Origin of the sequence: Streptomyces sp. NPDC002809 (genome assembly GCF_040295435.1) — a bacterium.
In the GTDB taxonomy this organism is placed as follows: Bacteria; Actinomycetota; Actinomycetes; order Streptomycetales; family Streptomycetaceae; genus Streptomyces.
This window is the reverse complement of record NZ_JBEOVJ010000024.1, coordinates 1-97,713: the sequence shown is the minus strand read 5'-3', so window position 1 is coordinate 97,713 and position 97,713 is coordinate 1. Positions and strand designations below refer to the sequence as shown.

General features: G+C 71.6%; 80 protein-coding genes and 3 pseudogenes. 29 read left to right on the top strand and 54 right to left on the bottom strand.

Translation table 11 applies throughout. The features are described 5' to 3' along the window. Positions 1-337: 337 nt before the first annotated feature. The 5 genes from dnaG to ABT025_RS17065 all read right to left on the bottom strand — a co-directional run bounded on the left by dnaG (position 338) and on the right by ABT025_RS17065 (position 7,164). Complete coding sequence (gene dnaG / locus ABT025_RS17085) at positions 338-2,242, bottom strand: DNA primase (RefSeq protein WP_350994685.1); 1,905 nt, start codon at positions 2,240-2,242, stop codon at positions 338-340. Positions 2,243-2,388: 146 nt separating this feature from the next. Beyond that, positions 2,389-3,648, bottom strand: a complete 1,260-nt coding sequence (locus tag ABT025_RS17080; RefSeq protein ID WP_350994683.1) for an NAD(P)/FAD-dependent oxidoreductase — start codon at positions 3,646-3,648, stop codon at positions 2,389-2,391. Positions 3,649-3,904: 256 nt separating this feature from the next. Next, positions 3,905-5,233 (bottom strand): deoxyguanosinetriphosphate triphosphohydrolase, encoded by a 1,329-nt coding sequence (locus tag ABT025_RS17075; protein WP_350994681.1) that lies wholly within the window; start codon positions 5,231-5,233, stop codon positions 3,905-3,907. Positions 5,234-5,269: 36 nt separating this feature from the next. Then, positions 5,270-6,211, bottom strand: coding sequence for a sirohydrochlorin chelatase (locus tag ABT025_RS17070; protein ID WP_350994679.1), 942 nt, complete (start codon positions 6,209-6,211; stop codon positions 5,270-5,272). A 137-nt stretch (positions 6,212-6,348) separates the two neighbouring features. Then, complete coding sequence (locus tag ABT025_RS17065; protein ID WP_350994693.1) at positions 6,349-7,164, bottom strand: Cof-type HAD-IIB family hydrolase; 816 nt, start codon at positions 7,162-7,164, stop codon at positions 6,349-6,351. A gap of 120 nt (positions 7,165-7,284) precedes the next feature. Between ABT025_RS17065 and ABT025_RS17060 the strand changes: the two genes are divergently transcribed. Both ABT025_RS17060 and ABT025_RS17055 read left to right on the top strand, forming a co-directional pair. Next, entirely contained in the window at positions 7,285-8,019 is a 735-nt protein-coding gene (locus tag ABT025_RS17060; RefSeq protein ID WP_350994678.1) for a SanA/YdcF family protein, read from the top strand. Positions 8,020-8,162: 143 nt separating this feature from the next. After that, positions 8,163-10,313: a molybdopterin oxidoreductase family protein gene (locus ABT025_RS17055; RefSeq protein WP_350994677.1), complete on the top strand. Its 2,151-nt coding sequence runs from the start codon at positions 8,163-8,165 to the stop codon at positions 10,311-10,313. On the opposite strand, the gene cutA is transcribed toward ABT025_RS17055, so the two are convergent. Beyond that, positions 10,265-10,603 (bottom strand): divalent-cation tolerance protein CutA, encoded by a 339-nt coding sequence (gene cutA / locus ABT025_RS17050; RefSeq protein WP_350994676.1) that lies wholly within the window; start codon positions 10,601-10,603, stop codon positions 10,265-10,267. The genes ABT025_RS17055 and cutA overlap by 49 nt on opposite strands. A 67-nt stretch (positions 10,604-10,670) precedes the next feature. Further along, positions 10,671-11,294, bottom strand: coding sequence for an NADPH-dependent FMN reductase (locus tag ABT025_RS17045; protein ID WP_350994675.1), 624 nt, complete (start codon positions 11,292-11,294; stop codon positions 10,671-10,673). An 87-nt stretch (positions 11,295-11,381) separates the two neighbouring features. Between ABT025_RS17045 and ABT025_RS17040 the strand changes: the two genes are divergently transcribed. The 4 genes and pseudogenes from ABT025_RS17040 to ABT025_RS17025 all read left to right on the top strand — a co-directional run bounded on the left by ABT025_RS17040 (position 11,382) and on the right by ABT025_RS17025 (position 14,683). After that, positions 11,382-12,182, top strand: coding sequence for an aminotransferase class IV (locus ABT025_RS17040; RefSeq protein ID WP_350994673.1), 801 nt, complete (start codon positions 11,382-11,384; stop codon positions 12,180-12,182). A gap of 79 nt (positions 12,183-12,261) precedes the next feature. After that, positions 12,262-12,723: a DUF5990 family protein gene (locus ABT025_RS17035; protein ID WP_350994671.1), complete on the top strand. Its 462-nt coding sequence runs from the start codon at positions 12,262-12,264 to the stop codon at positions 12,721-12,723. A gap of 1,072 nt (positions 12,724-13,795) precedes the next feature. Then, a pseudogene (locus tag ABT025_RS39510) lies at positions 13,796-13,945 on the top strand (GVDTG sorting domain-containing protein); the annotation flags it as partial. A gap of 114 nt (positions 13,946-14,059) precedes the next feature. Next, complete coding sequence (locus ABT025_RS17025; RefSeq protein ID WP_350994669.1) at positions 14,060-14,683, top strand: class F sortase; 624 nt, start codon at positions 14,060-14,062, stop codon at positions 14,681-14,683. 15 nt (positions 14,684-14,698) lie between these two features. Here ABT025_RS17025 and ABT025_RS17020 read toward each other — a convergent pair whose 3' ends face one another. Then, on the bottom strand, positions 14,699-15,487 hold the full coding sequence (locus tag ABT025_RS17020) for a sulfite exporter TauE/SafE family protein (RefSeq protein ID WP_350994667.1): 789 nt from the start codon (positions 15,485-15,487) through the stop codon (positions 14,699-14,701). 182 nt (positions 15,488-15,669) lie between these two features. Here ABT025_RS17020 and ABT025_RS17015 point away from each other — a divergent pair, with 182 nt between their 5' ends. The 4 genes from ABT025_RS17015 to ABT025_RS17000 all read left to right on the top strand — a co-directional run bounded on the left by ABT025_RS17015 (position 15,670) and on the right by ABT025_RS17000 (position 21,122). Next, positions 15,670-16,884, top strand: coding sequence for an NAD(P)/FAD-dependent oxidoreductase (locus tag ABT025_RS17015; protein WP_350994665.1), 1,215 nt, complete (start codon positions 15,670-15,672; stop codon positions 16,882-16,884). 1 nt (position 16,885) lies between these two features. Then, positions 16,886-19,480 (top strand): nitrite reductase large subunit NirB, encoded by a 2,595-nt coding sequence (nirB, locus tag ABT025_RS17010; RefSeq protein ID WP_350994663.1) that lies wholly within the window; start codon positions 16,886-16,888, stop codon positions 19,478-19,480. Beyond that, positions 19,480-19,839: a nitrite reductase small subunit NirD gene (gene nirD / locus ABT025_RS17005; RefSeq protein ID WP_350994661.1), complete on the top strand. Its 360-nt coding sequence runs from the start codon at positions 19,480-19,482 to the stop codon at positions 19,837-19,839. Before nirB ends, nirD begins: the two co-directional genes overlap by 1 nt. 116 nt (positions 19,840-19,955) lie before the next feature. After that, complete coding sequence (locus ABT025_RS17000; RefSeq protein ID WP_350994659.1) at positions 19,956-21,122, top strand: alkaline phosphatase PhoX; 1,167 nt, start codon at positions 19,956-19,958, stop codon at positions 21,120-21,122. 57 nt (positions 21,123-21,179) lie between these two features. Here the strand turns inward: ABT025_RS17000 and ABT025_RS16995 are convergent, their stop codons facing one another. The 4 genes from ABT025_RS16995 to dusB form a co-directional block, all read right to left on the bottom strand. Beyond that, positions 21,180-21,599 (bottom strand): VOC family protein, encoded by a 420-nt coding sequence (locus ABT025_RS16995; protein ID WP_350994657.1) that lies wholly within the window; start codon positions 21,597-21,599, stop codon positions 21,180-21,182. 157 nt (positions 21,600-21,756) lie between these two features. Further along, complete coding sequence (locus ABT025_RS16990; protein ID WP_350994655.1) at positions 21,757-22,773, bottom strand: ArsR/SmtB family transcription factor; 1,017 nt, start codon at positions 22,771-22,773, stop codon at positions 21,757-21,759. Positions 22,774-23,303: 530 nt separating this feature from the next. Continuing rightward, the gene (ppdK, locus tag ABT025_RS16985; protein WP_350994653.1) at positions 23,304-26,015 is read right to left on the bottom strand and encodes a pyruvate, phosphate dikinase; all 2,712 of its coding nucleotides are present in this window, start codon (positions 26,013-26,015) and stop codon (positions 23,304-23,306) included. A 550-nt stretch (positions 26,016-26,565) separates the two neighbouring features. Further along, on the bottom strand, positions 26,566-27,714 hold the full coding sequence (gene dusB, locus ABT025_RS16980; RefSeq protein ID WP_350994651.1) for a tRNA dihydrouridine synthase DusB: 1,149 nt from the start codon (positions 27,712-27,714) through the stop codon (positions 26,566-26,568). Positions 27,715-27,875: 161 nt separating this feature from the next. Between dusB and bla the strand changes: the two genes are divergently transcribed. Both bla and ABT025_RS16970 read left to right on the top strand, forming a co-directional pair. After that, complete coding sequence (gene bla, locus ABT025_RS16975) at positions 27,876-28,862, top strand: class A beta-lactamase (RefSeq protein ID WP_350994649.1); 987 nt, start codon at positions 27,876-27,878, stop codon at positions 28,860-28,862. 15 nt (positions 28,863-28,877) lie between these two features. Next, positions 28,878-30,371, top strand: a complete 1,494-nt coding sequence (locus tag ABT025_RS16970) for an MFS transporter (RefSeq protein ID WP_350994647.1) — start codon at positions 28,878-28,880, stop codon at positions 30,369-30,371. On the opposite strand, the gene ABT025_RS16965 is transcribed toward ABT025_RS16970, so the two are convergent. Beyond that, on the bottom strand, positions 30,341-31,273 hold the full coding sequence (locus ABT025_RS16965) for an MmyB family transcriptional regulator (RefSeq protein ID WP_350994645.1): 933 nt from the start codon (positions 31,271-31,273) through the stop codon (positions 30,341-30,343). The two genes, ABT025_RS16970 and ABT025_RS16965, sit on opposite strands and share 31 nt — an antisense overlap. Before the next feature lie 149 nt (positions 31,274-31,422). On the opposite strand from ABT025_RS16965, the gene ABT025_RS16960 reads away from it, so the two are divergent. Further along, complete coding sequence (locus ABT025_RS16960) at positions 31,423-32,844, top strand: MFS transporter (RefSeq protein WP_350994692.1); 1,422 nt, start codon at positions 31,423-31,425, stop codon at positions 32,842-32,844. A gap of 105 nt (positions 32,845-32,949) precedes the next feature. Here the strand turns inward: ABT025_RS16960 and ABT025_RS16955 are convergent, their stop codons facing one another. The 3 genes from ABT025_RS16955 to ABT025_RS16945 all read right to left on the bottom strand — a co-directional run bounded on the left by ABT025_RS16955 (position 32,950) and on the right by ABT025_RS16945 (position 35,088). After that, positions 32,950-33,189, bottom strand: a complete 240-nt coding sequence (locus tag ABT025_RS16955; RefSeq protein ID WP_350994643.1) for a DUF6243 family protein — start codon at positions 33,187-33,189, stop codon at positions 32,950-32,952. A gap of 181 nt (positions 33,190-33,370) precedes the next feature. Next, positions 33,371-33,577, bottom strand: a complete 207-nt coding sequence (locus tag ABT025_RS16950; protein WP_219571183.1) for a hypothetical protein — start codon at positions 33,575-33,577, stop codon at positions 33,371-33,373. 128 nt (positions 33,578-33,705) lie between these two features. Further along, entirely contained in the window at positions 33,706-35,088 is a 1,383-nt protein-coding gene (locus ABT025_RS16945; protein ID WP_350994641.1) for a glycine--tRNA ligase, read from the bottom strand. A gap of 232 nt (positions 35,089-35,320) precedes the next feature. On the opposite strand from ABT025_RS16945, the gene ABT025_RS16940 reads away from it, so the two are divergent. The 4 genes from ABT025_RS16940 to ABT025_RS16925 all read left to right on the top strand — a co-directional run bounded on the left by ABT025_RS16940 (position 35,321) and on the right by ABT025_RS16925 (position 38,515). Beyond that, the gene (locus ABT025_RS16940; RefSeq protein ID WP_350994639.1) at positions 35,321-36,274 is read left to right on the top strand and encodes a metal ABC transporter substrate-binding protein; all 954 of its coding nucleotides are present in this window, start codon (positions 35,321-35,323) and stop codon (positions 36,272-36,274) included. 50 nt (positions 36,275-36,324) lie between these two features. Beyond that, positions 36,325-37,119, top strand: coding sequence for a metal ABC transporter ATP-binding protein (locus ABT025_RS16935; RefSeq protein ID WP_350994690.1), 795 nt, complete (start codon positions 36,325-36,327; stop codon positions 37,117-37,119). Between the two features lie 2 nt (positions 37,120-37,121). Continuing rightward, positions 37,122-38,015, top strand: a complete 894-nt coding sequence (locus ABT025_RS16930) for a metal ABC transporter permease (protein WP_350994637.1) — start codon at positions 37,122-37,124, stop codon at positions 38,013-38,015. Positions 38,016-38,080: 65 nt separating this feature from the next. Further along, on the top strand, positions 38,081-38,515 hold the full coding sequence (locus ABT025_RS16925; protein ID WP_350994635.1) for a Fur family transcriptional regulator: 435 nt from the start codon (positions 38,081-38,083) through the stop codon (positions 38,513-38,515). Between the two features lie 34 nt (positions 38,516-38,549). Here the strand turns inward: ABT025_RS16925 and ABT025_RS16920 are convergent, their stop codons facing one another. From ABT025_RS16920 to leuA, 6 genes and pseudogenes are all read right to left on the bottom strand, one after another. Then, positions 38,550-39,380, bottom strand: coding sequence for an isoprenyl transferase (locus ABT025_RS16920; protein WP_350994633.1), 831 nt, complete (start codon positions 39,378-39,380; stop codon positions 38,550-38,552). Positions 39,381-39,424: 44 nt separating this feature from the next. Further along, positions 39,425-40,171 (bottom strand): DNA repair protein RecO, encoded by a 747-nt coding sequence (gene recO / locus ABT025_RS16915; RefSeq protein ID WP_350994631.1) that lies wholly within the window; start codon positions 40,169-40,171, stop codon positions 39,425-39,427. 169 nt (positions 40,172-40,340) lie between these two features. Beyond that, a pseudogene (locus ABT025_RS39505) lies at positions 40,341-40,388 on the bottom strand (hypothetical protein); the annotation flags it as partial. Between the two features lie 116 nt (positions 40,389-40,504). After that, a pseudogene (locus tag ABT025_RS16905) lies at positions 40,505-40,819 on the bottom strand (MMPL family transporter); the annotation flags it as partial. Positions 40,820-40,900: 81 nt separating this feature from the next. Then, positions 40,901-41,548, bottom strand: a complete 648-nt coding sequence (locus tag ABT025_RS16900) for a TerB family tellurite resistance protein (protein WP_502971962.1) — start codon at positions 41,546-41,548, stop codon at positions 40,901-40,903. 240 nt (positions 41,549-41,788) lie between these two features. Next, complete coding sequence (gene leuA / locus ABT025_RS16895; protein ID WP_350994628.1) at positions 41,789-43,585, bottom strand: 2-isopropylmalate synthase; 1,797 nt, start codon at positions 43,583-43,585, stop codon at positions 41,789-41,791. A gap of 294 nt (positions 43,586-43,879) precedes the next feature. Here leuA and ABT025_RS16890 point away from each other — a divergent pair, with 294 nt between their 5' ends. Both ABT025_RS16890 and ABT025_RS16885 read left to right on the top strand, forming a co-directional pair. Further along, on the top strand, positions 43,880-44,956 hold the full coding sequence (locus ABT025_RS16890) for a M4 family metallopeptidase (protein ID WP_350994626.1): 1,077 nt from the start codon (positions 43,880-43,882) through the stop codon (positions 44,954-44,956). Between the two features lie 32 nt (positions 44,957-44,988). Beyond that, positions 44,989-45,255, top strand: coding sequence for a protealysin inhibitor emfourin (locus tag ABT025_RS16885; RefSeq protein ID WP_350994624.1), 267 nt, complete (start codon positions 44,989-44,991; stop codon positions 45,253-45,255). A gap of 239 nt (positions 45,256-45,494) precedes the next feature. On the opposite strand, the gene era is transcribed toward ABT025_RS16885, so the two are convergent. The 5 genes from era to ABT025_RS16860 form a co-directional block, all read right to left on the bottom strand. After that, positions 45,495-46,469 carry a GTPase Era gene (gene era / locus ABT025_RS16880; protein ID WP_350994622.1) on the bottom strand — a complete coding sequence of 325 codons (975 nt, stop codon included), beginning with the start codon at positions 46,467-46,469 and terminating at the stop codon, positions 45,495-45,497. Positions 46,470-46,531: 62 nt separating this feature from the next. Next, a complete protein-coding gene (locus tag ABT025_RS16875) occupies positions 46,532-47,485 on the bottom strand; it encodes a WxL protein peptidoglycan domain-containing protein (RefSeq protein ID WP_350994620.1) in 954 nt (317 codons plus the stop codon). Between the two features lie 89 nt (positions 47,486-47,574). Then, entirely contained in the window at positions 47,575-48,957 is a 1,383-nt protein-coding gene (locus ABT025_RS16870) for a WxL domain-containing protein (protein ID WP_350994618.1), read from the bottom strand. Positions 48,958-49,172: 215 nt separating this feature from the next. After that, a complete protein-coding gene (locus tag ABT025_RS16865; protein WP_350994616.1) occupies positions 49,173-49,526 on the bottom strand; it encodes a cytidine deaminase-like protein in 354 nt (117 codons plus the stop codon). 54 nt (positions 49,527-49,580) lie between these two features. Beyond that, positions 49,581-50,474, bottom strand: coding sequence for a helix-turn-helix transcriptional regulator (locus tag ABT025_RS16860; RefSeq protein WP_350994614.1), 894 nt, complete (start codon positions 50,472-50,474; stop codon positions 49,581-49,583). A gap of 101 nt (positions 50,475-50,575) precedes the next feature. On the opposite strand from ABT025_RS16860, the gene ABT025_RS16855 reads away from it, so the two are divergent. Further along, positions 50,576-51,994, top strand: a complete 1,419-nt coding sequence (locus ABT025_RS16855) for an MFS transporter (protein WP_350994612.1) — start codon at positions 50,576-50,578, stop codon at positions 51,992-51,994. Between the two features lie 160 nt (positions 51,995-52,154). On the opposite strand, the gene ABT025_RS16850 is transcribed toward ABT025_RS16855, so the two are convergent. Next, positions 52,155-52,751, bottom strand: coding sequence for a winged helix-turn-helix transcriptional regulator (locus ABT025_RS16850; RefSeq protein WP_350994610.1), 597 nt, complete (start codon positions 52,749-52,751; stop codon positions 52,155-52,157). A gap of 57 nt (positions 52,752-52,808) precedes the next feature. On the opposite strand from ABT025_RS16850, the gene ABT025_RS16845 reads away from it, so the two are divergent. Then, on the top strand, positions 52,809-53,456 hold the full coding sequence (locus ABT025_RS16845) for a dihydrofolate reductase family protein (RefSeq protein ID WP_350994609.1): 648 nt from the start codon (positions 52,809-52,811) through the stop codon (positions 53,454-53,456). Between the two features lie 21 nt (positions 53,457-53,477). Here ABT025_RS16845 and ABT025_RS16840 read toward each other — a convergent pair whose 3' ends face one another. From ABT025_RS16840 to ABT025_RS16820, 5 genes are all read right to left on the bottom strand, one after another. After that, positions 53,478-53,831, bottom strand: a complete 354-nt coding sequence (locus tag ABT025_RS16840; protein ID WP_350994607.1) for an MmcQ/YjbR family DNA-binding protein — start codon at positions 53,829-53,831, stop codon at positions 53,478-53,480. Continuing rightward, positions 53,828-55,120, bottom strand: a complete 1,293-nt coding sequence (locus tag ABT025_RS16835) for a hemolysin family protein (RefSeq protein WP_350994605.1) — start codon at positions 55,118-55,120, stop codon at positions 53,828-53,830. The genes ABT025_RS16840 and ABT025_RS16835 overlap by 4 nt, the downstream gene beginning before the upstream one ends. Then, a complete protein-coding gene (ybeY, locus tag ABT025_RS16830) occupies positions 55,117-55,614 on the bottom strand; it encodes an rRNA maturation RNase YbeY (RefSeq protein WP_326662361.1) in 498 nt (165 codons plus the stop codon). The genes ABT025_RS16835 and ybeY overlap by 4 nt, the downstream gene beginning before the upstream one ends. Before the next feature lie 9 nt (positions 55,615-55,623). After that, positions 55,624-57,747, bottom strand: coding sequence for a PhoH family protein (locus ABT025_RS16825; protein WP_350994602.1), 2,124 nt, complete (start codon positions 57,745-57,747; stop codon positions 55,624-55,626). A gap of 133 nt (positions 57,748-57,880) precedes the next feature. Continuing rightward, complete coding sequence (locus tag ABT025_RS16820) at positions 57,881-58,993, bottom strand: carbohydrate kinase family protein (protein ID WP_350994600.1); 1,113 nt, start codon at positions 58,991-58,993, stop codon at positions 57,881-57,883. Positions 58,994-59,361: 368 nt separating this feature from the next. On the opposite strand from ABT025_RS16820, the gene ABT025_RS16815 reads away from it, so the two are divergent. Continuing rightward, positions 59,362-60,717, top strand: coding sequence for an MFS transporter (locus ABT025_RS16815; RefSeq protein WP_350994598.1), 1,356 nt, complete (start codon positions 59,362-59,364; stop codon positions 60,715-60,717). Here the strand turns inward: ABT025_RS16815 and ABT025_RS16810 are convergent. From ABT025_RS16810 to hrcA, 9 genes are all read right to left on the bottom strand, one after another. Then, complete coding sequence (locus ABT025_RS16810) at positions 60,681-61,673, bottom strand: adenosine deaminase (protein WP_350994596.1); 993 nt, start codon at positions 61,671-61,673, stop codon at positions 60,681-60,683. The genes ABT025_RS16815 and ABT025_RS16810 overlap by 37 nt on opposite strands. Positions 61,674-61,709: 36 nt before the next feature. Beyond that, a complete protein-coding gene (locus tag ABT025_RS16805; RefSeq protein ID WP_350994592.1) occupies positions 61,710-62,618 on the bottom strand; it encodes a ribonuclease Z in 909 nt (302 codons plus the stop codon). A 15-nt stretch (positions 62,619-62,633) separates the two neighbouring features. Then, positions 62,634-62,993, bottom strand: coding sequence for a histidine triad nucleotide-binding protein (locus tag ABT025_RS16800; protein ID WP_350994590.1), 360 nt, complete (start codon positions 62,991-62,993; stop codon positions 62,634-62,636). A 148-nt stretch (positions 62,994-63,141) separates the two neighbouring features. Next, entirely contained in the window at positions 63,142-66,357 is a 3,216-nt protein-coding gene (locus tag ABT025_RS16795) for a S41 family peptidase (RefSeq protein ID WP_350994588.1), read from the bottom strand. Positions 66,358-66,425: 68 nt separating this feature from the next. Beyond that, positions 66,426-66,869 (bottom strand): hypothetical protein, encoded by a 444-nt coding sequence (locus ABT025_RS16790; protein ID WP_502971961.1) that lies wholly within the window; start codon positions 66,867-66,869, stop codon positions 66,426-66,428. A 183-nt stretch (positions 66,870-67,052) separates the two neighbouring features. Continuing rightward, entirely contained in the window at positions 67,053-67,799 is a 747-nt protein-coding gene (locus ABT025_RS16785; protein ID WP_350994584.1) for a 16S rRNA (uracil(1498)-N(3))-methyltransferase, read from the bottom strand. Continuing rightward, positions 67,796-68,869 (bottom strand): nitronate monooxygenase, encoded by a 1,074-nt coding sequence (locus tag ABT025_RS16780; protein ID WP_350994583.1) that lies wholly within the window; start codon positions 68,867-68,869, stop codon positions 67,796-67,798. Before ABT025_RS16780 ends, ABT025_RS16785 begins: the two co-directional genes overlap by 4 nt. 125 nt (positions 68,870-68,994) lie before the next feature. Continuing rightward, positions 68,995-70,131: a molecular chaperone DnaJ gene (gene dnaJ, locus ABT025_RS16775; protein ID WP_219573124.1), complete on the bottom strand. Its 1,137-nt coding sequence runs from the start codon at positions 70,129-70,131 to the stop codon at positions 68,995-68,997. Further along, a complete protein-coding gene (hrcA, locus tag ABT025_RS16770) occupies positions 70,132-71,148 on the bottom strand; it encodes a heat-inducible transcriptional repressor HrcA (protein WP_219573125.1) in 1,017 nt (338 codons plus the stop codon). Between the two features lie 185 nt (positions 71,149-71,333). On the opposite strand from hrcA, the gene ABT025_RS16765 reads away from it, so the two are divergent. Both ABT025_RS16765 and ABT025_RS16760 read left to right on the top strand, forming a co-directional pair. Beyond that, positions 71,334-72,065: an MBL fold metallo-hydrolase gene (locus tag ABT025_RS16765; protein WP_350994580.1), complete on the top strand. Its 732-nt coding sequence runs from the start codon at positions 71,334-71,336 to the stop codon at positions 72,063-72,065. 25 nt (positions 72,066-72,090) lie between these two features. Beyond that, positions 72,091-72,912 carry a DUF3097 domain-containing protein gene (locus ABT025_RS16760; protein ID WP_350994578.1) on the top strand — a complete coding sequence of 274 codons (822 nt, stop codon included), beginning with the start codon at positions 72,091-72,093 and terminating at the stop codon, positions 72,910-72,912. A 105-nt stretch (positions 72,913-73,017) separates the two neighbouring features. On the opposite strand, the gene hemW is transcribed toward ABT025_RS16760, so the two are convergent. The 4 genes from hemW to lepA form a co-directional block, all read right to left on the bottom strand. Next, positions 73,018-74,250, bottom strand: coding sequence for a radical SAM family heme chaperone HemW (gene hemW / locus ABT025_RS16755; protein ID WP_350994576.1), 1,233 nt, complete (start codon positions 74,248-74,250; stop codon positions 73,018-73,020). 56 nt (positions 74,251-74,306) lie between these two features. Next, positions 74,307-76,211 carry a SpoIIE family protein phosphatase gene (locus ABT025_RS16750; RefSeq protein WP_350994689.1) on the bottom strand — a complete coding sequence of 635 codons (1,905 nt, stop codon included), beginning with the start codon at positions 76,209-76,211 and terminating at the stop codon, positions 74,307-74,309. Positions 76,212-76,425: 214 nt separating this feature from the next. After that, the gene (locus ABT025_RS16745; RefSeq protein ID WP_350994574.1) at positions 76,426-78,315 is read right to left on the bottom strand and encodes an AMP-dependent synthetase/ligase; all 1,890 of its coding nucleotides are present in this window, start codon (positions 78,313-78,315) and stop codon (positions 76,426-76,428) included. Positions 78,316-78,599: 284 nt separating this feature from the next. Continuing rightward, positions 78,600-80,474: a translation elongation factor 4 gene (gene lepA, locus ABT025_RS16740; protein ID WP_350994572.1), complete on the bottom strand. Its 1,875-nt coding sequence runs from the start codon at positions 80,472-80,474 to the stop codon at positions 78,600-78,602. A 213-nt stretch (positions 80,475-80,687) separates the two neighbouring features. Here lepA and rpsT point away from each other — a divergent pair, with 213 nt between their 5' ends. Then, the gene (rpsT, locus tag ABT025_RS16735) at positions 80,688-80,954 is read left to right on the top strand and encodes a 30S ribosomal protein S20 (protein ID WP_136325190.1); all 267 of its coding nucleotides are present in this window, start codon (positions 80,688-80,690) and stop codon (positions 80,952-80,954) included. Positions 80,955-81,375: 421 nt separating this feature from the next. On the opposite strand, the gene holA is transcribed toward rpsT, so the two are convergent. After that, positions 81,376-82,362, bottom strand: a complete 987-nt coding sequence (gene holA, locus ABT025_RS16730; RefSeq protein ID WP_326736135.1) for a DNA polymerase III subunit delta — start codon at positions 82,360-82,362, stop codon at positions 81,376-81,378. A gap of 145 nt (positions 82,363-82,507) precedes the next feature. On the opposite strand from holA, the gene ABT025_RS16725 reads away from it, so the two are divergent. Further along, positions 82,508-82,753: a hypothetical protein gene (locus tag ABT025_RS16725; RefSeq protein WP_350994566.1), complete on the top strand. Its 246-nt coding sequence runs from the start codon at positions 82,508-82,510 to the stop codon at positions 82,751-82,753. A gap of 127 nt (positions 82,754-82,880) precedes the next feature. Here the strand turns inward: ABT025_RS16725 and ABT025_RS16720 are convergent, their stop codons facing one another. Together ABT025_RS16720 and ABT025_RS16715 are read right to left on the bottom strand one after the other, a co-directional pair. Then, positions 82,881-83,765 (bottom strand): YceI family protein, encoded by an 885-nt coding sequence (locus tag ABT025_RS16720; protein WP_350994564.1) that lies wholly within the window; start codon positions 83,763-83,765, stop codon positions 82,881-82,883. 185 nt (positions 83,766-83,950) lie between these two features. Then, the gene (locus tag ABT025_RS16715; protein ID WP_350994562.1) at positions 83,951-84,781 is read right to left on the bottom strand and encodes an arylamine N-acetyltransferase family protein; all 831 of its coding nucleotides are present in this window, start codon (positions 84,779-84,781) and stop codon (positions 83,951-83,953) included. 101 nt (positions 84,782-84,882) lie between these two features. Between ABT025_RS16715 and ABT025_RS16710 the strand changes: the two genes are divergently transcribed. Continuing rightward, entirely contained in the window at positions 84,883-85,338 is a 456-nt protein-coding gene (locus ABT025_RS16710) for a pyridoxamine 5'-phosphate oxidase family protein (protein ID WP_350994560.1), read from the top strand. Between the two features lie 8 nt (positions 85,339-85,346). On the opposite strand, the gene ABT025_RS16705 is transcribed toward ABT025_RS16710, so the two are convergent. The 5 genes from ABT025_RS16705 to leuS all read right to left on the bottom strand — a co-directional run bounded on the left by ABT025_RS16705 (position 85,347) and on the right by leuS (position 94,251). Continuing rightward, on the bottom strand, positions 85,347-87,887 hold the full coding sequence (locus ABT025_RS16705) for a ComEC/Rec2 family competence protein (RefSeq protein ID WP_350994558.1): 2,541 nt from the start codon (positions 87,885-87,887) through the stop codon (positions 85,347-85,349). Next, positions 87,884-88,561 carry a ComEA family DNA-binding protein gene (locus ABT025_RS39500; RefSeq protein WP_502971960.1) on the bottom strand — a complete coding sequence of 226 codons (678 nt, stop codon included), beginning with the start codon at positions 88,559-88,561 and terminating at the stop codon, positions 87,884-87,886. The genes ABT025_RS16705 and ABT025_RS39500 overlap by 4 nt, the downstream gene beginning before the upstream one ends. 813 nt (positions 88,562-89,374) lie before the next feature. Continuing rightward, positions 89,375-90,220, bottom strand: a complete 846-nt coding sequence (locus ABT025_RS16695) for a DegV family protein (protein WP_350994554.1) — start codon at positions 90,218-90,220, stop codon at positions 89,375-89,377. Positions 90,221-90,509: 289 nt separating this feature from the next. Beyond that, the gene (locus ABT025_RS16690) at positions 90,510-91,214 is read right to left on the bottom strand and encodes a hypothetical protein (protein ID WP_350994552.1); all 705 of its coding nucleotides are present in this window, start codon (positions 91,212-91,214) and stop codon (positions 90,510-90,512) included. 163 nt (positions 91,215-91,377) lie between these two features. Then, positions 91,378-94,251 (bottom strand): leucine--tRNA ligase, encoded by a 2,874-nt coding sequence (leuS, locus tag ABT025_RS16685; protein WP_350994550.1) that lies wholly within the window; start codon positions 94,249-94,251, stop codon positions 91,378-91,380. 394 nt (positions 94,252-94,645) lie between these two features. On the opposite strand from leuS, the gene ABT025_RS16680 reads away from it, so the two are divergent. Continuing rightward, positions 94,646-95,992, top strand: a complete 1,347-nt coding sequence (locus ABT025_RS16680) for a ferric reductase-like transmembrane domain-containing protein (protein WP_502971959.1) — start codon at positions 94,646-94,648, stop codon at positions 95,990-95,992. Continuing rightward, the gene (locus ABT025_RS16675) at positions 95,989-97,566 is read left to right on the top strand and encodes a ferredoxin (protein ID WP_350994548.1); all 1,578 of its coding nucleotides are present in this window, start codon (positions 95,989-95,991) and stop codon (positions 97,564-97,566) included. The genes ABT025_RS16680 and ABT025_RS16675 overlap by 4 nt, the downstream gene beginning before the upstream one ends. Positions 97,567-97,713: the final 147 nt, after the last annotated feature.

The following is a 97,713-nucleotide window of genomic DNA, read 5'->3' as shown; positions in this document are numbered from 1 at the left end:
GGGGGGGCGGCCCGCCCCCTGGGGGGGGGGGGGGGGGGGGCGGGGGGCGGGGCCCCCCCCCCCCCCCGGCCGGTCCGGCTCCGCCACCCAGTGTGGGGTACGACACACAGCTGCCACGAGGGGCGTGCGGGGACTTTCTGAGGGGGTCCGGGAATCGAGGGGCGGGAGAAGGAGCGGGGCGGGGTGCGCGCAGCTGCACGGCGGAGGAGGGAGGCAACGCGGAGCGTTGGCGGCTGACGGCAACGCCTCAGATGTGCGCACCCCGCCCCTCGGTTCCCGGCCCCCCCCTCCGCCCCGTCCGTGACCGGGCGGATCCCGCAGGGTGCGGCCGGAGGCGTCAGAGCGCGTCGGCGCCGCTGTTGCGCAGGGACTGGGAGTACTGCTGGAGGACCCAGACCTCGTTCTGTGCGGCGGCCAGATGGTCCGGGGCGACGTTGCTGCCGAGGCGGGTGAGGCTGCCCTGGACGTCGTCGATCCGGCGGTCGACGGCGCGCAGGCGGACCTTGACCAGGTGCTCGCCCGCGTACGCCTCGTCGATGGACTTGCCGTGGAAGACCTCGACCGCCAGCTCCGTGACCAGTTTGCGCACCGTGTCGTTGGGGGTCGCGTCGAGCACCTGGACGAGGTACTCGCGGGTGTCGGGGACGCCGAGCTCCGCGCCGCCCGCCTCCGCGATGCACTGGCGGACCGCGGCGTAGGGCGGGGCGGTGAACTCGTCGATGCCGTAGGCGTCGAACGCCGGGGAGACCAGGGCGGGCTTCTGCAGGGCGAGCTTGAGCAGCTCGCGCTCGGTGCGGTGCGCGGGGCTGCGGAGGTTGAGCGCGGGGCCCGAGGGGGCGGCGGCGGGTGCCTGGATCTCCTGGCGCCGTGAGCCACCGCGCGCGCCGGGTGCGGGACCCCGCTCGCCGCGGCCCCTGGCCCACTGGGCGAGCTGGTTGACCCGGTGCACGACGTACTCCTGGTCCAGGATGCCGACGAAGCCGGCCAGCTGGACGGCTACCTCGCGCTGCACACTGCCCGTCTTGATCTTGGCGACGACCTGGGCCGCCTCGTCGAGTGCGGCGGCACGGCCCGCCGGGGTCTCCAGGTCGTAGCGGGCGACGATCTGGCGGAGCGCGAACTCGAAGAGCGGGGTGCGGGGTTCGACCAGGTCGCGGACGGACTCGTCGCCCTTGGCGAGGCGCAGGTCGCACGGGTCCATGTTGTCCGGGGCGATCGCGATGTAGGTCTCGGCGGCGAACTTCTGGTCGTCCTCGAAGGCACGCAGGGCGGCCTTCTGGCCGGCCGCGTCACCGTCGAAGGTGAAGATCACCCGGGCGCTGCCGTTGTCCATCAGGAGGCGGCGCAGGATCTTGATGTGGTCGCCGCCGAACGCCGTGCCGCAGGTCGCGATGGCGGTGGTGACCCCGGCGAGATGGCAGGCCATCACGTCCGTGTAGCCCTCGACCACGACGGCCCGGCTGGACTTCGCGATGTCCTTCTTGGCCAGGTCGATGCCGTACAGCACCTGGGACTTCTTGTAGATCGGCGTCTCGGGGGTGTTGAGGTACTTCGGGCCGTTGTCGTCGTCGCGCAGCTTGCGGGCGCCGAAGCCGACGATGTCGCCCGCCGTGTCGCTGATCGGCCACATCAGCCGGCCGCGGAAGCGGTCGATGGGGCCGCGCCTACCGTCCTGGGAGAGGCCGGAGGTGATCAGTTCCTTGTCGCTGAAGCCCTTGCCGCGCAGATAGCGGGTGAGGTGGTCCCAGCCCGCGGGGCTGTAGCCCACGCCGAAGTGCTCGGCCGCCGCCTGGTCGAAGCCGCGCTCGGCGAGGAACTTGCGGCCGATCTCGGCCTCGGGGCCGTCCAGCTGCTCGATGTAGAACTGGGCGGCCACCTTGTGCGCCTCGACCAGCCTGATCCGCTCACCGCGCTGGTGGGAGGGGTTGTACCCGCCCTCCTCGTACCGCAGGGTGATGCCGGCCTTGGCGGCAAGGCGCTCGACGACCTCCGAGAACGTCAGATGGTCGATCTTCTGCACGAAGGCGATCGTGTCGCCGCCCTCCTGGCAGCCGAAGCAGTGGAAGAGACCCTTGCTCGGACTGACCTGGAAGGAGGGGGACTTCTCGTCGTGGAAGGGGCACAGGCCCTTGAGGTTTCCACCGCCCGCGTTGCGCAGCTGGAGGTACTCGGAAACGACGGCGTCGATCGGGACCGCGTCCCGGACCGCCTTCACGTCGTCGTCATTGATCCTGCCTGCCACGAGTGAAGTCTACGGGTGGCATCGGACAGTCATGGTGCGCGCGGGTGTGATCCCGTACGTCCGCCACGTCCACCGCCCGCCCCGGCCCGTCCCCGCGCCGTGGCACGGGGACGGGCCGGGGCGGTGCGGGAACCGGGCCCGGGCGCTCAGATCAGTGACTCCAGGGGAACCGACGGGTCGGCCAGGGCGTCCGGGTCGACCGGCTGCCCGGCCCTGATCAGCTCCTGCACGGTCTCCGTGACGTCCCACACGTTCACGTTCATCCCGGCGAGCACCTTGTGGTCCTTCAGCCAGAACGCGATGAACTCGCGCTTGCCCGCGTCGCCGCGGATCACGACCTGGTCGTAGCTGCCGGGCGGCGCCCAGCCCGAGTACTCGAGGCCGAGGTCGTACTGGTCGGAGAAGAAGTACGGCACCCGGTCGTAGGCGACGTCCTGGCCGAGCATGGAGCGGGCCGCCGCGGGCCCGCTGTTCAGCGCGTTGGCCCAGTGCTCCACCCGCAGCCGGGTGCCGAGCAGCGGGTGGGCCACGTTGGCGACGTCGCCGGCCGCGTAGATGTGCGGGTCGCTGGTGCGCAGCGAGGCGTCGACGGCGATCCCGCCACCCTGGGCGCGGGGCGCGATGTCGAGACCGGCGGCCTCGGCAAGGGCGGCTCGCGGGGCGGCGCCGATCGCGGCGAGGACGTCGTGGGCGGGGTGTTCCTCGCCGTCGTCGGTGCGGACCGCGAGGACCATGCCGTCCTGGCCGACGATCTCGGTGAGGCGCCCGCCGAAGTGGAAGCGGACCCCGTGGTCGCTGTGCAGGTCGGTGAAGATCTGGCCGAGCTCGGGGCCGATGACCTTGAGCAGCGGGGTCGCCTCGGGTTCGACGACGGTGACCTCGGCCCCGTATCCGCGGGCCGCCGCAGCGACCTCCAGGCCGATCCAGCCGGCGCCCGCGATCACCAGATGGCCGTTGTCGCGGCCGAGTGCGGCCAGCACGTTGCGCAGCCGGTCGGCGTGGGCGAGGCGGCGCAGATGGTGGACGCCCGCCAGACCGGTGCCGGGGATGTCGAGGCGGCGCGGTTCGGCGCCGGTGGCCAGGAGCAGCTTGTCGTAGTGGATGACGGTGCCGTCGCCGAGCTCCACGGAGCGGGCTTCGCGGTTCAGCGCGGTGACGGGCTGGCCGAGGTGGAGCTCGACGTCGGCCCCCGCGTACCAGGCCGTCTCGTGGACGAAGACGGTGTCGCGGTCCTCCTTCCCGGCCAGGTACCCCTTGGAGAGCGGCGGGCGTTCGTAGGGGTGGTCCCGCTCATCGCCGATCAGGATGACCCGCCCGCTGAAACCCTCCGACCGGAGCGTCTCCGCTGCCTTCGCTCCGGCCAGTCCTCCGCCGACAATGACGAACGTCCGATGTGCGTCGACCACTTGATGCCTCCTCGGTGCTTGCTGCGCGGCGCCAACTGCGAGCGTCCCGCACGCAGCGTGATGGCGAAAGAGGGTGTGACCCGATCAGGTCACGCCCAGTGGTCATGGGCCGGTGTGCCGGACCGCCCGCACACCGGGAGCAGGGATACGCGGGCGGTCCGCTTGTACCCCTGCGCAACGCGGTACCTGCACCAGCAGACCACCTGCGACTCGCCGACCGTCATCGCCGCGCCCCAGGGGGTCCGCCGACGTGCCCTCAGCCGCGGCGTGCGGTGAGCCAGTGGTGCAGGCTGCGGGCCGACGCGTCGGTCAGGGCGGCGATCTGGTCGACCAGGACACGCTTGCGGGCGCGGTCGTCGGGCGCCGCCTCGTACAGCGCGCGCAGGTGCGGCTCCAGGCCTTCCGGTGCGCGGGCGGTCAGCGCCGCGGCCAGTTCGGCGATGACGATCCGCTGGTCGGCGCGGATCGCCTCCTGCTCGGCGCGCTGCATGACGTACCGGTCGGCGACCGCCTTGAGGACCGCGCACTCGTTGCGCGCATCGCGGGGGACGACGAGCTCGGCGCCGTATCTGCCGAGGCGCCCGGTGCCGTACGCCTGCCGGGTGCTGCTCTCGGCGGCGAGGCAGAACCGGCCGATCAGCTGACTCGTGGCGTCCTTGAGCCGGGCCTGGGCGACGGCCGATCCGTCGTAGCCGTGCGGCCACCAGTCCTGGCCGATGAGGCGGTCCAGTGCGTCGGACAGCTCCTGGGGGTCGGTGTCCGCGGGGACGTACCGTCCGATGGCGACGGCCCAGATCTCCTGGCGCTCCGGCTCGGCGTCGAGGCAGTTGGGGTCGATGTGCCCGGCGTGCAGCCCGTCCTCGAAGTCGTGGACCGAGTACGCCACGTCGTCGGACCAGTCCATCACCTGGGCCTCGAAGCACTTGCGGTCCCGCGGGGCACCCTCGCGGAACCAGTGGAAGACCGGCAGGTCGTCCTCGTACACCCCGAACTTCGGCGAGCCGGGGTCGGTGGGGTGGCCACCTCTCGGCCAGGGGTACTTGGTGGCGGCGTCGAGCGCGGCGCGGGTGAGGTTGAGCCCGACGCTGACCAGTTCACCGGTGCGGGTGTCGGGCACGAACCGCTTGGGTTCGAGCCGGGTCAGCAGCCGCAGCGACTGGGCGTTGCCCTCGAACCCTCCGCAGTCGGAGGCGAAGTCGTTCAGCGCCTGTTCGCCGTTGTGTCCGAAGGGCGGGTGGCCCATGTCGTGGGAGAGGCAGGCCGTCTCGACGAGGTCGGGGTCGCAGCCGAGCGCGGCGCCGAGCTCGCGGCCGACCTGGGCGCACTCCAGCGAGTGTGTGAGCCGGGTCCGCGGGCTGGCGTCCCAGACGTGGCTGCGGGTGCCCGGGGTGACGACCTGGGTCTTCCCGGCGAGCCTGCGCAGGGCGGCGGAGTGCAGCACCCGGGCGCGGTCGCGCTGGAAGGCGGTGCGGCCCGGCCGTTTGTCCGGCTCGGTGTCCCAGCGATCGGCGTCGGCGGCGCCGTAGGGGGCCGTGCCGGGGTCCTGTGTGCCGTACGCGTTGTCCGTGCCGTCCGTGCCGTTCATGGGACCGACACTAATCCGCCGGACTGACAGGAGAGCTCAGGCGGAGACCAGGAATCGTGTGTTCATCAGAGTTTCGTACGCCGCTGCGCCGCCCGCCCGTGCCTGGTCGTAGCGGTGGAGCAGCAGGCGTGCCACGGCCGGGTGGGCGCCGAGCGGAGCGGCGGCGATCCACGGCGCCTCGGCCGCAGCGGCCGAGGCGAAGCGTCCGGGGGCGGCGAAGTACGAGGCGACGGCGACCCGCCGGCGACCGCGGGCGGCGAGTGCGCGCAGGGCGGCCGGGACGGTGGGCGTCGCGGCGGAGGCGTACGCGGGTACGACGGGCACCCCGCCGAGCCGTTCGCTGAGCAGGCGCGCGGTGCGGCGGGTGTCGGCGGCCGATTCGGGGTCCCGCGAGCCGGCGGCGGCGAGGACCACGGCGCTGTTGCGGTTCCCGTCGTCCTCGGTCCGCCAGCCGGCCTCGGTGAGCCGGCCGTGGAGCGCCTCGACGAGCAGCGGATGCGGTCCGAGGGGGACGGCCGTGCGGGTGCGCAGGGCGGGGGCGCCTGCCACTGCGTCCGGGATGTCCTGCTTCACGTGGTACCCGCGCCCCAGCAGCAGCGGCACGAGGACCGCCTCACCGCTCCCCAGGCCGTCCAGGGTCTGCGGGAGGAGGGGCGCGTTGAGCTCGATGTGACCGAGCCGGACGTCGAGCCCCGGCCGCAGCTCCCGCACCCGGTCCAGGAGCCCCGTCACCGTGTGCAGCGCCCGCGGGTCCCGGCTGCCGTGCGCGACGGCGACGAGTGCGGGGGCCGCGGGTGTCAGTGGGCTCACGTTGCTGTGCGGGGGCTGCTGCGGGGTGCGGTCCATGGGCCGTCGGATTCCGTTCCGGGAGACAAGGCTGAGCTGGGTGCCGAGCTGTGCGGTGATACGGGTCAGCAGTTGCGCCGTGCTGTCGAGGGACAGGGACTCCTGGAGGTGTTCCGGTGCCGGCTCCGTCATGGACCGATGGTGCCGGGCGCAGGTTGCCGCGTCGTTGCGCGCCGGTCACGGGCGTTTTCCGCAGTCTCACCGGAGGCCCGTGCTCGCTGTCAGCCGGCAGGGCCCCGGGCCGGACCCGCCCGGGGCCCTGCCGGCTGTCAGATGGCGGCCGCGGGCCGGGCCTGGCCGGCGAACAGCCGCTCCAGGACGTCGGCGACGCCGTCCTCCTCGTTGGTGACGGTGTGCGTCGGCACCGCGGCCAGTACGGCCGGATGGGCGTTGGCCATCGCGTAGCCGGTGCCCGCCCAGGCGAGGACGGTGAGGTCGTTGGGCATGTCGCCGAAGGCGATGACCTCGGTGGCGTCGATGCCCCGTGCGGTGCAGAGCACCTCCAGGGTGCCGGCCTTGGTGACACCGGGCGCGCTGATCTCCAGCAGTCCGCGCCCGCCCGAGTGGGTGAGCTGCACCTCGTTGCCCGCGCCCTGCCGGGCGGCGGCCAGCAGGGTGTCGGCGTCGAGCCGGTCCGACCACGCGAGCAGTTTGGTGACGGGGGCCTCGGTGAGCCACAGGTCGGCGAGGGAGGGTACGGGGAGCTCGGCGCCGACGTCCTCGGACATGCGCAGCCGGTAGGCGGGTTCGTACAGGACCTGGTTTCCGGTCTCCAGGGCGAAGCCGATCTCGGGCAGCGCGGCGGCGAGGGCGGTGGCGACCCGCTGGGCGGTGGTCAGGGGCAGGACTCGGGAGGAGACGACGGTGCGGCTCGCGATGTCGTACACGAGCGCCCCGTTGCTGCAGACCGCCGTGCCCGCGAGGCCGGTGGCCTCGGCGAGCCGGTCGACGAAGCGGGGCGGCCGGGCGGTGACGATGACGATCTCCGCCCCGGCGTCCTCCGCCGTGCGCAGGGCCCGCAGGGTGCGCGGGGAAAGGGTTCCGTCGTTACGGAGCAGGGTGCCGTCCAGATCGGACGCGATCAGCCGTGGGAGCAACATCGGCCGATGCTACCGACGGCCCTCGCGGAGAACCCTTTCGGCTGTCCGCTCGTCCTGTCATAGGGGACGGCACGACACAGGACAAAAGGGAAAGCGGGGGATCCGATGCGGCTGAAGCCACAGGGCGGGCGCGCGGTGCGGGCACGACTGCGGAGGGCCGCCGCCCGGCTGCGGCCTCGGCTGCCGCGGACCCGGCGGGGGCGGCGCCTGGCCGTGCAGGGGGTGATGGTCGCCTGCGTGCTGGCGCTGGCCCCGGCCACCTGGCTGCACACGGTCGCCGACGCCCGGGTCAGGACGGCGGCGGACGTGCCCGCGCAGCAGGTCGCGGTGGTGTTCGGCGCGGGGCTGTGGGACGGCAAGCCGTCCCCGTATCTCGCGAACCGGCTGCGGACCGCGGCGGAGCTGTACCGGGACAAGAAGGTGAAGGTCGTGCTGGTGACCGGTGACAACAGCCGGGTGGAGTACGACGAACCGGACGCGATGCGCACGTTCCTGGTCGCGCACGGGGTGCCGGACAGCAGGATCGTCAGCGACTTCGCCGGCTTCGACACCTGGGACTCGTGCGTGCGGGCCAGGAAGATCTTCGGCGTCGAGCGGGCCGTGCTGGTGAGCCAGGGGTTCCACATCCGGCGCGCGATCGCGCTGTGCCGGGCGGCGGGGATCGACGCGTACGGCGTCGGGGTCGATGCCGTACACGATGCGACCTGGTACTACGGCGGCACGCGGGAGGTGTTCGCGGCGGGGAAGGCGGCCCTGGACGCCCTGTTCGAGCCGGATCCGCACTTCCTGGGGCCCCGGGAGCCGGGCGTCGCGAAGGCCCTCGCGGCCGACGACCGGTGACGGCGCGGCACACCTCGGACGGCCGACGACCGGTGACGGCGCGGCGCACCTCACGGCCACCGGGCGGGCGGGCTGAGGTGCGCGTACCGGCGGCGTAACCGGGAGCGGGCACCCGCGTAACAGCCGGCTCGCAGTCTGGGTTCATGACCAGCACCGCGACTGCAGCCACCGCGACCCACTGCCCGTACTGCGCGCTGCAGTGCGGCATGAGCCTGCGCCCGGTCGCCGGTGACGCGGTCGTCGAGGTGGAGGAGCGCACCGGCTTCCCCGTGAACCGGGGCGCGCTGTGCGGCAAGGGCCGTTCCGCGCCCGCGGTGCTCTCCTCCGCGGTGCGGCTGACCGGTCCCCTCGTACGCGACACAGTGAGCGGTGAACTGGAGCCGGCCGGCTGGGACGAGGCGCTGGCCCGCATCGCCGAAGGGGTGCGCGGGACGCGCGCGGAGCACGGGGCCGACGCGGTGGGAGTGTTCGGCGGCGGCGGGCTGACCAACGAGAAGGCGTACGCGCTCGGAAAGTTCGCCCGGGTGGTGCTCGGCACCTCGCAGATCGACTACAACGGGCGGTTCTGCATGTCGTCGGCGGCCGCCGCGCATCAGCGGGCCTTCGGCCTCGACCGCGGACTGCCGTTCCCGCTGGAGGACGTCCCGCGCACCGGATGCGTGATCCTCGTGGGCTCGAACCTCGCGGAGACGATGCCGCCCGCGCTCCGCTATCTGACCGAACTGCGGGAGAACGGCGGCCGGCTGATCGTCATCGATCCCCGCCGCACCAGGACCGCCGAGCAGGCGGACCTCCATCTGGCGCCCCGGCCCGGCACCGATCTGGCGCTCGCACTCGGCATGCTGCACCTGGTGGTGTCGCAGGGGCGGGTGGACGAGGACTTCGTACGGGAGCGCACCAGCGGCTGGGACGAGGCGCGGGCCGGGGTGATGGCCCACTGGCCGGAGCTGGTGGAGCGGCTGACCGGCGTCCCGGTGCCGCAACTGCGGTCGGCCGTCGAGATGTTCTGCGGGGCGGAGGGCGGCATGGTGCTGACCGCGCGCGGCCCCGAGCAGCAGGCGAAGGGAACGGACACCGTCGGCGCCTGGATCAACTTCGCCCTGGCCACCGGGCGCGCGGGCCGGCCGCTGTCCGGCTACGGCTGCCTGACCGGCCAGGGCAACGGCCAGGGCGGTCGTGAACACGGCCAGAAGGCCGACCAGCTGCCCGGCTACCGCAAGCTCACCGACCCGGCGGCGCGCCGCCATGTCGCGGGGGTGTGGGGGGTCGACCCGGACACCCTGCCGGGGCCGGGGCGCAGCGCCTACGAGCTGCTCGACGCGCTGGGCACCGAGGTGCGGGCGCTGCTGGTGATGGGCTCGAATCCGGTGGTGTCCGCGCCGCACGCGGGGCATGTGGAGGAGCGGCTGCGGTCTCTGGACTTCCTCGCGGTCGCCGATGTGGTGCTGTCGGAGACGGCGGCGCTGGCCGATGTGGTGCTGCCGGTGACGCAGTGGGCCGAGGAGACCGGGACCACCACGAACCTGGAGGGCCGGGTGCTGCTGCGCCGGCGTGCGGTCACCGCGCCCGAGGGTGTCCGCAGCGATCTGGACGTGCTGCACGGACTGGCCGGGCTGCTCGGGCACGGGAAGGGGTTCCCGGTCGACCCGGAGGAGGTGTTCGACGAGCTGCGCCGCGCTTCGGCGGGCGGCCCGGCGGACTACTCGGGCATCACGTACGAGCGGATCGCCGCCGAGGACGGGGTCTTCTGGCCGTGTCCGGACACGGAGCACGCCGGTACGCCGCGGCTGTTCCTGGACCGGTTCGCGACGGAGGACGGGCGGGCCCGGTTCGTGCCCGTCACGCACCGGCCGTCCGCCGAGGAGACGGACGCGGAGTATCCGGTGGTGCTGACCACCGGACGGGTCGTCGCCCAGTACCAGTCGGGGGCTCAGACCCGCCGGGTGGCGGAGCTGAACGCTGCCGCCCCGGGGCCGTTCGTCGAGCTGCATCCGCGGCTCGCGGAGCGGATCGGGGTGGCCGAGGGCGACCCGGTGGCGGTCACCTCACGCCGCGGCCGGGCGGTGGCGCCCGCGCGGATCACCGCGGCGATCCGGCAGGACACCGTGTTCATGCCGTTCCACTGGGCGGGCGAGGGCCGGGCCAACACGCTGACCAACCCGGCCCTGGACCCGGTGTCGAGGATGCCGGAGTTCAAGGTCTGCGCGGTGCGGCTGGAGGCGCTCGTCCCGGACCCCGGTGCTGCTCAGAGCGAGGTGACCGGGGCCGTCTCCGCGGAGACCCAGCCCAGGTAGCGGGCGCTCCCCCGGAGCACCGGCAGGGCGATGACCTCCGGGGTGTCGTAGTCGTGCGCCTCCTGGAGGTACGCCTCCAGCTCGTCGTACCGCTCGGCTGTCGTCTTGAGGAACAGCTGCCATTCCTCGGTGGTCTCGATGGCGTTCTGCCAGCGGTAGACCGAGGTGACGGGCGCGGAGATCTGTACGCAGGCGGCGAGTCTCGCCTCCACCGCGCCCTGTGCCAGGAGCTGTGCCTTCTCCTCACTGTCCGTCGTGGTCAGTACGGTCAGCCATGCGGGCGTGGTCACCTTCGGTCTCCTCGGATCGGCAGCGGGTCCTGTCCCCGATTGTCGGGCCCACGCTGCCGTGGCGCAGTCAGCCGCCGTACGGATGGGCCGCCCTGGCGTCCCTCAGAGCCCGCCCCCACCAGATCAGTTGGTCCAGGAGCGACTTGGCGGCGGCGTCGGGGCCGACCGGGTCGCGGTGGCGGCCCTCGTCGTCGAAGAGGGCGCCGGCGTTGTGGAACGAGACGGTGTCGCGGATCGACACGACGTGCAGTTCGGCGAAGACCTGGCGCAGGTGCTCGACCGCGCGCAGACCGCCGGAGACCCCGCCGTAGGAGACGAAGGCGACGGGTTTGGCCTGCCATTCGGCGCGGTGCCAGTCGATGAGGTTCTTGAGCGGGGCCGGGTAGGAGTGGTTGTACTCCGGGGTGATGACGACGAAGGCGTCGGCGTCCGCCAGCCGGCCCGAGACCTCGGCAAGCCGGGCCCGGTCCTCGGGTCCGTGGCTGTACGTGAGGGCGGTCGGGAGGTCGAGTGCGGCGACGTCGACCAGGTCGGTCTCGATGCCGGGGTGGCCGTCGGTACGGGCGAGGAACCAGTCGGCGACGACGGGCGCGAACCGGCCCTCGCGGTTGCTGGCGAGGATGACCGCGACCTTCAGAGGGGTGGTCGTGGGCAGAGCTGTGGCCGTGGTTTCGGCGGTGATGAGGTCCATGCGAGGAGACTCGTACGTCAACCATGGTTGAGGTCAAGCGGCCGCCGCCCGCCCGCCCTCCGCGCGTGTCGGCATACGGTGGACGGCATGACGACTCCAGCGGCCGCACCGCTCCCCTACGCCGAGTTCGACGGACATCCGGCCACCGAGGACGATCTGCGGGCGGCCGCCTTCTTCACCTACGGCCACTTCACGGCCATGCAGGTCAGGGGCGGCCGGGTGCGCGGCCTGGACCTTCACCTGGAGCGGCTCGACGCGGCGAACCGGGAGCTGTTCGAACTCCCCCTGGACGGCGGCCCGGTACGCGAACTGATCCGGCACGCGCTGGGTGCGGCGGGAGCGGCGGACGCCTCGGTGCGGGTGCACGGACTGCGGCCGCCGGGCGCCGACGCGACGACGGTCATGGTCACGGTGCGCGGGCCGGCCCGGATGAGCCCCGAGCCGGTCGGCCTGATGTCCGTCCCGTACGCGCGCACCGCTCCGCACCTCAAGCGCCCCGGCGACTTCGGCCAGACGTACTACGGGAATCTCGCCCGCCGTGCCGGTTTCGACGACGCGCTGCTGACCCTTCCTGACGGCGCGGTGACCGAGGGCGCGATCACCAACATCGGCTTCTGGGACGGCACTTCGGTCGTCTGGCCGCAGGCACCCGCGCTGCTGGGCATCACCATGGCGCTCCTGGAACAGGAGCTGCCCGGCGCGGGCGTGCACTCGGTGCGCAGGCCGGTGACGAAGGACGGACTGGGGGCCTACCGGTCCGCGTTCGTCACCAACTCGCAGGGCATGGCACCGGTCGCCCGTGTCGACGACACCGTGTTCACGGTCGCCGAGGAGTTGATGAAGAGGCTGGCGGCCGCGTACGGAACGGCCTCCTGGGACACCGTCTGACACCCTGGGCGGCCGGTGGCCCGCCGCGGGGGTGGACCATGTCCCCATGCAGACCCCCGCCGAAGGACCTCCGTCGCCCATGCAGATCCACATCGAGGGCTCGCGGCTGCCCGGCCGCGCCTGCGGGCCCGGCGGCGACTTCCCCGGCCGCGAGAACATCCACGTGGGCGTGCAGCGCAAGGACCGGCCCGGTGAGCTCCTCGGACTGCACCCAGGCGACGCCCCGGCCGCCCACTGGACCCTGGACTGCACCACCACCGACGGCCCGGACGGCGTCGAGGCGAGCGGGCCGTTCGTGCAGAACAGGCTCGGCGGCCGGTTCGTCTACCTGTCGTGGGGCACGGTCGACGCGGACGGGCTTTTCTCCATGTTCCGGCGGGCCAAGCTGATGTTCTCCGACATCGACGCGGACACCCTCGAAGCGGCCGCGCGTTCCGGGCACCTCACGGCACGGCTGCCGCTCTCCGACGCCGGGGGACAGCCGCTGTGCGGCCGGATCCGGCCCCCTGTCATCACCTGGTCCGCCGGCGCGCCGGCCTGAGCGGACACCTTCCGGTACAGGCCGAGCCGCCCTCACCGGGCCCAGGGGGGGTGGGTCCGGTGAGGGCGGCGGCCGGGGGCGGCGTGCGCACCGTCCCGTGGGGGGTGAGCATCGTGTGCCCGGCGACACCCGGGTCATGCATGTGACGTACGCCACTTTCCCCCCGGTGGGTCGTCACCCGATCGGCACCGGACACCGAGGGGCCACTCCTGCCCCCCACCATCACCGCTGTGACCTGCGCACATGGGGCGTGGCAAGGAGGCGGCGCCGGTCCGATCAGGTGAAAGCTGACCCGGTGTCAGCAGGCATGGATGGCGGCCCGGCCGTTAGCTCGGAACCAGGACACACCAGCCCGCGCCGTCCCCGCTCGGAGGAACCCCCCATGCGCAGTCCTGCTCGCCTCGTGACCGGCACCGCCGCCGCGGCCCTCGCCGCTGCCGCGCTCGGCCTCGGTGCCGCCGCCCCGTCCGCGTACGGGGACGAAGCGGCGCCACTGGAGATCACTCCCGCGAGTGCGGCCCCGGGCGCCACCGTCACCGTGAACACCACCGCCTGCGGCGGCGACACGGGTGCCACGGGGGACGCGAGCTCCCTGGACGCCTCGCAGTTCGCACTGGCGCCGGCCACTCTCAAGGAGGTGCTGGCCGGTTCGTTCCGGGTGCCGGGCAACATCGAGCCGGGGCCGTACAGCATCGACGTGGCCTGCGAGAACGGCAAGCAGGCCACCGGCGAGATCGAGGTGAAGGCGGCGAGTGCGGCGGGCAAGGACAGCGCCGCCGGGTCCTCCGACACGGACTCCCCCGACACGGGCTCCCCCGCCGATGCCGGTCTGCCCGCGGACCTCTACGACTCCGAGGAGTACGACGCCACCGGTCTCGACGAGGCCGAGGCTTCCGGTTCGGCCCTCGTGCCCGATGCCCCCGCGCTCGCGGGCCGTGGCACCCCCACCGCTCACCCGAGCCCCTCAGGGCACGAGAGTTCCCCCGAGCACGAGAGTTCGTCCGGGCACGAGAGTTCGTCCGGCGGCCACGAAACCCCCTCCGGCCACCACACCTCGGCCGCGCCCACCGCCCCCACGGGGCATGTGAAGACCGGTATCGGCGGCAGCGTCGGACCGGACACCACCCAGATCGCGGCGGGAGCCGGCGTTCTCGCCGCGACCGCCGTCGGCGGAGCCTGGCTCCTGCGTCGCCGGGCGAGCGGCACGCAGGACGACAGCTGACGGAGACTTCCACCTCTCCGTACCGCCCGGATTCCGTCCCGGTGGCCTCGCGCCACCGGGACGGGACCCTTCGTACCCGGGCCCGTCCCGGCCCCCGTCACCCGGAGGACGACCGTGTCCCAGAAGGCCAAGGGCTGGCTGCTCGTCGTCGCGGCGCTGGCCGGTCTCTGGCTGATCCGGAACGGCGCCGACACCCGGCTGACCCCGCCCGCCCCGGCCTCCGCCGACGCCTTCGCCGCCGGCCCCGGACTGCTGCCCGGATCGCCGGTCGCCGAGCCGCTCCGGCCCTCGGCACCCGTCCGCATCACCATCCCCGCCATCCGGGTCGACGCCCCGATGATGCGGCTCGGCCTCGGACCGGACGGCAGCCTCGACGTGCCGCCGGCCGGGAACACCGACATCGTCGGCTGGTACCGGGACGGCCCGCCGCCCGGCGCCAAGGGCACGGCGATCGTCGCCGGCCACGTCGACAACGCCCAGGGCCCGTCCGTCTTCTACGACCTGGGGACGATGAAGAAGGGCAGCACGGTCGAGGTACTGCGCCAGGACGGCCGCACCGCCGTCTTCTCGGTCGACGCGATCGAGGTGTACGACAACGACGACTTCCCCGACCAGCGGGTGTACGGGGCCTCGGAGCACGCCTCCTTGCGCCTGATCACCTGCGGCGGCGGGTTCTCCGACGCGACGGGCTACGAGGGCAACGTGGTGGCGTACGCCCACCTCACCGGCGTGCGCTGAGGGGCCCTGGCCCGTTCAGGCCTGCCACTGGTCGAACGCGAGCTTCGCCACCAGCGAGAAGACCACCACCAGCAGCACCCCGCGGACGAACTCGCTGCCCCTGCGCAGCGCCATCCGCGCCCCGAACAGGCCGCCCGCCAGGTTGAACACCGCCATGAGCGCGGCCAGCTGCCACATCACGTTGCCCTGGTACGCGAACATCGCCAGGGCCCCGCCGTTGGTGCAGACGTTGACGATCTTGGCGGTGGCGGAGGCCGTCACCAGGTCGAGGTGGAGCACCGCGGTGAGCGCCAGCACGAGGAAGGTGCCGGTGCCCGGCCCGAACAGCCCGTCGTACAGCCCGATACCGCCGCCCACCAGGACGATCGCGGTGACGGTGCGGGCCCGGGTGACCCGGGGCGCGGTGCCCTCCTCGGCCGACCGGCCGAACTGGGGCCGCAGCATCACGAACGCGGCCACCGCCAGCAGCACCACCATGATCACCGGGCGCAGCACCTCACTGCTGATCCCGGCGGCGAAGAAGGCTCCGGTCATCGAGCCGGCCAGCGCCGCCAGCCCGATCCGCAGCGCCGTGCCGACCTTCACCGGCGCCTTGCGCGCATAGGTGACGGCGGCGCCCGACGTGCCGACGATGGCGACCGCCTTGTTGGTGCCGAGGATCTGGGCGGCCTGGACGTGCGGCAGTCCGAGCAGCAGCGCGGGCAGCAGAAGCAGTCCGCCGCCCCCGACCACCGCGTCGATCCAGCCGGCCGCCGCCGCGGCGAGGCACAGCACAACGAGGGTGGTCAGGGATATGTCAGGCATGATCGCGACCTTAAGGAAACGGTACGTGTCGCGTCCAACCGTCCCGGAATTCTTGAGCCAATTCTGAGCTCGGCGCCGTGTCCTGCCCTCACAGACACCCTCCGCCGACGCTGAGCGCAAGGTTCCTCCCGGGAAACAGAGGGGATCCGGACGGGTAACACCCCCCGGTCACGCTTCCTGTCATGAGGACACGGACGGAGAACACGGCGCGGGTGGTGGTGATCGGCGCCGGGATGGCGGGCGCACGCCTCGCCGCCAAGGTGCCCGATGTCACCGTCATCGGCGAGGAACCGCACGCCCCCTACAACCGGGTGCTGCTGGCCGAGGTGCTGGCCGGACGGTATCCGGCGGACGTGATCGCCCTTCCCCCGGCCGAGGTCAGGCGCGGGGTGCGGGTGGTGCGGATCGACCGGGCCGACCGGCTGGTGCACTGCGACGACGGAAGCGTCGTGCGCTACGGACGCCTGGTCCTGGCGACCGGCTCCAACCCGGTGCTCCCGCCGCTGCGCGGACTCGGGAACACGATGCCGGACGGGGTGCACGCGTTCCGCACCCTCGACGACTGTCTGGCGCTGCGCGCCTCGGTGCGGCCGGGGGTGAGCGCGGTCGTCATCGGCGGCGGCCTCCTGGGCGTCTCGGCGGCCCGGGCGCTGGCCGAGTGCGGCGCCCAGGTGGTGCTGGCCCAGCAGGGCGAGCACCTCATGGAACGGCAGCTGGACGCGGAGTCGGCGGGGCTGTTGCGGCGTCATCTGGAGTCGCTCGGCGTCGAGGTGCACACCGAGTGCCGGGTCCGCGGGCTGCGCTGCGCCGACGGTGCGGTGCGGGCCGTGGAGCTCGCCGACGGCTACGAGCTGGCGGCCGAGATCACCGTGCTGGCCTGCGGGGTGCGTCCCCGGACGGGCCTCGCGCAGGCGGCCGGTCTGGAGGTCCGCAAGGGCGTCGTGGTCGACGACGAGCTGCGCACCTCCGATCCGTACATCCACGCCGTCGGCGACTGCGCCGAGCACCGCTCCACCCTGTACGGGCTCGCGGGCCCGGCGCTGGAGCAGGCCGATGTGCTCGCCGAGGTGCTGGCCGGCCGGCCCGCCCGGTACGACGGCACCCGGGCCCTGACCCGGCTGACGCTGAACGGCCCGGCCGACCCCGGTACCGGATCGCTCGATCTCGCCGCCTTCGGCGACTCCCGTCCGCTGCCCGGCGACGACGTGATCCGGCTGGCCGACGCCACCCGGGGCGCGTACCGCACGGTCGTCGTCCGCGGCGACCGGCTGGCGGGAGGTGTGCTGCTCGGCGATCTCGCCGCGGTCGGCACCCTGGCCCGCACCTGGCAGGAGGACGAACCGCTCCCCGCCGAAACGTCCCTGCTCCACCTGCTCACCAACGACGGAGGCTTCTGAGATGCCGGTGTCCACTTTCCCGACCGCCCACACCTCCACCCCAGCAGCCGCGGGGACCATCGTGGTCGTCGGGCACGGAATGGTCGGCCAGCGTTTCCTTGAGGCCCTCGCCGACCGCGGGCTGACCGCCTCCGCCGGCACCGCCCGGGTCGTCGTGCTCTGCGAGGAGCCCCGCGCCGCCTACGACCGGGTGCAGCTGACCTCGTACTTCTCGGGGAAGACGCCCGAGGACCTGTCGCTGGTCGAGCAGGGCTTCATGGAGCAGCACGGGTTCGAGCTGCGGATCGGTGACCCGGCCGAGTCCCTGGACCGCGAGGCGCGCACGGTCACCTCGCGTTCCGGCGAGACCTTCACGTACGACACGCTGGTGCTGGCCACCGGCTCCTACCCGTTCGTCCCGCCCGTCCCCGGCAAGGACAGCGAGGGCTGTTTCGTCTACCGCACGATCGAGGACCTGCTCGCGATCGAGGAGTACGCGAAGACGGCGACGACCGGCGCGGTCGTCGGCGGCGGACTGCTCGGTCTGGAGGCGGCGGGCGCCCTGAAGGGGCTCGGACTCGACACGCACGTGGTCGAGTTCGCGCCCCGGCTGATGCCCGTCCAGGTCGACGAGGGCGGCGGCGCGGCGCTGCTGCGCACGATCGAGAACATGGGCCTGACCGTCCACACGGGCGTCGGAACCCAGGAGGTCACCGCGGGCGAGGACGGCTCGGTGAACGGGATGTCGCTCTCCGACGGCTCGTCGCTCGCCACCGACCTGGTGGTCTTCTCGGCCGGGGTCAGGCCCCGCGACCAGCTGGCCCGGGACTGCGGTCTGGCGGTCGGCCAGCGCGGCGGCATCATCGTCGACGACGAGTGCCGCACCTCCGACCCGGCGGTCTTCGCGATCGGCGAGTGCGCGCTGGCCTCGGACGGCCGGGTGTACGGCCTGGTGGCGCCCGGTTACGAGATGGCGCAGACGGCAGCCGAGGTGATCGCGGGCAAGGAGGCCGCGTTCACCGGCGCCGACATGTCGACGAAGCTGAAGCTGCTCGGTGTGGACGTGGCGTCCTTCGGTGACGCCCACGGCACCGCCGAGGGCTGCCTCGACGTCGTGTACGCGGACTCCCGCTCGGGCGTCTACAAGAAGCTGGTGATCGGCCGGGACGGCACGCTGCTCGGCGGCGTGCTCATCGGCGACGCCGACCAGTACGGCACGCTGCGCCCGATGACGGGCACGGTCCTGCCGGTCGCCCCCGAGCAGCTGGTGCTGCCGGCCGGCGCGGGCGGCCCGGTCACCCTCGGCCCCTCGTCGCTGCCCGACGAGGCCGTGATCTGCTCCTGCCACAACGTCACCAAGGGCGCGATCTGCGAGCACACCACGCTGCCCGAGGTGAAGAAGTGCACCAAGGCCGGCACCGGCTGCGGCAGTTGCGTCAAGGTCATCGGCCAGCTGCTCCCGCAGAGCCAGGACAAGGGCCTGTGCGGCTGCTTCTCGTACACCCGCAGCGAGTTGTACGAGATCGTCCGCACCCTGGGAATCACCTCGTACGCCGAGCTGCTCGACTCCCACGGCCGTGAGGCGGCGCGCGGGGGCGACGGCTGCGAGGTCTGCAAGCCGACGGTCGGTTCGGTCATCGCCTCGCTGGCGCCGACGGTCGGTGCGAGCGGCTACGTCCTGGACGGCGAGCAGGCGGCCCTGCAGGACACCAACGACCACTTCCTGGCCAACCTCCAGCGCAACGGCTCCTACTCGATCGTGCCGCGCATCCCCGGCGGCGAGATCACCCCGGAGAAGCTGATCGTGATCGGCGAGGTGGCCCGGGACTTCGGTCTCTACACCAAGATCACCGGCGGCCAGCGGATCGACCTGTTCGGCGCCCGCGTCGACCAGCTGCCGCTGATCTGGACCCGGCTGGTCGACGCGGGCTTCGAGTCGGGGCACGCGTACGGGAAGTCGCTGCGGACGGTCAAGTCCTGCGTGGGGCAGACCTGGTGCCGCTACGGCGTGCAGGACTCGGTGAAGATGGCGATCGACCTGGAGCTGCGCTACCGGGGTCTGCGCTCCCCGCACAAGCTGAAGTCGGCGGTCTCCGGATGCGCCCGTGAATGCGCCGAGGCCCGCGGCAAGGACTTCGGGATCATCGCCACCGCCCAGGGCTGGAACCTGTACGTGGGCGGCAACGGCGGCGCCACCCCGCGCCACGCGGACCTGCTGGCCCAGGACCTGTCCGACGCCGAACTGGTCCGCCTCATCGACCGGTTCCTGATGTTCTACATCCGCACGGCGGACCGGCTGGAGCGCACCTCGACCTGGCTGGACCGTATCGACGGCGGCCTGGAGCACGTACGGGACGTCGTCGTCCACGACTCGCTGGGGCTCTGCGACGAGCTGGAGCGGCTGATGGCCGACCACATCCGCGGTTACCGCGACGAGTGGGCCGAGACCATCAACGACCCGGAGCGGCTGCGCCGCTTCGTCACCTTCGTCAACGCACCCGACGCGCCCGACCCGTCGGTGAAGTTCGTCCCGGAACGCGACCAGGTCAAGCCCGACCTGGACATCCTCGCGGGCCCGGTTCTCGCCATCCGCACTCTTGAAGGGACCGCCTCCTGATGACGACCCAGACGATGGAGACCGCGCAGGACACCCGGGTCATCCGGCTCGCCGCCGGGGACGACTGGCTCACGGTCTGCGACCGTTCGCTGCTGACGCCGGGCCGCGGAGTCGCCGCACTCCTCCCGGACGGCCGGCAGGTCGCACTGTTCGTGGACCGGGCGGGGCGTACGTACGCGATCGACAACCGCGACCCGTTCACCGGTGCGTACGTCCTCTCGCGCGGGCTGGTCGGATCGCAGGGCGGGCAGCCGTTCGTCGCCTCCCCGCTGCTGAAGCAGCGCTTCGACCTGGCGACGGGCGCCTGCCTGGACGACGACGAGGTCTCGGTGCCGGTCTTCGAAGTCCGCGCGGACTGATCCCGGCCCGTTCACCGCCTGTTGACGCTCCGTCAACTGCGTCCCTCTACTGTCCTGACGTTCGACCCGCCGGGCCGACCGGACCGGCGGGCCCTCACGTCACCCGTGGAGTGATCGTGGAACGTCGGACCTTCTTGCGCACAGCGGTGATCGGCGGCTCGGCGGCCGCCTTCGGCGGCACCCTGTGGCGGGGTGCCGCCTTCGCCGGCCCCGCCCAGCCGGCCACCGGCCCGTACGGCGCGCTGCAGGCGGCCAACGGCAACGGCATCCTGCTGCCGGCCGGCTTCTCCAGCAGAATCATCGCCCGCTCGGGGCAGACCGTCCCCGGCACCTCGTACGCCTGGCACAGCGCACCCGACGGGGGCGCCACGTTCGCCGACGGCAGCGGCTGGATCTACGTCTCCAACGCCGAGGTCTCGGCCGGCAGCGGCGGCGGGGCGAGCGCGGTGCGCTTCAACTCCTCCGGAACCGTCACCTCCGCCTCCCGGATCCTGTCCGGCACCGACAACAACTGCGCGGGCGGCCGCACCCCGTGGAACACCTGGCTGTCCTGCGAGGAGGTCAGCCGCGGTTTCGTCTACGAGACGGACCCCTGGGGCGTGAACGCGGCAGTGCAGCGCCCCGCGCTGGGCCGCTTCAAGCACGAGGCTGCGGCGGCCGACCCGGACCACGGGTACGTCTACCTCACCGAGGACGAGACGGACGGCCGCTTCTACCGCTTCCGCCCCACCACCTGGGGCAACCTGTCCACCGGGACCCTCCAGGTCCTGGTGGCGGGCACCGGCACCTCGGGCCCGGTGACCTGGTCGACGGTCCCCGACCCGGACGGCTCGCCCACCCTGACCCGCTACCAGGTCTCCGGCGCCAAGGTGTTCAACGGCGGCGAGGGCTGCTTCTACGCGGCGGGCACCTGCTGGTTCACCACCAAGGGCGACAACCGGGTGTGGGCGTACGACGCGAACGTGTCCAGCATCTCGCTCGTCTACGACGACTCACTGGTCACCGGCGGCAGCGCCCCGCTGACCGGCGTCGACAACGTCACCCGGTCCGCGTCGGGAGACCTGTACGTCGCCGAGGACGGCGGCAACATGGAGATCTGCCTGATCACCCCGGACGACACCGTCGCCCCGTTCCTGCGGATCAGCGGCCAGTCCGGCTCGGAGATCACCGGCCCCGCGTTCTCCCCGGACGGCACGCGGCTCTACTTCTCCTCGCAGCGCGGGACGAGCGGCAGCTCGTCCGGCGGCATCACGTACGAGGTCACGGGGCCGTTCCGCAGCTGAGCGGGGCCCCGGCCGCGCGGCGCCCCTACCGGTGCCGCGCGGCCGTCTCCCCCGCCGTCAGGCCGGCCGGCCGCCGGCTTCGACGGCCTCCGGATCCATCCACACGACCTCCCAGATGTGGTGGTCCGGGTCCTGGAAGGACCGGCCGTACATGAAGCCGAGGTCCTGGGTCTCGTTGGCGGGCGATCCTCCGGAGGCGAGCGCCGTGTCCACCAGCTCGTCCACCTTCTGGCGGCTCTCGGCGCTCAGCGCCAGAATCACCTCGGTGGACTTGGAGGCGTCCGCGATCTCCTTCTTGGTGAAGTCCTTGAAGCGCGGCTCCTCCAGGAGCATGGCGAAGATGGTGTCGCTGATGACGAGACAGGCGGTGTGCTCGTCGCTGAACTGCGGGTTGAAGGAGTATCCGAGCTTGCCGAAGAAGCCCTTGGTCGTCTCGATGTTCTTGACCGGCAGGTTCACGAAAATCATCTGAGGCATGGCCGTACCGCTCTCTCGATGGTGTCCCTTGTGCGTTTCCCGAACGCGTTACGACAGGTAGACGCCGGGGCCACCGGGAACTCATCGGCACCGGACGAAAAATCCTTCCCGCGCGGCGCCGGACGGAAAACCTCGTCGGCACGGGGGAGGCAGCGGCTCAGGACACGGCGAGCGGCGCGCCGCCCCTCAGCAACGAGCCGCCGAGCGGGGTGAGGGTGTGCAGGACCGAGCTGCCGTGGCGCAGGGTGTGGACCAGGCCCGCCTCGCGCAGCACGCTGGCGTGCTGGCTCGCCGAGGCGAGGGAGACGCCCGCCCGGCGGGCGAGCTCGCTGGTCGTGCAGCCGTCGCCGATGACCTTCAGGACCGTCGACCGGGTGTTCCCGAGCAGCCGGCCGAGCCACGGGCCCGGTTCGGCGAAGACCGGGGCGGCGGCGTGGGTCACCGGGTAGACGAGCACCGGCGGGAGCGTCGGGTCGCGGTAGACGACCGGGGTGCCCCGGCAGAAGAAGGACGGCTGGAGGAGCAGGCCGCGTCCGTCCAGGTGCAGTTCGCGGTCGACCGGGTAGTCCGCCTCCAGCACGGGCGCCCGCCAGCGGATCACCGGCGGGAGCGAGGCCAGCAACTCGTCGGCGCCGCCGTCCAGGAGGGCCCGGCCGCGGACCGCGCGGTCGGCCTCGATGCGGGCCTGGATGTGCGGCCAGTAGGGCTCGACCGCGGCCCGGTGGTAGGCGCGCAGGACCCCGATGAGCCTACCGAGGGGCTCGGCGCGCCCCTCCCCCAGCGTGTCCAGCGCCACCGGCCGGATCATCTGCCGGACGGCACCGCGGCCGCCGGCCGCCTCCTGGGCGCCCAGCACCGCCAGTTCGGCCCGCAGCCGCTCGGGCGGGGTGTCGCGCAGGGCCTCCATTCCGGTGGTGAAGTCCATCGGTTCGGCGCCTTCCTGAGAAGGCGTCAGGAAGTCCGGGAAATAGCCGCGCGGTGGAACCACGGCAGACAGCAGACGTACTTCATTGTTCAACCGTGGTCGGGTTTCGGAGCGCCATTTCCCGAACACCGTGGAACCCCGCCGGTCTCTCAGCCGGTGAAAGCTGAGAATGGTCTCCCATAATGCGTCCGGCCCGGTGGCCATCCGCACCTTGGAAAGGTCCCATCCGGAGACATGGATACGCAGCACCGAACCCCCACCCCTTGCACCTGCAATTACCCCCGCGCAAGAGTATGCGAAGGGTAACTACACGTCACCACGGGGTTTCGGCCAGAGGTGAAACGTCTCGCCCCGAACCACCGTCACCCGAAAGGCTGTACGACGTCGGGTGCGATTCCGGAACCACCGGAGGAGCGGGTGAAGGCCGTGGGGGGTTTTGCCCGCTCGGCGGCGGTCGGTGACGGTGCGGCTCCGCGCTCGATGGGGGTAAGCCGGGTGCGGTCCGGGGATGGGGATCCCCGGACCGCACCCCGGTCCGTTACGGACCCATCTCTTTGCGCATTAAACGAAGCAATGAATAATCGCACCCCCGTAGAAAGCGCTCACATTCCGGCGTCCGGCCCTGGGGGCGCGGCATCCGCACAGTGCCCCGCGCACATGACAAAGCGGCGGCACCCCCGCACAGGGTGCCGCCGCCTTCGGGAATTCCGCGGCCGCCGCCGGACCGATGAGGGTCGTCCGGTCCGGCGGCAGCCGGCGGAATCAGTGGCTCCGCCGCGTCATCGGCTGTCGCTGCCCCGCGACTCCGCAGCCGCCCGGCCGGCCTCCAGCCGGGCCACCGGAATGCGGAACGGTGAGCAGGAGACGTAGTCCAGGCCCACCTCGTGGAAGAAGTGCACCGACTCCGGGTCGCCACCGTGCTCGCCGCAGACGCCGAGCTTCAGGTCGGGACGCGTGGCCTTGCCGGCCGCGACCGCGCTGCGTACCAGCGCCCCCACGCCGTCCCTGTCGATCGTCTCGAACGGGGAGACCCCGAAGATGCCCTTCTCCAGGTACGCGGTGAAGAACGAGGCCTCCACGTCGTCACGGGAGAAGCCCCACACCGTCTGGGTCAGGTCGTTGGTGCCGAAGGAGAAGAACTCCGCCGCCTCGGCGATCTGGCCGGCGGTCAGCGCGGCGCGCGGCAGCTCGATCATCGTGCCGATCTTCAGCTTGAGGTTCGTGCCCGTGGCGGCCTGGACCTCGGCGATGACCCGGTCGGCCTCCTCGCGGACGATCTCCAGCTCCTGGACCGTACCGACGAGCGGGATCATGATCTCCGCGCGCGGGTCGCCCTTGGCGTTCTTGCGCTCGGCGGCGGCCTCGGCGATCGCCCGCACCTGCATGGCGAACAGACCGGGGATGACCAGGCCGAGCCGGACCCCGCGCAGACCGAGCATCGGGTTCTGCTCGTGCAGCTTGTGCACGGCCTGCAGCAGCCGCAGGTCGTTCTCGTTGGCGTCCTTGCGGGACTCGGCGAGCGCGACGCGGACCGAGAGTTCGGTGATGTCGGGCAGGAACTCGTGCAGCGGCGGGTCCAGCAGCCGTACGGTGACGGGCAGTCCGTCCATCGCCTCGAAGAGCTCGATGAAGTCGGCCTTCTGGAGCGGAAGCAGCTCCTCCAGGGCCGTCTCGCGCTCCTGGTCGGTGTCGGCCAGGATCAGCTTCTCGACCATCTCGCGGCGCTCGCCGAGGAACATGTGCTCGGTGCGGCACAGCCCGATGCCCTGGGCGCCGAAGCGACGGGCCCGCAGGGCGTCCTCTGCGTTGTCCGCGTTGGCCCGCACCCGCAGTCGGCGCACCCGGTCCGCGTACGCCATGATCCGGTGCACGGCGGCGACCAGCTCGTCGGCGTCGTCGGCGCCCGCGTGCATCCGGCCCTCGAAGTACTCGACGACCGGCGACGGTACGACGGGTACCTCACCGAGGTACACCTTGCCGGTCGAGCCGTCGATGGAGACGACGTCGCCCTCCTCGATGACCTGCCCGCCCACCGTCATCCGGCGGCGCTTGGTGTCGACCTCCAGGTCCTCGGCGCCGCAGACACAGGTCTTGCCCATGCCGCGGGCGACGACGGCCGCGTGCGAGGTCTTGCCGCCGCGCGAGGTCAGGATGCCCTCGGCGGCGATCATGCCGTCGAGGTCGTCCGGGTTGGTCTCGCGGCGGATGAGGATGACCTTCTCGCCGGAACGGGACCACTTGACCGCGGTGTACGAGTCGAAGACGGCCTTGCCGACCGCGGCGCCCGGCGAAGCGGCGATGCCGCGGCCCAGCCGCTCCGTCTTCGCTTCGTCGTCGAAGCGCGGGAACATCAGCTGCGCGAGCTGCGCGCCGTTGACGCGCTGGAGCGCCTCGGCCTCGTCGATGAGTCCCTGGTCGACGAGCTGGGTGGCGATCCGGAAGGCGGCACCGGCGGTGCGCTTGCCCACCCGGGTCTGGAGCATCCACAGCTGGCCGCGCTCGATGGTGAACTCGATGTCGCAGAGGTCCTTGTAGTGGGTCTCCAGCGTCTCCATGATCTGCATCAGCTGGTCGTACGACTTCTTGTCGATCGACTCCAGCTCGGCGAGCGGCACGGTGTTGCGGATGCCCGCGACGACGTCCTCGCCCTGCGCGTTCTGCAGGTAGTCGCCGTACACGCCCTGGTGGCCGCTGGCGGGGTCACGGGTGAACGCGACACCGGTACCGGAGTCCGGGCCGAGGTTGCCGAAGACCATGGAGCAGACGTTGACCGCGGTGCCGAGGTCGCCGGGGATGCGCTCCTGGCGGCGGTAGAGCTTGGCCCGGTCGGTGTTCCACGAGTCGAAGACCGCCTTTATGGCCAGGTCCATCTGCTCGCGCGGGTCCTGCGGGAAGTCCCGTCCGGCGTCCCGCGTGACGATCTTCTTGAACTGCTTGACCAGCTTCTTCAGATCGCCCGCGTCGAGATCCACGTCGACGGTGACGCCCTTGGCCTGCTTCGCGGCCTCCAGCGCCTCCTCGAAGAGGTCGCCGTCGACGCCGAGGACGGTCTTGCCGAACATCTGGATCAGGCGGCGGTACGAGTCCCACGCGAACCGCTCGTCGCCGGACTGGGCGACGAGGCCGACGACGGAGGCGTCGGAGAGGCCGATGTTGAGAACCGTGTCCATCATGCCGGGCATCGAGAACTTGGCGCCGGAGCGGACGGACACCAGCAGCGGGTCGTCGGCCTGGCCGAGCTTCTTGCCCATCCGCGCCTCAAGGGCGTCGAGGTGCGCACTCACCTCGTCGCGCAGGGCGGCCGGCTCGTCGCCGCTGTCGAGGTAGACCTTGCACGCCTCGGTGGTGATGGTGAAACCCGGAGGGACGGGAAGCCCGAGGTTGGTCATCTCGGCGAGGTTGGCACCCTTCCCGCCGAGAAGGTCCTTCAGTTCCTTGTTGCCCTCGGTGAAGTCGTAGACGAACTTCTGAAGGTCTTCGTTTTCCGACACGGGTCTCGACTCCTCGACGACGCGGTGGCTGCCCTGACGGCGAGGAACATACCCAGATCGAAGGTGTCTCGGTACGTCCACTTGCCCGTCATGCGGCCTCAACCACCCGTCCGCCAGCAGATCGAAAGTGACCGCACGGGTGAGCCGTTCGATCGCCCGTATTCAAGACTTGTACGCATCACTACGGAACGCCCTCCTGCCGCACAGATTTCGTCACCGTGCGTAGGGATGGCACCGATCGATCAAACCGAAGCCATCTGGCACCCAGTGCCATCATTTGAGAAGTGCACCCCGTTCACTTGCGCTCAAATGAGCGTCACGCGTCTCAAGGTGGCGAGAATCACGCCGGGGCGGCCGCTCAGATGTCACCATCCGGACGCCCTCCAGGTGGCTCCCGGTGGCTCTCTGCTCACACAGCGGAAGCTAAACGCATCACGGAGCCACGCCAGGCGTCACTTCTCGGCCCGATCGGCCGATTCTCGCGGGATAATGCGCTCACATGAGCGTGGGCTCCGCGAGGGCACCGAGTGCCCTCACGGAGAGGCGCTCGTCAGCCGCCCGACGTGTCCAGTTCCGCGTCCGCGCCGACGCCCGCGCAGTCGTACGGGTCCTTCAGCCAGCCGTCCGGGAGCACCACCCGGTTGTTGCCCGAGGTGCGTCCGCGCGGACCGTCGGCGCCGTCCGGCCACGGCTGGTCCAGCTCCAGCTCCTGCAGCTGGGAGCCGAGCTCCTCGAGCGACGAGGTGATCGCCAGCCTCTTGCGCATCTCGGAGCCGACCGCGAAACCCTTCAGGTACCAGGCCACGTGCTTGCGGAAGTCGATCACGCCGCGGGTCTCGTCGCCGATCCACTCCCCCAACAGCGTCGCGTGCCGCAGCATGACGTCCGCGACGGTCCGCAGGGAGGGCGCCTGCCGCGTCCCCGTACCCTCGAACGCGCTCACCAGGTCGCCGAAGAGCCAGGGGCGGCCCAGGCAGCCGCGGCCCACGACCACGCCGTCGCAGCCGGTCTCGCGCATCATCCGCAGGGCGTCGTCCGCACACCAGATGTCACCGTTGCCGAGGACGGGGATCTCCGGAACGTGTTCCTTGAGCCGGGCGATGGCGTCCCAGTCGGCGGTGCCTCCGTAGTGCTGCGCCGTCGTCCTGCCGTGCAGGGCGACGGCCGTCACGCCCTCCTCGACGGCGATGCGGCCGGCGTCGAGGAACGTGAGGTGGTCGTCGTCGATGCCCTTGCGCATCTTGATGGTGACGGGCAGGTCACCGGCGCACGAGACGGCCTGCTTGAGGATCGCGCGCAGCAGCGGCCGCTTGTACGGGAGCGCCGAGCCGCCGCCCTTGCGGGTGACCTTGGGGACCGGGCAGCCGAAGTTCAGGTCGATGTGGTCGGCGAGGTTCTCGTCGACGATCATGCGGACGGCCTTGCCGACCGTGACCGGGTCGACTCCGTACAGCTGGATCGAGCGCGGGGTCTCGCTCGCGTCGAAGTGGATGAGCTGCATGGTCTTCTCATTGCGCTCGACCAGGGCCCGCGTCGTGATCATCTCGCTGACGAACAGCCCCTTGCCGCCCGAGAACTCCCGGCACAGGGTTCGGAAGGGCGCGTTGGTGATGCCGGCCATGGGGGCCAGGACCACCGGCGGCTGCACGGTGTGCGGGCCGATGCGGAGCAGCTGGGGCGAGGGGGCGAGCGTGGTCATTCCCCCATTGTCGCGTACGCGGGGAACTGCTCCGGTGGCGGCGGGGACGGGCCGGGCGGCGCGGGCCGCGGCCGGGGCCCTGTTGCGGGGTCCCCGCTGTCGGACCCCGCACGTAGCGTGAGGGGGACGGTACCGAATCAGCGAACGAGGGAACGACACTCATGAATTCCGCCCGCTCCACCCGCATCGCCCGCCCCTTAGGCCCGAGCGCGCCGACGGCATCGGCCGCCCGAACGGCCCCCACCCGCCGCGCCCTGCTCTCACTGGGCACCGCAGGGGCGGCCGGTGCGCTGCTCGCCGCCGCCGCGGGTCCCTCCCGGGCCGCCGCGCGGACACCCGGGCCCGGATCCGCGGGCGTCCAGCTGCGCGAGCTGGAACGCGTCCATGGCGCCCGCGTCGGCGCGTTCGCGTACAACCTGGCCACCGGGGCCGCCGTCCGCCACCGGGCCGATGAGCTCTTCCCCGTGCTCTCCACGTTCAAGACGCTCGCCGCGGCAGCCGTGCTGAGGGACCTGGACCGGGAGGGCGAGGTGCTCGGCCGGCTCGTCCGCTACACGAAGGCGGACTGCGTGGTCGATTCGCCGTTCACCGACACACCGGAACACATCGCGAGCGGGCTGACCGTCGCCCAGCTCTGCGACGCGGCCATCTGCGACAGCGACAACACCGCAGGCAATCTGCTGCTGCGCGAGCTCGGCAGCCCGGGGGCGATCACTCGTTTCAGCCGCTCGATCGGTGATCCGACGACACGGCTCGACCGCTGGGAGCCGGACCTCAATTCGGCCGAGCCCGGGCGGCGCACGGACACCACCACGCCTGCCGCCATCGCGCACGACTACGCCCGGCTCGTACTCGGGGACGTGCTGGAACCGGGTGACCGCGAGCGGCTGACCGGCTGGCTGCTGAACTGCCGGACCAGCGGGACCCGTTTCCGGACCGGGCTGCCGCCGGAGTGGACGGTCGCGGACAAGACCGGCGGCGGATCGTACGGCAGCTGCAACGACGTGGGCATCGCCTGGACTCCGGACGGGACCCCGGTGGTGCTGGCCGTGCTGACGACCAAGCCGGACGGGGACGCGGGGGCGGCCGGGGACCATCCGCTGGTGGCCGGCGCCGCCCGGATACTGGCAGCGGAAGTCGTTAGTTAGGCGTACTATCCATGAATGCCTGAGCTCAGCCACCGGCGACGGATGCTCGTACTGGCGATCTGCTGCATGAGCCTCCTGCTCGTCAGCCTCGACGTCACCGTCCTCAACGTCGCTCTGCCCGCCATGCGCCAGGACCTCGACGCGAGCGTCGCAGGGATGCAGTGGACGATCGACGCGTACACGCTCGTCCTTGCCTCCCTGCTGATGCTCGCGGGGTCCACCGCCGACCGGATCGGCCGGCGCAAGGTCTTCATGGCCGGTCTCGTCCTGTTCACCCTGGGCTCGGCGCTCTGCTCGCTGGCACCCAGCCTGGAGATGCTCATCGCGTTCCGGATGGTGCAGGCCGTCGGTGGCTCGATGCTCAACCCCGTGGCGATGTCGATCATCACCAACACCTTCACCGACCCCCGCGAGCGCGCCCGCGCGATCGGTGTGTGGGGCGGGGTCGTCGGCGTCTCGATGGCCGCGGGCCCCGTGGTCGGCGGCGCCTTGGTCGACTCGGTCGGCTGGCGGTCGATCTTCTGGATCAACCTGCCGGTCGGCATCGCCGCCTTGCTGCTGACCTGGCGGTACGTCCCCGAGTCCCGTGCCCCGAAGGCACGCCGCCCGGACCCCGTCGGCCAGCTGCTGGTGATCACGCTGCTGGGCTCGCTGACGTACGCGATCATCGAGGCGCCGCAGAAGGGCTGGACCTCGGCGGAGATCCTGCTCCTCGCCACGCTCGCGGCAGCCTCGCTCATCGGCCTGCTGGTGTACGAGCCCCGGCGCACCGACCCGCTGATCGACCTGCGGTTCTTCCGCAGCATCCCCTTCAGCGGGGCCACCGTCATCGCGGTCAGTGCCTTCGCCGCCCTCGGCGGCTTCCTCTTCGTCAACACGCTCTATCTGCAGGACGTGCGGGGCCTGAGCGCGCTCACCGCGGGCCTCTACATGCTGCCGATGGCGACGGTGGTCTGTGTGCTGTCACCCCTGTCGGGCCGGCTCGTCGCCAGCCGCGGACCGCGCATCCCGCTGCTCGTCGCCGGTGTCGCGATGGCGGTGAGCGGGCTGATGTTCGCGGCGTTCGACGCGGAGACCGGCACCGCGTCGATGTTCACCGCGTACGTGCTGTTCGGTCTGGGCTTCGGCGCGGTGAACGCGCCGATCACCAACACCGCCGTCTCCGGGATGCCACGCGCCCAGGCGGGCGTGGCCGCGGCGATCGCCTCGACCAGCCGCCAGATCGGGCAGACGCTGGGCGTCGCCGTGATCGGGGCGGTCCTTGCGGCGGGGGTGACCGGCTCCTCGCACGGCAGCGGGCAGGCGGGCGACTTCGTCGAGGCCGGCAGGACCGCCTGGTGGATCATCACCGGCTGCGGGGTGTGCGTCCTGCTGGTCGGCGCGCTGAGCAGCGGGCGCTGGGCCCGCGGCACCGCCCGCCGGACCGCGGAACGGCTGGAGGAGTCTGCGGCCGTGGTCCCGTCCGGCGCTCCCGCGGGTCAGTCCTCCTCGGCGAGCACCAGGGCCTGAAGCCGCTCCAGCCGCTCGCGGGTCTCCTCGTCGCACGGCACGTACGTCACCAGCCTCGGTCCGGCGGACGGGCCGAGCCAGAGGTCTGTGGTCTCCACCCGGAGCAGCCCGACCAGGGCGTTGCGGAAGACCTTGGACCGGCCACCGGCCCCCAGGACCTCGTGCCGCGCCCAGATCTCCCGGAATTCCGGCGACGCCGCTTCCAGCCGCTCGCGCAGCTCCTTCCAGGAGGGTTCGGCGAGGTGTTCCGCCATCGCTGCCCGGAATTTGGCGGTCAGGAGACGGGCCACCTCGTCGATGTCGATCATCGAGGATCGCCACTGTTCGTTCGTGTAGGCCAGCAGCATGATGTTGCGGTCCTCGGGAGCGACGGCGTCCATGTCGCAGAGCAGCCGGCCGTAGGTGCGGTTGTGGGCGAGGACGTCGTACCGGCTGTTCTGTACGCAGGCCGGCACCGGTTCCAGCTGCCGCAGCAAGATGCGCAGGGCCGGGGTGATGCTCGGGCACTCCGTGCCGGGCGCCGGGTCGATGGCGGCGGCGAGGGAGAAGAGGTGGGTGCGCTCGCTGCGGTCCAGGAGCAGGGCGCGGGCGAGCGCGTCGAGGACCTGGGGCGAGACCTGGATGTCACGCGCCTGTTCGAGCCAGGTGTACCAGGTGACGCCGACGGCGGAGAGCTGGGCGACCTCCTCACGGCGCAGCCCCGGGGTGCGCCGGCGGCGGCCCCGGACCAGCCCCACCTGCTCGGGGGTGATCCGCTCCCGGCGGCTGCGCAGGAAGTCCGCGAGCTCGTGGCGCCGGATCTCGGGTTCGGGCGGGTCGGGGAGCTCCCGTTGGGGCTCGGGGGCCTCCGGGATCCGGACCGCTTCGAGGTCCTTCCGCGCTGCCGTCACCATCGTCGTCATGCCTCCAGGTTGCGGGACCGTCCGATGCCGTGCCAGGTGCTGCTGATACCAGGATAAGGACACTCTGGTACCAGGCTCCGAGAAGAGCGATCGTCGGTTCCGTGAGTGAATCCTCTGTACGGCCGAAGACACACGCCGCCACCGCCCCCGTGGTGCGGCACGACCATCCGGCCCCGGTGCTCGGCGCGCTGGGGCTGTTCACCGTGCTGCTGGGTGCGGCCCTCCCCCTGATCGACTTCTTCATCGTCAACGTCGCCCTGCCCACCATCGACCACGACCTGGCCGCGGGTCCCGCGCTGCTGGAACTGGTCGTCGCGGGCTATGGGCTCTCGTACGCCGTCCTGCTCGTCCTCGGCGGCCGGCTCGGCGACATGGCCGGCCGGCGCCGGCTCTTCCTGCTGGGCATCGCCGCGTTCGGGCTCACCTCACTGGCCTGCGGACTCGCCCCGAACGCCTGGACGCTGGTCGGGGCACGGGTGGCCCAGGGTGCCGCGGCGGCGCTGATGCTGCCGCAGGTGCTCGCCACCATCCAGGCGGCCACCTCGGGGCACCGGCGGGCCCGGGCGATGAGCCTGTACGGGGCCACGGCCGGGCTCTCCATGGTCGCGGGCCAGATCCTGGGCGGGGTGCTGGTCGCCGCGGCGCCGCTGTCGTCGGTGTTCGGCGAGAGCGCGGGGTGGCGCTCGGTGTTCCTGGTCAACGTTCCGGTGGCGGCCGTCGGGCTGTTCCTGGCGGCCCGCGCGGTGCCGGAGACCCGTTCGGAGCGGCCGGCGCCCATCGACGTGCCGGGCACGCTGCTGCTCGCCGTGTCCCTGTTGACGCTGCTGGCCCCGCTCACCGAGGGGCGGGCCGCGGGCTGGCCGCTGTGGACCTGGGTGTCGCTGGCGCTGTTCCCGTTCGCCGCGGTCGCCTTCTACCGGGTGGAGCGGCGGGCCGACCGGCGCGGACTGGTTCCGCTGGTCCCGCCGAGCCTGTTGCGGCTCGACTCGCTGCGGCGCGGGCTGGCGCTGGTGGTGCCGTTCTCGGTCGGCTTCGGCGGCTTCATGTTCGTTATCGCCGTGGCGCTCCAGCAGGGCCTGAAGCTGGGTCCGGCCGCTTCGGGCCTGTCGATGGCCCCGATGGCGGCGGCCTTCTTCGCAGCCTCGCTGGCCGGTCCGCGGCTGGTGCGGCGGTACGGCAGCCGGGTCGTGACGGCCGGCGGACTGATCCAGGCGGCAGGCGTCGTCGTGCTCGCTCTCACGGTGTGGCGCGGCTGGTCGGGCCTGGGGCTGCCGGGGCTGATTCCGGGGATGGCGATCGCCGGCCTCGGTCAGGGCCTGCAACTGCCCGTCCTCTTCCGCATCGTGCTGTCCGACGTGCCGCCGGAGCGGGCCGGTGTGGGCGGCGGTGTCATGACGACGACCCAGCAGGCGGCGCTGGCGCTGGGCGTGGCGACGCTCGGCTCGCTGTTCCTGGCCCTGGCGCCGGGCTCGGGCATGCGGGACGCGCTGATCGTGACGCTGCTGGTCCAGCTGGCGGCTGTCGCCCTGACGACCCTGCTGAGCCTGCGGCTGCCGCGCAGCGTGGCGTGAGAGCGGGGCGCCGGTACCGGTGCGGGCCCGGAACACCTCGGATTCCTGAGGTGTTCCGGGCCCGCGGTCGTACGGGTGGTGCGAACTGCCCTCCGTGAGGAGGCGTCAGCTCTGTGCGGGCGCTTCCTGCTCCGGGGCGTCCTGCTCGGCGGGGGCGGCGGCCGCGGCGTCCGACGGCTCGGTTCCGGCGGCGCGCTCGCGCATCCTGCGCAGCAGTTCCGCCTTCTGCTCGGCGGCCGTCCTGCGGTTGGCGTCGCGCTCGGGGCCTGCGCCCTGCTGCTCGGCGCGGGACACCTTCTTGCGCTGTCCGCCGACGCCGAGAAGGTTGTTACGGCTCTTGGCCACGGGGTTCTCCCATTAGTGGTGAAAGTGAGGTCTGAGAAGACCCTGGATCGGTCCGGTGGGCGGCGGGTGGTCGGACCCGCCGCGCTCTCACTCGTAGATCTGGAAGAACGAAGACATGGCCGAACGGTACCCCGCCCCCATCGGCCGCGGCACCGCGTTTTCTCCCGGTCGGGCGAAGCGCCTACGTCGCCGTCGGGTCGACCGTTGCCTGGTGGGCCTCGGCGAGGTGTTCCTCGGCCTTGAGCCAGGGCAGGAACTGCACCGCCCTGCGCCAGTCGCAGGTGTCGCAGCTCAGCTGCCGCTGCACCCCCGACTTCCGCACGTGAACGACGTGTTCACGGCCGTGCTGGTCCCATCTGCTGACCTTGCTCGTGGTCATGGACGGCATCCGGGCCTCCTGAGGGCGAGTGTGCCCAGTGTGCACGAAGCCCCCGGTTCCGTACGGGGAACCGGGGGCTTCGTACAACGGGTACAGCGGGTACAGCAGGTACAACGGGTACAGACAGGTGCGACGCGTCAGCAGCCGAGCAGGCGGGCGCCGAGGTACGCCTGGATCTGGTCCAGCGAGACGCGCTCCTGCTTCATGGTGTCGCGCTCGCGCACCGTCACCGCGTTGTCGTCGAGGGTGTCGAAGTCGACGGTGACGCAGAACGGCGTGCCGATCTCGTCCTGGCGACGGTAGCGGCGGCCGATGGCGCCCGCGTCGTCGAACTCGATGTTCCAGTTCTGCCGCAGGTCGGCCGCGAGGCCCTTGGCCTTCGGCGAGAGCTGCGGGTTGCGGGACAGCGGCAGGACCGCGACCTTGACCGGCGCCAGGCGCGGGTCGAGGCGCATCACGGTGCGCTTCTCCATGACGCCCTTGGCGTTGGGCGCCTCGTCCTCGATGTAGGCGTCCAGCAGGAAGGCGAGCATCGAACGGCCGACACCGGCCGCGGGCTCGATGACGTAGGGGGTCCAGCGCTCGCCGGCCTCCTGGTCGTAGAACTGCAGGTCCGTGCCGGAGGCCTTGGAGTGCGCCTTCAGGTCGTAGTCCGTGCGGTTGGCGACGCCCTCCAGCTCGCCCCACTCGCTGCCGCCGAAGCGGAAGCGGTACTCGATGTCAGCGGTGCGCTTGGAGTAGTGGGAGAGCTTCTCCTTCGGGTGCTCGAACCACCGCATGTTCTCCTCGCGCAGGCCCAGGCCGGTGTACCAGTTCCAGCGCTGCTCCATCCAGTACTCCTGCCACTGCTCGTCCTCGCCCGGCTTGACGAAGAACTCCATCTCCATCTGCTCGAACTCGCGCGTGCGGAAGATGAAGTTGCCCGGAGTGATCTCGTTCCGGAAGGACTTGCCCATCTGCGCGATGCCGAACGGCGGCTTCTTGCGCGAGGTCTGCTGCACCTGGCCGAAGTTGGTGAAGATGCCCTGGGCCGTCTCGGGGCGCAGGTAGGCGACCGAGCCGGAGTCCTGGGTCGGGCCGAGGTGCGTCGAGAGCAGGCCGGAGAACTGCTTGGGCTCGGTGAAGGTGCCCTTGTTACCGCAGTTGGGGCAGTTGAGGTCGGCGAGGCCGTTGACCGGCGGCTTGCCGTGCTTCTCCTCGTACGCCTCCTCCAGGTGGTCCGCGCGGTAGCGCTTGTGGCAGGAGGTGCACTCGGTCAGCGGGTCGGAGAACGTGGCGACGTGACCGGAGGCCACCCACACCTCGGGGGCCAGGATGACCGACGAGTCGAGTCCGACCACGTCCTCGCGCGAAGTGACCATGTAGCGCCACCACTGGCGCTTGAGGTTCTCCTTGAGCTCAACGCCCAGCGGCCCGTAGTCCCAGGCGGCACGCTGACCACCGTAGATCTCACTGCACGGGAAAACGAAGCCACGGCGCTTGCTCAGGCTGACGATGGAGTCGATCTTGTCGGCGGCCACGGTGCTCTCTTCATTACGACGACGAAATGGGACAAGGGCGGCGCGAAGCGCCTCGGTGGGGGGTGGTGGTCAGGAGACGGGTGCGCGAATACCTCAGATTACCGGCGGGCACGCCCCTTCGATCAAATCGGTATCGGTCCAGCCCGTCGAGAAGCCCCCCGAGCGGCCCGCCGCGAGGACGGCCCGGGGGCCTTGTTGACAATCGTTTCCACTTTTGTTGAAAATGACTGTCATGAACGTACGCCGCCTCATACCCACGACCGCCGTCGCCGGAGCAGTCATACTCGGCCTCACCGCGCTCTCTGCCTGCTCCACGTCCGACGCAGCCGACCGCAAGAACGGCGACAAGCTGAACGTGGTGGCGTCGTTCTATCCGATGCAGTTCCTCGCCGAGCAGATCGGCGGAAACCACGTCTCCGTCTCCACGCTGACCAAGCCGGGCGTGGAACCGCACGACCTGGAGCTCAGCCCGCGGGAGGTCGGTGGTCTCAGCGACGCCGACTACATCCTCTATCTCAAGGGCCTCCAGCCCGCCGTCGACGACGCGATCAAGCTCTCCGAGTCCGAGCACACCGTCGACGCCGCGGGGCTCACCACGCTGGAGGACCACGGCGCCGAGGTCGGCGGCGAGGACCACGCCCACGAGCACGAGGGCGACGAAGCCGGCGCCGACCCGCACATCTGGCTGGACCCGGTGAAGTACGCCCAGGTCGCCAAGGGGGTCGGCAAGTCCCTGGAGAAGACCGACCCGGACCACGCCGCGGACTACCGCAAGAACACCGATGCCCTGGTCACCAAGCTCGACGCGCTCAACACCGCGTACGAGAACGGGCTGAGGAACACCGCCACCAAGACGTTCATCACCACCCACTCCGCCTTCGGGTACCTAGCCGAGCGCTACGGCCTCACCCAGGAGGGCATCGCCGGTATCGACCCCGAGGCCGAGCCCAGCCCCGCGCGGATCAGCGCCCTGCACTCGATCGCACAGGAGAAGAACGTCACCACCGTCTTCTTCGAGACGCTCGCCAGCGACAAGACCGCGAAGACCGTCGCCCGGGACACCGGCCTGAGGACCGACGTCCTGGACCCGCTGGAGGGAATCACCGGCAAGTCCAAGGGCGATGACTACATCGAGGTCATGGAGTCCAACCTCGCCGCCCTGCAGAAGGCGCTGGGCGCGAAGTGAGCGACACCGACCCGGACGACCCGAACCGCGCAGCAGCACCGGAGGCGCTCATGCCCGAGCCCCAGAGCACCACACCGAGCACCGCACCCGACCCCGTGATCGTCGTGCGTGACGCCGCGGCCACCCTCGGCGCACGCCCCGTGCTGCGCGGCATCGACCTGACCGTGCACCGCGGCGAGGTCGTCGCCCTGCTCGGCGCCAACGGGTCCGGCAAGTCGACCGCCGTACGCTCCGTCATCGGCCAGGTCCCGCTCACCGGCGGCACCGTCGAGCTCTTCGGCACCCCGCTGCGCCGCTTCCGCGACTGGGCCCGGATCGGATACGTACCGCAGCGCACCACCGCGGCCGGCGGGGTGCCCGCCACGATCCGCGAGGTCGTCTCCTCCGGGCGGCTTTCGCGCACCCGGCTGGGGCTGCCGCGCAAGGCCGACCGGGCCGCCGTCGACCGCGCCATCGCGCTCGTCGGCCTCGCCGACCGGGCCGGGGACTCGGTGGACGCCCTCTCCGGCGGCCAGCACCAGCGTGTGCTGATCGCCCGCGCGCTCGCCTCCGAACCCGAGCTGCTGATCATGGACGAGCCGATGGCCGGCGTCGACCTGGCCAGCCAGGAGATCCTCGCCGAGACCCTGCGCGAACAGGTCGCGGCCGGCACCACCGTGCTGCTCGTCCTGCACGAGCTCGGCCCGCTGGAGCCCCTGATCGACCGGGCCGTCGTGCTGCGCGACGGCTGCGTGATGCACGACGGGCCGCCCCCGAAGGCACTCGGGCAGCACGCACTGCCCGGCCACGACCACGTACACCCCCACGCGGCCTCCGAGCCCGTCCGGACGGGACTGCTGAGCTGATCATGGAATTCCTCACCCCTCCCTTCATGCAGCGGGCGCTGATCGCCGCCGTGCTCGTCGGCGTCATCGCCCCCGCCGTCGGCATCTACCTGGTGCAGCGCCGGCAGGCCCTGATGGGCGACGGCATCGGCCACATCGCGATGACCGGCGTCGGCCTCGGCTTCCTGCTCTCCACCAGCCCCGTCTGGATGGCCACGGCCGTCGCCGTCGTCGGCGCGGTCACCATGGAGCTGATCCGCTGGTACGGACGCACCCGCGGCGACATCGCGCTGGCGATGCTCTTCTACGGCGGCATGGCGGGCGGTGTCCTGCTGATCAACCTCTCCGACACCGGCTCCAACGCCAACCTCACCTCGTACCTCTTCGGCTCGCTGTCCACGGTCTCGTCCGAGGACATCACCGCGATCGCCCTGCTGGCGGCGTTCGTGCTGCTGGTGACGGTGGGGCTGCGACGGCAGCTGTTCGCCGTCAGCCAGGACGAGGAGTTCGCCCGGGTCACCGGACTGCCCGTGCGCGTGCTGAACCTGCTGATCGCGGTCACCGCCGCGGTGACCGTCACCGTCGCGATGCGGGTCGTCGGGCTCCTGCTGGTCAGCGCCCTGATGGTGGTCCCGGTCGCCGCCGCGCAGCAGATCACGCGGTCGTTCAAGGTGACGTTCGTGCTCTCGGTCGTCACCGGGGTCGCGGTGACCCTGGCCGGCACCATCACCTCGTACTACCAGGACGTCCCCCCCGGCGCGACGATCGTGCTGCTGGCCATCGGAGTGTTCATCGCCCTGACGCTGCTCGCCGCCCCGCTGGCCCGGATCCGGGCCCGCCGCCGCGAAACGGCGGACGACCGGTGCACCCTTGAGGTACCGGTCACCCGCCGGAACGCGGACGACGTCCACGTCTGACCGTGCCGCCGGTGCGGACTGGCACAATGGCCCGACATACGTACGGGCGACACGAGGAGGCTCCTGTGGCGACGGCGCCGATCAGTGGAACGAACGCTGCACCGGTACGCGGGCGGTCGACCCGGCAGCGGACAGCGGTGGCTGCGGCGCTCGACGAGGTGGACGAGTTCCGCAGCGCCCAGGAACTGCACGACGTACTCAAGCACCGCGGTGACTCGGTCGGGCTGACCACGGTCTACCGCACCCTGCAGTCCCTCGCGGACGCGGGCGAGGTCGACGTGCTGCGCACCACCGAGGGCGAGTCCGTCTACCGCCGGTGCTCGACCGGCGACCACCACCACCATCTGGTGTGCCGGATGTGCGGCAAGGCGGTCGAGGTCGAGGGCCCGGCGGTGGAGCAGTGGGCCGAGACCATCGCGGCACAGCACGGCTTCGTGAACGTGGCACACACCGTGGAGGTCTTCGGTACGTGCGTGGAGTGCGCGAGCGCCAAGGGGTGAGCCCCGGGGGCGCCGCCCCCGGGGCCCCCGCTCCTCAGCTGCCGGATGCCCCGTCCTGCTGCTCCGCCTCCACCGCGCCGCCGAAGCGCCGGTCGCGCTGCGCGAACTCCAGGCAGGCCCGCCACAGGTCACGGCGGTCGAAGTCCGGCCACAGCACGTCCTGGAAGACCATCTCGGCGTACGCGCTCTGCCAGATCAGGTAGTTGGAGGTGCGCTGCTCACCGCTGGGGCGGACGAAGAGGTCGACGTCCGGCATGTCCGGGTAGTAGATGTACTTCGCGAACGTCTTCTCGTTGACCTTCGACGGGTCGAGCTTCCCGGCCGCGACGTCCTGGGCGATCCGCTGCGCGGCGTCCGCGATCTCGGCCCGGCCGCCGTAGTTGACGCAGAAGTACAGCGTCATCCTGTCGTTGTCCTTGGTCTGCTCCTGGGCGACCTGGAGTTCCTGGACGACGGACTTCCACAGCTTCGGCATACGGCCGACCCAGCGGATCCGGATGCCGAGTTCGTCCATCTCGTCGCGGCGGCGGCGGATGACGTCCCGGTTGAAGTTCATGAGGAACTTCACCTCCTCCGGGGACCGCTTCCAGTTCTCCGTCGAGAACGCGTACAGCGAGAGGTTCTTGACGCCCATCTCGATGCAGCCCTTGAGCACGTCCATGACGACGCCCTCGCCCACCTTGTGGCCCTCGGTGCGCGGCAGACCGCGCTCCTTGGCCCAGCGGCCGTTGCCGTCCATCACGACGGCGACGTGCTTGGGCACCAGCTCGCCGGGGATCTTCGGGGGCACGGCACCGGACGGGTGCGGCTCCGGGGTCTTGTAGTCGCGCCGGTTGCGGCCGCCGAAAATCCCAGGTACTGCCATGAACTGTCTCGCTCCCTGTGCCTGATCTGCCTGTGCTGCCTTGGTCATTTCTCTACGTACCGCAGTGAGCGCAGCCCGCGCTCCAGATGCCAGTGCAGATAGGCGGACACCAGCCCGCTCCCCTCCCTGACATGACGCGCCTCGCACGCGTCCGCCGTCTCCCAGTCGCCGGACAGCAGGGCGCTCAGCAGGGTGACGGCCTCAGCCGAGGGTACGACGCTGCCGGGTACCCGGCAGTCGCCGCAGATGACGCCGCCCGCCGCGACGGAGAAGAAACGGTTCGGACCGGGCATTCCGCACCGGGCGCAGTCGACGAAGCTGGGGGCGTAGCCGTTGACCGCGAGCGAACGCAGCAGGAACGCGTCGAGGATGAGGTTCGGCTCGTGCTCGCCGCGGGCCAGCGTGCGCAGGCCGCCCACCAGCAGGAGGTACTGCTGGACCGCGGGCTCGCCCTCGTGGTCGGTGAAGCGTTCGGCGGTCTCCAGCATCGCGGTGCCGGCGGTGTAGCGCCCGTAGTCGGTGACGATCGCGCCGCCGTACGGGGCGATCGTCTCGCTCTGGGTGCAGAGCGGCAGCCCGCGTCCGATCAGTTCGCTGCCGCGCGCGAAGAACTGCACGTCCACATGGGAGAACGGCTCCAGCCGGGCCCCGAACTTCGACTTCGTGCGCCGCACCCCGCGCGCGACGGCCCGTACCCGGCCGTGGCCGCGGGTCAGGATCGTGATGATCCGGTCGGCCTCGCCCAGCTTCTGCGTGCGGAGCACCACGCCGTCGTCCCGGAACAAGCTCATGGCTCCATTGTCCGGTACGCCGGTGGCCCGGCGGGCCCGCCCCCGGAACCAGGTCCGGTCGGTCCCCTGCCGCGCCGCCGCCCGCGGGCACGACGAGGCCGGACTCGTGGGCGACGATCACCAGCCGGCCCCGGTCGCGGGCGGCCGGCCTGCCCATGATCCGGCTGACATGTGTCCTGTCGGTGAGCGGGCCGAGGCCGAGGGTCTCGGCGATCTCGGTGTTGTCCGGACCGCGTGCGACGAGGGCGAGAACCTGGCGTTCCCGGTCGGAGAGCGTCCCGGGCCCGCCGGTGCGGTCGGGGGCCGTGGAGCGCCGAGGACCCGGGCGACGCCCCCCGGCGACAGCGCGCCCAGCAGCACTCCGCCGGCCACCGGCACCGCGACGGGCCGGCGCCCCGCCGAGCCGCCCATGGCGGCGAAGAGGGAGCGACGCTCCCTCGGCTCGGTGCCGTGCACGGGCACGAGGGGCCAGAACACCCGGCGGCCCAGGAGCACCAGGACGGCGGGCAGCAGCGTCAGCACGGCCAGGAGCCCGCACAGCACCCCGACGGCGGCGAGGGGCCCCATGCCCCGGCTGCTGGTGAGATAGGCGGCCAGAAGGCACAGGAGGCCCGCTGCGACGGTGGCGGAGGACGCGCCGACGAGCGGCACGAGCCGCAGCAGCGGGCTGCGGTGGCACGACGGCCCGGTGCTCCCGCGGGAGTACCGGGCCGGTGCGGAGAGAAGGGATCAGGAGGGTGTACGCGCGGCCGCCGCGAGCAGCCGGGCGGTGTCCTCGGCGCGGATCCGCAGGGCCTCGCCGATCGTCGTCAGCACCTCGCGCTCGGCAGCGCTGTACGGGCCGTCGGCGAGGGCGATCCGGGCACCCTGGAGCAGAATCGATTCGCGGCCCGCGGGCGCCAGATGCGCGGCGAGGGGCTCCAGCGCCTCGTGGAGTTCGATGGCGAGGGCCGCCCCGCAGGCCTCGGCCGCGGGGTCGAACGCGGAGCCGTGGCCGATGTCGGCGGAGAGGACCTCGACGACGGTGGCGAGCTGCTCCTGTGTGCAGTCGTCGAATCCGGCGCCGCGCACGGTCTCCACGGCCGTCTCCAGGACCGTACGGGAGGTGCTGCCGCCCGCCGCGAGGACCCCGAGGGTCACGGTGTGGACGGCGTCCCTGAGCATCGCGGAGAACCGTGTGGTGGTGGGGTGGTCGAGCGCCTCGGTGTCGAAGTGGGCGTGGCAGGCGGCGCATTCGACGACCGGGCCGACGGTGCCGCGTTTCAGCAGCGGCACGCCGAGGACGGCGAAACGGCGGCGCCCGGTGAGGCGGCGGTAGTTGCGGTCGCCCCCGCAGCCGGGACAGAAGAACTCGCCGTCACCGACGGCGTCCCACATCGTGCGGATGCCGCAGATACGCAGCTTTGTGGCGCTTCGTCCCAGGCTTGACCGCACGTCGCACACCTCCGTAACGCTCCGGCAACATTGCCGTGTTGGACGTGATGTTAACCACATCCTTGAAGCGGCGTCAGCACCTCGCCCGTCACAACCGCCCCGAGATGGCCGAACCCCGCCCCCCGGGCATGGGGAGCGGGGCTCGTGGACCGTACGGCTTCATGCTCTTTTTCGGGCGCCGGATCAGCGGGTGGCGCGGTTGACGGCCGAGACGACCGCCTTCAGGGAGGCCCGCGTGGTGTTGGCGTCGATGCCGATGCCCCACAGGACCTTTCCGTCGATGGCGCACTCGATGTACGAGGCGGCCTGAGCGCTCGCGCCCTCGCTCATCGTGTGCTCGGTGTAGTCCAGCAGCCGCGCGTCGATGCCGATGGCCTGCAGCGCTTCGAAGAACGCGGAGATCGGCCCGTTGCCGGTACCCGTGAGCACGGTGTCCGCGCCGTCCACGGTCGCCTCGACGGTGATCGTGTCCTGGCCGTCCGAACCGGTCGTGGTCTGGCCGGAGCGGATCTGTACGCGGCCCCACTGAGCCGCGGCGTCCTCCGGGTTGGGCAGGTACTCGTCCTGGAAGGTGGTCCAGATCTGCGCCGGGGTGACCTCGCCGCCCTCGGCGTCGGTCTTGGCCTGAATGATCCGCGAGTACTCGATCTGCATCCGGCGCGGCAGGTCCAGCTTGTGGTCGTTCTTCAGGACGTAGGCGATTCCGCCCTTGCCGGACTGCGAGTTGACCCGGATGACCGCCTCGTAGCTGCGGCCGACGTCCTTCGGGTCGATCGGCAGGTAGGGCACCGCCCACTCGAGGTCGTCCACCGTCTTGCCCTGGGCGGCCGCGTCGGCCTCCATGGCGTCGAAGCCCTTCTTGATGGCGTCCTGGTGGGAGCCGGAGAAGGCGGTGTAGACCAGGTCGCCCGCGTAGGGGTGGCGCGGGTGGACCTCCATCTGGTTGCAGTACTCGCTGGTGCGGCGGATCTCGTCGATCTGCGAGAAGTCGATCTGGGGGTCGACGCCCTGCGAGAACAGGTTCATGCCCAGCGTCACGAGGTCGACGTTCCCGGTGCGCTCGCCCTGGCCGAACAGGCAGCCCTCGACCCGGTCCGCCCCGGCCATCAGGGCCAGTTCGGCGGCGGCGACGGCGGTGCCGCGGTCGTTGTGCGGGTGGACGGACAGGCAGACGAACTCGCGGCGCGACAGGTTGCGCGACATCCACTCGAACCGGTCCGCGTGCGTGGACGGCGTCGAACGCTCCACGGTCGCGGGCAGGTTGAGGATGATCTCGCGGCCCTCCTCGGGCTGCCAGACGTCACAGACCGCCTCGCAGACCTCCAGGGCGAAGTCCAGCTCCGTGTCGGTGAAGATCTCGGGGCTGTACTGGTAGCCGAAGATCGTCTCCTCGCCCAGGATCTTCTCCGCGTACTCCATGACCAGCCGGGTACCGTCCACCGCGATCTGCTTGACCTGCTCCTTCGAACCACGGAAGACCACGCGGCGGAAGGTGGGGGCGGTGGCGTTGTACAGGTGCACGGTGGCGCGCCGGGCGCCGACCAGCGATTCGACAGTCCGCTCGATCAGTTCCTCGCGGGCCTGCGTCAGGACGGAGATGGTCACGTCCTCGGGGATCGCGCCCTCTTCGATGATGGAGCGGACGAACGCGAAGTCGGTCTCACCGGAGGACGGGAAGCCGACCTCGATCTCCTTGTAGCCCATGCGTACCAGCAGGTCGAACATCTCGCGCTTACGGGCCGGCGACATCGGGTCGATCAGGGCCTGGTTGCCGTCACGCAGGTCGGTGGAGAGCCAGCGGGGCGCCCGGGTGATCCGCTTCTCGGGCCAGGTGCGGTCGGGGATCCCGACGGCCTCGTACCGGCCGTACTTGTGAACGGGCATCCCGGACGGCTTCTGCAGACCCGTGGCGTTGGTGATCGGCGTGGGGCGGCCCACGGCGTTCTCGGCGGGGGTCTGCGCGGGGTTCACTGCGGTCATGGCGTAGGGCTCCTCGGGGTCCTGCAAAGGGACGGCCGACTGTGTCGCTGCAACACCAGACTCCGCGGGGAGGGGGTCGGCCTACGACTGCGAACCCTCGCCGCGGCAGCTAAGAAGAAGCAGCCCGAAACGCATGATGCGACGAGGCTAGCCCAGTGGCGCCCGAGACGTCGGTGCCGTATCAGTATGCGGGACCGGACGCCGGTAACGGGTGAACAGTGATGGATCACTCTATTTCGTCAATCCAGGTAGCAACCAGTGACTTTGTCGTCACACGCTGCCACAGTCGTGTGTATGCAGCCTCGATCTCAGCACGGGTTCCACCCCGTCTTCTGCACCATCGTGCCGCCCCACGTCCTCGACAAGCTGTCTCAGTCCGACGACCCCGTCCTCGCGGGCCCGGCCCGCCGCACCCTGGAGGCGGACGCCGCCCGGCGCACCCGCCGTCAGGTGACCACCGTCGTCCGGACCCGTATCGACCCGGCGCCCGAGGGCGACCGGTCCGGCAAACCCGACCGCACGCTCTACGACTGCCGCCACGGCACCGACCTCCCCGGGACGAAGGTCCGCGCCGAGGGCGAGGAGCCCACGTCCGACGCCAGCGTCAACCGCGCGTACGCGGGCCTCGGCGCCACCTTCGAACTGCTGCTCAGCGCCTACGGCCGCCGTTCGATCGACGGCAACGGGCTGCCGCTGATCGGCTCCGTGCACTACGACGAGAAGTACAACAACGCCTTCTTCGACGGCGAGCAGATGGTGTTCGGTGACGGGGACGGGGAGATCTTCCTGGACTTCACCGTCGCCATCGACGTGATCGCCCATGAGCTGGCGCACGGACTGACCCAGCACACGGCCAACCTGAACTACTACGGCCAGTCCGGCGCGCTCAACGAGTCGGTCTCGGACGTGTTCGGCTCCCTGGTGAAGCAGTACTCGCTCGGTCAGACCGCCGCACAGGGCGACTGGCTGATCGGCGCGGGGCTGCTGGCCCCCCGCGTCCAGGGGGTGGCGCTGCGCTCGATGAAGGCCCCCGGTACCGCGTACGACGACGACGTGCTCGGCAAGGACCCGCAGCCCGCCTCCATGGACGACTACATCCGCACGGGCGAGGACAACGGCGGGGTGCACCTCAACTCCGGCATCCCGAACCGCGCGTTCTACCTGCTGGCCACCGCGCTCGGCGGCAGTTCCTGGGAGCGGGCGGGTCAGCTCTGGTTCGATGTGCTCACCGGTGGTGAACTGGCGGTGGACGCGGACTTCGCGTCCTTCGCCCGGCTGACCGTGGCGGCTGCCCGCAGCCGCTTCGGTGAGGGCGACGAGGTGGAGGCGGTCCTCAAGGCCTGGTCGGAGGTGGGCGTACCGACCGCGTAGGCCCGGGCCCGTCCGTCGAGGAAGGACACCGCATGCGGATTCAGGTGAGCAGGACCGGCGGCTTCGCCGGCATCGCGCACCACCGCGAGATCGACACCTCGGGACGGGCCGACGCCCACGAGTGGGAGGCCCTGGCCGAATCGGCGGTCACCGGCGGCCGGGAAGCTCCCGCGAGGGGCGTTCCGGACGGCTTCAGCTACCGGATCACGGTCGACGGCCGCACCGTGCACTGCGCGGACCCGCGACTGACCGACGCTCAGCGCGCACTGGTCTCACGCGTCCTGAAGGAGGGCGCGTGAGACCGGCGGCGTACGTCTGCGTCTGCGTCTGCGTCTGCGTCTGACGGAGCTCGGGAACGGTCCGCCCCCTGCAGGGCTCGGAGCCCCGGCGTGCCCAGCCGCTCGGGAACCGGGCCCTCCCGACGTCCTCGCACCCCCCGGTCCCGAGGGGTGCGCGCGGCTTCAGCGGCTTCGCACGGCTGAGCCGGCCTCCGGCCGCCGGACCACGGCCACCTCAGACCGCCGGGCCAAGGCCCCGCTCAGAACCCCAGCTTGCGCAGCTGCTTGGGATCGCGCTGCCAGTCCTTGGCGACCTTCACGTGCAGGTCGAGGAAGACCGGTGTGCCCAGCAGCGCCTCGATGTGCTTGCGCGACTTCGTGCCGACATCCTTCAGGCGCTTGCCCTTCGGGCCGATGATGATGCCCTTCTGGCTGGGCCGCTCGATGTAGACGTTGGCGTGGATGTCGAGCAGCGGCTTGTCTGCCGGACGGTCCTCGCGCGGCAGCATCTCCTCGACGACGACCGCGATGGAGTGCGGCAGCTCGTCCCGTACGCCTTCGAGCGCAGCCTCACGGATCAGTTCCGCGACCATGACCATCTCGGGCTCGTCGGTGAGGTCGCCCTCCGGGTAGAGCGGCGGGCTCTGAGGGAGCAGCGGGGCGATCAGGTCGGCCAGCAAGCCGACCTGATCGTCCTTGACGGCCGAGACCGGGATGATCTCCGCCCACTCGAAGCCGAGCTCCTCGCCGAGGCGGGAGACGGCCAGCAGCTGTTCGGCGAGCTGCTTGGACTCGACCAGGTCGGACTTGGTGATGATCGCGATCTTGGGCGTCTTCTTGATGCCCGCGAGTTCCTTGATGATGTACTTGTCGCCGGGGCCGAGCTTCTGGTCGGCGGGCAGGCAGAAGCCGATGACGTCGACCTCGGCCCAGGTGGTGCGTACGACGTCGTTGAGACGCTCGCCCAGCAGGGTGCGCGGCTTGTGGAGGCCGGGGGTGTCGACCAGGATCAGCTGTGCGTCCGGCCGGTGCACGATGCCGCGCACGGTGTGCCGGGTCGTCTGGGGCCGGTTGGACGTGATCGCCACCTTCTGGCCGACCAGAGCGTTCGTAAGGGTGGACTTGCCCGCGTTGGGACGGCCCACGAAGCAGGCGAAGCCGGCCCGGTGGGGGGCGGTGTTCTCAGCCTGCTGCGCAGCAGCTTCTGGGTTAGGTCGAGCGCTCATGGCGCCCATTGTCCCCGATCCCGGCGGCTGCGGGGCACCAAGGCGGCCGCCGAGGCCACCGGACCCTCTTCTCAGGCCGTGCGAAGACGGTTCCGGCGTGACCGGATCCACAGTGCCGCGCCCCCGGCGGCGGCCGCCAGCAGCACCCCGGCGACCAGCCAGGGCAGCGCGAAGTACGAGACGGACGCGGACTCGCGGGTGTCGCGGGCGCTCGCGGTCAGCTTGATCTCGCCCCACTCCACCTGCGGCGCGCCCGACCACTCCTCGGTGAGCCGCACCTCTTGGCGGGGCAGCAGCTCGGAGGGGATGCGTTTGAGGTCGCGGGCCAGGAGGGTGCGGCCGAAGAGGCCCTCGGCCTTGAGGGCGACCTTGGGGCTGAGGGTGACGTTGCCGCGGTTGCGGAGCGTGTACGAGATGACGGCCCGGGACGTGCCCGTGCCCGGGACCAGCGGCTGGGTGTGCTCGACCGCCACGTCCTCGACGGAGAGCGCGGGCATCGTCGGCCCGTTGACGCGCAGGTAGATCCGGGCGCCGACCGCCTTCTGGATGCCGACGGCAACGGCGCCCGCGTCGGCGGGGTCGATGCGCTCGTCGAGGGCGACGAGCGCGCCGGGGTGGTCGCCCGGTTCGGCGTCATCGGGCACCTTGATCGTCACGGGCACGGTGACCGAGCCGTGCGGTTTCACGGTGACCCGGTCGCGCCCGGCCTTCGCCCAGGCTCCGACGGAGCGCTGCTTCTCGTTCTGCGTCCGGACCGCGAATCCGCCGTCGCGTGCGGTGTTGTACGCGTCGGCGGCGTACAGCCTGAAGGTCAGCGGCTCACCCGTCTTGTTGGTGACGGTCACCTTGTCGGTGAGGGTGGCGCCGGGGTCGGCGGAGAGGTAGAAGTACGGCCGCGTGCCCGCGTCGGCGGTGGCGGGGAAGACCGACCAGCTGCCGTTGTCGGCGGCGCCGGCCGTGGGCGCGCCGAGCAGGAGCAGGGCTGCGGACAGCAGGGACGACAGGAGAATGGACGACTTGCGCACGGTGCGGGCCCCCAGGTGCACGCTCGGGCGGGGTGGGCCGGCCGGGTGCGCGCCCGGCCCACCGGTTGATCAGTGACTGCCGCTCACGCTCACGTCAGGGTGAGCGTGAGCACGCCGGTGTACGCGCCGGCGGCGGTGAACGCCGGTACGTCCAGCGACAACTGGGCGTCGACGGTGAACTCACCGCCGGTGAACGCGCCGTCCGGCGTGGACGCCAGGGTGGCGCCCGCGCTGCCGACCGTTCCTTCGGACCCGGCCGCGCAGGTGCTCGGGCTGCCGGTCTTCGTGGCGCAGGCCGGACTCCAGCCGAGCGCGGACGCGCCGATCGTCGCCCCGCCCGGACCCGTGAAGTCGGTGACCTTGCCGGTCAGGGACCAGCCCGCGGGGCCGCCGCGGAAGTCCTTGACCGTCACCGTCTGCAGAGCGCCGGTGGAGGCGCCGCCCTGCCCGAAGTCGACCGCCGACAGTGCGACGGAGTCCCCGGCCTGGGTCATGGAGAGGGTGCCCGCCTTGACCGACGAGGTCAGCCGCTGGCTGCCGTCCGGGATCTCACCGCCGCCACCGGTGACGGTGTAGGCCTGGGGCCCCGCGCCCTTGGCGGCGTCCCAGCCCGCGCCCTCGTAGGCGACGATGCCGGTGGTCGCCGGGTCGTTGACGGTGAGCTGTCCGGTGAAGCCGCCCGAACCGTCGGCGGTGACCGTCGCGGTGTCACCGGTCTGGGCGTCCCCCGCCCGGCCGGCGAGCGTGACGGACGCGCCCTCGGTGAACTTCGACCCGGTCACGGTGACCTGGTCGCCGGCCGCCCCGGAGGCCGTACCGAGCTGGATGGCACGTTCGTTGACCTGGCCGCCGCCGTCCGTGGCGATGATCGTCTGGGAGACGGGGGCGGGCGGATCGGTGACCGTGCAGGGCGTGTCCAGCTCCATGATGTAGCTGGTGTGGATGTTGTAGTCGCCGGGCGAGAGCGTGATCTCACCGGGCGCGGTGACCGTGAAGGTGCCGGTCATGGAGAACGACGGGAAATCACCCTTGCCGGGCACCGGACCGTTCTTCTTCGGACCCGCCACCGTGACGTCGGCGGACTGCGCACCGCCGACGGTGACCTTGCCGGTCGGCGTCATGATGTCGGCGGGCAGCGCCAGGTCGACGGGGTTGCTCGCGGCGGGCTTGACGACGGTGTACGTCACCGTGACCGTGTCGCCGACCTTGGGGGCGGCGTTGTCGACGGTGATCTGGGCCGAGGTCGCCCCGTCGATCGGCGGGATGCCGGCGATGGCGGGCGGGATGCAGTGGGTCGGGAAGTCCACCGCGACCGAGGCTGTCGCGCTGGCCTGCGCGGGTCCGGCGAGCAGCCCTCCGCCGGTGACGACGAGCGCGCCGACACCGAGCGCGGCGGCCCAGCGGCGGCCGCGGTCGGGACGGTCCCGGCGACGGGACCTTCGGCTGTCGGATCTTCGAATGGCTTGGCGCATGGAGCCCCCTCCTGCGGGATCCGGCGCGGCGGCTCTTCCGCGCCGGCAGGGGGCCATTGATGGCTCCGGTACGGAAGAAGTCAATGGGATCGAAACGCGCTGACTGATGGGCCATCAGATGATGTCAAGATCCGTGTTTCCCGCACATCCTGTACGAACGCCCCGCGCCGGTGGGGCGCGGGGCGTTCGTACACACGATGGCGGTCCTGCGGAGGTCAGCCCGCCGTCACGGTGAGCCGCAGCACCCCGTCGGGCCCCGCGAGGAACACGGGTGTGCCGGCCCCGCCCAGGTCCCGTACCGCGGCCCTGTCCTCGTCGGAGAGGGTCTGTGCCGCGGAGACGACGGCGGCCGCCTCCAGCGACGTGGCCCCGCTGGCCACGGCCATCGCGACGGCCGTCCGGAGCGCGCTGAGCTTCAGCGACTCCAGCTCCACGGTTCCCGCCACGTACGTACGTCCGGTCTCGTCCCGCACGGCCGCACCTTCCGGCACACCGTTGCGGGCGCGGGCGCTGCGCGCCAGCGTGACGATCTTGCGGTCCTCGGCGCCGAGGTCGGTGCTATCGGTCATGTGCCGAGCATACGAAGTGCGGCGCCGGGCGCGGCACGCGGGAGCCCGGACCGCTCACGCCCGCACCCGGCGCATCGAACCGCGCCGGCCCTCGGGCGAGGCCAGCCACCGCAGCTTCTCCTCCGTGCCGGTGCCCGGCCACGGCATGTGCACCACGACCGCCAGGTCCGGGCGGGCCGGAATGCGCAGCTGGGTGGCCTCCAGGACCAGCTCGCCCACCGCCGGGTGGGCCAGCTCCTTGCGCATCTGCCCGCCCGGCGCGACGTCCCGCCGCGCCCACAGCTCCTCGAACTCGGGGCTGCGCTCCCTCGCCTCGGCCACGATCGCCCGGAACCCGTCGTCGTCGGGGCACTCCGCGCACGCGGCCCGGAACTGGGCGACGACACGGGCGGCGGTCTCCCACCACACCTTCTCCCCGCCCCGGTGGACCGGATCGGTGAAGAAGGCGATCACACAGTTCTGCGGACGGTCCGGCCGCAGCCCCATCACCATCGAGGCCGCGTCGTTGTAGAGGATGACGTTCCAGTACGCGTCCATGATCGAAGCCGGGAACGGCATCCAGCCGTCGAGCAGCCGCTGCAGTCCCTCGCACATGTCCGTGTGGGCCGGATCGACCTCGAGGGCGGGCGGGTTGAGCCCCGCCAGTACGTAGAGGTGACGGCGTTCGGCGCTGCTGAGCCGCAGTACCCGGGCGACGGAGTCGAGCACCTGGGGCGACACGGTGATGTCGCGGCCCTGCTCCAGCCACTGGTACCAGGAGACCCCCACCCCCGCGAGGACCGCGACCTCCTCGCGCCGCAGCCCCGGGGTGCGCCGCCGGGCGCCGCCGTCCGGGAGGCCCGCCTCGGCGGGGCTGACCCGCGCCCGCCTGCTCATCAGGAACTCCCGCAGCTCGCCGAGGCGATGCGCCTTGCCCGCGTCCGCCGCGATCCGGGCCGGTGTACCCACGTACTCCCCCTGGTTTCCGTGCCCGCGCCTGCCTGGTGGTGCTGCCAACAGGATAAGTTCCCGCTCCCCACGGATATTCCGACGGCCGCAGGCTCGTGCCCATGGCGATCGATTCACCCTCCCCCTCCCCCGCGGCTGTCACCGCTCCCGTCCCCGCGCCACCCGCCCCGGACCGGCTCTCCGGCCGGGCCCGGCTGGTCCTCCTCGTCCTGTGCGCCGCGCAGTTCATGGTGTCGCTCGACTTCTCCGTACTGAACGTGGCACTTCCCGTTCTCGGCGACGACCTAGGTCTGAGCCGGTCAGGACTTCAGTGGGCGATCACCGCCTTCGCCCTGCCGTCCGGCGGGTTCCTGCTGCTCTTCGGCCGGATCGCCGACCTCTACGGCCGCCGTCGGCTGTTCCTCACCGGCCTCGCCGTCTTCGGCGCGGCCTCGCTGCTCGCCACACTGGCCTGGAACCCGGCCGCCTTCCTCACCGGGCGGGCGCTCCAGGGGCTCGGCGCCGCGGCCATCGTGCCGACCGGCATGTCCCTGCTCACCACCACGTTCCCGGAGGGGCCGCTGCGGGACCGGGCGCTCGGCATCAGCGGCACCCTGCTCTCCCTCGGCTTCACCGTCGGCATGGTGGCCGGCGGCACCCTCACCGACACCCTCGGCTGGCGCTCCACGATGGGGCTGCTGACGCTGGCCGCGGTGGTCGTCCTCGCGGCGGCGCCCGCGCTGCTCACCGAGTCCCGTACGCCGGACAGGCCGCGGCTCGACGTCCCGGGTGCCGTGACGGTCACCGGTGGCCTCCTCGCGCTGATCTACGCCCTGTCCACGGCGGCCGAGCACGGCTTCGGGCGCCCGGACGTGCAGATCTCCCTGGCCGCCGGGGTCGGCCTGCTCGCCGCCTTCGCGGTCATCGAGTCGCGGGCGTCGGCCCCGCTGGTCTCGCTGCCGATGCTCCGCCGGCGCACGGTGGCCTTCGGCAATCTGGGCGGGCTGCTCACCTTCTCGATGATGAGCACCATCGTCTTCGTCCTGACCCTGTACCTCCAGGAGGTGCTGGACCTGTCGGCGTTCGGAACCGGGCTCGTCTTCGGGGTGCAGGGCGTCGCCTCGGTGGCAGCGGGCATGTACGCCCCGAAGGTCATCGGCCGGATCGGTGCCCGGCGCACCCTGTCCGTCTCCCTGCTGGGCCAGGGCCTGTTCATCGCGGCGCTGCTGGGGCTCGGCGCGGACTCGGGCGTCTGGCTGGCCACGGTCGCGGTCTCGATCGCCAGCATGTTCCACCTGGGCGCGATCATCGCGTACGGACTGACCGTCACATCGGGGGTGCCGAACGCGGAGCAGGGTTTGGCGACGGGGCTGGTCACCACGACCCAGCAGGTGGGGCTCACGGTCGGGATCCCGTTGCTCGGCGTGGTGGCGACGACCCAGGAGTCCCTGTTCGGTGGTGTACGGACCGTGATCGCGGTGGCGGCGGGTCTGCTGGTCGTCGCCGCGGGCGTGGTGGCCGCGGGGCTGCGGCGGGCCTGAGGGCTGTCCCGTAATCCGTGGTGGATCAGCGCGCGGCGTCGGATGCGGTGCATCGCAAGGCGGAGGAGCGTCCGCATACTGAACGTATTCGGACGTTCCGACAACGCGGCGAGGCGCCGTAGCCGTCGTCGCGCGCCCGCCAGGGATTACGGGACAGCCCTCAGGGCCTCTCGTCCGGATCATGCCGGGCCCGCGGGGTCCGGCCCGATCCGGACGGAAGACCCTGGCGGGCGGGCGTGTCCCGGGCGGCCGCCGCTTCGTAGGCGGCGGTCAGCTCCGCCAGCACTCCGTCCGTGCGGGCCGGCGCCCCGGTCAGATGGGTGGCGCGGAGTTCCGCCATGAACCGCTCCCACATCGGGGGGCCGCCGTCGGCCAGCAGCTCGGCCCGCACCGTCAGCTCCGGAGCCGTGTCCAGCCAGCGGGCACCCCAGGCGCCCAGCTGGGCCATCACCGGGACGAGCTGCACCGCAGCCTCGGTGAGGTGGTAGGCGACCTTCTGGCGATGGCTCGGGTCGTCGTTCCGGGTGAGCAGCCCCGCCTCGACGAGTTTCGCGAGGCGGTTGGCCAGGATGTTCGACGCGATGCCTTCCATGGAGGCGTTGAGCAGCTCGCGGAAGTGGGTGAGGCCTCCGAACATGATGTCGCGCAGCACGATCAGGCTCCAGCGGTCCCCGAGAAGCTCGACCGTCATGTTGATCGGGCAGCCGGACCTGCCCTGCGACACGGGCAGCTTTCCGGAGGGAACTGGTTGCAACATGGGAGCAGTCTAGATAGCTTACGAACCGGTTGCAGGTTGCAACCGGAAGGGGCTCCGATGAAACAGCTGGTCCGTGTCCAGAACTTCTGCGTGTCCCGCGACGGCTTCGGCGCCGGGGAGGGGCAGACGCTCGACCGCCCGTTCGGCCACGTCGACCCCGGCGCGCTCGTCTCCTGGGCCGGCGCGACGGCCCACTGGCCCAACCGGACCGATCCCGGGGGCACTCTCGGCCTGGACGACTACTTCACCCGCGACTTCACCAACAACATCGGCGCCGAGATCATGGGGCGCAACAAGTTCGGCCCGCAGCGCGGCCCCTGGGAGAACCACGACTGGGAGGGCTGGTGGGGCGAGGAGCCCCCGTTCCACACCCCGGTGTTCGTCCTCACCCATCACGAGCGCCCGTCGATCACCCTCGGGGACACCACGTTCCACTTCCTCGACGCGTCCCCGAAGGACGCGCTCGCCCGGGCCTTCGACGCAGCCGAGGGCAAGGACGTACGCATCGGCGGCGGTGTCGCCACGGTGCGGGAGTTCCTCGACGCCGACCTCGTCGACTCGCTGCACGTCGCCGTCTCGCCGGTCGAAATCGGCGCCGGAGAACGGCTGTGGGAGAGCCCCGAGGCGCTGACCGACCGTTTCCACCTGGAGAAGGTCCCGAGCCCGGGCAGCGACGTGGTGCACCACCTGCTCTGGCGGAAGTGACCGGCCCGGCCCCGGGCCGGCCTACGCCCGGTCGAGCCGCAGCCGCTCCGCCCGCGGCAGCTTCGCCACCACGAGGTCGTAGCTGTCCTCGATCAGCTCACGCAGCTTCGCGTCCGGCAGACCGCCGACCGTGACGGTGTTCCAGTGCCGCTTGTTCATGTGCCACCCCGGCGCCACGGCCTCGTACTCCTCCCGGAGCCGCACCGCGTCGTCGGGGTCGCACTTGAGGTTCACCGTCAGCGGCCGTGCGTCCAGCGTGCTCAGCGCGAACATCCTGCCGAGCACCTTGAAGACGGACGTCTCCGGCCCGAACGGGAACTCCTCCACGCTCGCGTTGAACCCCAGGCAGAACGCCCTCAGCCGCTGCGGTGTCATGCCGTCGCCTCCTCCTCGGGAGCCACCGGCTCCACCAGCACCGTGACGATCTTGTTCCGCCGGCCCGCCGGGGACTCCGCGGTCAGCCGCAGCCGCCGCCCGTCGGGGAGCTCGACCTGGGACGAGGCACCCGCGATCGGAACCCGGCCCAACGCCTTCGCGAGCAGGCCTCCGACGGTCTCCACGTCCTCGTCGTCGTACTCGTCGAGGCCGAACAGCTCGCCGAGGTCACCGATGTCCAGCCGGGCCGTCACCCGGAAGCAGCCGTTCTCCAGCGCCTGGACCGGCGGGAGCTCACGGTCGTACTCGTCGGTGATCTCGCCGACGATCTCCTCCAGGATGTCCTCGATCGTGACGATGCCCGCGGTGCCGCCGTACTCGTCGATGACGACGGCTACGTGGCTGCGGTCCTGCTGCATCTCCCTCAGCAGGTCACCGGCGTTCTTCGTGTCGGGCACGAACGCCGCCGGACGCATCGCGGTGGAGACCAGGTCCGCCTCGGAGTCCCGGTTGATGTGCGTCTTGCGGACCAGGTCCTTGAGATAGACGATCCCGACGATGTCGTCCTCGTTCTCCCCGGTGACGGGGATCCGCGAGAAACCGGAACGCAGCGCCAGGGTCAGCGCCTGCCGGATCGTCTTGTAGCGCTCGATGCAGACCAGGTCGGTACGCGGCACCATCACCTCGCGCACGAGCGTGTCACCAAGCTCGAAGACGGAGTGCACCATGCGGCGCTCCTCGTCCTCGATCAGCGACTCCTGCTCGGCGAGGTCGACCATCGCCCGCAGCTCGGCCTCGCTGGCGAACGGACCCTTGCGGAAACCCTTGCCCGGCGTCAGCGCGTTGCCGATGAGGATCAGCAGCTGCGGAATCGGCCCCATGATCCGGGCCAGCGGCAGCAGGACGTACGCCGCCGCCGTGGCCGTGTTCAGCGGGTGCTGACGGCCGATGGTGCGCGGCGAGACACCGATGGCGACATAGGAGACGAGGACCATCACGCCCATGGCGACGGCCAGCGCCTGCCAGGTCTCCGGGAACTCCTTCAGGCAGGCGTACGTGACGAGCACCCCGGCCGCCATCTCGCAGGCGACCCGCACCAGCAGGGCGACGTTGAGATAGCGCGTCGGATCGGCCGCGACCTGTTCCAGCTTGTCGCTGCCGCGCCGCCCCGAGCGGACCGCCTCGGCGGCCCGGAAGCTCGACGTACGCGCGATGCCGGCCTCGGCGCAGGCCGCCAGCCAGCCGACGACGACCAACAGGACGACCCCGAAGACGAGAGGCAGGCTCACGAGACGGTGGGTGCGGGCGACGGGCCGGTCATGCCGTGCTCGCCGCGCCAGCCGTCCACGATCGCCGCCTGAAGACCGAACATCTCGGCCTTCTCATCGGGCTCCTCGTGGTCGTAGCCGAGCAGGTGCAGCACCCCGTGAACGGTGAGGAGCTGGAGCTCCTCGTCCATGGAGTGCTGCGTCTCGGCGTCCTCGCCCTGCTTCTTGGCGACCTCCGGGCAGAGCACGATGTCACCGAGGAGCCCCTGCGGGGGCTCCTCGTCGTCCTTGGCCGGCGGACGCAGCTCGTCCATCGGGAAGGACATGACATCCGTCGGGCCCGGCAGGTCCATCCACTGGATGTGGAGCTGCTCCATGGCGGCGGAGTCCACCACGATCACCGAGAGTTCGGAGAGCGGGTGGATCCTCATCCGCGCGAGCGCATAGCGGGCGATGTCGAGGATCGCCTGCTCGTCGACCTCGGTTCCGGACTCGTTGTTGACGTCGATCGACATGGTGCGCTGCTACTGCTTCCCGTTGCGTCGGCCCTGGCCCTTGCCGGCCTGGCCGTCCTGGTCGCTGTCGTACTTCTCGTACGCGTCGACGATACGGCCGACCAGCTTGTGCCGGACGACATCCTGGGAGGTGAGCCGGGAGAAGTGCACGTCGTCGATGCCCTCCAGGATGTCCTGGACCTGACGCAGACCGCTCTTGGTGCCGTTGGGCAGGTCGACCTGGGTGACGTCACCCGTGACGACGATCTTCGAGTCGAAGCCGAGCCGGGTCAGGAACATCTTCATCTGCTCGGCGCTGGTGTTCTGCGCCTCGTCCAGGATGATGAAGGCGTCGTTGAGGGTGTTGTGGGTCAGCAGGTAGTCCTGGGTGACATACAGCGAGTCCTCCGCCGCCACCTGGATGCACACGGCCTCCTCGCGACCGGCCGGCTCGATGCTGTCGATGAAGCGCGCCGGCCGGCCACCGCCGCCTGCTGCGTGATACTCCGCCGTCTTGCGGGTGAGGCGGAAGGGCTCGATGCCCTCGGGGAGCCGGATGTCGACGATGTGGGAGTCGTGGCGGTGCTCACCCAAAGCGGTCCCCTGCTTACGGTCCTCGGCAAGCCGACGGCGCGTGTAGGCAACGCCGCCGAGCGACCGAACCAGCGAGATCACGTCATCACACAGCAGGATGGATGCCGTCGAGAACTGAACTCGACAGGTACGACCTGCCTGGGTAACCGGTCCGCCATCCGAATCAAGAAGACCTTGGAGAACAGCCAGACGAACCTCTGCCGTGTTGAGGAGATAGTCGTCCGGAATGAACTTCGAAACCGACCGGGTGCCAAGCAGGTCCAACTCACGTAGAACGCTCGTGACCGGATTGACCACCGCAACCGAGCCGGGCACCTCGCCCGGCGCCGGAATACGGTTGAGGAAGTAGTCGTACCGCTTTCGATGGCGCAGCTTGACCCCGGGCAGCGCAGCCTCCAGCGCTGAGACCAGTTCGGGATCAGTTGTGGTGAACGAAGGCGTCGTGGAACCAGTCAGACACCCGTCGCCAAGCAGCAGGCCCAGCGCGTAGGGATCCATCGGAACCTCGCGCTGAGGAAATTCCACCGGTTCCGTGAGCATCGGGAGTTCGTATCGACGATGATCCGCGGCGCGCAGATTACCGATCATGTCCTGCGTTTCCATAACCCGCCACGGCTTGTCGCGGCGGGCGTCATCACGCGTCCTGACCGTCCACAGGTGCTCACCGCAGCACAGTGTCCAGGAACCGTCCTGCGCAGTGAGGCGGTAAATGTCTTTCTCACCCTGCGGATACACACCGAGAACTGGGGTCGGCTCGCCGTTGGAACCCATGACCAGGTCGCCGACCTGAAGGTCACCGATCGGGCGCCAGCCCTCGGGAGTCAGCACGTTGGTAAAGACTGGCTGGCTGCGGCCACGCATGTACGCCAGCGGCGCCACCTCGATCGTGCCCGCCGCCATCAGCCGCGGGATCGAGTCCGGGTCGAGCATGTCGTGCAGGGCGTCGTAGAGCGGGCGCAGATACGGGTCGATCTTGTCGAAGAGCGTGCCGGGCAGGAAGCCGAGCCGCTCACCGGCCTCGACCGCCGGGCGGGTCAGGATGATCCGGCTGACCTGCTTGGACTGCAGGGCCTGGACGGCCTTGGCCATGGCCAGATACGTCTTGCCGGTACCGGCGGGGCCGATGCCGAAGACGATCGTGTGCTTGTCGATCGCGTCGACGTACCGCTTCTGGTTGAGCGTCTTGGGGCGGATCGTGCGGCCGCGGCTGGAGAGGATGTTCTGCGTGAGCACCTCGGCCGGGGTCTCGGTGCCGTCGGCCTGTCCGGTGTCGGTGGCCCTGAGCATCGCGATCGAACGTTCCACAGCGTCCTCCGTCATCGGCTGACCGGTGCGGAGCACCAGCACCATCTCGTCGAACAGGCGCTGGATCAGCGCGATGTCCGCCGTGCTGCCCGTCGCAGTAATGTCATTGCCCCGGACGTGGATGTCGGCCGCCGGGAACGCCGCTTCGATCACGCGCAGCAGCGAGTCGCCCGATCCCAGGAGCATCACCATGGGGTGTGCGGCCGGGATGCTGATGTGGGCACGCGCCTGCGGCTGTGTGGGTGTCTGAGTCATGGGCCGGCCCTCGGGCCTGCACATACCTCCCGTTGCAGGGTTCTCGCTGCTCGAAAACCTCGTGTGCACCAAGCCTACGACTCCGTACTGACAACACCGAGAGGTTTTCGCGGGCGGGAACGCGGCTGTCGGGTTACGGACGGAAGCCGATCGTCGGGACGGCCCGGCGCAGCGGCCAGGGGCGGGTGGCCGCGGGGAGCAGGTCCTGGAGGAAGGCGTACCGCTGGAGTGCGGCCGGGTCCTGGTCGCTGACGGTACGGATCCGCTGCCACCAGGCGGCGATCTCCGCCCAGCCGGGGGCGGAGAGCGAGCCGCCGAACTCCTGGACCGAGAGGGCCGCGGTGAGACCGGCGAACGCGAGGCGGTCGGCGAGCGGCCAGTTGGCGAGGGTGCCGGTGACGAAGCCGGCCACGAAGACGTCGCCCGCGCCGGTCGGGTCCAGGGCCTCGACCGCGATCGCGGGGACCTCGGCGGTGGTCCCGGTGGCCGCGTCGACCGCGTAGGCGCCCTCGGCGCCGAGGGTGACGACGGCGAGCGGGACCCGCTCGGCGAGGGCGTGCGCGGCGGCGCGGGGGCAGTCGGTGCGGGTGTAGCGCATGGCCTCCTCGGCGTTGGGGAGGAAGGCCTGGCAGTGCTTCAGGTCGGTCAGGCCGTCCAGGTCCCAGCGGCCGGTCTCGTCCCAGCCGACGTCGGCGAAGACCACGGCCCCCTGGCGGGCCGCCGTGGCGACCCAGGGTTCGCTGCGGCCGGGGGCGAGCGAGGCGATGGCGGCCCTGGCCCGGGGCGGGCACCGGGGGGCGGCGGTGGCGGGGGCTCCCGTGGAGGCGAACGCGGGCGGGGGCGGGGCCTCGTGGCCGTGCGAGACCATCGTCCGCTCGCCCTCGTACGCCATCGAGACGGTCACCGGGGAGTGCCAGCCGCGGACGGTGTGCGACAGGGACAGGTCGATGCCCTCACCCTGGGCGAGGGCGTCCCAGCAGTACTCACCGTAGTGGTCGTCGCCGAACGCGGCGGCGAGTGAGGTGCGGAGGCCGAGGCGGGCGAGCGCGGTGGCCATGTTGGCGACGCCGCCGGGGCTGGATCCCATGCCGCGGGCCCAGGACTCGGTGCCGCGCACCGGGGCGCTGTCCAGGCCGGTGAAGATGATGTCGAGGAAGACCGTGCCGGTGAGGAAGACGTCGCAGTCGGGGTCCTGCGGCGCGCGCAGCCCGTCCAGTGGGTCGATGGCTGGGATGTCGGTGCTCACCTTGCACTCCCCGGTCGTGGCGGTTCCGGCCAGTGTGCCCGACTCCCGGGTGCGTGCGCCGGGTCCGCGCCGGGTCTCTGCGGTTCTTCACACCCGGAGGCTGACCTGCATAAACATGCGCTGGTACCCGCATAGAAACACACCAAACGCATAAGTGACGCAGCTCACAGCATGGCGGCTTTCGGTCGACCGGGAGCACTTGATACAAATTGGCCCGCGACCACCGTTGGTGACCTAACCGACGAGTGTGCCGAACCCCCGCATTTTCAGCTTTTCTCGTAGTTCTCGCAGTTCTCTCATTTTTCGCAGTTCTCGCATTGCCCCCCTCTGCCTTCTCCGCCTCTTCTGGCATGTCTTCAGGAACGCCCATGTCCTCGCGCCCTCGCGCCGCGTGGCCTCTGGTTGCCGTGTTCACCGCCGGTTACCTCGCCGCCTATCTCCTCCCCACCATCGTGGGACGGCTCTCCGTCTATCTGGGCCTCAGCACGGCGCAGGCCGGTCTGGTCGGCAGCGCCCTGCTGCTGAGTTCGGCCTCGGCCGGCTTCTGCCTGGCGGGCCGCGTCGAGACGTACGGGCCGCGCAGGCCGGCCCGGCTCGGCCTGGTGCTGGCCGTGCTGGGGTACGGCTGCGCCGCGCTGGCGGGTTCCGTGCCGCTGGTGGTCCTGGGAGCCATGGTCGGCGGTTTCGGCTCCGGTACGGCGACCGCGGTGGCCGCGGCGGGCATCGCAGCCCAGCGCGACCCGCACCGGACGTCGTCCCTGGGGCTGTTGAGCGTCTCGGCCACCGCGGGCGCCCTGTATCTGACGATCCCGCACCTGGGCGGCGGCCACCGGCTCCCGTTCGCGTCGATCGCGCTGGTCGCTCTCCTCGTCTGGCCGGCCACCTCCCGGCTCGGCAGCCCCGTCCCGGCCGGTCCGGCCGTCCCCGCGTCGGGACGGCTGCCGCACCGCCGCTCGGGCCTGGTGCTGGCGGGCGGCATGCTCGTCTGGTCCATGGCGCAGAACGCGTTGTGGGGGGTCAGCAGCCGCATCGGCGTGGACCAGGTCGGGCTCTCCGAGGTCACCATCGGCGCGGTGTTCGCCGCCGCGCTCGGCGCCGGTCTGCTCGGCGTGATGGGCGCCGGGATGCTGGGCGCCAGGCTCGGCCGGGCGGTGCCGATCGGTCTGGGCACCGTCGTGATCGCGGCGAGCATCGTGCTCAGCTCGTCGGCAGGCAGCCTCGGCTCGTTCGCGACCGGCGAGATCCTGTGGAACACCGTCTACCCGGTGGTCCTGTCGTATCTGATCGGCCTGGCCGCGTCCCTGGACGTGCGCGGGCGCTGGGCGGTCCTGGCGGGCTCGGCCTCATCGGTCGGCGTGGCCTGCGGTCCGGTGCTCGGCAGCGTGCTGTCCGAGGGGGCCGGCTTCCCGGTGATGGGGCTGATCCTGGGCGCCGTGACCCTGCTGGTCGCGGTTCCGGTGACGGCGGTCGCGCTGCACACCGGTGGGCGTCCGCTGGTGCCGGGTTCGGTGCGCCGCAGGGGCGGCGCTCCGGCGGCCCTGCTCGCGGTCACCACCGGTGCGGTGCCCGGCGCGGTACCGAAGCTGGGCGCGCCCGAGCAGGCCGTCACGGAGATAAGCCTGCCCGCGCTGCGCCGTCGGCGTCTGGTCAGGAGTGCGTTCCGGACGGCCGGCCCGTCGGGTGGCGGTCAGTCGAACGCGTACGCCTCGACCTCGGACAGGTAGCGCGCCCTGCGCTCCTCGTCGTGGTCGAGGAAGGCCGCCTCGAAGGAGTTGCGGGCCAGGGTGCGCAGCTGCTCGCGCTCCAGGCCGAGCGCCTCATGGACCGCGTGGAAGGTGTCTCCGACGTATCCGCCGAAGTAGGCGGGGTCGTCGGAGTTCACCGTGCAGAGCAGCCCGGCGTCCATCATGGCCCGCAGCGGGTGCTCCTCCAGCGTGTCGATGGCGCGCAGCCGTACGTTGGACAGCGGGCAGAGGGTGAGCGGCACCCGGTCGGCGGCCAGCCGCTTCACGAGTTCCGGGTCCTCCATGCAGCGCAGTCCGTGGTCGATGCGCTCCACGCCGAGCACGTCGAGCGCCTCGGTGATGTACGCCGGCGGCCCCTCCTCGCCCGCGTGGGCGACCTTGCGCAGTCCGAGCGCCCCGGCCGCGGCGTACACCTCGCGGAACTTGGCGGGCGGGTGGCCGACCTCGGCGGAGTCCAGACCGACGGCGCTGATCCGGTGCAGGTACGGCTTCGCGGCCTCCAGGGTCTCCAGCGCCGATTCGGCGGACTGGTCGCGCAGGAAGCACATGATCAGCTGGGTGGAGATGCCGTGCTTCTCCTCGCTGCGCTCCAGCGCACGGCCGAGCCCCTCGACGACCGTGCCGATGGCCACGCCGCGGGCGGTGTGCGCCTGCGGGTCGAAGAAGATCTCGGCGTGGCGCACGCCCTGGGCGGCGGCGCGGGTGAGGTAGGCGTCGGCGAGTTCGGTGAAGTCGTCCTCGGTCCGCAGCACCGCCATCAGCGCGTAGTACAGGTCGAGGAAGGTCTGCAGGTCGTCGAAGAGGTAGGCGGTGCGCAGCTCCTCGGTGTCCGCGTAGGGCAGCCGCACGCCGTTGCGTGCGGCGAGCGCGAAGGCCAGCTCGGGTTCGAGGGTTCCTTCGATGTGGAGGTGGAGTTCTGCTTTGGGGAGATGCACGGTGTTCTCACTTACGCATGGCGGTGCTGTTACGTGTCACGGGTGGCGGCTCGGTACCGGGACCCGGATCAGGTCCTGGGCAATGGTCAGTTCGCCCTCGAACCCGGCCGCCCGGGCCTGGGTCTCGAAGACTTCCGGATCCGGGTAGCGCTGGGAGAAGTGGGTGAGCACGAGGTGCCGTACACCCGCTTCCCGCGCGACCCGGGCGGCCTGTCCGGCGGTCAGGTGGCCGTGGTCGGCGGCCAGTGTTCTGTCCTCGTCGAGGAAGGTCGACTCGATGACCAGCATGTCGCACCCCTCGGCGAGCACGTACACGCCGTCGCACAGCCTCGTGTCCATGATGAACGCGAACCGCTGTCCGCGCCTGTGCTCGGAGACGTCGTCGAGGGTGACACCACCGAGGGTGCCCTCGCGCTGGAGCCGGCCGATGTCCGGTCCCGCGATGCCGTGCTCGGCGAGTTTCGCGGGCAGCATGCGCCGCCCGTCGGGCTCGACGAGCCGGTAGCCGTACGACTCGACGGGGTGCGAGAGCCTGTGGCTGCCGAGGGTGTACGCGTCCGTGGTGGCCAGCGGCCCGTCGGCGGCGACCGGGGCCTCGGTCAGTTCGACGGATTCCCGGTAGGCGGTGGCGTACCGCAGCCGTTCGAAGAAGTGCTGTCCGCTCGCCGGGTAGTGCGCGACGACGGGGTGCGGGACCTGGTCGAGGTTGATCCGCTGGATCACCCCGGCGAGGCCCAGCGAGTGGTCGCCGTGGAAGTGCGTGACGCAGATCCGGTCGATGTCGTGCGCGGCGACGCCGGCCCGCAGCATCTGGCGCTGGGTGCCCTCGCCGGGGTCGAAGAGGATGCCCTCGCCGTCCCAGCGCAGCAGGTAGCCGTTGTGGTTGCGGTGCCGGGTCGGGACCTGGCTGGCGGTGCCGAGGACGACGAGTTCACGTGACGACATGGGATGCGGCCGTCGCTAGCCGGGGGGCCACTGGAGACCGCGGCCGCCCAGGACGTGGGCGTGCGCGTGGAAGACGGTCTGCCCGGCTCCGGCACCGGTGTTGAACACGACCCGGTATCCGGTCTCGTCGACCTTCTCGTCGGCGGCGACGTGTCCGGCCTCGCTCAGGACGTCGGCGAGGATCTGCGGTTCCGCGGCGGCGAGGGACGCGGCGTCGGGGTGGTGGACGCGCGGGATGACCAGGACGTGGGTGGGGGCCTGGGGGTTGATGTCGCGGAAGGCCACCGTGGTGTCGGTCTCCCGGACGATGGTGGCCGGGATCTCGCCCGAGACGATCTTGCAGAACAGGCAGTCGGGCTGCGGTTCTCCTGCCATGGGGTTGCTCCTCTGTCTCGGTGATCCGTTACGGGGCAGCCTAGCGGGGCGCCCGGCCCCTGCGTCGTTCGAGGCGCGGGGTCCGGGGTCCAGCGGGGGCGCTGCCACCGCTGAACCCCGGACCTCGGCCGCCGGAGAGACCTGAAGCTCACTCCGGCAGTGTCGGCGCCACCTTCGCGGGCGTGCGGGTCAGCGACTCCAGTGCGATCCGGATCGCCTCGTCCAGCTGCGGGTCCCGGGCCGCCACGTGGTCCTGCGGCGCCATGACGACCTCGACATCGGGATCGACGCCGTGGTTCTCGACGCCCCAGCCGTATCCCTCCAGCCAGAAGGCGTACTTGGGCTGGGTGACCAGCGTGCCGTCGACGAGCCGGTACCGGCTGTCGATGCCCACCACGCCGCCCCAGGTGCGTACGCCGACCACGGGGCCGATGTTCAGCGCCTTGATCGCCGCGTTCACGATGTCGCCGTCCGAGCCGGAGAACTCGTTCGCGACGGCCACGACCGGACCGCGCGGCGCGTCGCCCGGGTAGCTGGAGGGCAGCATGCCGCGGGGCAGGTCCCAGCCGACGATGCGGCGGGCCAGCTTCTCCACCACCAGCTGGGAGGTGTGGCCGCCACGGTTCTCCCGCACGTCCACGACCAGTCCCTCGCGGGCGACCTCGGTGCGCAGGTCGCGGTGGATCTGGGCCCAGCCGGAGCCGACCATGTCGGGGACGTGGAGGTAGCCGAGCCGCCCGCCGGACTGCTCGTGCACGTACGCGCGCCGGTCGGCGACCCACGCGTGGTAGCGCAGCGCCTCCTCGTCGGCGATCGGCACGACGACGACGTGGCGCGGATCGCCGCCGTCGACCGGTGAGACGGTCAGCTCGACGGGTTTGCCCGCCGAGCCGGTGAGCAGCGGCGCGGGGCCGGTGAGCGGGTCGACGGGGTGGCCGTCGACGGCCACGATCACGTCACCCGTACGGACGGCGACGCCGGGTGCGGCGAGCGGCGCCCGGGCGGCCGGGTCCGAGGTCTCGGACGGCAGGATGCGGTCGATGCGCCAGTTCCCGTCGTCGTCGCGGGAGAGGTCGGCGCCGAGCAGTCCCTGCCGGGCGGAGTCGTCGCGCCAGCCGCCGGGCGGGGTCACATAGGCGTGCGAGGTGCCGAGTTCGCCCTGGACCTCCCACAGGAGGTCGATGAGGTCGTCGTGGGTGGCGACGCGCTCAAGGACGGGCCGGTAGCGGTCCAGGACGCCGTCCCAGTCGATGCCGCCCATGTCGGGGCGCCAGAAGTTGTCCCGCATGATGCGGCCGGCCTCGTCGTACATCTGGCGCCATTCGGCGGCCGGGTCGAGGGTGCGGCGGACACGGGAGAGGTCGACGGTGATGTTGTTGTCGTCGCTGTCGTCGTCGGAGCCCCCGGACACCCGGCTGTCGGACGGGACGACACGCAGCTTGCCGTGGCTGTGCAGGACGAGGCGCTTGCCGTCGCCGCTGACCGCGAACCGGCTGATGTCGGAGGCGAGTTCCTCGCAGCGCAGCTTCTCCAGGTCGTACCGCTCCAGGACGGGCTCGGGGTGGCGGGCGTCGGGGGTGGGGGCGCTCGTGCCGAGGACCCCGGTGACCGGGTGGCGCAGCCACAGCAGCCCGTCCTTCGCGGCCCGCAGCGAGGAGTAGCTGGCGGCCTCGACGGGCAGCGGCACGATCCGGTCGGCGAGGCCGTCCAGGTCGATGCGGGTGACGGGGAGCGCGGTGGGGTTGTCCTCGCCGTCGCCGCCCTTCTCCTTCTCCGTCGGGCGGCCGTGGAGCTGTGGTCCGAACGGGGACGGGGTGGTCGCGGCGAGCGTCAGCAGGTGCGGCCGGCAGGCTCCGATGAACGCCAGGTCGAAGACGTGGGAGTCGTAGATCGGGTCGAAGGCCCGCTCGGAGAGGAACGCCAGGTGCTTGCCGTCGGCCGTGAAGGCGGGCGCGAAGTCCCGGAAGCGCAGCGGGGTGGCCTCGGACACCGACAGGTCGGCGAGGTGCGCGAGCTTGAGCCGGCTGAGCGGTTCGGGGCCGGGGTGCGACCAGGCGAGCCAGGCGGAGTCGGGCGAGAAGACGAGGCCGGAGGCGTCGCCGTGCTCGCTGCGGTCGACCTCGTGGACCTCGCCGCTCTCCCGCTCCACGACGAGGACGCGCCCGTCGTGGGCGGCGACGGCGAAGCGGCTGCCGTCGGGTGCGGGGACCAGGTCGAGGACCCGGCCGATCCGGCCCGCGGCCAGGCGGCGGGGTACGGCGCCGGGGCCGGTCCCGGTGGCCGGTGCGCACTCCAGCGCGTCGTCGCCCTCGGCGTCGGTGACCCAGACGACGTGCTGGTCGCCGTCGGCCTGGAAGGTGTGCGGCAGCCTGGCCCGTACGCCGGGCTCGACGGCGAGCGCGCGGGCCGGGCCCTCGCGGTGGGTGACCCAGTGGACGGCGCCGCGGGACCCGACGGCGCTGCCGCGGCCGGTGCGGTCGGGCGACGCGGTGTGCAGGTGGCTGCCGGCGTGCACGGAGTGCGGCTGGAGGTCGGCGCGCTGACCTCCGAGCCTGATGTCGAGGCGGCGGGGGCCGTCGCTCTCCAGGCTGTCCAGGAGCCACAGTTCGCCGGCGGACGCGTAGGCGACGCGGGTGCCGTCCGTGGTGGCGTGCCGGGCGTAGAAGCCCTCGATGCCGGTGTGCCGGCGCAGGCCGGTGCCGTCGGGGAGGGAGGAGTAGAGCGCGCCGACGCCTTCGTGGTCGGAGAGGAAGGCGATGCGGTCGCCGACCCACATCGGGCACTCGATGTTGCCGTCGATGTCCTCGTGGACGCGTACGAACTCCGCCGGGTCCCCCTCGGCCGCGATCCAGAGCTTGCCCGCGGTGCCGCCCCGGTAGCGCTTCCAGGTGGCGGCCTCGCGCCCCATCGTGGCCGAGAGCAGCAGGACCCGGCCGCCGGGACCGTACGCGAGGGAGCCGACCGGTCCGTACGGGAGGGTCCGTGCGGGACCTCCGTCGACCGGGACGGCGCGGGCCCAGCTGCGCCGGAGCGAGACCTGGCCCTGGGTACTGGTGACCAGCACGTCGCCGTCCGGTGTCCAGCCGCGTACGGCGGTCCGCGCGTCGCCCCAGTGGGTCAGCCGCCGGGAGGGGCCGCCGTCGACGGGGGCGACGTGTACCTCGGGTGCCCCGTCCCGGGTGGACGTCCACGCGACGAGGGTGCCGTCGGGAGATATCCGCGGCTGGGTGACGGGGCGGTTGTCGGCGCTGACACGCCAGGCTCGGCCGCCGTCGAGCGGCGCGAGCCAGACATCGTCCTCGGCGGTGAAGGCGATCGAGTCGCCCTGGACATGGGGATAGCGGAGGTAGGAAGGCTGTGTCACAACGATCAGCCTAGGCCGCGGCCGTGGCCGGCGGAACGATGTTGGCCGGAGTCCGCCGTCCGGGCGGCTCACTTCCCCTGGGGGTGTTCGGTGACCGTGACGGTCACGGTCACCGTCGGCCGGACTCCTCCCCCGCCACCGCTGCCGGCGCCCCCGTCGGCCGGTGCGGAAGTCGGGGGCGGTGCCTCGCAGTTGCCCAGCAGGGTGGCCCGGAACACGGTCCGGGCGCCGGCCTTCGCGGTCAGGTCACCGCGTACGCACCGGCCGTCGACCGCCTGGCGGACCTGGCCGGTGATCTTTATGTCCCGGCCGTCCTTCGTCCTGCCGCTGCAGTCGACGTCGGCGACGCGGCGCGTGGAGGCGGTGGCCGAACCGGCCCGCGCGGACGGCGTCTTCGCCCCGTCCCCTTCCACCTTCGCCGTGCAGGTCAGCCACTGGACCCGCACGCCTTCGTGCTCCAGGGCGCTGGTGGCGGTGCGGTCCGTGGTCACGGCGATGGACGCGGTGTTCAGCCCGTCCACGGGTTCGCAGGCGGCGAGGCCCGCGACTACTGCGGCCGCGAGGCAGATCACGGCCGGAAAGCGACGGGTCCTTCGGCGGCCCCATGCCCTTGATGTCCCCATACGGGCAGCTTCCCACCACTCCTGACGCAGCGGTAGACCGCTTGCGGCCACAACTGCCCCGGAGAAGGGCCTCTACGACCAGCGGCCCGTGCGTCCCAGCAGCAGCGCAGTCGCCGCGGTACCCGCGGTCGACGTGCGCAGCACCGTCGGTCCGAGGCGGCAGGTCCGGGCGCCGGCGGCGGCGAACACGGCCAGCTCCTCGGGCGAGACGCCGCCTTCAGGCCCTACGACCAGCACGATCTCGCCCGCGTCGGGCAGGTCGACAGCGGCCAGCGGTTCGCTGTCGTGTCCCCGGTCCTCGTGCAGCACGGCAGCGAAGTCGGCCGTGGCCAGAAGTGCGGCAACCTGCTTGGTCGTTGCCGCGTCCGCCACGTCGGGGAACCGGACCCGGCGCGACTGCTTGCCGGCCTCACGGGCCGTATTGCGCCACTTCGCAAGGGACTTGAGGCCTCGGTCGCCCTTCCACTGGGTGATGCAGCGCGCGGCCTGCCACGGCACGACCGCATCGACGCCGGTCTCCGTCATCGTCTCGACGGCGACCTCGCCGCGGTCCCCCTTGGGCAGCGCCTGGACGACGGTGATACGGACGCCTGGCCGGGGTTCCTCGTGGACGGACTCCAGGCCGGCGATCACCAGCCGGTCCTTGCCCTCGGCGGCGCTCACGACGCCTTCCGCCCAGCGACCCAGGCCATCCGTCAGGACGACTTCCTCACCGGCGTGCAGGCGTTTCACGGAGACGGCGTGCCGCCCCTCTGGCCCTTCCAGAACGAAGCCCGGCCCCTGCGGCATCCGGTCGACGACGAAGACGGGTGCCGTCACTGTGTACTCCTTGTGCTCACTGCCGTCCGTGCGGCGTCCAGTTCCTCGGCCAGCAGCCTGACCAGCCGGCCGGCGGGCAGCTCGCGCGCCATCCGGTGCCCCTGCCCCGCCCACAGTGCCATGCCCTGCGCGTCCCCGGCCTTGGCCGCCGCCTTGCGCAGCGCCGCGGTCAGCTGGTGCACCTGAGGATAGGCGGCGGGGGCGTACGGTCCGTGCTCGCGCACGAAACGGTTGACCAGGCCGCGGGCCGGGCGCCCGGAGAACGCCCGGGTCAGGGTGGTGCGGACGAACAGCGGATTGGTGAGGGCCTGCTTGTGCAGGAGGTGGGCGCCCGACTCGGGGCCGGCCAGGAAGGCGGTGCCGAGCTGTGCGGCATCGCCGCCCGCCGCCAGCACCGCGGCGATCTGGGAGCCGCGCATGATCCCGCCCGCGGCGATGATCGGTATCTGCACGGTCTCGCGCACCTGGGCCACCAGGCAGAGCAGCCCGGTCCCGGTACCGTCGGTCTGCGGATCGTCGCGGAACGTGGACTGGTGGCCGCCCGCCTCGATGCCCTGGGCGCAGACGGCGTCGGCGCCCGCCCACTGGGCGGCCTGGGCCTCCTCGGGCGAGGTGACCGTGACGACGGTGTACGTACCCACCGCGGCGAACGCGTCGAGGGTGTCGCGGGAGGGGCAGCCGAAAGTGAAGGAGACGACCGGGACGGGGTCCTCCAGCAGGATGGCGAGCTTCGCCTCGTAGCCGTCGTCGCCGCCGGTGTCGGTGTCGCCGAGCGGGGTCTCGTACCAGGAGGTCTCACCCGCGAGCTGGTGCCGGTACACCTCGACGGCGGCCGGGTCGGCGAGGTTCGGCTGCGGCATGAAGAGATTGACGCCGAAGGGCTGGCCGGTGAGCCCGCGCACCTGCTTGACCTCGTTGTACATGCCGTCCGTCGTCTTGTACCCGGCGGCCAGGAAGCCGAGTCCGCCGGCCTCGGCGACAGCCGCGACGAGCTGCGGACAGGAGACTCCGCCCGCCATCGGGGCCTGCACGATCGGATACCGGCAGAGATCGGTCAACGCGGATGACATGACCGCATCGTGTCATGTCCCCCGTGTCCGGTGATGCGCACCCCGCTGCCACGTTTTGTCCGCAATGCGGTACGGGCCCGGAAACCGGGCCCGTACGACATCGTTGCGCGACTCGGCCGCAGGCCCTAGCGGCCGTTGAACGCGTCCTTCAGCCGCGAGAACAGCCCCTGCTGCCCGGGCTGGAACTGGCCGGTGGGCCGCTCCTCGCCGCGCAGTTTCGACAGCTCGCGCAGAAGGCGCTCCTGCTCCGGGTCCATCTTCGTCGGGGTCATCACCTCGACGTGCACGATCAGGTCGCCGCGCCCGCCGCCTCGCAGGTGCGTGATGCCGCGCCCGTGCAGCGGGACGGACTGGCCGGACTGGGTGCCCGGCCGGATGTCGACCTCCTCCAGCCCGTCGAGCGTCTCCAGCGGCACCTTGGTGCCGAGGGCCGCCGCCGTCATCGGGATGGTGACCGTGCAGTGCAGATCGTCGCCGCGCCGCTGGAACACGGCGTGCGGCAGCTCGTGGATCTCGACGTAGAGATCACCGGCCGGGCCGCCGCCGGGGCCGACCTCGCCCTCGCCCGCGAGCTGGATGCGGGTGCCGTTGTCCACACCCGCGGGGATCTTCACGGTGAGCGTGCGCCGCGAGCGGATGCGGCCGTCACCGGCGCACTCCGGGCACGGCGTCGGCACGACCGTGCCGAAGCCCTGGCACTGGGGGCAGGGCCGCGACGTCATGACCTGGCCGAGGAACGACCGCGTGACCTGCGAGACCTCGCCGCGGCCGCGGCACATGTCACAGGTCTGGGCGGAGGTGCCGGGCGCGGCGCCCTCACCGCTGCAGGTCGTACAGACGACGGCCGTGTCGACCTGGATGTCCTTGGTCGTACCGAAGGCCGACTCGGAGAGGTCGATCTCCAGCCGGATCATGGCGTCCTGGCCGCGACGGGTGCGCGAACGGGGTCCGCGCTGCGACGCCGTACCGAAGAACGCGTCCATGATGTCGGAGAAGTTGCCGAAGCCGCCCTGTCCGAATCCGCCCGCGCCACCACCTCCGGAGGCGGACAACGGGTCGCCGCCGAGGTCGTAGACCTGCTTCTTCTGAGCGTCCGACAACACCTCGTAAGCGGCGTTGATCTCCTTGAACCGCTCCTGGGTCTTCGGATCGGGGTTCACATCCGGGTGCAGCTCGCGGGCGAGCCTCCGGAAGGCCTTCTTGATCTCGTCCTGCGAAGCGTCGCGGCGCACGCCGAGTACGGCGTAGTAGTCCGTGGCCACTTACGACTCCGCCAGGATCTGTCCGACGTAACGTGCCACTGCGCGTACCGCTCCCATCGTTCCGGGGTAGTCCATGCGGGTCGGTCCGACCACGCCGAGTTTGGCGACTGCCTCGTCGCCCGAACCGTAGCCGACCGCGACGACGGACGTGGAGTTGAGCCCCTCGTGGGCGTTCTCGTGCCCGATACGTACGGTCATGCCCGAGTCCTTGGCCTCGCCGAGCAGCTTCAGCAGCACGACCTGCTCCTCCAACGCCTCCAGCACCGGCCGGATCATCACAGGGAAGTCGTGCCCGAAGCGGGTGAGGTTGGAGGTGCCGCCGATCATCAGCCGCTCCTCCGTCTCCTCGACAAGGCATTCGAGCAGGATCGAGAGCACGGTGGACACGGTTCCCCGGTCCTCGCTCTCGAAGGATTCCGGCAGGTCCTGCACCAGCTGCGGAACGTCCGCGAAACGGCGTCCCACGACCCGGCTGTTGAGCCGCGCCCGCAGATCGGCGAGAGAGGTCTCGCCGAACGGTGCGGGGCAGTCGACCAGCCGCTGTTCGACCCGGCCGGTGTCCGTGATCAGCACGAGCATCAGCCGGGCGGGGGCCAGGGACAGCAGTTCCACGTGCCGCACCGTCGAGCGGGTCAGCGAGGGGTACTGCACGACGGCGACCTGCCGGGTCAGCTGCGCGAGCAGCCGTACGGTACGTCCCACGACATCGTCGAGGTCGACCGCGCCGTCGAGGAAATTCTGAATGGCACGGCGCTCCGGCGACGACAGGGGCTTGACGCCCGCGAGCTTGTCGACGAAGAGCCGGTAACCCTTGTCCGTCGGGATGCGTCCCGCGCTGGTGTGCGGCTGGGCGATGAAGCCCTCGTCCTCCAGCACCGCCATGTCGTTGCGGACGGTGGCCGGGGAGACCCCCAGCTTGTGCCGCTCCGTGAGCGCCTTGGAGCCGACGGGCTCCTCGGTGCCGACATAGTCCTGGACGATGGCGCGCAGCACTTCGAGTCTGCGTTCGCTGAGCATCGCGCACACCTCCAGCTGTGTACCTCGGTGGTTCTCGGGCCGTTCCCGGGTCTTCTCCTGGCACTCTGTGCGTACGAGTGCCAGCAATCCCCCGGCCAGTGTACGGCGACGGGGTAGCCCCCTAGCAAGGGCGACCGGCCACGCTACCGCGAGACTGCGCAGGTCGTTGCCGATAGCGTCGTCGTATGGACGCCTCTTGGGAAGAGTTCGGCTGGGAGCGACTCGGACACGGAGTGGGCCGGCGACGCCTTCCGGTGTGGGATGCAACGGTCGCCCTCGTCGCCGGGACCGACGGAGTGCTGCTCTGCGACACCGGGTCGTCACTCCGTGAAGCGGTGGAGGTACGCACCCAGGCACAGGCGCTGCTGGGCCGAAGGGTGACGCATATCGCACTCAGCCACCCCCACTTCGATCATGTGCTGGGCACGGCGGCCTTCGCCGGGACACAGGTGTACGGCGCGGTGGGCACGGCGGATCTGCTGCGGCGAGGGGCGGACGAGTTGCACGCCGACGCGGTACGGCACGGTCTGCCCGAGCACGACGCGGCGGAGTCGGCCGATGTGCTGGTGGCGCCCCGTCACGAGGTGTGCGCCGAATGGACGCTCGACCTGGGCGGCGGGCGCGAGGTGCAGCTCGTGAACGCCGGTCCGGCGCACAGCGGTCACGACCTGGCGGTGCTGGTCCCGGGCGTCCCCGGCTCCCCCGCGATCGTGTTCTGCGGCGATCTGGTCGAGGAGTCCGGTGAGCCCCAGGCGGGCCCGGACGCCTTTCCCGCACGCTGGCCGGCGGCGCTGGACCGGCTGCTGGAGCTGGGCGGCGAGGACGCGCTGTACGTGCCGGGGCACGGGGCCGTGGTGGACGCCGCGTTCGTCCGGGCCCAACGCGACGGCCTTGCCGTCCGGTTCGGCGTGTCGTAGACCGTTCCCCGCTTATCGTCGTCCGATGCGCAGCTACCAGCCGGACCTGACCCCGCCGTGGAAGAAGTCCGCCCCCGTCCCCGAGGTGCCCGCCGAGCCCGATCTGGTCGTGGAGGACGTCGCCACCGGCTTCTGCGGTGCGGTGATCCGGTGCGAGAAGACGGCCGAGGGCCCGACGGTGACTCTGGAGGACCGCTTCGGCAAGCACCGGGTCTTCCCGATGGCGCCGCGCGGCTTCCTGCTGGAGGGCCGGGTCGTCACGCTGGTGCGCCCGTCGGCGGGCGGCCCGGTCCGGCCGGCCCGTACGGCCTCCGGCTCGGTGGCGGTGCCCGAGGCGCGGGCCCGGGTGGCGCGGGCGGGGCGGATCTACGTGGAGGGCCGGCACGACGCCGAGCTGGTGGAGCGGGTCTGGGGCGACGACCTGCGCATCGAGGGCGTGGTCGTGGAGTACCTGGAGGGCATCGACGACCTTCCCGCGATCGTGCGCGAGTTCTCACCGGGTCCGGACGCGCGTCTGGGGGTACTGGTCGACCATCTCGTACCGGGCTCCAAGGAGTCCCGGATCGCGGCACAGATCTCGGACGGGAACGTCCTGGTGGTCGGCCACCCGTACATCGACGTGTGGGAGGCCGTGAAGCCGTCCTCCGTCGGGATCCCCGGATGGCCGGTGGTGCCGCGGGGGCAGGACTGGAAGACGGGTGTGTGCCGGTCGCTGGGGTGGCCGGAGAACACGGGTGCGGCCTGGCAGCACATCCTGTCCCGGGTGAGGTCCTACAAGGACCTGGAGCCGGAGCTGCTGGGATGTGTGGAGCATCTCATCGACTTCGTGACGGCCCCTGCCGAGTAGGCCCGGCCTGCCTGCCGTCTCGGCCCACCCCCGCAGGCCAGTTCCCCCAGGCCACCGCCGCAACAGCCCTGTGCCGTCTCGGCCCACCCCCGCAGGCCTGTTCCCTCAGTCCACCAGGTCCCGCACCACCGCGTCCGCCAGCAGCCGCCCGCGCAGGGTCAGCACCGCGCGCCCCTCCCCGTACGGGCCGGGCTCCAGCAGGCCGTCGTCCACCGCCCGCCCGGCCGCCGCAAGTCCGGCCGGGGCGAGCAGCGACAGCGGGCAGCCGTCGACGAGCCGGAGCTCCAGCAGGATGCGCTCGACCCGCCGGTCCTCCGCGGAGAGGATCTCGCGGCCCGCGCCGGGCGAGCGCCCCTCGGCGAGCGCCTGCGCGTACGCCCCGGGGTGCTTCACGTTCCACCAGCGCACGCCGCCGACGTGACTGTGCGCGCCGGGTCCGGCGCCCCACCAGTCGGCCCCGCGCCAGTAGAGCTCGTTGTGCAGGCAGCGGCCCTCGGGCGTCCGGGCCCAGTTCGACACCTCGTACCAGGAGAAGCCGGCCGCGACCATCGCCTCGTCCGCGATGAGATACCGGTCGGCGTGCGCGTCGTCGTCCGTCATCGGGATCTCGCCGCGCTTGATCCGGCGGGCCAGCTGGGTGCCCTCCTCGACGATCAGGGCGTACGCCGACACGTGGTCGGGCCCGGCGCCGATCGCGGCGTCGAGGGAGGCGCGCCAGTCGTCGTCGGACTCCCCCGGGGTGCCGTAGATCAGGTCGAGGTTGACGTGCTCGAAGCCGGCCGCCCTGGCCTCGGCGACACAGGCCTCGGGCCGGCCCGGGGTGTGGGTGCGGTCGAGGATCTTCAGGACGTGCTGCCGGGCGCTCTGCATCCCGAAGGAGATCCGGTTGAAGCCGCCCTCGCGCAGCTCGGCGAGGTAGGCGGGCCCGACGGACTCCGGGTTGGCCTCGGTGGTGATCTCGGCATCGTCCGCGAGGCCGAACTCCTCCCGGATCGCGGCCAGCATCCGGACCAGGTCGGCGGCGGCCAGCAGCGTCGGCGTACCGCCTCCGACGAAGACCGTACGGACCTGGCGGGGGTCGTCGCCGAGGACCTTGCGGGCCTGGCGGACCTCGCCGATGAGGTGGGAGGCGTAGTTGTCCCGGGAGGCCAGTGCACCGCCCGAGCCGCGCAGCTCGGTCGCGGTGTAGGTGTTGAAGTCGCAGTAGCCGCAGCGGGTCGCGCAGTACGGCACGTGCAGGTAGAAGCCGAGCGGGCGTTCGGCGGCGCCTTCCAGGGCATGGCGGGGCAGCGCCCCGTCGTCGGGCACGGGCTCACCATCGGGCAGTACGGAAGGCATACCGCCCATTGTCGCGCGCCGCCCGCCGTCCGGACGCCACGCCCGGGGAGGGGGAGCTACTCGGCCTGAAGGACCAGCAGCGCCAGATCGTCGTCCGGCGGGCGCTCGGCGAAGGCGTGCACGGCGTGCTTGATGCGGTCCGCGATGCCATCGGCGGTCAGTCCGGCGCAGCCGGAGAGCGCCTGCGCGAGCCCGTCGCCGTCGTCGAACATCAGGGGGCCCGAGCGCCGCTCCGTGACCCCGTCGGTGACGCACAGGAGGCTGTCGCCGGGGGCCAGGTCGAAACTCTGGGTCTCGTAGACGGCGTCGTCCATGACGCCGAGGAGCAGCTGCGGTTCGGCGGCCGGCCGCACGGTGCCGTCGGGGCGCAGCAGCAGCGGCAGCGGGTGCCCCGCGCTGACCAGGGTGCAGCGGGCTCCGCCGCCGGGCAGCGGCACCAGCTCCCCGTACAGCAGGGAGAGGAACCGGGACTGTCCGCTGTCCGCCGAGTGCTGGCCGCCGGCCGCGGCGACCATGAGTGCGGCCGCCTCGGCCGCCTCCATCGCGTCGTCGAGGAGCAGCCGGTTGAGCCGGACCAGGACCTCGTCGGCCTGGAAGCCCTCACGGGCCAGCAGCCGCAGCCAGGGGCGGGCGAGCCCGGTCACTACGGCCGCCTCGGGGCCGCTGCCCTGGACATCGCCGAGGATGAAGCACCAGCGGTCGCCCGGGCACGGGAAGATGTCGTAGAAGTCACCGCCGACCACGCCGTCGTCGCTGGGTTCGTAGACCAGCGAGCTGACGACGCCCGGTATGTCGGCGACCTTGCTGGGCAGCAGCCCGCGCTGGAGGATGCGGCTGATGGTGGCCTGCCGGGTGTAGGCGCGGGCGGCGCCGACGGCGAGTCCGACCCTGCGTACGAAGTCCTCGATGAGCGCCGTGACCTCGTCGGGGACCCGGGCGATGCCTTCGCGGCCGAGGAGTACGGCTCCGAGGGTGCGGCCGCCCGAGGTGATCCGGTAGGCGAGCGCGACGCCTTCGATCCCGTCCGGCTGCCCGCCGTCCTCGGCGCTGCCGGGCCACGGCATCGACACGGGGCCGGTGCCGACCCGCTCGGGAAGCCGGAGCGGGTCGCCCTCCAGCAGGTCGCGCAGCGGCTGGATGCGGGTCTCGTCGACATGCCAGACCTTGGCGAGGCGCGGGACGGCCGCGCGTCCTGGGGTCTCGGGTTCCAGCCAGATCGCGCACCAGTCGGCGAGCCGGGGCACGAGTAACTGTCCGGCGAGCGCGGCCACGATGTCCTCGTCGAGCTGGCCTGCCAGCAGGTCCGAGGCCTCGGCGAGGAACGACAGCGCTCCGCGGCCCGCCCAGTCCGCGTCGTCGCGCAGGGCGCGGCGGGCGGTGGGGGCGAGCAGTTCGGCGGCGCGCAGTCCGCGCTGGAATCCGGCCTCCGGGCGCGCGTCGGGGAAGGGGTTCCAGTCGTCGACGGGGAGCCGGGCCCAGACGGTCTTGAGGCCGGTGCGGTAGGTGATGCCCCAGCGCTCGGCGAGGGTGGCGACGAGCTCCAGGCCGCGCCCGTACTCGGCGGGCTCCCCCGGTCCGTCCTGGCCCCCTGTGGCGTCCTCGGGGTGGTCGCTGCGCACGGCGCGGGCCGGGTGGTGGTCGGAGACCTCCAGGACGAGCGCGGAGGCCTCGTCCTCGGTCGCCTCCTCCAGCCGGAAGAGCAGTTCGACGTTGGTCCCGGCGTGCACGACGGCGTTGGTGACGAGTTCGCTGACGACGACCGCCGCGTCGTCGGACAGCCGCTCGCTGAAGCCGACGGCCGCGGGCAGCCCGAGCCCGCTCCATTCGGCGAGTGCCGCCGCGACGAACCGCCGGGCCGCGGAGGGCGCGAGCAGGTTCCCGGGCAGGCTCGTCCGCGCGACGGGCTGTGCGCCCGCGGACGCGCCAGTGGTTCCGGGACGTTGCACGATGTCCCGCTGCAAGGGAATGGACCCCACAGGGCGGCTCCTGACCTGTTCTCGCTCTGCCTGTTCTCCGTTAAGACGGACCCTCTATGCGCCGCTGACGACACGGACAGAGTGACAGATCGACCCTTCGCATACGCGTCGAGTTACCGAAGTGCCTGGAGAACGCAGGGCGGCCCCCCGCGCGGAGCGCGGCGGGCCGGGTGCCGGGAACAGGCCGGAAGGCCGGTCGCTACGCCTCGCGGGAGCCCGCGTACATGTCCTCGATCAGGTCCTTGTACGCGCGCTCGACGACCGGCCGCTTCAGCTTGAGGCTGGGGGTGACCTCGCCGTGCTCGATGTCGAGGTCACGCGGGAGCAGCCGGAACTGCTTGATGGTCTGCCAGCGCTGCAGTCCCTCGTTGAGACGCTTGACGTAGCCGTCGATGAGCTCGACGGTCAGCGGGGAGGCCACCACGTCCGCGTAGGACTTGCCCTCCATGCCGTTCTCCGCGGCCCAGTCGAGGATGGTCGGCTCGTCGAGGGCGATGAGCGCGGTGCAGAAGTTACGGTCCGCGCCGTGCACCAGGATGTTGGAGACGAACGGACAGACCGCCTTGAACTGGCCCTCGACCTCGGCCGGCGCGATGTACTTGCCGCCGGACGTCTTGATCAGGTCCTTCTTGCGGTCGGTGATCCGCAGATAGCCGTCCACGGACAGCTCTCCGATGTCGCCGGTGTGGAACCAGCCGTCGGCCTCCAGCACCTCGGTCGTCTTCTCCGGCAGCCCCTGGTAGCCCTGCATCACACCGGGGCCGCGCAGGAGGATCTCGCCGTCGTCGGCGATCCGGACCTCGGTGCCGGGGAGCGGCTTGCCGACGGTGCCGGTGCGGTAGGCCTCGCCCGGGTTGACGAAGGAGGCCGCGCTGGTCTCGGTGAGGCCGTAGCCCTCAAGGATGTGGATGCCGGCGCCGGCGAAGAAGAAGCCGATCTCGGGAGCGAGCGCGGCGGAGCCGGAGACACAGGCGCGGAGCCGGCCGCCGAAGGCCTCACGGATCTTGGCGAAGACGAGGGTGTCGGCGACCTTGTGCTTGGCACCGAGCGCGAACGGGACGGAGGGGGTGCCCGTGCGCCGGAAGTTGTCCTGGGAGACCTTCGCGTACTCGCGGGCGACCCCGGCCGCCCAGAGGAAGATCTTGTACTTGGCCCCGCCGCCGGCGCGGGCCTTGGCCGCGACGCCGTTGTAGACCTTCTCGAAGATCCGGGGGACGGCCGCCATGTATGTCGGCTGGACGACGGGCAGGTTCTCGATGATCTTGTCGACCCGGCCGTCGACGGCGGTGACGTGTCCCACCTCGATCTGGCCGGAGGTGAGGACCTTGCCGAAGACGTGCGCGAGCGGCAGCCAGAGGTACTGGACGTCGTCCTTGGTGATCAGCCCGGTGGCGACGGTGGCCTTGGCCATGTACGACCAGTTGTCGTGCGGGAGCCGTACGCCCTTGGGGCGGCCGGTGGTGCCCGAGGTGTAGATGAGGGTGGCGAGCTGCTCGGGGGTGATCGCGTCGACCCGCTCGGTGATCGCGTCCGGGTTCTCGGCCAGGTGTCCGGCGCCCAGGGCCTCCAGGTCGGCCAGCGTGAGCACCCAGCCCTCCGGGTCACCCTCGGCCGGTCCGGCACCCTCGGCGTCGATGACGACGACGTGCGTGAGGTTCGGCAGTTCGGCGCGGCGCTCGCGGGCCTTGGCCAGCTGCGCGGCGTCCTCGGCGATCAGCACCCGGCTCTCGGAGTCGGCGAGGATGAACGCCGACTCCTCGGTGTTCGTCGAGGGGTAGATCGTGGTGGTCGCGGCGCCCGCGCACGTGACCCCGAGGTCGGCCAGGATCCACTCGACCCGGGTGCTCGCGGCGAGCGCGACGCGCTCCTCCGGCTGCACGCCCAGAGCGATCAGCCCGGCCGCCACGGCGTAGACCCGCTCGGCGGCCTGGCCCCAGCTGAGCGACTTCCACTCGTCGGGCCCCTGACCGGCGGCCGCGGGGACGGGATAGCGGTAGGCCTCCCCGTCCGGGGTGGCCGCCACCCGGTCGATGAAGAGGGTCGCCACGGAGGGCGGACGGTTCTCGATCATGGTCTGTGTGTCGCTCACGACATCCTCCGGGCCTGCGGCAGTGCTTCACGACGGGCTACTGGTTGCGGTGTGCTCTCCGCTTACGTCTGCGTGCTTGATCCTGCTTGTTTAACTGGCGAGTAACTACGAAGCCGTGATCAGAGTAAAGCGCCCGCGCGCCCCGCGTAAGAGGCAACAGGGCCCCGCTTCATAACGAACGGGCCCCCGCGACGCAGCGTTCTGCGATGCGGGGACCCGTTCGTCTACCGGCCGGTAGGGAGTGGGGGCGAGCTCCGTGCCGCCGCTCGCCCCACGCCTCCGTACTACTTCTTGGCCTTGGTCTCCCCGGCGGACTCGTCGGTCGACAGCACGGAGATGAACGCGTCCTGCGGCACCTCCACATTGCCGACCATCTTCATCCGCTTCTTGCCTTCCTTCTGCTTCTCCAGCAGCTTCCGCTTACGGGAGATGTCACCGCCGTAGCACTTGGCGAGGACGTCCTTGCGGATGGCGCGGACGGTCTCACGGGCGATGACCCGGGAGCCGATGGCCGCCTGGATCGGCACCTCGAAGTTCTGCCGCGGGATGAGCTTCTGCAGCTTGGCGACGAGCCGGACGCCGTACGCGTACGCCTTGTCCTTGTGCGTGACGGCCGAGAAAGCGTCGACCTTGTCGCCGTGCAGCAGGATGTCGACCTTGACGAGCTCGGCGGACTGCTCGCCGGTGGGCTCGTAGTCGAGCGAGGCGTAACCGCGGGTCTTGGACTTCAGCTGGTCGAAGAAGTCGAAGACGATCTCGGCGAGCGGCAGGGTGTAGCGGATCTCGACCCGGTCCTCGGAGAGGTAGTCCATGCCGAGGAGGCTGCCGCGGCGCTGCTGGCAGAGCTCCATGATCGCGCCGATGAACTCGCTGGGCGCCAGGACCGTGGCCCGGACGACCGGCTCGTGCACCTTGTCGATCTTGCCCTCGGGGAATTCACTCGGGTTGGTGACGACGTGCTCGCTGCCGTCCTCCATCTCGACGCGGTAGACCACGTTGGGGGCGGTCGCGATGAGGTCGAGGCCGAACTCGCGCTCCAGCCGCTCGCGGACCACGTCGAGGTGGAGCAGACCGAGGAAGCCGACGCGGAAGCCGAAGCCGAGCGCTGCGGAGGTCTCCGGCTCGTACACCAGGGCGGCGTCGTTGAGCTGAAGCTTGTCGAGGGCCTCGCGCAGGTCCGGGTAGTCCGATCCGTCCAGCGGGTACAGACCCGAGAACACCATCGGCTTGGGGTCCTTGTAACCGCCCAGCGCCTCGGTCGCACCGTTGTGCAGGGAGGTGATCGTGTCACCGACCTTGGACTGCCGGACGTCCTTCACCCCGGTGATGATGTAGCCGACCTCACCGACACCGATGCCGTCGGACGGGGTCATCTCCGGGGAGGACACCCCGATCTCCAGCAGCTCGTGGGTGGCTCCGGTCGACATCATCCGGATGCGCTCGCGCTTGTTCAGCGAACCGTCGATGACACGGACGTACGTCACGACGCCCCGGTACGAGTCATAGACCGAGTCGAAGATCATCGCGCGGGCCGGGGCGTCCGCCTTGCCGACGGGCGCGGGGACGTCCCTGACCACCCGGTCGAGGAGGGCGTCCACGCCGACCCCGGTCTTCGCCGAGACCTTGAGGACGTCCTCGGGCTGGCAGCCGATGAGGTTGGCCAGCTCCTCGGAGAACTTCTCGGGCTGGGCGGCCGGCAGGTCGATCTTGTTGAGCACCGGGACGATGGTGAGGTCGTTCTCCATGGCCAGGTAGAGGTTGGCCAGTGTCTGGGCCTCGATGCCCTGCGCGGCGTCGACCAGCAGGACCGTGCCCTCACAGGCCGCGAGCGAACGGGAGACCTCGTAGGTGAAGTCGACGTGTCCCGGGGTGTCGATCATGTTGAGGACGTGGGTGCTGCCCTGGCCCTCACCGGCGGTGGGCGCCCAGGGCAGCCGGACCGCCTGGGACTTGATGGTGATGCCACGCTCGCGCTCGATGTCCATCCGGTCGAGGTACTGAGCGCGCATCTGCCGCTGGTCGACCACACCGGTCAGCTGGAGCATCCGGTCGGCAAGGGTCGACTTGCCGTGGTCGATGTGCGCGATGATGCAGAAATTGCGGATCAGCGCCGGGTCGGTACGGCTCGGCTCGGGCACGTGGAGAGGAGTCGCGGGCACGCAGGGTCCTGATTCTTGAGACGCCGAACGCCGTGTCTCGGGTCGATGTCGGGTCGGTCGGATCTGTACGTAGCCTCCATCGTCCCACGCCTGCGGGGTGAAGACCGGTTTGGGCCGGTCGGAGCGCGGCTGGTACCGTGGGCAGCTGTGCCTCGTGGCCCTTGGGCCGCAGGACACACACCGAAGATCCAACGAACCTGAAAAGGCTCTGTCGTGGCGAACATCAAGTCCCAGATCAAGCGGAACAAGACGAACGAGAAGGCGCGCCTGCGCAACAAGGCCGTCAAGTCCTCGCTCAAGACCTCGATCCGCAAGGCCCGCGAGGCCGTCGTTGCAGGCGACGTCGAGAAGGCCACCGTGGCCGTTCGCGACGCTTCCCGCGCTCTCGACAAGGCTGTCTCGAAGGGTGTCATCCACAAGAACGCCGCCGCCAACAAGAAGTCGGCGCTGGCCACCAAGGTTGCCACCCTCCAGGGCTGAGCATTCTGATGTGATCGCCGGAACGGACCAAGCGGGCCCTCTCTCCCGCTCCTGACCGGCACCCCGCGCCGCACACCGAACCTGCGTTCGCCACGCGGGTGCGGCGCACCGAGCGCAAAGCGAAGGCCCCGGTCGACCCCCTCCCCAGGGGGACGACCGGGGCCTTCGGCATGCACGCGTACGAAAACGCGGGCCCCGGCACCCCGTCGAACCCGACCGGGGACGGGCGGCCGGGGACGGGCGGCCGGGGACGGGCGGCCGGGGACGGGCGGCCGGGGACGGGCGGCCGGCGACCAGGGCCAGAGCGGCCGGCCGCACGGACCCGGTCGGACCCGGCACCCCGTCGAACCGGGGGCCAGGGCGCCGGAGCGGCCTGCCGTACGGGCCCGGCGCCCCTACCCCGTCTCGCGCGGGGGCATCGCTACCGCCCTGTCCGCGCGGCCCTCGCCACCGCGACCACGGCCTTCTCCAGCGCGTACTCCGGGTCGTCCCCGCCGCCCTTGACGCCCGCGTCCGCATCCGCGACCGCCCTCAGCGCCACAGCCACCCCGTCCGGCGTCCATCCCCGCATCTGCTGGCGCACCCGGTCGATCTTCCACGGGGGCATGCCCAGCTCCCGGGCGAGATCCGCCGGCCGTCCACCGCGTGCCGACGAGAGCTTGCCGATCGCCCGGACGCCCTGCGCGAGCGCGCTGGTGATGAGGACAGGGGCCACACCGGTCGACAGCGACCAGCGCAAGGCCTCCAGGGCCTCGGCCGCCCGCCCCTCGACCGCGCGGTCGGCGACCGTGAAGCTCGACGCCTCCGCGCGCCCGGTGTAGTAGCGCCCGACGACGGCTTCGTCGATCGTGCCCTCGACGTCCGCGACGAGCTGTGACGCCGCGCTCGCCAGTTCCCGCAGATCGCTGCCGATGGAGTCGACCAGCGCCTGGCACGCCTCGGGCGTCGCGGAGCGTCCCAGCGTCCGGAACTCGCCCCGCACGAAGGAGAGGCGCTCGGCGGGCTTGGTGGTCTTCGGACACGCGACCTCCCGCGCCCCGGCCTTACGGGCCGCGTCGAGCAGCGCCTTGCCCTTGGCGCCGCCCGCGTGCAGCAGCATGAGGGTGATCTCCTCGACCGGGTCGTCGAGATACTTCTTGACGTCCTTGATCGTGTCGGCGGAGAGATCCTGCGCGTTGCGCACGATCACCACCTTGCGCTCGGCGAAGAGCGAAGGGCTCGTCAGCTCGGCGAGGGTGCCCGGCTGGAGCTGGTCGGAGGTGAGGTCCCGGACGTCCGTGTCGGCGTCGGAGGCCCGGGCCGCCGCCACCACCTGCTGTACGGCACGGTCCAGGAGCAGGTCCTCCTGCCCCACGGCGAGCGTGAGGGGGGCGAGCGGGTCGTCGGTGGAATTCCTTCTGGTGGCCATCGCCGTCCAGCATCCCACGGGCCACTGACAGCCCGGCCGCGGCTGCCGGTCCTGCCACCGTGCCCCCGTGCCCCCGTGCCCCCGTGCCCCCGTGCCCCCGCAACCCTCAGCCCGTAGCCCGTAGCCCGTAGCCGAGAATGGGCGGGTGAGCAATGTGAGACATGTACTGGTGCTGCCCGACCGCGATGCCGCGGAGGAGGCGGCCGGAGAGCTGGCCGACCGATTCGGGGTGGCAGAGGAGCCGCAGCTCGTACGCGACGCCCTGGCCGGCGAGGACGACGCCGAGGACGCCCAGTGGCTGGTGGTCGTGGAGGACCCGGCCCGGCGCCTGGACTCCGCGGCGCTCGATGCGTTCGCCGCGGAGTACGAGGGGTGGCTGGAGGCTCCGTAGGAGCTCGGTGGCTGCTCCGGGGCCGCTCCGGGCACCGCCCCGTAGTCCGCAGTCGAAGCCCGTGATCCGTAGTCCGTGGTCCGTGATCCGAACTCGCAGCCCAAAGTCGTAGTCCGCAGTCCGCGAATCAGCGCTTGGGAACGATCTGGATGTCCATGTCGATCTCGATGCTGGAGCCGACCGCGGCGATGCCACGGGCCAGCATCGTCTGCCAGGTGAGGGTGAAGTCCTCACGGTGCAGCTCGGTGGTGGCGCGGCAGGCGGCGCGGGTCTCGCCCTCCAGGCCGTTGCCGACGCCGAGGTACTGGGTGTCCAGCGTGACCGTGCGGCTCACTCCGTGCAGGGTGAGCGCGCCGCTCACGCCCCAGCGGGTGCCGCCCCGGTGGACGAAGCGCTCGCTGTAGAACTCCAGCGTCGGATAGCGGCCGACGTCGAGGAAGTCGCCCGAGCGCAGGTGGTCGTCGCGCATCTGGACGTTCGTATCGATCGACGCGGCGTCGATGATCACGTGCATGGCCGAGTTCTCCATGCGGTCGGCGATCCGGACCGCGCCGGCGAAGGTGTTGAACCGGCCGTGGATGCGAGCCATCCCGATGTGCCGGGCCGTGAAACCGATCTGGGAGTGCGTCGGCTCGATCTCCCACTCACCCGGGTCGGGCAGCTGCGGGGGCGCGGAGAGCTGCAGGTTCACATCGCCCAAGGCCTCGTGACCGCCCCGGGCGACCGCCGCCGAGCCGTGGAACGGGGTGAACCCCTCCGCCGTGACAGCCAGCCGGTACTCCCCCGCCGGCACCGTGGCGACGACATTGCCGAACGGGTCCGTCTCCCCGCCCAGGACCTTGCGCCCCGCGGCGTCCGTGACGACGAACTCAGCCTGCTGCACCGCCTCGTTGACCGGGTCGAGCACCCGGCAGCTGAGGACACCCGCGGAGTCCGGTATGGCGAGTCCGGCGAGGGCGTTGCCGCGAACGACACCCGTCGCCGCCTTGTTTCCGAGCCAACGGCCGAACATCTCCACGCACCCCCGGGGGCTGTTTCACCTCGGGCCGAAGGGTTGGACACCGTTGTCGGAACAGCGGCCCGCCGACGATCATGCATTCGATCACCCTTGTGCCGTTCGAGGCAAACAGAGTGGCTCGCAGGGGCTTGGGTGGAGGTGTTACCGAAGGTCCGAATTGATCGTTCCGTTTGTGTGTGTCACCCGTTCGGCACAGAAATGCCGGCCTCCCGTTCGGAGGGGAGCCGGTCGAGACGCACTCCGAAGTGCTCGCGGTAGGCGGCGAGAACCTCCTCATCGCTCTCCAGCCACGTCTCGTGACGCTCCTCACCCACCGTCGTGAGGAGCTTGTGGCCCTTGAGCGTGATCCGCCCCGTGGTCGTGAAGCGCGAGCAGACCGGCGACCGGGTGAAGCCCGAATCGGGAGAGGTCCGGTGGTACCAGGCCCCGCCCCGGAAGTCGTCCAGCGCCCGGGGTCGCGGGTCCAGGCGGAACTGGGGTGCCCCGCCCCGCAGCACATCCACGTCCCCGTGGTCCCCGCCGCCCTCGGCGGGGGCCTGAGCAATCCGGAAGGTGCCGCGCGGGTCCTCCTGGTCCGTGCGGTCGTCGAGCGCGAGCGGATGCTGGGCGTGGTCGCCGAAGCCGACATCGGCGAGCCACGGCCCGGTGCCGTCGTCCGTCTCCACCCGCAGCGCCATGTGGTCGTACGGGATGCCGAGCCGCCCGTCGTCACCGTGGACCCGTGCCTGGAGCAGCGTGACCCGGAAGCCGAGCGCCCGGAGCAGTACGGCGAAGGCGCCGTTGACTTCGTAGCAGAACCCGCCGCGGCGGTCCGCCACGATCTTGTCGAGGAGCGCCTTGTCCTCCAGCACGATGTCCTCGCCGAGGTGGATCGAGAGGTTCTCGAAAGGCACGGTGGTGAGGTGGCGCAGCTGCAGCTCGCGCAGCGCCGTGGCATCGGGGCGGCCCGGCCGGGTGGCGCCGATGCGTGCCAGGTAGGCGTCGATTGTCTGAGGCAGGTGCGGGTCCATGAGGGCAGTGTGTCCCCGCAAGCGCCACCGCGCCCTGAGCCGATGGTCCTAGGACCGGCGCCGGAGGCGTGACGCAGCACGTGTTCACTAACGTGCGGGGCATGACGAATCGGGAGCCGGCGCGCAGCCGCGAACAGCGCAAGCAGGACGCACTCGATCATCTGGAGAAGGACGAGGACGCCTGGGTGTCGACCGCCTCGGCCGACGGAGTGCCGACCCTGGTGCCACTGTCGTTCGTGTGGGACCGGGGGACCCTGCTGATGGCCACCCGGCGTACCAACCCGACCGCGGTCAACCTGGCGCCGGAGGGGCAGGCGCGGATCGCGCTGGGTCCCACCCGCGATGTGGTCCTCATCGAAGCGACGGCGGAGCTCGTCGAGAGCACGGACCTTCCCCCGGAGTCGAGTGACGTCTTCGCCGCGAAGCTCGGCTGGGACCTGCGGGAACTCTCCGGGTGGGTGTACCTGCGTTTCACGCCGTACACGGTCAGAGCGTGGCGGGAGAAGAACGAACTGGCCGGCCGTGAACTGATGGCCGAGGGCCGGTGGCTGGAGTGACCGCGCCGTCATGACCGGCCCACCGCCCGCAGTCCCGGCCCGGTACCCGTCACCGCGACGGCGCCGTCCCTGTCCGTGCGGAGCACCACCGCTCCCCCGGATCTGAGCGCCTCCACCGTCCGTGCGGCAGGGTGCCCGTACGGGTTGTCCCGGCCCACGCTCACCAGCGCGAACCTCGGACTCACGCTGCGGAGCAGTGCCGCGTCCTGGTGGGCGGAGCCGTGGTGGGCGACCTTGAGCACATCCACCCGAGGCAGTGTCGGGTGACTGCGCAACAGGCCTTGCTGGGCCGGAGGTTCCAGGTCGCCGAGGAGCAACAGTGTGAGCCCACCGGCCCGTACGAGCAGGGTGACGCTGGCGTCGTTCGGTTCCTCCGGTACGGGACCGGTGGCCGGGCCCGCCGTGGCGGTCGCACCACCCGGCGGCCACAGCACCTGCCACTCCAGCGCTCCGGTCCGGCGCCGCTCACCGGGGGCGGCGCTCACCACGGGGATACCGGCCGCCGCAGCCGTCCGCCTGACGAAAGCGGCCTGTTCCGGAGGTTCGTCCAGGCTCGTCGTCTGGATCGCGCCCACCGTTCTGCCCCGCAGCACACCGGTCAGGCCGCGCACGTGGTCGGCGTGGAAGTGGGTGAGCAGCAGCAACGGGATGCGGGTGACGGCCAGGTCGCGCAGGCAGCGGTCGGCGAGCCGGGGATCCGGCCCTGCGTCGACGACCACGCCTGCGCCGGGCCCCGCCGCGAGCACCAGGGCGTCCCCCTGACCGACGTCGCACATCGCGAACGCCCAGCCGGGCGGCGGCCATCCGGTCAACGCACGGGTCAGTGGCACCGGCCGGAGCACCGCGAGGACGAGCAGCAGCGCGGCGGCCGAACAGAGCCAGGGATGGCGTCCGATGCGCCGCGCGAACAGCACCAGGAGCACAGTCAGCGCGGCCAGCAGAAGCGCCCCCGGCCGGCCGTCGGGCCAGTCGGCCTCCGCACCGGGGAGCGCGGCTCCGGTCCGGGCCACGGAGGCAATCCACTCCGCCGGCCATCCCGCCACCCGGGCGAGCAGTTCGGCCCCCGGCATGGCCACCGGCGCCAGGGCCAGCACGGCGAACCCGAGGACTGTAGCGGGCGCAACCGCGAACTCGGCCAGCAGATTGCAAGGGATCGCCACCAGACTCACCCGGGAGGCGAGCAGCACCACGACGGGCGAGCACACGGCCTGAGCCGCGGCCGCGGCCGCCAGCGCCTCCGCCAACCGCGGTGGCACCCGCCGCCGTTGCAGCGCTTCGCTCCACCGAGGGGCCAGGGTCAGGAGGGCACCGGTAGCGAGCACCGACAGGACGAAGCCGTAACTGCGCGCCAGCCACGGGTCGTAGAGCACCAGCAGCAGAACGGCGGCGGCCAGCGCGGGAATCAGCGATCTGCGCCGCCCGGTGCCGATGGCCAGAAGTGTGATCAGGCCACAGGCCGCGGCCCGCAGCACGCTCGGTTCCGGACGACAGACAAGCACGAAGGCAAGGGTGAGCCCGCCGCCGAGCAGAGCGGTTCCCCGCAGAGAGATCCCCCACGCGGGTGCCAGTCCTCGGCGTTCGACGCGCAGGGCGCTGCCGGGCGGTCCGATGAGCAGGACGAGCAGGATCGCCAGGTTGGCACCCGATACCGCCATGAGATGGGTGAGGTCGGTCGCCCGGAACGCCTCGTGCAGTTCCGGTGCGACGCGTGTGGTGTCGCCGACGACCAGTCCGGGCAGCAGCGCCCTCGCATCAGGGCCGAGGCCTTCCGTCGCCGTGCGCAGGCCCGCGCGCAGTCCGCCCGCCGTGCGCTGGAGTCGCGTGGGCGGGCCGATGACACGGGGTGGCCCTTTTCCCTCGGCACGCAGCACTGCAGTGGCGCGCTCCCCGCCGTGCAGCGGCGGGGCCAGCCGACCGCTGACGCGCAGCCGTGTGGAGGGAAGCAGCTGCTGCCACTGTGCGGCCGCGCCTTCGGGCGTGACGATGACCAGCACCGGCGTACGCAGCCGGACGGCCGTGCCGCCGGGGCTCGTCAGCCGGACGATCTCGGCGTCCAGCAGCAGGGAGACGGGGGTGCTGTGGTCGCCGCGCACCCGCGGGGACGTGCGGCGGACATCGGAGGTCAGGGTGAGCTCCGCGTCGATGTGCGCGAACTGCCCGGCCAGACCGGGCACGGGCCCCTGCCGAGCATCGGCCCTGTGCAGACCGGCGGACGCCGCCCCCGCTGCCGCGCAGAGCAGTACCGCCGCGGCAGCAGTGCTGTGCAGCCGCCATCGGCCACCGCCGCCTCTCTCCGCATCGTCGGTCCGCTCCGCACGGGCCACACGGAAGGGTGGAAAGCCCGGTACGGCCAGGAGGATCATGGCCGCCCCGAGGCAGAGCACCACACCCGCCGCCACCCAGCGGCCCGGCGCGTCCAGGGCCGGTGCGGCGCCCGCCCAGACCGCCAGGGCCGGCGGGACCAGCCGCAGGTCCACCGGACCTTCCTGCCGCGGGTCGGCGCTCCCCAGCCGACGGCCCGATGCCGCGTGGACGTCCTGGGTACTCACGGTCGCACCAGTGGCTGGAGATCGGCGAACCGGCGGTCACCGATCCCGTTGACCTCACGGAGCTCGTCGACGGACCGGAAGCCTCCGTGCTGGGTGCGGTGGTCGACGATGTGCTGGGCGAGGACGGGGCCGACGCCCGGCAGGGTTTCGAGCTGTTCCATCGTCGCGGTGTTGAGGCTCACCGGCCCCGCGGCGGCGGTCGGGCCGACGCCTCCTCCCGTACCGCCTGCGGCAGTCGGGCCCGGCGGGGCGCCCACCACGATCTGTTCCCCGTCCATGAGGACCCGGGCCCGGTTGAGGCTGTCGAGGTCCACGCCCGGTCGGGCCCCGCCCGCCACTCGCAGCGCGTCGGCGACCCTGGCTCCGGCCGGCAGCCGGTGGATCCCGGGCCGCCTCACCTTCCCGCTCACGTCCACCACGACCTGCCCGCCCGGCCCGGCGGCGGGTGGCGTCCCGGGCGAGGGCTCCGGTGCCCCGGCCCCGCCCGTATCCCCGCCCGCATCCGTTTGCGCCACGGGCGGGGGCGCGGCCTCGCTGACACGTTCCGGAGCGCGGACGGATCCGGGGCGCGCCGACCAGAGCTGCATCGCGGCGAACACCGCTGCCGCGACCAGGACGACAGTGAGCGCAGCCAGGGCCTTCGGCTCCAGCCCGCACCTGAGCTGCAGCCACACCGGAAGCCGCTCCCGCACTGCGGGAAGGGCCCGCCGCAGCCGCCCCGCGGCCACCGGACCGGGCAGGGACGCGGGTGGAGGCGCGGGCGGAGACGGGGATGAGGGCGCGGGAGGAGGCGCGGGTGCGGACCCGACCGCAGCCGCGCGCGCCGCCGCCCGCGGCATCACCGGCGAGCCGGGGGCATCCAGGGACGACGCTCCCGCAAGCGACGGCGACGACCCCCTCGAACGCGGGGCCGCCGTTGAAGAACGCGGGGCCATCGCTTCACGCGCTTCACCCACCACACCTGCTCTACCACCCGCACCGGCCACACTGGCCGCAATGACCTCAGGCACCCCATGTGCCTCACCCGCCGCGCCCGCCGCAATCACCGTGCCGCCCGCCGACGGACCCGCGCCCATCCCCACCACCGGCCGCGCGACCCGACCCCCGTAACCGCCGGCCATCAGCGCGTCCGCACGGATGCGTGAAGCCGCGGCTGCGGCGGTGCGCCCCTTCACCCGACGCCGTCGGCCCGGTCCTGTGCCCGCACCGCTCCGGACACGACCGTCCGAGGCAGGACCGCGCCCCGGCCCACTGCCGGGCCCGGACTCGCCGAACCTGCCGATGCCGCTGACGTGTCCGCCGCTACCGGCGCGCCTGACACGCGTGACAGGGCCGGCACGGCCGACGTCGGCGCGATTGGTTGCACGATGTGATCGGGAAGCCATGCCTCATGACGCTAGGGACTTCTGCCGGAACCCGCTGAGTACACCCAATTCCGGTGGAAAACCGCGCCGTTGTGCATAACTCCACCACTCCGGAGAGTGAAGTCAGCGAGGCGAAATCACCGCGCCCAGCAGCCCGGGGCCGGTGTGTGCGCCGATCACCGCGCCCACCTCGCTGACATGCAGGTCGACCAGGCCCGGAACTCGCTCTCGCAGCCGCTCAGCCAGTCGCTCGGCCCGTTCCGGGGCCGCGAGGTGATGCACCGCGATGTCCACCCGCCCGCTGCCCGCCCGCTCGGCGACGATCTCCTCCAGCCGGGCGATGGCCTTCGAGGCCGTCCGTACCTTCTCCAGCAGTTCGATCCGACCGCCGTCCAGCTGAAGGAGCGGTTTCACGGCCAGGGCCGAACCGAGCAGGGCCTGCGCGGCGCCGATCCGGCCACCGCGCCGCAGATAGTCCAGGGTGTCGACATAGAAGTAGGCAGACGTGCCCGCCGCCCTCTTCTCGGCGGCGGCCACCGCGTCGTCCTGGCTGCCGCCTGCCTCCGCCGTCTCCGCCGCGGCCAGGGCGCAGAACCCGAGGGCCATGGCGACCATCCCGGTGTCCACCACGCGCACCGGCACCGGAGCGTCCTTCGCCGCGAGGACGGCCGCGTCGTACGTTCCGGAGAACTCCGCCGACAGATGCAGCGAGACGATGGCACTCGCTCCCGCTTCGGCAGCCGCGCGGTAAGCAGCGGCGAAGACCTCGGGGCTGGGCCGTGAAGTCGTCACGGAACGGCGCTTCTGCAGGGCCAGCGCGAGGGAGCGGGCCGAGATCTCGGTGCCCTCCTCCAGCGCCTGGTCCCCGAGGACGACGGTCAGCGGCACTGCGGTGATGCCATGCCGTTCCATCGCCTGGGGCGGCAGGTAGGCCGTGGAATCGGTGACGATCGCGACATGGCGGGACATGAGCGGGAGATTACCTGTCGGGGAGGCGGCTCGGCAGTTCGACCCCGACTGAATGATCAGTTCCGGTCGCTTCGTACCGCATCCTTCCCTCCCCCGTTCACCTGCGGTCCCTGCCCGTCACCGAGCGCTCCCGCCGACGGGGGCCAAGAAGATCCCATTCGTCGAACGCCGTCAGTCCGTGGTCTCGGACACGATCAGTCCGCAGTCTCCCGGACACCATCGGCCCCGCAGTCTCCGACGCCGTCAGCCCATGGTCTCGGACACCGTCAGCCCGCAGTCTCCGACGCCGTCAGTTCGTGGTCTCGGGCCGTGCCGTCTTCTGCCACGGATATCCCGTCCGCAGCCGGGGGTCCTGGGCCGTGATGGCCTGCGGAGTCCCCTCGTCGCCCGCCGGGTCCCCTGCGGGCTGCTCCTGGACGTGGTCCGCCGGGCGCCCCGGTGCCGGCTCCTCCGTCGTCCAGTGGCGCAGCGCCCCGGCCTCCACGTCGATCTGCGCGTTCAGTGCCGCCAGATCGTCGTCGGCGAACTGCCGGGCCCGGTCCCGGGCCGCCCATCGCAGCGACTCCGCGGCGCTCGTGATCCGCTCGGTGCGCTGCTTCAGGCCGGGCAGCAGCGAGGCGACCGTCGTCCTGTCGGGCTCGCGCTCCAGGCGCTTCAGGTCCTCTTCCAGCTCGCGGCCGTGGACCCCGAGGCGCTGGAACAGGCCCAGCGACTCCGAGAGCGAGGCGTCCTCGACCACACCCGACTGCAGCGCCTCCTGCGTGGCACGCATCGAGGTGCGGAGCGAGAGACGGAGCTGAGCCAGCTCGCCGCCGACGCCCACCTGCCCGTAGCTCTTGGCCCGCAGTGTGGTGTCCTCCACCGTGCGGCGCGCCTGCGTGATCGTGCGGTCCACACCACGCCTGGCCGCCCCGACGACCTTGACGGTCGCGTAGACGCCCAGCGCCATGAACGCGACGACGAGCAGCCCCAGGATCAGGATCACGGCTTCCATGAGTGCCCCTCGGATGGTGTGACGGCTGACGGCACGGTTTCACCCGCCCCTCCACCGTAAACGGAACGGGCAGGCGGAGGGTTCCATCGGAACCCCCAACCTGCCCGTAGGGGAAAGCCCTCACACCGGAAAGCCCTCACACCGTCATGACGACGACCGTCGACTAGGCCGGAACGATGTTCACCAGCTTCGGCGCCCGGACGATCACCTTGCGGATGCCGGCCCCGTCCAGTGCCGCGACCACGGCCGGGTCCGCCAGGGCCAGCGCCTCCAGCTCCGCGTCCGTGATCGACGGGGAGATCTCCAGGCGCGCCCTGACCTTGCCCTTGATCTGGACGACGCAGGTGACGGTCTCGTCCACGACGTACGCCGGGTCGGCGACCGGGAAGTCCTGGTGCACGACCGAGTCGGTGTGGCCCAGCCGGCGCCACAGCTCCTCGGCGATGTGCGGCGCCAGCGGCGCCACCAGCAGCACCAGAGCCTCGGCGACGGGGCGCGGCAGCGGGCCGCCGGCCTTGGTCAGGTGGTTGTTCAGCTCGGTGACCTTGGCGATGGCCGTGTTGAAGCGCATCCCGGCCATGTCCCCGCCGACGCCGTCGATCGCCTTGTGCAGCGCGCGCAGCGTGTCCTCGCCGGGCTCGGTGTCGACGACGGTGACCTCGCCGCTCTCCTCGTCGACGATGTTGCGCCACAGCCGCTGCAGCAGCCGGTACTGGCCGACGACCGCGCGCGTGTCCCAGGGACGCGACACGTCCAGGGGGCCCATGGCCATCTCGTACAGCCGCAGCGTGTCCGCGCCGTACTCGCCGCAGATCTCGTCGGGCGTCACGGCGTTCTTCAGGGACTTGCCCATCTTGCCCAGGACGCGGGAGACCTTCTCGCCCTCGTAGTAGAACGCCCCGTCACGCTCCTCGACCTCGGCCGCCGGAACCGCGATGCCGCGGCTGTCCCGGTAGACGAAGGCCTGGATCATGCCCTGGTTGTACAGCTTGTGGAACGGCTCGGCGGACGAGACGTGGCCCAGGTCGTGCAGCACCTTGGACCAGAAGCGCGCGTACAGCAGGTGCAGCACGGCGTGCTCGGCGCCGCCCACGTACAGGTCGACGCCACCGGTCGGCTGCCCTTCGCGCGGGCCCATCCAGTACTGCTCGATCGCCGGGTCGACCAGCTGCTCGGAGTTGTTCGGGTCCAGGTAGCGCAGCTCGTACCAGCAGGAGCCCGCCCAGTTGGGCATGGTGTTGGTCTCGCGGCGGTACTTCTTCGGGCCGGCGCCGTCACCCAGGTCCAGTGTGACGTTGACCCAGTCGGCGTTGCGCGACAGCGGGGTCTCGGGCTGGGTGTCGGCGTCGTCCGGGTCGAAGGTGCGCGGCGAGTAGTCGTCGACCTCCGGCAGCTCCAGCGGCAGCATCGACTCGGGCAGCGAGTGGGCGATGCCCTCCTCGTCGTACACGATCGGGAAGGGCTCGCCCCAGTAGCGCTGGCGGCTGAACAGCCAGTCGCGCAGCCGGAAGTTGACGGTGCCCTCGCCGACACCGTGCTCCTTCAGCCACTCGGTGATCCGGATCTTGGCGTCGACGACTCCCAGACCGTCCAGCGAGATCTCGTCGTTCGCGGAGTTGACCAGCTTCGCGTCGTACGAGCCGAAGGCGTCCTCCCACGTCGAGGCGTCCGTGCCGCGGTCGTCCGACGGCTCGACGACGCAGCGCATCGGCAGCTCGAAGGCGCGCGCGAAGGCGAAGTCGCGGGGGTCGTGCGCCGGCACGGCCATGATCGCGCCGGTGCCGTAGCCCATCAGCACGTAGTCGGCGATGAAGACGGGGATCTGCTCGCCGCTGACCGGGTTGGTCGCGTACGCGCCGGTGAAGACACCGGTCTTGTCCTTGGCCTCCGCCTGCCGCTCCACGTCGGACTTGGCCGCGGCCTGCTTGCGGTACGCGGTGACGGCCTCGGCCGGGGTGGCGTGGCCGCCGGTCCAGACCGGGTGGGTGCCGTCGGGCCAGGCGGCGGGAATGATCCGCTCGACCAGCTCGTGCTCCGGCGCCAGCACCATGTAGGTGGCACCGAACAGGGTGTCCTGGCGGGTGGTGAAGACGGTGATGTCGCCGGCCCCGTCGACGGGGAAGTCGACGCGCGCGCCCTCGGAGCGGCCGATCCAGTTGCGCTGCTGCAGCTTGATGGCCTCGGGCCAGTCCAGCCCGTCCAGGTCGTTCAGCAGCCGGTCGGCGTAGGCCGTGATGCGCATGTTCCACTGGCGCAGCTTGGCCTTGAAGACGGGGAAGTTGCCGCGCTCGGAGCGGCCGTCGGCCGTGACCTCCTCGTTGGCCAGGACGGTGCCCAGGCCGGGCGACCAGTTGACGGGCGCGTCGGAGGCGTAGGCCAGCCGGTGGTCGCTCAGGATGTCGGCGCGCTCGGCGGCGCTCAGCGCGCTCCAGTCACGGCCGTCGGGGGTCGCCCGCTCACCGGACTCGAACTGGGCGACCAGCTCGGCGATCGGCCGGGCCCGGTCCGCGTCGGTGTCGTACCAGGAGTTGAAGATCTGCAGGAAGATCCACTGGGTCCACTTGTAGTACTCCGACTCGATCGTGGCGAACGAGCGGCGCTTGTCGTGGCCCAGGCCCAGCCGGCGCAGCTGCGCCGTCATGTTCTCGATGTTGGCCTCGGTCGAGATCCGCGGGTGCGTTCCGGTCTGCACCGCGTACTGCTCCGCGGGCAGGCCGAAGGCGTCGAAGCCCAGGGTGTGCAGGACGTTGTGGCCGCTCATCCGCTGGTGGCGGGCGTAGACATCGGTGGCGATGTAGCCCAGCGGGTGGCCGACGTGCAGACCCGCACCCGAGGGGTACGGGAACATGTCCATGATGAATTTCTTCGGCTTGGCGGCCAGCTCCGGGTCGCCTGCCAGGTCGCCGGTCGGGTTCGGTGCCTCGTACGTGCCCTCGGCGTCCCAGAAGTCCTGCCAGCGTGCCTCGATGTCGGCGGCCATCGCTGCCGTATAGCGGTGCGGCGCAGCAACCTCGACTGCGGAATTCGTCTCGCTCATGATCCTCAAAGCTCCATCGATCGTCATCTGCCGGCGCCCACGTCTACGGACACGCGTCTACGGAAACGAAAAAGCCCCTCGCACAGGAGGGGACGCCGCGCTGATGCCGACCAGGCGTTCTCACCGGTCGGGACTGATCAGCGCGGCTCGCTAAGCAGAAGGCGTACGGCACGCATGGCGTCAGGGTACCGCACAGGCCCGGCCCTCATCCGGGCACCGCCGATCCGTGGACACGACGGGTGGCGAACCGGTCGGCAGAACGTCCGGGAAGCGTGGGTTACTCCGCGTAATGCCCTCTATCGGGGCAACCATCCAAACCTCGTACCGGCCGGTATGGAGCGCCTTAGCATGCGGCAACGGGACCGCATTGCCGAGCCATTCGGAGTCGCCCCCCATGAACCCTCTGAACCCTCATCGCAAGATCCGTTCATCGGCCGCCCGGCTCCAGGGGCCGGGCCGTCACGTACAGGGCGGGCTGACCGTCGCTGTGCTGGTTCTCCTGCCGCTGCTCGCCGTGGCGGGCAGCGACGGTCTGCGCGCCACGCTCGACTTCACGACCGGTGTCCTCTCGCTGGTCTCGCTCACCGCCGCGGTGGGCTGGGGCCTGCTCGCCACCGACCGGCTGTTCCTCTCCCCGCGTCAGCGACTGGCCGGCCAGGCCGTCCACCGCACTGCCGCGGCCGCCTCGCTGGGCTTCCTGCTGCTCCATGTCACGGTGAAGGTCTCGCTGGGGCATGTGGCTCTGCTCGGCGCCCTCGTGCCCTTCGGTCTCGGGGTCGGCGGTACGGCGGGGCTGATCGGTTTCGGTGCGCTGGCCGGTCTGCTGATGGTGGTGGCGGCCGCGACGGGCGCGCTGCGCAGCGCCTTCGCCACCCCGAGCAAGGTCGCCGGTCGCTGGCGGGCGCTGCACGCGCTGTCCTACCCGGCATGGTGTGCCGCGCTGGTGCACGGTCTGTACGCGGGCAGGCCGCCCGCGGTCTGGGTCGTCGTGATGTACAGCCTGTGCCTGGTCGCCGTGGCGGCCGTGCTGTGCCTGCGCATGCTGCCGCCGCTGGTGAAACGGCGGATCGCCGGCTCGGTCACCGCACTGGTAAAGCCGGACGCCATGCCCGCCGAGCCGGATCCGGTGACCCGCGAGGCCCCGCTGCCCGGTGCGGACACCGCGGCCCTGCCGGAGTCGTACGGAACAGGCACCGCCGTCACCGGCCGGGACGGGCTCGGCGGCCAGGTACGGGGCGGGCCGCTGCCCTCGTCGTTCGAGCACCCCCGGACCACGCTCCCAGCACCTGCCCCACCGCTGTACGAGGCCCCGCCCCGCAGCTCCGACCGCCTCACGACGGGCTTGCTCCCGAGTGCGTCCGGCGGGCGCAAGGGCCCCGGGCCCGGGATCGCCGCCGGGTACCGCGCGGTCTCGCCGCCCGCCGGGACCGCCGCCCGCCGGCAGCAGTCCGGGCACCGGCCGGCGCCGTCATCCGCCCCGCCGACCCGGGCACTTCACCCGCCGCCCGATCCCGCGGGGGCCGCGCAGCCCCCGTACGAGCCCCCCGTCCCGTCCTTCGAACCCGTGCGGACACCCACCGTCCCCACCGTCCCCTACGTCCCCGCCCAGGAGCCTCCTTACGCCGCCGGAGGGTCGAGCGCTCCGTTGCCCGCCGCCGGCGACACCGCACCGCTCCCGGGGCCGTTCTACCCGCCCCCGGCCGGAGAACCCTGGACCGCACCCGCAGGAGACCGGCCGTGAACATCCCTCTCCCCGACGTCCCCGAAGTCCGCGTCGTCGGTCTCCCCCAACTGACCAGCGGCTTCGATCTGGTGGAGCGGCTCGACCTCGGCATGCACCTGAAGGTCCACGGACCGCTGGAGCCGATGACCGGCGAACGCCTGGCGGAACTCGCCGAGTCCATCTCGCTGAACGGCCGCGGCGGTGCCGGATTCCCCTTCGGCCGAAAGCTGCGGGCCGTCGCCAAGGCGTCCATCCGGCGCGGGGTTCGTCCGGTCGTCGTGATCAACGGCAGCGAGGGGGAGCCCGCCTGCCGCAAGGACACGGTGCTGCTCAACCGTGCACCGCACCTCATCCTGGACGGCGCCCTGCTGGCGGCCGAGGCGCTCGGTGCCCGCACCCTGATCGTCGCCGTCACCCGCAACTCCACGGAGATCTCGGTCCGCTCCGCACTGGCCGAACGGGGCCTGTCCGACCGGCGCGGCCGGCCGTTGCGGGCCCGGGTGGTGCGGACGCCGGAGCGGATGGTCTCCGGTGAGGCCTCGGCCGTCATCCGGGCGGCGTCCGGTGGCCCGGCACTGCCGCCGGGGCGCCGCGAGCGGGCCGCGGAGTCGGGGGTCGGCGGCGCCCCCACCCTGCTGTCGAACGCGGAGACGTACGCGCAACTCGCCGTCGCCGCCCGGACAGGCACCCGCCGTTACGGGAACACCGGCCTGCCCGACGAGCCCGGCACGGTACTCCTCACGCTCTCCGGCGCGGTCGCTCGCCCGATGGTCATCGAAGTGCCTACGGGTGTGCCGCTGCGGTACGTGCTCCAGCTGGCAGGCGCTCCTCCCCTGCCGCAGGGCGTGCTCACGGGCGGGTATCACGGCAACTGGATCAGTGCGCACGCCATGCATGACGCCGTCGTGTCCCGGGCGTCGCTGGCCGCGGCGGGCGGGGCGCTGGGAGCGGGTGCGATCCTGCCGATCGGGCAGGAGACCTGTCCGCTCGGCGAGTCCCTGCGTGTGGCGAACTGGCTGGCCGCCGAGACCGCGGGCCAGTGCGGCCCGTGCAAGCTCGGGCTTCCGGCCGCCGCCGGCGGGCTCTCCGACGTGCTGAACGGGGGCGGTCCCGCCGCTCTGGAGGCGCTGCGTGAGGTGACGCTGGCGGTCAGGGGCCGGGGCGCCTGTAAGCATCCGGACGGTTCGGCGCGCTTTCTGTCGTCCACCCTCTCCGCGTTCACCGACGACCTGGCCGCCCATGTGCTGGACGGCGGCTGCGGCCGCGAGACGTTGGGGGTGCTCCCTCTTCCCGCACCCGGGTACCAGGATGTGGAGGAGTCCATTCCGAGCGGCGAGAGGCTTGCCGTGGACTGGACGCTCTGCCGGGGGCACGGTCTCTGCGCGGACATCGTCCCGGAGTTGATCAGACTGGGCCCCGACGGATATCCGGCACTGGCGGACGCCGCGGTTCCGATGCATCTGCGCGGACGCGCGCAACGTGCCGTACGCCGTTGCCCCGCCCTGGCGCTCCGGATCGAGCAGCAGGCTCCCGAGCGGCCCGCGCTGCCTCCGGGCACCGGCCGGAAGGCCCTCGGCAGCGGCCGGAGTTGAGCTGCCGAAAACGACTGGCGGGGGGGGCCCGGGCGGTGGGGCGCCCCGGGGGCTGGGCGGTGGGGGTGTGGGTGAATTTAATCAGGTACTCCACGAAGGCCAGAACGCGGGGCAACCACAAAGCGATGTACCCCCGCGGGGGGGGCC

What these genes read in the sequence shown, in the direction of transcription:
- ABT025_RS17045 (WP_350994675.1), bottom strand. Translation starts at nt 11,294, where the DNA reads ATGGACCTCATCACCGCCGAAACCACGGCCACAGCTCTGCCCACGACC.
- ABT025_RS16965 (WP_350994645.1), bottom strand. Translation starts at nt 31,273, where the DNA reads ATGACGACGATGGTGACGGCAGCGCGGAAGGACCTCGAAGCGGTCCGG.
- recO (WP_350994631.1), bottom strand. Translation starts at nt 40,171, where the DNA reads ATGAGCTTGTTCCGGGACGACGGCGTGGTGCTCCGCACGCAGAAGCTG.
- hemW (WP_350994576.1), bottom strand. Translation starts at nt 74,250, where the DNA reads ATGCCTTCCGTACTGCCCGATGGTGAGCCCGTGCCCGACGACGGGGCG.
- bla (WP_350994649.1), top strand. Translation starts at nt 27,876, where the DNA reads ATGAATTCCGCCCGCTCCACCCGCATCGCCCGCCCCTTAGGCCCGAGC.
- ABT025_RS16920 (WP_350994633.1), bottom strand. Translation starts at nt 39,380, where the DNA reads ATGGCAGTACCTGGGATTTTCGGCGGCCGCAACCGGCGCGACTACAAG.
- ABT025_RS16680 (WP_502971959.1), top strand. Translation starts at nt 94,646, where the DNA reads ATGAACCCTCTGAACCCTCATCGCAAGATCCGTTCATCGGCCGCCCGG.
- ABT025_RS16825 (WP_350994602.1), bottom strand. Translation starts at nt 57,747, where the DNA reads ATGACTCAGACACCCACACAGCCGCAGGCGCGTGCCCACATCAGCATC.
- ABT025_RS16710 (WP_350994560.1), top strand. Translation starts at nt 84,883, where the DNA reads ATGACGAATCGGGAGCCGGCGCGCAGCCGCGAACAGCGCAAGCAGGAC.
- ABT025_RS16870 (WP_350994618.1), bottom strand. Translation starts at nt 48,957, where the DNA reads ATGCGCCAAGCCATTCGAAGATCCGACAGCCGAAGGTCCCGTCGCCGG.
- ABT025_RS16935 (WP_350994690.1), top strand. Translation starts at nt 36,325, where the DNA reads ATGCCCGAGCCCCAGAGCACCACACCGAGCACCGCACCCGACCCCGTG.
- ABT025_RS16890 (WP_350994626.1), top strand. Translation starts at nt 43,880, where the DNA reads ATGCAGCCTCGATCTCAGCACGGGTTCCACCCCGTCTTCTGCACCATC.
- ABT025_RS16760 (WP_350994578.1), top strand. Translation starts at nt 72,091, where the DNA reads ATGCGCAGCTACCAGCCGGACCTGACCCCGCCGTGGAAGAAGTCCGCC.
- ABT025_RS17020 (WP_350994667.1), bottom strand. Translation starts at nt 15,487, where the DNA reads ATGCCTGACATATCCCTGACCACCCTCGTTGTGCTGTGCCTCGCCGCG.
- ABT025_RS16855 (WP_350994612.1), top strand. Translation starts at nt 50,576, where the DNA reads ATGGCGATCGATTCACCCTCCCCCTCCCCCGCGGCTGTCACCGCTCCC.
- ABT025_RS17070 (WP_350994679.1), bottom strand. Translation starts at nt 6,211, where the DNA reads ATGACGGAGCCGGCACCGGAACACCTCCAGGAGTCCCTGTCCCTCGAC.
- nirB (WP_350994663.1), top strand. Translation starts at nt 16,886, where the DNA reads ATGCCGGTGTCCACTTTCCCGACCGCCCACACCTCCACCCCAGCAGCC.
- ABT025_RS17040 (WP_350994673.1), top strand. Translation starts at nt 11,382, where the DNA reads ATGACGACTCCAGCGGCCGCACCGCTCCCCTACGCCGAGTTCGACGGA.
- ABT025_RS16715 (WP_350994562.1), bottom strand. Translation starts at nt 84,781, where the DNA reads ATGGACCCGCACCTGCCTCAGACAATCGACGCCTACCTGGCACGCATC.
- ABT025_RS16815 (WP_350994598.1), top strand. Translation starts at nt 59,362, where the DNA reads ATGTCCTCGCGCCCTCGCGCCGCGTGGCCTCTGGTTGCCGTGTTCACC.
- ABT025_RS16930 (WP_350994637.1), top strand. Translation starts at nt 37,122, where the DNA reads ATGGAATTCCTCACCCCTCCCTTCATGCAGCGGGCGCTGATCGCCGCC.
- holA (WP_326736135.1), bottom strand. Translation starts at nt 82,362, where the DNA reads ATGGCCACCAGAAGGAATTCCACCGACGACCCGCTCGCCCCCCTCACG.
- dusB (WP_350994651.1), bottom strand. Translation starts at nt 27,714, where the DNA reads ATGACCACGCTCGCCCCCTCGCCCCAGCTGCTCCGCATCGGCCCGCAC.
- ybeY (WP_326662361.1), bottom strand. Translation starts at nt 55,614, where the DNA reads ATGTCGATCGACGTCAACAACGAGTCCGGAACCGAGGTCGACGAGCAG.
- nirD (WP_350994661.1), top strand. Translation starts at nt 19,480, where the DNA reads ATGACGACCCAGACGATGGAGACCGCGCAGGACACCCGGGTCATCCGG.
- ABT025_RS17015 (WP_350994665.1), top strand. Translation starts at nt 15,670, where the DNA reads ATGAGGACACGGACGGAGAACACGGCGCGGGTGGTGGTGATCGGCGCC.
- ABT025_RS16805 (WP_350994592.1), bottom strand. Translation starts at nt 62,618, where the DNA reads ATGTCGTCACGTGAACTCGTCGTCCTCGGCACCGCCAGCCAGGTCCCG.
- leuS (WP_350994550.1), bottom strand. Translation starts at nt 94,251, where the DNA reads ATGAGCGAGACGAATTCCGCAGTCGAGGTTGCTGCGCCGCACCGCTAT.
- ABT025_RS16780 (WP_350994583.1), bottom strand. Translation starts at nt 68,869, where the DNA reads ATGTCATCCGCGTTGACCGATCTCTGCCGGTATCCGATCGTGCAGGCC.
- ABT025_RS16690 (WP_350994552.1), bottom strand. Translation starts at nt 91,214, where the DNA reads ATGGAAGCCGTGATCCTGATCCTGGGGCTGCTCGTCGTCGCGTTCATG.
- ABT025_RS16845 (WP_350994609.1), top strand. Translation starts at nt 52,809, where the DNA reads ATGAAACAGCTGGTCCGTGTCCAGAACTTCTGCGTGTCCCGCGACGGC.
- ABT025_RS16995 (WP_350994657.1), bottom strand. Translation starts at nt 21,599, where the DNA reads ATGCCTCAGATGATTTTCGTGAACCTGCCGGTCAAGAACATCGAGACG.
- ABT025_RS17060 (WP_350994678.1), top strand. Translation starts at nt 7,285, where the DNA reads ATGCGGCTGAAGCCACAGGGCGGGCGCGCGGTGCGGGCACGACTGCGG.
- ABT025_RS16865 (WP_350994616.1), bottom strand. Translation starts at nt 49,526, where the DNA reads ATGACCGATAGCACCGACCTCGGCGCCGAGGACCGCAAGATCGTCACG.
- ABT025_RS16695 (WP_350994554.1), bottom strand. Translation starts at nt 90,220, where the DNA reads ATGTCCCGCCATGTCGCGATCGTCACCGATTCCACGGCCTACCTGCCG.
- ABT025_RS17035 (WP_350994671.1), top strand. Translation starts at nt 12,262, where the DNA reads ATGCAGATCCACATCGAGGGCTCGCGGCTGCCCGGCCGCGCCTGCGGG.
- ABT025_RS16970 (WP_350994647.1), top strand. Translation starts at nt 28,878, where the DNA reads ATGCCTGAGCTCAGCCACCGGCGACGGATGCTCGTACTGGCGATCTGC.
- leuA (WP_350994628.1), bottom strand. Translation starts at nt 43,585, where the DNA reads ATGACCGCAGTGAACCCCGCGCAGACCCCCGCCGAGAACGCCGTGGGC.
- ABT025_RS16720 (WP_350994564.1), bottom strand. Translation starts at nt 83,765, where the DNA reads ATGTTCGGCCGTTGGCTCGGAAACAAGGCGGCGACGGGTGTCGTTCGC.
- ABT025_RS16950 (WP_219571183.1), bottom strand. Translation starts at nt 33,577, where the DNA reads ATGCCGTCCATGACCACGAGCAAGGTCAGCAGATGGGACCAGCACGGC.
- ABT025_RS16800 (WP_350994590.1), bottom strand. Translation starts at nt 62,993, where the DNA reads ATGGCAGGAGAACCGCAGCCCGACTGCCTGTTCTGCAAGATCGTCTCG.
- ABT025_RS17055 (WP_350994677.1), top strand. Translation starts at nt 8,163, where the DNA reads ATGACCAGCACCGCGACTGCAGCCACCGCGACCCACTGCCCGTACTGC.
- ABT025_RS17075 (WP_350994681.1), bottom strand. Translation starts at nt 5,233, where the DNA reads ATGAACGGCACGGACGGCACGGACAACGCGTACGGCACACAGGACCCC.
- ABT025_RS16885 (WP_350994624.1), top strand. Translation starts at nt 44,989, where the DNA reads ATGCGGATTCAGGTGAGCAGGACCGGCGGCTTCGCCGGCATCGCGCAC.
- ABT025_RS16900 (WP_502971962.1), bottom strand. Translation starts at nt 41,548, where the DNA reads ATGTGGGACGCCGTCGGTGACGGCGAGTTCTTCTGTCCCGGCTGCGGG.
- era (WP_350994622.1), bottom strand. Translation starts at nt 46,469, where the DNA reads ATGGGCGCCATGAGCGCTCGACCTAACCCAGAAGCTGCTGCGCAGCAG.
- ABT025_RS16940 (WP_350994639.1), top strand. Translation starts at nt 35,321, where the DNA reads ATGAACGTACGCCGCCTCATACCCACGACCGCCGTCGCCGGAGCAGTC.
- hrcA (WP_219573125.1), bottom strand. Translation starts at nt 71,148, where the DNA reads ATGCTCAGCGAACGCAGACTCGAAGTGCTGCGCGCCATCGTCCAGGAC.
- ABT025_RS16840 (WP_350994607.1), bottom strand. Translation starts at nt 53,831, where the DNA reads ATGACACCGCAGCGGCTGAGGGCGTTCTGCCTGGGGTTCAACGCGAGC.
- ABT025_RS16850 (WP_350994610.1), bottom strand. Translation starts at nt 52,751, where the DNA reads ATGTTGCAACCAGTTCCCTCCGGAAAGCTGCCCGTGTCGCAGGGCAGG.
- ABT025_RS16765 (WP_350994580.1), top strand. Translation starts at nt 71,334, where the DNA reads ATGGACGCCTCTTGGGAAGAGTTCGGCTGGGAGCGACTCGGACACGGA.